The sequence below is a fragment of the Microbacterium gilvum genome (genome assembly GCF_039543865.1).
GTDB classification, from domain to species: Bacteria; Actinomycetota; Actinomycetes; order Actinomycetales; family Microbacteriaceae; genus Microbacterium; species Microbacterium gilvum.
This window is the reverse complement of record NZ_BAABKO010000001.1, coordinates 555,431-664,446: the sequence shown is the minus strand read 5'-3', so window position 1 is coordinate 664,446 and position 109,016 is coordinate 555,431. Positions and strand designations below refer to the sequence as shown.

At 71.9% G+C, this 109,016-nt stretch carries 113 protein-coding genes and 5 tRNA genes (2 of these 118 running past the window's edge); 67 read left to right on the top strand and 51 right to left on the bottom strand.

Annotation, left to right across the window (positions count from 1 at the left end; all coding sequences use genetic code 11):
- Positions 1-1,349, top strand: the 3' portion of a protein-coding gene (gene thrS, locus ABD998_RS03435; protein ID WP_345435940.1) for a threonine--tRNA ligase. It extends 625 nt beyond the left edge of the window; 1,349 of the gene's 1,974 nt are visible here — the last part of the coding sequence; its start codon lies off the left edge, out of view; it ends in the stop codon at positions 1,347-1,349.
- 1 nt (position 1,350) lies between these two features.
- A complete protein-coding gene (locus ABD998_RS03430; RefSeq protein WP_345435938.1) occupies positions 1,351-1,920 on the top strand; it encodes an HIT family protein in 570 nt (189 codons plus the stop codon).
- 87 nt (positions 1,921-2,007) lie between these two features.
- Here the strand turns inward: ABD998_RS03430 and ABD998_RS03425 are convergent, their stop codons facing one another.
- Positions 2,008-3,336, bottom strand: a complete 1,329-nt coding sequence (locus ABD998_RS03425) for an aminotransferase class I/II-fold pyridoxal phosphate-dependent enzyme (protein WP_345435936.1) — start codon at positions 3,334-3,336, stop codon at positions 2,008-2,010.
- A gap of 98 nt (positions 3,337-3,434) precedes the next feature.
- Between ABD998_RS03425 and pdxS the strand changes: the two genes are divergently transcribed.
- Positions 3,435-4,325 carry a pyridoxal 5'-phosphate synthase lyase subunit PdxS gene (gene pdxS / locus ABD998_RS03420; protein WP_345435934.1) on the top strand — a complete coding sequence of 297 codons (891 nt, stop codon included), beginning with the start codon at positions 3,435-3,437 and terminating at the stop codon, positions 4,323-4,325.
- Positions 4,319-4,918 (top strand): pyridoxal 5'-phosphate synthase glutaminase subunit PdxT, encoded by a 600-nt coding sequence (gene pdxT / locus ABD998_RS03415; protein WP_345436916.1) that lies wholly within the window; start codon positions 4,319-4,321, stop codon positions 4,916-4,918. The genes pdxS and pdxT overlap by 7 nt, the downstream gene beginning before the upstream one ends.
- 107 nt (positions 4,919-5,025) lie before the next feature.
- Here the strand turns inward: pdxT and pdxY are convergent, their stop codons facing one another.
- Positions 5,026-5,877 (bottom strand): pyridoxal kinase PdxY, encoded by an 852-nt coding sequence (gene pdxY / locus ABD998_RS03410; RefSeq protein WP_345435931.1) that lies wholly within the window; start codon positions 5,875-5,877, stop codon positions 5,026-5,028.
- Between the two features lie 98 nt (positions 5,878-5,975).
- Between pdxY and ABD998_RS03405 the strand changes: the two genes are divergently transcribed.
- The 6 genes from ABD998_RS03405 (at position 5,976) to ABD998_RS03380 (ending at position 11,147) form a co-directional block, all read left to right on the top strand.
- Positions 5,976-6,896, top strand: a complete 921-nt coding sequence (locus ABD998_RS03405; RefSeq protein WP_345435929.1) for a L,D-transpeptidase family protein — start codon at positions 5,976-5,978, stop codon at positions 6,894-6,896.
- A 20-nt stretch (positions 6,897-6,916) separates the two neighbouring features.
- On the top strand, positions 6,917-8,095 hold the full coding sequence (locus ABD998_RS03400; RefSeq protein ID WP_345435926.1) for a pyridoxal phosphate-dependent aminotransferase: 1,179 nt from the start codon (positions 6,917-6,919) through the stop codon (positions 8,093-8,095).
- 57 nt (positions 8,096-8,152) lie between these two features.
- The gene (locus ABD998_RS03395; protein ID WP_345435924.1) at positions 8,153-8,911 is read left to right on the top strand and encodes a YebC/PmpR family DNA-binding transcriptional regulator; all 759 of its coding nucleotides are present in this window, start codon (positions 8,153-8,155) and stop codon (positions 8,909-8,911) included.
- A gap of 86 nt (positions 8,912-8,997) precedes the next feature.
- A complete protein-coding gene (gene dinB, locus ABD998_RS03390) occupies positions 8,998-10,260 on the top strand; it encodes a DNA polymerase IV (RefSeq protein WP_345435922.1) in 1,263 nt (420 codons plus the stop codon).
- 31 nt (positions 10,261-10,291) lie between these two features.
- Positions 10,292-10,612 (top strand): hypothetical protein, encoded by a 321-nt coding sequence (locus ABD998_RS03385; RefSeq protein WP_345435920.1) that lies wholly within the window; start codon positions 10,292-10,294, stop codon positions 10,610-10,612.
- Positions 10,596-11,147: a nucleoside/nucleotide kinase family protein gene (locus ABD998_RS03380; RefSeq protein ID WP_345435918.1), complete on the top strand. Its 552-nt coding sequence runs from the start codon at positions 10,596-10,598 to the stop codon at positions 11,145-11,147. Before ABD998_RS03385 ends, ABD998_RS03380 begins: the two co-directional genes overlap by 17 nt.
- A 1-nt stretch (position 11,148) precedes the next feature.
- Here ABD998_RS03380 and ABD998_RS03375 read toward each other — a convergent pair whose 3' ends face one another.
- The 6 genes from ABD998_RS03375 to ABD998_RS03350 form a co-directional block, all read right to left on the bottom strand.
- On the bottom strand, positions 11,149-11,589 hold the full coding sequence (locus ABD998_RS03375) for a DUF2017 family protein (protein ID WP_345435916.1): 441 nt from the start codon (positions 11,587-11,589) through the stop codon (positions 11,149-11,151).
- On the bottom strand, positions 11,589-11,876 hold the full coding sequence (gene clpS / locus ABD998_RS03370; RefSeq protein ID WP_345435914.1) for an ATP-dependent Clp protease adapter ClpS: 288 nt from the start codon (positions 11,874-11,876) through the stop codon (positions 11,589-11,591). The genes ABD998_RS03375 and clpS overlap by 1 nt, the downstream gene beginning before the upstream one ends.
- Entirely contained in the window at positions 11,876-12,223 is a 348-nt protein-coding gene (locus ABD998_RS03365) for a metallopeptidase family protein (protein ID WP_425562945.1), read from the bottom strand. Before ABD998_RS03365 ends, clpS begins: the two co-directional genes overlap by 1 nt.
- A gap of 73 nt (positions 12,224-12,296) precedes the next feature.
- Positions 12,297-12,372: transfer RNA gene (locus ABD998_RS03360), tRNA-His, on the bottom strand.
- 38 nt (positions 12,373-12,410) lie between these two features.
- Positions 12,411-13,037: an oligoribonuclease gene (gene orn, locus ABD998_RS03355; RefSeq protein ID WP_345435910.1), complete on the bottom strand. Its 627-nt coding sequence runs from the start codon at positions 13,035-13,037 to the stop codon at positions 12,411-12,413.
- A gap of 33 nt (positions 13,038-13,070) precedes the next feature.
- Positions 13,071-13,147: transfer RNA gene (locus ABD998_RS03350), tRNA-Arg, on the bottom strand.
- A 94-nt stretch (positions 13,148-13,241) separates the two neighbouring features.
- Here ABD998_RS03350 and ABD998_RS03345 point away from each other — a divergent pair.
- Positions 13,242-13,451, top strand: coding sequence for a methyltransferase (locus ABD998_RS03345; RefSeq protein WP_345435908.1), 210 nt, complete (start codon positions 13,242-13,244; stop codon positions 13,449-13,451).
- On the opposite strand, the gene yczE is transcribed toward ABD998_RS03345, so the two are convergent.
- Both yczE and ABD998_RS03335 read right to left on the bottom strand, forming a co-directional pair.
- Complete coding sequence (yczE, locus tag ABD998_RS03340) at positions 13,411-14,049, bottom strand: membrane protein YczE (protein ID WP_425562944.1); 639 nt, start codon at positions 14,047-14,049, stop codon at positions 13,411-13,413. The two genes, ABD998_RS03345 and yczE, sit on opposite strands and share 41 nt — an antisense overlap.
- 26 nt (positions 14,050-14,075) lie before the next feature.
- Positions 14,076-14,204 (bottom strand): hypothetical protein, encoded by a 129-nt coding sequence (locus ABD998_RS03335; protein WP_345435904.1) that lies wholly within the window; start codon positions 14,202-14,204, stop codon positions 14,076-14,078.
- A gap of 62 nt (positions 14,205-14,266) precedes the next feature.
- Between ABD998_RS03335 and yczR the strand changes: the two genes are divergently transcribed.
- Entirely contained in the window at positions 14,267-15,700 is a 1,434-nt protein-coding gene (gene yczR, locus ABD998_RS03330; protein WP_345435902.1) for a MocR-like transcription factor YczR, read from the top strand.
- A 36-nt stretch (positions 15,701-15,736) separates the two neighbouring features.
- On the opposite strand, the gene ABD998_RS03325 is transcribed toward yczR, so the two are convergent.
- On the bottom strand, positions 15,737-16,006 hold the full coding sequence (locus tag ABD998_RS03325; RefSeq protein ID WP_345435900.1) for a hypothetical protein: 270 nt from the start codon (positions 16,004-16,006) through the stop codon (positions 15,737-15,739).
- A gap of 66 nt (positions 16,007-16,072) precedes the next feature.
- On the opposite strand from ABD998_RS03325, the gene msrA reads away from it, so the two are divergent.
- Together msrA and ABD998_RS03315 are read left to right on the top strand one after the other, a co-directional pair.
- Positions 16,073-16,618, top strand: coding sequence for a peptide-methionine (S)-S-oxide reductase MsrA (gene msrA, locus ABD998_RS03320; protein ID WP_345435898.1), 546 nt, complete (start codon positions 16,073-16,075; stop codon positions 16,616-16,618).
- A 233-nt stretch (positions 16,619-16,851) separates the two neighbouring features.
- The gene (locus ABD998_RS03315; RefSeq protein ID WP_345435896.1) at positions 16,852-17,373 is read left to right on the top strand and encodes a single-stranded DNA-binding protein; all 522 of its coding nucleotides are present in this window, start codon (positions 16,852-16,854) and stop codon (positions 17,371-17,373) included.
- 33 nt (positions 17,374-17,406) lie between these two features.
- Here ABD998_RS03315 and ABD998_RS03310 read toward each other — a convergent pair whose 3' ends face one another.
- Complete coding sequence (locus ABD998_RS03310; RefSeq protein WP_345435894.1) at positions 17,407-18,183, bottom strand: hypothetical protein; 777 nt, start codon at positions 18,181-18,183, stop codon at positions 17,407-17,409.
- A 102-nt stretch (positions 18,184-18,285) separates the two neighbouring features.
- On the opposite strand from ABD998_RS03310, the gene ettA reads away from it, so the two are divergent.
- Entirely contained in the window at positions 18,286-19,965 is a 1,680-nt protein-coding gene (gene ettA, locus ABD998_RS03305) for an energy-dependent translational throttle protein EttA (protein WP_345435892.1), read from the top strand.
- A 67-nt stretch (positions 19,966-20,032) separates the two neighbouring features.
- Here ettA and ABD998_RS03300 read toward each other — a convergent pair whose 3' ends face one another.
- The 3 genes from ABD998_RS03300 to ABD998_RS03290 form a co-directional block, all read right to left on the bottom strand.
- Positions 20,033-20,938, bottom strand: a complete 906-nt coding sequence (locus ABD998_RS03300; RefSeq protein ID WP_345435890.1) for a glycine betaine ABC transporter substrate-binding protein — start codon at positions 20,936-20,938, stop codon at positions 20,033-20,035.
- Positions 20,939-21,039: 101 nt separating this feature from the next.
- Entirely contained in the window at positions 21,040-22,017 is a 978-nt protein-coding gene (locus ABD998_RS03295) for an ABC transporter permease (protein ID WP_345435888.1), read from the bottom strand.
- The gene (locus ABD998_RS03290) at positions 22,017-23,339 is read right to left on the bottom strand and encodes a quaternary amine ABC transporter ATP-binding protein (RefSeq protein WP_345435886.1); all 1,323 of its coding nucleotides are present in this window, start codon (positions 23,337-23,339) and stop codon (positions 22,017-22,019) included. The genes ABD998_RS03295 and ABD998_RS03290 overlap by 1 nt, the downstream gene beginning before the upstream one ends.
- A gap of 402 nt (positions 23,340-23,741) precedes the next feature.
- Here ABD998_RS03290 and ABD998_RS03285 point away from each other — a divergent pair, with 402 nt between their 5' ends.
- The 3 genes from ABD998_RS03285 (at position 23,742) to sufU (ending at position 25,989) form a co-directional block, all read left to right on the top strand.
- Positions 23,742-24,224 (top strand): acyl-CoA thioesterase, encoded by a 483-nt coding sequence (locus tag ABD998_RS03285; protein WP_345435884.1) that lies wholly within the window; start codon positions 23,742-23,744, stop codon positions 24,222-24,224.
- A 68-nt stretch (positions 24,225-24,292) separates the two neighbouring features.
- Positions 24,293-25,558, top strand: a complete 1,266-nt coding sequence (locus ABD998_RS03280; protein WP_345435882.1) for a SufS family cysteine desulfurase — start codon at positions 24,293-24,295, stop codon at positions 25,556-25,558.
- Positions 25,555-25,989, top strand: coding sequence for a Fe-S cluster assembly sulfur transfer protein SufU (sufU, locus tag ABD998_RS03275; protein ID WP_345435880.1), 435 nt, complete (start codon positions 25,555-25,557; stop codon positions 25,987-25,989). The genes ABD998_RS03280 and sufU overlap by 4 nt, the downstream gene beginning before the upstream one ends.
- 3 nt (positions 25,990-25,992) lie before the next feature.
- Here the strand turns inward: sufU and ABD998_RS03270 are convergent, their stop codons facing one another.
- Complete coding sequence (locus ABD998_RS03270; protein ID WP_345436914.1) at positions 25,993-26,835, bottom strand: acyl-CoA thioesterase; 843 nt, start codon at positions 26,833-26,835, stop codon at positions 25,993-25,995.
- Positions 26,836-26,929: 94 nt separating this feature from the next.
- Here ABD998_RS03270 and ABD998_RS03265 point away from each other — a divergent pair, with 94 nt between their 5' ends.
- Positions 26,930-27,592: a hypothetical protein gene (locus ABD998_RS03265; RefSeq protein ID WP_345435878.1), complete on the top strand. Its 663-nt coding sequence runs from the start codon at positions 26,930-26,932 to the stop codon at positions 27,590-27,592.
- An 18-nt stretch (positions 27,593-27,610) separates the two neighbouring features.
- On the opposite strand, the gene ABD998_RS03260 is transcribed toward ABD998_RS03265, so the two are convergent.
- From ABD998_RS03260 to pepN, 3 genes are all read right to left on the bottom strand, one after another.
- On the bottom strand, positions 27,611-28,033 hold the full coding sequence (locus ABD998_RS03260; RefSeq protein ID WP_345435876.1) for a globin: 423 nt from the start codon (positions 28,031-28,033) through the stop codon (positions 27,611-27,613).
- Entirely contained in the window at positions 28,030-29,106 is a 1,077-nt protein-coding gene (locus ABD998_RS03255) for a mechanosensitive ion channel family protein (RefSeq protein WP_345435874.1), read from the bottom strand. The genes ABD998_RS03260 and ABD998_RS03255 overlap by 4 nt, the downstream gene beginning before the upstream one ends.
- 88 nt (positions 29,107-29,194) lie before the next feature.
- Complete coding sequence (pepN, locus tag ABD998_RS03250; RefSeq protein WP_345435872.1) at positions 29,195-31,738, bottom strand: aminopeptidase N; 2,544 nt, start codon at positions 31,736-31,738, stop codon at positions 29,195-29,197.
- Between the two features lie 181 nt (positions 31,739-31,919).
- On the opposite strand from pepN, the gene ABD998_RS03245 reads away from it, so the two are divergent.
- Genes ABD998_RS03245 through ABD998_RS03225 form a run of 5 tightly spaced genes read left to right on the top strand, consistent with a single transcriptional unit; the run spans position 31,920 to position 36,873 of the window.
- Positions 31,920-33,122, top strand: coding sequence for a ferrochelatase (locus ABD998_RS03245; protein ID WP_345435870.1), 1,203 nt, complete (start codon positions 31,920-31,922; stop codon positions 33,120-33,122).
- A gap of 35 nt (positions 33,123-33,157) precedes the next feature.
- A complete protein-coding gene (locus tag ABD998_RS03240; protein WP_345435868.1) occupies positions 33,158-33,655 on the top strand; it encodes a ribose-5-phosphate isomerase in 498 nt (165 codons plus the stop codon).
- A 4-nt stretch (positions 33,656-33,659) separates the two neighbouring features.
- Positions 33,660-34,679, top strand: coding sequence for an Fpg/Nei family DNA glycosylase (locus ABD998_RS03235; protein WP_345435866.1), 1,020 nt, complete (start codon positions 33,660-33,662; stop codon positions 34,677-34,679).
- Positions 34,680-34,720: 41 nt separating this feature from the next.
- Positions 34,721-35,374 (top strand): FMN-binding negative transcriptional regulator, encoded by a 654-nt coding sequence (locus ABD998_RS03230; protein WP_345435864.1) that lies wholly within the window; start codon positions 34,721-34,723, stop codon positions 35,372-35,374.
- Positions 35,371-36,873, top strand: a complete 1,503-nt coding sequence (locus tag ABD998_RS03225) for an amidohydrolase (protein ID WP_345435862.1) — start codon at positions 35,371-35,373, stop codon at positions 36,871-36,873. The genes ABD998_RS03230 and ABD998_RS03225 overlap by 4 nt, the downstream gene beginning before the upstream one ends.
- A 71-nt stretch (positions 36,874-36,944) precedes the next feature.
- Here the strand turns inward: ABD998_RS03225 and ABD998_RS03220 are convergent, their stop codons facing one another.
- On the bottom strand, positions 36,945-37,430 hold the full coding sequence (locus ABD998_RS03220; protein ID WP_345435860.1) for a Dps family protein: 486 nt from the start codon (positions 37,428-37,430) through the stop codon (positions 36,945-36,947).
- Between the two features lie 153 nt (positions 37,431-37,583).
- Between ABD998_RS03220 and ABD998_RS03215 the strand changes: the two genes are divergently transcribed.
- Positions 37,584-38,117, top strand: coding sequence for a gamma carbonic anhydrase family protein (locus ABD998_RS03215; RefSeq protein WP_345435858.1), 534 nt, complete (start codon positions 37,584-37,586; stop codon positions 38,115-38,117).
- On the opposite strand, the gene ABD998_RS03210 is transcribed toward ABD998_RS03215, so the two are convergent.
- Together ABD998_RS03210 and ABD998_RS03205 are read right to left on the bottom strand one after the other, a co-directional pair.
- Positions 38,110-40,956 carry a helix-turn-helix transcriptional regulator gene (locus ABD998_RS03210; protein ID WP_345435856.1) on the bottom strand — a complete coding sequence of 949 codons (2,847 nt, stop codon included), beginning with the start codon at positions 40,954-40,956 and terminating at the stop codon, positions 38,110-38,112. The genes ABD998_RS03215 and ABD998_RS03210 overlap by 8 nt on opposite strands.
- 41 nt (positions 40,957-40,997) lie before the next feature.
- A complete protein-coding gene (locus ABD998_RS03205) occupies positions 40,998-41,192 on the bottom strand; it encodes a hypothetical protein (protein WP_345435854.1) in 195 nt (64 codons plus the stop codon).
- Between the two features lie 174 nt (positions 41,193-41,366).
- Between ABD998_RS03205 and ABD998_RS03200 the strand changes: the two genes are divergently transcribed.
- The 3 genes from ABD998_RS03200 (at position 41,367) to tig (ending at position 43,095) form a co-directional block, all read left to right on the top strand.
- Positions 41,367-41,440: transfer RNA gene (locus ABD998_RS03200), tRNA-Gly, on the top strand.
- A gap of 83 nt (positions 41,441-41,523) precedes the next feature.
- A tRNA-Pro gene (locus ABD998_RS03195) sits at positions 41,524-41,600 on the top strand.
- A gap of 67 nt (positions 41,601-41,667) precedes the next feature.
- A complete protein-coding gene (gene tig, locus ABD998_RS03190) occupies positions 41,668-43,095 on the top strand; it encodes a trigger factor (protein ID WP_345435852.1) in 1,428 nt (475 codons plus the stop codon).
- A 4-nt stretch (positions 43,096-43,099) separates the two neighbouring features.
- Here tig and glgX read toward each other — a convergent pair whose 3' ends face one another.
- Positions 43,100-45,370 carry a glycogen debranching protein GlgX gene (glgX, locus tag ABD998_RS03185; RefSeq protein WP_345435850.1) on the bottom strand — a complete coding sequence of 757 codons (2,271 nt, stop codon included), beginning with the start codon at positions 45,368-45,370 and terminating at the stop codon, positions 43,100-43,102.
- A gap of 200 nt (positions 45,371-45,570) precedes the next feature.
- On the opposite strand from glgX, the gene ABD998_RS03180 reads away from it, so the two are divergent.
- The 3 genes from ABD998_RS03180 to clpX all read left to right on the top strand — a co-directional run bounded on the left by ABD998_RS03180 (position 45,571) and on the right by clpX (position 48,259).
- Positions 45,571-46,164, top strand: a complete 594-nt coding sequence (locus ABD998_RS03180; RefSeq protein WP_345435848.1) for an ATP-dependent Clp protease proteolytic subunit — start codon at positions 45,571-45,573, stop codon at positions 46,162-46,164.
- A 26-nt stretch (positions 46,165-46,190) separates the two neighbouring features.
- On the top strand, positions 46,191-46,853 hold the full coding sequence (locus ABD998_RS03175) for an ATP-dependent Clp protease proteolytic subunit (protein WP_345435846.1): 663 nt from the start codon (positions 46,191-46,193) through the stop codon (positions 46,851-46,853).
- Between the two features lie 134 nt (positions 46,854-46,987).
- Positions 46,988-48,259: an ATP-dependent Clp protease ATP-binding subunit ClpX gene (gene clpX, locus ABD998_RS03170; protein WP_345435844.1), complete on the top strand. Its 1,272-nt coding sequence runs from the start codon at positions 46,988-46,990 to the stop codon at positions 48,257-48,259.
- Positions 48,260-48,301: 42 nt separating this feature from the next.
- On the opposite strand, the gene ABD998_RS03165 is transcribed toward clpX, so the two are convergent.
- The 4 genes from ABD998_RS03165 to ABD998_RS03150 all read right to left on the bottom strand — a co-directional run bounded on the left by ABD998_RS03165 (position 48,302) and on the right by ABD998_RS03150 (position 54,464).
- Positions 48,302-50,350: a M3 family metallopeptidase gene (locus tag ABD998_RS03165; protein ID WP_345435842.1), complete on the bottom strand. Its 2,049-nt coding sequence runs from the start codon at positions 50,348-50,350 to the stop codon at positions 48,302-48,304.
- A gap of 50 nt (positions 50,351-50,400) precedes the next feature.
- On the bottom strand, positions 50,401-50,613 hold the full coding sequence (locus ABD998_RS03160) for a hypothetical protein (protein WP_345436912.1): 213 nt from the start codon (positions 50,611-50,613) through the stop codon (positions 50,401-50,403).
- Positions 50,613-53,180, bottom strand: a complete 2,568-nt coding sequence (gene valS / locus ABD998_RS03155; protein WP_345435840.1) for a valine--tRNA ligase — start codon at positions 53,178-53,180, stop codon at positions 50,613-50,615. The genes ABD998_RS03160 and valS overlap by 1 nt, the downstream gene beginning before the upstream one ends.
- Positions 53,181-53,945: 765 nt before the next feature.
- Positions 53,946-54,464: a hypothetical protein gene (locus ABD998_RS03150; protein ID WP_345435838.1), complete on the bottom strand. Its 519-nt coding sequence runs from the start codon at positions 54,462-54,464 to the stop codon at positions 53,946-53,948.
- 235 nt (positions 54,465-54,699) lie between these two features.
- On the opposite strand from ABD998_RS03150, the gene ABD998_RS03145 reads away from it, so the two are divergent.
- Complete coding sequence (locus ABD998_RS03145) at positions 54,700-54,849, top strand: ribbon-helix-helix protein, CopG family (RefSeq protein WP_345435836.1); 150 nt, start codon at positions 54,700-54,702, stop codon at positions 54,847-54,849.
- Entirely contained in the window at positions 54,846-55,235 is a 390-nt protein-coding gene (locus ABD998_RS03140; RefSeq protein ID WP_345435834.1) for a VOC family protein, read from the top strand. Before ABD998_RS03145 ends, ABD998_RS03140 begins: the two co-directional genes overlap by 4 nt.
- Here the strand turns inward: ABD998_RS03140 and ABD998_RS03135 are convergent, their stop codons facing one another.
- Positions 55,236-55,892 carry a pentapeptide repeat-containing protein gene (locus ABD998_RS03135; RefSeq protein ID WP_345435832.1) on the bottom strand — a complete coding sequence of 219 codons (657 nt, stop codon included), beginning with the start codon at positions 55,890-55,892 and terminating at the stop codon, positions 55,236-55,238.
- A gap of 296 nt (positions 55,893-56,188) precedes the next feature.
- On the opposite strand from ABD998_RS03135, the gene ileS reads away from it, so the two are divergent.
- The 4 genes from ileS to ndk are packed head-to-tail and all read left to right on the top strand — an operon-like array spanning position 56,189 to position 61,727.
- Entirely contained in the window at positions 56,189-59,545 is a 3,357-nt protein-coding gene (ileS, locus tag ABD998_RS03130) for an isoleucine--tRNA ligase (protein ID WP_345435830.1), read from the top strand.
- Entirely contained in the window at positions 59,542-60,894 is a 1,353-nt protein-coding gene (locus tag ABD998_RS03125) for a bifunctional folylpolyglutamate synthase/dihydrofolate synthase (RefSeq protein WP_345435828.1), read from the top strand. Before ileS ends, ABD998_RS03125 begins: the two co-directional genes overlap by 4 nt.
- Complete coding sequence (locus ABD998_RS03120; protein ID WP_345435826.1) at positions 60,891-61,283, top strand: DUF4233 domain-containing protein; 393 nt, start codon at positions 60,891-60,893, stop codon at positions 61,281-61,283. The genes ABD998_RS03125 and ABD998_RS03120 overlap by 4 nt, the downstream gene beginning before the upstream one ends.
- A 27-nt stretch (positions 61,284-61,310) precedes the next feature.
- A complete protein-coding gene (ndk, locus tag ABD998_RS03115) occupies positions 61,311-61,727 on the top strand; it encodes a nucleoside-diphosphate kinase (protein WP_345435824.1) in 417 nt (138 codons plus the stop codon).
- Positions 61,728-61,788: 61 nt separating this feature from the next.
- Here ndk and ABD998_RS03110 read toward each other — a convergent pair whose 3' ends face one another.
- The gene (locus ABD998_RS03110) at positions 61,789-62,385 is read right to left on the bottom strand and encodes a vitamin K epoxide reductase family protein (RefSeq protein WP_345435822.1); all 597 of its coding nucleotides are present in this window, start codon (positions 62,383-62,385) and stop codon (positions 61,789-61,791) included.
- A 274-nt stretch (positions 62,386-62,659) separates the two neighbouring features.
- Between ABD998_RS03110 and ABD998_RS03105 the strand changes: the two genes are divergently transcribed.
- Entirely contained in the window at positions 62,660-65,026 is a 2,367-nt protein-coding gene (locus ABD998_RS03105) for an Rne/Rng family ribonuclease (RefSeq protein WP_345435819.1), read from the top strand.
- A gap of 20 nt (positions 65,027-65,046) precedes the next feature.
- Here the strand turns inward: ABD998_RS03105 and ABD998_RS03100 are convergent, their stop codons facing one another.
- Positions 65,047-65,313 (bottom strand): DUF4031 domain-containing protein, encoded by a 267-nt coding sequence (locus ABD998_RS03100; RefSeq protein WP_345435817.1) that lies wholly within the window; start codon positions 65,311-65,313, stop codon positions 65,047-65,049.
- Between the two features lie 235 nt (positions 65,314-65,548).
- Here ABD998_RS03100 and rplU point away from each other — a divergent pair, with 235 nt between their 5' ends.
- The 13 genes from rplU (at position 65,549) to ABD998_RS03035 (ending at position 74,635) form a co-directional block, all read left to right on the top strand.
- Positions 65,549-65,857 (top strand): 50S ribosomal protein L21, encoded by a 309-nt coding sequence (gene rplU, locus ABD998_RS03095; protein WP_345436910.1) that lies wholly within the window; start codon positions 65,549-65,551, stop codon positions 65,855-65,857.
- A gap of 17 nt (positions 65,858-65,874) precedes the next feature.
- On the top strand, positions 65,875-66,129 hold the full coding sequence (gene rpmA / locus ABD998_RS03090; RefSeq protein ID WP_271172004.1) for a 50S ribosomal protein L27: 255 nt from the start codon (positions 65,875-65,877) through the stop codon (positions 66,127-66,129).
- A 101-nt stretch (positions 66,130-66,230) separates the two neighbouring features.
- Positions 66,231-67,730, top strand: a complete 1,500-nt coding sequence (gene obgE / locus ABD998_RS03085; RefSeq protein ID WP_345435814.1) for a GTPase ObgE — start codon at positions 66,231-66,233, stop codon at positions 67,728-67,730.
- Positions 67,727-68,551 (top strand): glutamate 5-kinase, encoded by an 825-nt coding sequence (gene proB / locus ABD998_RS03080; RefSeq protein WP_345435812.1) that lies wholly within the window; start codon positions 67,727-67,729, stop codon positions 68,549-68,551. The genes obgE and proB overlap by 4 nt, the downstream gene beginning before the upstream one ends.
- Positions 68,548-69,834, top strand: a complete 1,287-nt coding sequence (locus tag ABD998_RS03075) for a glutamate-5-semialdehyde dehydrogenase (RefSeq protein WP_345435810.1) — start codon at positions 68,548-68,550, stop codon at positions 69,832-69,834. The genes proB and ABD998_RS03075 overlap by 4 nt, the downstream gene beginning before the upstream one ends.
- 47 nt (positions 69,835-69,881) lie before the next feature.
- Positions 69,882-70,088 carry a hypothetical protein gene (locus ABD998_RS03070; protein ID WP_345435808.1) on the top strand — a complete coding sequence of 69 codons (207 nt, stop codon included), beginning with the start codon at positions 69,882-69,884 and terminating at the stop codon, positions 70,086-70,088.
- 10 nt (positions 70,089-70,098) lie between these two features.
- Entirely contained in the window at positions 70,099-70,698 is a 600-nt protein-coding gene (nadD, locus tag ABD998_RS03065) for a nicotinate-nucleotide adenylyltransferase (RefSeq protein ID WP_345435806.1), read from the top strand.
- Positions 70,695-71,687, top strand: a complete 993-nt coding sequence (locus ABD998_RS03060; RefSeq protein WP_345435804.1) for a hypothetical protein — start codon at positions 70,695-70,697, stop codon at positions 71,685-71,687. The genes nadD and ABD998_RS03060 overlap by 4 nt, the downstream gene beginning before the upstream one ends.
- The gene (gene rsfS, locus ABD998_RS03055) at positions 71,687-72,061 is read left to right on the top strand and encodes a ribosome silencing factor (RefSeq protein ID WP_425562930.1); all 375 of its coding nucleotides are present in this window, start codon (positions 71,687-71,689) and stop codon (positions 72,059-72,061) included. Before ABD998_RS03060 ends, rsfS begins: the two co-directional genes overlap by 1 nt.
- 17 nt (positions 72,062-72,078) lie before the next feature.
- Positions 72,079-72,588, top strand: coding sequence for a hypothetical protein (locus ABD998_RS03050; RefSeq protein ID WP_345435802.1), 510 nt, complete (start codon positions 72,079-72,081; stop codon positions 72,586-72,588).
- Positions 72,589-72,683: 95 nt separating this feature from the next.
- Positions 72,684-72,759, top strand: a tRNA-Ala gene (locus ABD998_RS03045).
- Between the two features lie 79 nt (positions 72,760-72,838).
- Complete coding sequence (locus ABD998_RS03040) at positions 72,839-74,314, top strand: MATE family efflux transporter (RefSeq protein ID WP_345435800.1); 1,476 nt, start codon at positions 72,839-72,841, stop codon at positions 74,312-74,314.
- A 27-nt stretch (positions 74,315-74,341) separates the two neighbouring features.
- On the top strand, positions 74,342-74,635 hold the full coding sequence (locus tag ABD998_RS03035; protein ID WP_345435798.1) for an Rdx family protein: 294 nt from the start codon (positions 74,342-74,344) through the stop codon (positions 74,633-74,635).
- A 6-nt stretch (positions 74,636-74,641) separates the two neighbouring features.
- On the opposite strand, the gene ABD998_RS03030 is transcribed toward ABD998_RS03035, so the two are convergent.
- The 6 genes from ABD998_RS03030 to ABD998_RS03005 form a co-directional block, all read right to left on the bottom strand.
- Entirely contained in the window at positions 74,642-75,655 is a 1,014-nt protein-coding gene (locus ABD998_RS03030; protein WP_345435796.1) for a YihY/virulence factor BrkB family protein, read from the bottom strand.
- Between the two features lies 1 nt (position 75,656).
- On the bottom strand, positions 75,657-75,860 hold the full coding sequence (locus ABD998_RS03025) for a multidrug transporter (RefSeq protein ID WP_345435794.1): 204 nt from the start codon (positions 75,858-75,860) through the stop codon (positions 75,657-75,659).
- A gap of 11 nt (positions 75,861-75,871) precedes the next feature.
- Positions 75,872-76,159 carry a hypothetical protein gene (locus ABD998_RS03020; RefSeq protein WP_345435792.1) on the bottom strand — a complete coding sequence of 96 codons (288 nt, stop codon included), beginning with the start codon at positions 76,157-76,159 and terminating at the stop codon, positions 75,872-75,874.
- Positions 76,160-76,286: 127 nt separating this feature from the next.
- On the bottom strand, positions 76,287-77,258 hold the full coding sequence (locus ABD998_RS03015; protein WP_345435790.1) for a TIGR03557 family F420-dependent LLM class oxidoreductase: 972 nt from the start codon (positions 77,256-77,258) through the stop codon (positions 76,287-76,289).
- Positions 77,259-77,302: 44 nt separating this feature from the next.
- Positions 77,303-78,496 (bottom strand): sensor histidine kinase, encoded by a 1,194-nt coding sequence (locus ABD998_RS03010; protein ID WP_345435788.1) that lies wholly within the window; start codon positions 78,494-78,496, stop codon positions 77,303-77,305.
- Positions 78,497-78,560: 64 nt separating this feature from the next.
- Positions 78,561-79,163 carry a hypothetical protein gene (locus ABD998_RS03005; RefSeq protein WP_345435786.1) on the bottom strand — a complete coding sequence of 201 codons (603 nt, stop codon included), beginning with the start codon at positions 79,161-79,163 and terminating at the stop codon, positions 78,561-78,563.
- 173 nt (positions 79,164-79,336) lie between these two features.
- Here ABD998_RS03005 and ABD998_RS03000 point away from each other — a divergent pair, with 173 nt between their 5' ends.
- Together ABD998_RS03000 and ABD998_RS02995 are read left to right on the top strand one after the other, a co-directional pair.
- Entirely contained in the window at positions 79,337-79,789 is a 453-nt protein-coding gene (locus tag ABD998_RS03000; RefSeq protein ID WP_345435784.1) for an SRPBCC family protein, read from the top strand.
- Positions 79,790-79,951: 162 nt separating this feature from the next.
- Positions 79,952-80,743: a helix-turn-helix domain-containing protein gene (locus ABD998_RS02995; protein WP_345435782.1), complete on the top strand. Its 792-nt coding sequence runs from the start codon at positions 79,952-79,954 to the stop codon at positions 80,741-80,743.
- On the opposite strand, the gene ABD998_RS02990 is transcribed toward ABD998_RS02995, so the two are convergent.
- Positions 80,715-81,503 (bottom strand): helix-turn-helix domain-containing protein, encoded by a 789-nt coding sequence (locus tag ABD998_RS02990; RefSeq protein ID WP_345435780.1) that lies wholly within the window; start codon positions 81,501-81,503, stop codon positions 80,715-80,717. The two genes, ABD998_RS02995 and ABD998_RS02990, sit on opposite strands and share 29 nt — an antisense overlap.
- A gap of 23 nt (positions 81,504-81,526) precedes the next feature.
- A complete protein-coding gene (locus ABD998_RS02985) occupies positions 81,527-82,039 on the bottom strand; it encodes a MarR family winged helix-turn-helix transcriptional regulator (protein WP_345435778.1) in 513 nt (170 codons plus the stop codon).
- Positions 82,040-82,218: 179 nt separating this feature from the next.
- On the opposite strand from ABD998_RS02985, the gene nagE reads away from it, so the two are divergent.
- From nagE to ABD998_RS02955, 6 genes are all read left to right on the top strand, one after another.
- Positions 82,219-84,165: an N-acetylglucosamine-specific PTS transporter subunit IIBC gene (gene nagE, locus ABD998_RS02980; protein ID WP_345435776.1), complete on the top strand. Its 1,947-nt coding sequence runs from the start codon at positions 82,219-82,221 to the stop codon at positions 84,163-84,165.
- Positions 84,166-84,273: 108 nt separating this feature from the next.
- The gene (locus ABD998_RS02975; protein ID WP_345435774.1) at positions 84,274-85,113 is read left to right on the top strand and encodes a PhzF family phenazine biosynthesis protein; all 840 of its coding nucleotides are present in this window, start codon (positions 84,274-84,276) and stop codon (positions 85,111-85,113) included.
- A 230-nt stretch (positions 85,114-85,343) separates the two neighbouring features.
- On the top strand, positions 85,344-86,633 hold the full coding sequence (locus ABD998_RS02970) for an ABC transporter substrate-binding protein (protein ID WP_345435772.1): 1,290 nt from the start codon (positions 85,344-85,346) through the stop codon (positions 86,631-86,633).
- The gene (locus ABD998_RS02965) at positions 86,633-87,592 is read left to right on the top strand and encodes a carbohydrate ABC transporter permease (RefSeq protein ID WP_345435770.1); all 960 of its coding nucleotides are present in this window, start codon (positions 86,633-86,635) and stop codon (positions 87,590-87,592) included. Before ABD998_RS02970 ends, ABD998_RS02965 begins: the two co-directional genes overlap by 1 nt.
- A complete protein-coding gene (locus ABD998_RS02960; RefSeq protein WP_345435768.1) occupies positions 87,589-88,506 on the top strand; it encodes a carbohydrate ABC transporter permease in 918 nt (305 codons plus the stop codon). Before ABD998_RS02965 ends, ABD998_RS02960 begins: the two co-directional genes overlap by 4 nt.
- Positions 88,507-88,648: 142 nt before the next feature.
- Complete coding sequence (locus ABD998_RS02955) at positions 88,649-89,068, top strand: hypothetical protein (RefSeq protein ID WP_345435766.1); 420 nt, start codon at positions 88,649-88,651, stop codon at positions 89,066-89,068.
- A gap of 43 nt (positions 89,069-89,111) precedes the next feature.
- Here ABD998_RS02955 and ABD998_RS02950 read toward each other — a convergent pair whose 3' ends face one another.
- Positions 89,112-89,459 (bottom strand): hypothetical protein, encoded by a 348-nt coding sequence (locus ABD998_RS02950; RefSeq protein WP_345435764.1) that lies wholly within the window; start codon positions 89,457-89,459, stop codon positions 89,112-89,114.
- A gap of 126 nt (positions 89,460-89,585) precedes the next feature.
- Here ABD998_RS02950 and ABD998_RS02945 point away from each other — a divergent pair, with 126 nt between their 5' ends.
- From ABD998_RS02945 to ABD998_RS02930, 4 genes are read left to right on the top strand one after another with little or no spacing between them, the layout of a single operon-like run.
- Entirely contained in the window at positions 89,586-91,892 is a 2,307-nt protein-coding gene (locus ABD998_RS02945) for an FdhF/YdeP family oxidoreductase (protein WP_345435762.1), read from the top strand.
- 4 nt (positions 91,893-91,896) lie between these two features.
- The gene (gene fdhD, locus ABD998_RS02940) at positions 91,897-92,763 is read left to right on the top strand and encodes a formate dehydrogenase accessory sulfurtransferase FdhD (protein WP_345435760.1); all 867 of its coding nucleotides are present in this window, start codon (positions 91,897-91,899) and stop codon (positions 92,761-92,763) included.
- Between the two features lie 9 nt (positions 92,764-92,772).
- The gene (locus ABD998_RS02935) at positions 92,773-93,417 is read left to right on the top strand and encodes an NAD(P)H-binding protein (RefSeq protein WP_345435758.1); all 645 of its coding nucleotides are present in this window, start codon (positions 92,773-92,775) and stop codon (positions 93,415-93,417) included.
- A complete protein-coding gene (locus tag ABD998_RS02930; RefSeq protein ID WP_345435756.1) occupies positions 93,414-93,821 on the top strand; it encodes a DUF2809 domain-containing protein in 408 nt (135 codons plus the stop codon). The genes ABD998_RS02935 and ABD998_RS02930 overlap by 4 nt, the downstream gene beginning before the upstream one ends.
- On the opposite strand, the gene dgt is transcribed toward ABD998_RS02930, so the two are convergent.
- The 4 genes from dgt to ABD998_RS02910 are packed head-to-tail and all read right to left on the bottom strand — an operon-like array spanning position 93,775 to position 97,590.
- Positions 93,775-95,310, bottom strand: a complete 1,536-nt coding sequence (gene dgt, locus ABD998_RS02925; RefSeq protein WP_345435754.1) for a dGTP triphosphohydrolase — start codon at positions 95,308-95,310, stop codon at positions 93,775-93,777. The two genes, ABD998_RS02930 and dgt, sit on opposite strands and share 47 nt — an antisense overlap.
- 10 nt (positions 95,311-95,320) lie before the next feature.
- Positions 95,321-95,974, bottom strand: coding sequence for a DnaJ family domain-containing protein (locus ABD998_RS02920; protein WP_345435752.1), 654 nt, complete (start codon positions 95,972-95,974; stop codon positions 95,321-95,323).
- 31 nt (positions 95,975-96,005) lie between these two features.
- The gene (locus ABD998_RS02915) at positions 96,006-96,839 is read right to left on the bottom strand and encodes a hypothetical protein (protein ID WP_345435750.1); all 834 of its coding nucleotides are present in this window, start codon (positions 96,837-96,839) and stop codon (positions 96,006-96,008) included.
- A gap of 46 nt (positions 96,840-96,885) precedes the next feature.
- Complete coding sequence (locus ABD998_RS02910; protein WP_345435748.1) at positions 96,886-97,590, bottom strand: NUDIX hydrolase; 705 nt, start codon at positions 97,588-97,590, stop codon at positions 96,886-96,888.
- A 53-nt stretch (positions 97,591-97,643) separates the two neighbouring features.
- On the opposite strand from ABD998_RS02910, the gene ABD998_RS02905 reads away from it, so the two are divergent.
- A complete protein-coding gene (locus ABD998_RS02905) occupies positions 97,644-98,141 on the top strand; it encodes a MogA/MoaB family molybdenum cofactor biosynthesis protein (RefSeq protein ID WP_345435745.1) in 498 nt (165 codons plus the stop codon).
- On the top strand, positions 98,138-98,569 hold the full coding sequence (locus ABD998_RS02900; protein ID WP_345435743.1) for a molybdenum cofactor biosynthesis protein MoaE: 432 nt from the start codon (positions 98,138-98,140) through the stop codon (positions 98,567-98,569). Before ABD998_RS02905 ends, ABD998_RS02900 begins: the two co-directional genes overlap by 4 nt.
- Before the next feature lie 2 nt (positions 98,570-98,571).
- Here ABD998_RS02900 and ABD998_RS02895 read toward each other — a convergent pair whose 3' ends face one another.
- The 4 genes from ABD998_RS02895 to ABD998_RS02880 are packed head-to-tail and all read right to left on the bottom strand — an operon-like array spanning position 98,572 to position 101,634.
- Positions 98,572-98,805: a MoaD/ThiS family protein gene (locus tag ABD998_RS02895; RefSeq protein ID WP_345435741.1), complete on the bottom strand. Its 234-nt coding sequence runs from the start codon at positions 98,803-98,805 to the stop codon at positions 98,572-98,574.
- Positions 98,802-99,287, bottom strand: a complete 486-nt coding sequence (gene moaC, locus ABD998_RS02890; protein WP_345435739.1) for a cyclic pyranopterin monophosphate synthase MoaC — start codon at positions 99,285-99,287, stop codon at positions 98,802-98,804. Before moaC ends, ABD998_RS02895 begins: the two co-directional genes overlap by 4 nt.
- On the bottom strand, positions 99,284-100,504 hold the full coding sequence (locus tag ABD998_RS02885) for a molybdopterin molybdotransferase MoeA (RefSeq protein WP_345435737.1): 1,221 nt from the start codon (positions 100,502-100,504) through the stop codon (positions 99,284-99,286). Before ABD998_RS02885 ends, moaC begins: the two co-directional genes overlap by 4 nt.
- Complete coding sequence (locus tag ABD998_RS02880) at positions 100,501-101,634, bottom strand: ThiF family adenylyltransferase (RefSeq protein ID WP_345435735.1); 1,134 nt, start codon at positions 101,632-101,634, stop codon at positions 100,501-100,503. The genes ABD998_RS02885 and ABD998_RS02880 overlap by 4 nt, the downstream gene beginning before the upstream one ends.
- Positions 101,635-101,692: 58 nt before the next feature.
- Here ABD998_RS02880 and moaA point away from each other — a divergent pair, with 58 nt between their 5' ends.
- On the top strand, positions 101,693-102,709 hold the full coding sequence (moaA, locus tag ABD998_RS02875; RefSeq protein ID WP_345435733.1) for a GTP 3',8-cyclase MoaA: 1,017 nt from the start codon (positions 101,693-101,695) through the stop codon (positions 102,707-102,709).
- A 35-nt stretch (positions 102,710-102,744) separates the two neighbouring features.
- Here moaA and ABD998_RS02870 read toward each other — a convergent pair whose 3' ends face one another.
- From ABD998_RS02870 to ABD998_RS02855, 4 genes are all read right to left on the bottom strand, one after another.
- The gene (locus tag ABD998_RS02870) at positions 102,745-104,391 is read right to left on the bottom strand and encodes an ABC transporter ATP-binding protein (protein WP_345435731.1); all 1,647 of its coding nucleotides are present in this window, start codon (positions 104,389-104,391) and stop codon (positions 102,745-102,747) included.
- Entirely contained in the window at positions 104,388-105,341 is a 954-nt protein-coding gene (locus tag ABD998_RS02865) for an ABC transporter permease (protein ID WP_345435729.1), read from the bottom strand. Before ABD998_RS02865 ends, ABD998_RS02870 begins: the two co-directional genes overlap by 4 nt.
- 1 nt (position 105,342) lies before the next feature.
- Positions 105,343-106,431, bottom strand: coding sequence for an ABC transporter permease (locus ABD998_RS02860; RefSeq protein ID WP_345435727.1), 1,089 nt, complete (start codon positions 106,429-106,431; stop codon positions 105,343-105,345).
- A 63-nt stretch (positions 106,432-106,494) separates the two neighbouring features.
- A complete protein-coding gene (locus tag ABD998_RS02855) occupies positions 106,495-108,135 on the bottom strand; it encodes an ABC transporter substrate-binding protein (RefSeq protein ID WP_345435725.1) in 1,641 nt (546 codons plus the stop codon).
- A 168-nt stretch (positions 108,136-108,303) separates the two neighbouring features.
- On the opposite strand from ABD998_RS02855, the gene ABD998_RS02850 reads away from it, so the two are divergent.
- A protein-coding gene (locus ABD998_RS02850; protein WP_345435723.1) for a glycoside hydrolase family 3 N-terminal domain-containing protein crosses the window boundary here: on the top strand, positions 108,304-109,016 show its 5' portion. It continues 538 nt past the right edge of the window; only the first 713 of its 1,251 coding nucleotides appear in the window; its start codon is at positions 108,304-108,306; the stop codon falls past the right edge of the window.

Below are 109,016 nucleotides of genomic sequence, written 5' to 3'. Positions count from 1 at the left end.
CGCAGCTGCAGCGCATCTACGGCACCGCCTGGCCCACGAAGGACGACCTCAAGGCGTACCAGGACAGGCTCGCCGAGGCCGCGCGTCGCGACCACCGCAAGCTCGGCAGGGAGCTCGACCTGTTCTCGTTCCCCGACGAGATCGGCTCCGGGCTGTCGGTCTGGCACCCCCGTGGCGCCATCGCCCGCGGCGAGATGGAGCAGCACGCGCGCCGCCGGCACATCGCCGAGGGCTACAGCTACGTCTACACGCCGCACATCACGAAGAAGGACCTCTTCGTGACCTCCAACCACCTCGTGACCTACGCCGACGGCATCTGGCCACCCATCCGGATGGACGAGGAGCGCGACGACGAAGGCAACGTCACCAAGCAGGGCGTCGACTACTACCTCAAGCCGATGAACTGCCCGATGCACATCCTCATCTACAAGGAGCGCGCCCGCAGCTACCGCGACCTGCCCCTCCGGTTCGCGGAGAACGGCACGGTCTACCGCAACGAGCTCTCCGGCGCACTGCACGGCCTCACCCGCGTGCGCGGCTTCACCCAGGACGACGCCCACCTGTTCGTCACCCCCGAGCAGCTCGAGGAGGAGACGACCAAGGTCCTCGAGTTCGTGCTCTCGCTCCTCAAGGACTTCGGACTGGAGGACTTCCGCCTCGAGCTGTCGATGCGTGACGACGAGAAGTCGAAGTGGATCGGCGAGGAGGACGTCTGGGAGACCGCGACGAACGCGCTGCGCCGTGTCGCACAGTCGACGGGGCTCCACCTCGTCGAGGAGCCCGGCGAGGCGGCCTTCTACGGGCCGAAGATCGACCTCAAGGTGACCGACGCCCTCGGCCGCTCGTGGCAGCTGTCGACGGTTCAGCTCGACTTCAACCTGCCGGAGCGCTTCGAGCTGGAGTACACCGCGGCCGACGGCTCCAAGCAGCGGCCGATCATGATCCACCGTGCGCTGTTCGGGTCGATCGAGCGGTTCTTCGCCATCCTGCTCGAGCACTATGCCGGAGACTTCCCGCTCTGGCTCGCCCCGCAGCAGGTCGTGGGAGTGCCCGTCGCCGACGAGTTCGCGCCGTACCTGGACGAGGTCGTCGCGACGCTCCGCGCGGAGGGCGTTCGCGCGGAGCTCGACCGCTCGGACGACCGCATGCAGAAGAAGATCCGCACGCATTCGACGGGCAAGGTGCCGCTCATCCTCATCGCGGGGGAGCAGGACCGCTCGGCGGGCACCGTGTCGTTCCGCTTCCGCGACGGCTCCCAGCGCAACGGCGTGCCGATCGACGAGGCCGTGCGCCTCGTCACCGGCGCGATCGCCGCGAAGTCGCTCATCCTCGCCGACGAGGACCTCTGACATGACGGCCGAGCACGAGGCGCGCGAGGAGTTCGCGCGCCTCGAGCCGGCGTCGGGCTTCGCGTCGTCGTCGGATGCGTTCCAGCGGCTCTGGACACCGCATCGGATGGCCTACATCACCGCGGGCGCCGATGCGAACCGCGGCACGGGATGCCCGTTCTGCGCCGCTCCGGACAAGAGCGACGAGGACGGCCTCATCGTCCACCGGGGCCGCCACGCCTTCGTGCTGCTGAACCTGTTCCCCTACAACTCGGGCCACCTGCTCATCTGCCCCTATCGCCACATCGGGCTGTACGACGAGGCCGATCCGCATGAGACGGCGGAGATCGCCTACCTCACGCAGACGGCGATGCGCGTGCTGCGGGGCGTCTCGCGCTGCGAGGGCTTCAACATCGGCATGAACCAGGGTGCGGTGGCCGGTGCGGGCGTCGAGGAGCATCTGCACCAGCACGTCGTGCCGCGATGGACCAGCGACGCCAACTTCTTCCCGGTCATCGCCAAGACGAAGGCGCTCCCGCAGCTGCTCGGCGAGGTGCGCCAGGCCGTCGCCGACGCCTGGCCCGCGGACTGACGCGGCCCGTCCTTCGCGGAGTTCCGCCTGCCGCGTCGGGACCCGTGCGCTCCCGGCGTCCAGGCGGGAGCCGCCGATCCGAGCTCGTCAGGTCCGGATGGCGGCGGCGAGGTCGTCGGCGAGGCGCGCGGCCTCGGCGTCGTCGAGCGCATGCACCGTGAGACGCAGCGCGTGCGACGGGCGGCGCGCGTCGTCGAGGATGAACTCGTCGCCTGCGCGCGCCAGCCATCCGCGGCGCATGAGCCGCTCCGACACGTCGCGCGCGGGACGCGGCAGACGCAGCCACACGTTCACTCCATCGCCGATCGCCGCGTCGAGCCCGCGTTCGGAGAGGAGCGCCGCGAACGCGGCGTTGCGCGCGGCATAGTGCGCGCCGGCCTCCGCGATCGACCGGCGAACGCCGCCATCCGTCAGGAGGGCGAGGGCGAGACGCTGCAGCAGGTGGCTCACCCACGTCGTCCCCGGGCTCAGCCGCATGGCGAGGCGGTCGGCCGTCTCGCCGTCGGTGCCGACGACCGCGAGGCTCATGTCGGGGCCGAGGAACTTCGACACCGAGCGCACGAGGGCCCATCGGCGGTGCGACGGGCTGATGATGGAGCGGTACGGCTGCGTCGAGAGCAGCGAGTAGTGGTCGTCCTCGATGACGAGCACGTACGGATGATCGGCGAGAACGGCGCGCAGGTCGCTCGCGCGCTGCGCGGTGAGGCCGGCGCCGGTCGGATTCTGCGCGCGCGGCGTGCAGACGACGGCGCGGGCTCCGTCGGCGAGCGCCGCGCGCAGCCCGTCGGGGGTCATCCCCTCGCTGTCGACCGGCACCGCGATCGGCCGGTAGCCCGCCAGCCGGGCGGTGCGGATGGTTCCGAGGAAGCAGGGATCCTCGAGCGCCACCGCGTCGTCGCGGGCGAGCGCCTGGGCGAGGAGCCGCTCCACGGCGTCGAACGCTCCGTTCGTGATCGTGAGGCGCAGATCCCCGGGCGAGGCGACGTCGGGCACGAGCCAGTCGCGGGCGAACGCCGCGAGGCCGGCGTCGATGACGGGCTCGCCGTACAGCACGGGGCGGCCTGCGAGGGAGGCGAGCGCGGACGACAGGTCGGGGATGCGCGCGGGATCGGGGTTCCCCGCCCCGACGTCACGGAGCACGCTGTCGGGGGCATAGCCGTCCTGCGCGAGCGGCGCCGAGTCGGCGACGCGCGTTCCGGCGCGGCCCTGGGAGACGAGGAGGCCGGCATGGGCGAGCTGCCGATAGGCGGCCACGGCGGTGTTGCGGTTGACCCCCAGCCCTTCGGCGAGCGTCCGCACGGAGGGCAGCGCCTCGCCCGCTGCGAGGCTGCCGCGCTCGACGAGGGCGCGGATGCTGTCGGCGATCTCGGCCGCCGTGCGCCCGGTGATGCCGGGGGAGATGTCACCGTGTTCCATCGGCTCGATCCTACGTGCTGCACCGTGCTAGCTTTTGGCATAGGTCAAATACGCGACCGTATGGACACGCCGCGACGCGGCGGGAGAAGGAGATCGACGTGACCGGAGCGACGACGGGGACGGGGCGCGTCAAGCGCGGACTTGCCGAGATGCTCAAGGGCGGCGTCATCATGGACGTCGTCACGGCCGAGCAGGCGCGCATCGCCGAGGACGCGGGAGCCGTCGCCGTCATGGCGCTCGAGCGCGTCCCCGCAGACATCCGCGCCCAGGGCGGCGTCGCCCGGATGAGCGATCCCGACCTCATCGACGAGATCGTCGCGTCGGTGTCGATCCCCGTGATGGCGAAGGCCCGCATCGGGCACTTCGTCGAGGCGCAGGTGCTGCAGGAGCTGGGCGTCGACTACATCGACGAGTCGGAGGTGCTCTCGCCAGCCGACTACGTGAACCACATCGACAAGTGGGGCTTCGACGTGCCGTTCGTGTGCGGGGCGACCGACCTCGGCGAGGCGCTGCGCCGCATCACGGAGGGTGCGGCGATGATCCGGTCGAAGGGCGAGGCGGGCACGGGCGACGTGTCGGAGGCGACCAAGCACATCCGCCGCATCACGAGCGACATCAACGTGCTGCGCTCGAAGACCAAGGATGAGCTCTACGTCGCGGCCAAGGAGCTGCAGGCGCCGTTCGAGCTCGTCGCCGAGATCGCCGAGACGGGCAAGCTCCCCGTCGTGCTCTTCACGGCGGGCGGCGTCGCGACGCCGGCCGACGCCGCGCTCATGATGCAGCTCGGCGCCGACGGCGTGTTCGTGGGATCCGGGATCTTCAAGTCGGGCGACCCTGCGGCACGAGCCGCAGCGATCGTCAAGGCCACGACGTTCTTCGACGATCCCGCGGTCGTCGCCGCGGCGTCGCGCGGGCTCGGCGAGGCGATGGTCGGCATCAACGTCGCAGACCTCCCGGCCCCGCACCGGCTGGCAGAGCGGGGCTGGTGAGCGCTTCGGCGCCCCGCGTCGGCGTCCTCGCGCTGCAAGGCGGCGTGCGCGAGCACGTGGAGGTGCTCGCGCACCTCGGGGCCCGCGTGTCGCGCGTTCGACGCCCCGAGGAGCTCGCGGCGGTCGACGGGCTCGTCATCCCGGGCGGCGAATCGAGCGTCATCGACAAGCTCGCGCGCGCGTTCGATCTGCGCGCCCCGGTCGTGGCGGCCATCCGCGCGGGGCTGCCCGTCTACGGGACGTGCGCGGGGCTCATCCTGCTCGCCGACCGCCTGCGCGACGGCATCGCCGGCCAGGTCACGTTCGGCGGCCTCGACATCGCCGTGCGGCGCAACGCGTTCGGCAGCCAGGCGGAGTCGTTCGAGGCCGATCTCGATGTGCCGGTGCTGGGGGATCCCCCCGTGTCGGCGGCGTTCATCCGCGCGCCCGTCGTGGAGGAGGTCGGCGCGGCCACCCCGCTCGCGGCCTTGCCGGACGGCCGCGTCGTCGCGGTCGAGCAGGGCCCGCTCCTCGCGACGTCGTTCCATCCGGAGGTTTCGGGAGAGACGCGTTTCCATGCCCGGTTCCTGCGGAATGTCCGCGCCGCGGCGTGAGCGCGCCGACTTCTGTCGAGACCACATCCGGTTGCCGAGAGCACAGGTGATTACCCGGTATCGGGTGTGCTCTCGGCAACCGGATATCCGTTGGACGAGAGGAAGGGTCAGCGGACCCGGCGGACGGGGAACTCGAGGCGCGGGTGTGCGAAGTGCTCCTGCGCCTGCACGAGCTGCAGCTCGCGGTCGCCGACGGCGTGGGTCTGCTCGAGCAGGCCGAACACGCTCGACGCCGTCCGGGCGAGGGCATCGGGCGCGGAGCCCGTCGCGACGTAGTGCGACGTGAAGAGCGCGGCGGTGACGTCGCCCGACCCGTTGGCCTTCATCGGCAGGTACGGCGTCTGCACGATCCACGCTCCGGCGTCGTCGACGACCATCATCTCGATCGTCCCCTCGGGCCGATCCGGCCGCTCCACGGACGTCACGAGCACCGTGCGCGGCCCCATCTCCCGCGCGACGTCGGCCGACGCGATGGTCGACTCCAGCGTGTCGGGGCTCGTGCCCGTGAGGAACCCCAGCTCGAACTGGTTCGGTGTGAGGATGTCCGCGACCGGCACGACGCGGTCGCGGAGCAGATCGGGGATGGCCGGGGCCACGAAGCAGCCCGACTTGGCGTTGCCCATGACCGGGTCGCATGCGTACAGGGCCTTCGGGTTCGCGGCCTTCACCCTGGCGACCGCGTCGATGACGACGTCGGCGATCCCCTCGCTGCCCTGGTAGCCCGAGAGCACAGCGTCGAGCTCCGGGAACACTCCGCGCTCCTCCACGCCCGTGATGACGTCCGCGACGTCGGCCGGGGGGATGAGCGGACCGCGCCACGCGCCGTAGCCGGTGTGGTTGGAGAAGTTCACGGTGTAGACGGGGAGCACCTCGACGCCGATGCGCTGCATGGGGAACACGGCGGCCGAGTTGCCGGCGTGCCCGTACGCCACCGCCGACTGGATCGAGAGGATCTTCATCCTGCGATCATCTCATCCGGCTCGCGCCCGCCTCGCCTGCGGGCGGCGGATGGCCCCGCCAGGCCGGGCGTGGTGGAATGGGCGGGAGAGGGGGCGTCATGGCGGAGAGACGGGCTGCAGGGAGGTCGCGCGCGGTCTGGATCGCGGCGGGCGCGGTGGCCGTCGTCGCGGCGACCGTGGGCGGTGTGCTCTTCGCGACGCAGGGGCGCGCACCCGCGCCCGTCGCCTCGCCGACCGAGACCGCGGCGCCGCCTGCCTCGCCCACTCCCTCGCAGGCTCCGACGCCGTCGCCCACGCCCTCGGGGTTCGCCGCGAACACCGTCGCCTACGATCTCGCGGCGCTGCAGCTCGTCGACGTCTTCGAGGTCAATGCGGCCCTTCCCGTCGACGACGATCCCTACGGGGAGACCGAGCCGCTCGTCGCGCAGCCGCTCGGCGCGGGCGCTCCCGTCTTCGCCGACCCCGAGGGCGACCCGGTCGCCTACCTCCCCCGCGAGCAGCGCTACGGGGGCACGATCGTCCCCGTCGTGGAACGTCAGGAGAACTGGATGCGCGTCCTCCTGGTCGGACGTCAGTCGACGCCGTCGCAGGGCGATCCCGCACAGGTCACCGGATGGCTGCGAGCCGCGGACGTCGAGCTCTCGGCGAACCCCTACCGCGTCGAGGTGAGCCTCTCGGAGCGCACGGTCGACATCGTCGGCGCAGACGGATCCGAGCGCATCGCGACCGACTTCGCGTCGGGCGCTGCGGCGACGCCGACCCCGCTCGGGCGCTCGTACGTCATGCTGACGGAGGTCGTCGAGAGCCTCGGGTACACGCGCGGGCATCCGCTCATCTACCTGTCCGTGCAGTCGCCCACGCTCGACGGCTTCGACGGGCAGAGCGTGGCCGTCACGGCGTTCCACTACCACGACGCGCACTCCGGGGCGATCTCCAACGGATGCCTGCGGATGGACGCCGATGCGATCGCGCGCCTCGCGGAGCTCCCGGCGGGGACGCCCGTGTACGTGCGGGCCTGACCCACCGGTAGCGTGGGGCGATGCCCCGGCCCGCCCCGCACATCCCCGGCGTCCCCGAATCGGGTACGCGCCGCATCTTCGAGCTCGCCCTGACCCTCGACGACGTCGTGATGCTCGTCGTCGGCGAGCCGGACGACCCCGTCGCGCCGCACATCCGCGCGGCCGCGCAGGCGGCCTGGGAGCGCGACGACACCGATTACGCGCCGAACGGCGGCATCGCCGCGCTGCGGCGCGCGATCACCGCCAAGCTCGCCCGCGAGAACGACGTCTCGGTGGACGTCGAGCAGGTGTGGGTGACGGTCGGCGGGACGCAGGCGCTCGCGCAGGCCTTCACGATCGCGCTGGGGCCGGGCGACGAGGTGCTCGTGCCCGATCCCGGGTACACGACGTTCACCATGTATCCCCGCTCGATCGCCGCCGTGCCGGTGCCGTACCCGTTGCGCCCCTCCCGCGGGTTCGTGCCCGACGTCGAGGAGCTCGCGCGCCTCGTCACGCCGCGCACGCGCGCCATCGTCGTGAACTCGCCGTCGAACCCCCTGGGCGTCGTCTTCGACGAGGACGTGATCGCCTCGCTCGTCGTCTTCGCGGCCGACCACGACCTCTGGATCATCAGCGACGAGGTCTACGAGCACTTCACGTGGGATGCCCCGCACGTCTCGACGGCCGCCGTCGCGGCGCGCCTCGGAGAGCAGGATCGCGTGCTGAGCGTCTTCTCCACCTCGAAGAGCCACGCGCTGACGGGAGCGAGGGTCGGATGGCTCGTCGTCCCGCCCGGGTACGGGCCTACCATGCGCGCACTCCAGGAGTCGATGATCGCGTGCGCGGGGATGCCCGACCAGCACGCCGCGCTCGCCGCGCTCGAGGGCGGGGACGCCCACATCCGGGCCGCGCGCGAACGGTACCGCCGTCATATCTCCCTCGCGACCGAGCTCCTCGACGCGCGGGGGATCCGCAGCCACCGCCCGGGCGGCGCCTTCTACCTGTGGGTCGACGTGTCGCATGCGACGGAGGGCGACGTCGCGGCGTGGGCGGAGCGCTTCCTCCTCGACGAGCGCGTCGCGGTGGCGCCCGGCACGGCGTTCGGACGCGCGGGAGAGGGATCGATCCGCCTCTGCCTCGCGGCGTCGGAGGACGACATCCGGCGTGCCGTCGCCCTGCTGCCCGCCCCCGATCCCGCGGCGATCGGGGGGAGCGAATAGAATCGTCTGAGGCATGCGCGCGACGCGCGCTGTCGCAGGCAGACGAGCGGGAGTTTCATGTCAGGGCATTCCAAGTGGGCGACGACGAAGCACAAGAAGGCGGCCATCGACGCCAAGCGCGCGAAGTCGTGGGCCAAGCTCATCAAGAACATCGAGGTCGCGGCGAAGCTCGGGGGGCCTGATCAGGCCGGCAACCCGACCCTCTTCGACGCCGTCCTCAAGGCCAAGAAGACGTCGGTCCCGAAGGACAACATCGATCGCGCCATCAAGCGCGGCGCCGGCATCGGCGGGGAGTCGGTCGAGTACACCTCGATCATGTACGAGGGCTACGCGCCCGGCGGCATCGCGATGCTCATCGAGTGCCTCACGGACAACAAGAACCGCGCGGCCGCCGAGGTCCGCACGGCGATGACGCGCAACGGCGGGAACATGGCCGACCCCGGCAGCGTCGCCTACAACTTCGAGCGCAAGGGCGTCATCGTCGCCTCGCTCGAGGGCACAACAGAGGACGACGTCATGATGGTGGCGCTCGAGGCGGGCGCGCAGGAGATCGAGCCGCACCCCCAGGGCTTCGAGATCATCACCGAGGCGAGCGACATGGTGTCGGTGCGGACGGCGCTGCAGGACGCGGGCATCGACTACGAGTCGGCCGACGCCGAGTTCGTGCCGAACCTCAAGGTCGAGGTCGACGCGGACACGGCGCGGAAGGTGTTCCGGCTCATCGACGCGCTCGAGGACAGCGACGACGTGCAGAACGTCTTCACGAACATCGACCTGTCGCCCGAGGTGCAGGCGGAGCTCGAAGCCGACGACTGAGGTCGTGCACGGCGCGAGGGCGGGGGCGTCTGCCCCCGCCCTCGCGCGTCCCCGGCGATGTCCGGGGTCCAGGAGAGGATGACGTCATGGGGCGGCAGGACGGCACGGGCAGGCTCGTCTCGCCCGCGGGCGCGGATGACACCGGCGCGGGCATCCTGCACGTGGACATGGACGCGTTCTACGCCGCCGTCGAGGTGCTCGACGATCCGTCCCTCGCGCGCAAGCCGATCATCATCGGCGCACCGGACGGCCGTTCCGTCGTGTCGAGCGCGTCGTACGAGGCGCGCCGGTTCGGCGTGCGCTCTGCCATGCCCGTGAGCCAGGCGATCCGGCTCTGCCCGCACGCCCTCATCGTGCCGCCCCACTTCGACCGCTACCGCGCCGTGTCGGCGCAGGTCATGGACATCTTCCGCAGCATCACGCCGCTCGTCGAGCAGCTGTCGATCGACGAGGCGTTCCTCGATGTCGGCGGTGCCCGGCGCCTGTGGGGGCCTCCGGGGGCGATCGCGCGGATGATCCGCCAGCGCGTGCGCGCGGAGGCCGGCATCACGTGCTCGGTGGGCGCTGCGGCGACCAAGCACGTCGCGAAGATGGCCTCCACCCTGTCCAAGCCCGACGGCCTGCTCATCGTGCCCGCCGCGCGCACTCTCGAGTTCCTCGAGCCGCGGTCGGTGCGCGCCATCTGGGGCGTCGGTCCGCGTGCCGCGGAGGGGCTCGAATCCCGCGGCATCCGCACGATCGGAGACGTGCGGCGCACGCCGGCGGAGGTGCTCGAGCGCGCGCTCGGGCGGGCGTCGGCCGAGCGGGTCGCGGCGCTCGCGCGCGGGGAGGATCCGCGCCGCATCGAGACCCAGCGCGTCGAGAAGAGCATCTCGCACGAGGAGACCTTCCACGACGACGTGTCGGATGCCGGGCTGCTCCGTGCCGAGATGCTCCGTCTCGCGGACCGGGTCGCCGTGCGGCTCCGGCGCGGCGGCCTCGAGGCGGGCGGCGTCTCGATCAAGGTCCGGTTCTCCGACTTCACGACCCTCACGCGATCGCAGACGCTCGGCGAGCCGAGCGCGAGCGGTCAGCGCATCGGCGAGGTCGCACGCGAGCTGCTGGCCGCCGTCGAGCTGCGGCAGGCGGTCCGTCTCATCGGCGTGCGGGCCGACCGCCTCGGCGCCGCAGGCGGCGGCGCCCTCGCGCTGTGGGACGATGACGAGGACTGGAAGCGCGTCGAGGGGACGCTCGACGACGCGGTGGCGCGCTTCGGCGACGGCGTCGTCACGCGCGCCGCCTTCCTGGGGCGTGCCGAGCGCCATCCGCAGGTACCGCGCACGCCGCGACCGGCGGAGGATTCCGACTGACAGCCGTGCGACGCCCGGGTAGCGTGGTCGCATGCCCAATATCGCACTGGAAATCGGCCGCATCTCGGCGGGACTCGGAGTGAGCGCCGCGTACGGCGAGCCGCAGGAGGTCGACGGCGAGCGCTTCGTGCCCGTCGCCGCGACCTGGACGGGGTTCGGCGGGGGATCCGACGAGACGGGGAACGGCGGCGGGGGAGGCGGCGGATTCTCCGCCCCGATCGGCGCGTACGTGCGCCGCGGAGGGGAGCTCCGCTTCGAGCCGAACCTCGTCGCGCTGCTCGCCGTCGCCGTGCCCTTCGTGTGCGTGGCGGGCCACGCGCTCACGAAGATCATCCGTGCCCTCAAGAAGTAGCGGGGCACCCGAGCGCGTCCTCCGTCTCGTCGCGGCGCGCGGTGCGCGTCGGCTCGTGATCGACGGACGCAGCGGAGCGGGCAAGACGACGCTCGCGCGCACCGTGGCGGCGGGATGGCCAGGAGGCGCAGCGCAGCTCGTCTCGCTCGACGAGCTCTATCCCGGCTGGGGCGGCCTGCGCGAGGGAGCGGCGCTCGCCTGCTCCCTCCTCCTCGCCCCGCACCTCGCGAGGGAGCGCGGGCGCTATCGCCGCTTCGACTGGGGCGCCGGCACCTTCGCGGGCGAGGCGGTCGAGATCGATCCCGAGCGCGCTCTCGTCGTGGAGGGATGCGGCGCGTTGACGGGGTCGTCCGCCCGGATGGCGGATGCCGCGGTCTGGCTCGACGGCGACGCCGAGGAACGCCGGCGACGGGCGCTCGAGCGCGACGGCGACGGCTTCCGCCCGCACTGGGAGCGGTGGGCCGCGCAGGAGGAGCTGCACATCGCGGCGGAGAGGCCGCGGGAGCGTGCGCACCTCAGGCTGCGGATGCCCTGACTCAGCGGTCCCGCCCGTCGGCCGCGCGGACGAGGAGCTCGAGCCGGTATCCCAGCCAGTCGTACAGCGCGAAGCGCGGCTCGTCGCGATCGACGAGGTCGTCGGTCCGGTCGATTCCGAGCCGCGTGGCGAGGACGAGGCGCACGGCGGCGAGCGTGCGCAGCCAGGCGCTCGTCTCCTCCGCGTCCAGCTCGAGCTGCGTACCGCGATCGATGCCGGCCAGCACGACGGCGGCGTCGTCTGCGCGGCGGCTCAGCAGGTCGTCGCGTGTGAGCCCGCGGAACTCGGCGGCCGCCCCGGCGTCGTCGCGATACGCCGACGGCGTCAGGCGCTCGAGCGCGGGGTCGTCGCCACGTCCCGCGACGAGCCCCGCGAACTGCGCGACGAGCTCGCGCAGATGGCCGCGCTCGAACGCGGACAGCTCGACGACGACATCAGGCATCAGGCGGCCCTCCGCACGGTGGCCCAGAGACCGTAGTCGTGCATCGCCTGCGCGTGCAGCTCCATCTTCTCGCGCGCGCCCTCCGCGACGACGGCGTGGCCGTCGTTGTGGACGGCGAGCATGAGGGCGGTCGCCTGCTCGAGCGGATAGCCGAAGTACTGGCGGAACACGTGCACGACGTAGCTCATGAGGTTCACGGGATCGTCCCACACGACGGTCTGCCACGGCGTCGCGGGGGCGGCTCCGAGGTCGATCTGCTCGTCGAGCTCCGGTGAGGCGATGGACATCAGGCCCACCCGAGCTCGTGCAGGCGGTCGTCGTCGATCCCGTAGAAGTGGGCGATCTCGTGCACGAGCGTCGTGTGCACCTCGTCGCGCAGCTCGGCCAGATCGGCGCACCGGTCGAGGTGGGGCTCGCGGTAGACGATGATGCGGTCGGGGAGCTCGCCCATCCCGTAACGGCCGCGCTCGGTGAGGGCGAGGCCGTCGTACAGCCCGAGGAGATCGAGGCTGCCGTCCTCTGGACGGTCCTCGACGACGAACACGACGTTGTCGAGGCCGTCGACCATCTCGTCGGGCAGCTGATCCAGCTCGTCCACGACGAGGCTCTCGAAGGCGTCCGCGTCCATGTCCATCATCGCGAATCGAGTCTAGCCGCAGGTCCGGGAACGGGAACGGGGCCCGGACGATCGTCCGGGCCCCGAAGGATGGGGTGGCTAACCGGGCTTGAACCGGCGACCCCCTGGACCACAACCAGGTGCTCTACCAACTGAGCTATAGCCACCATGTGCCCCGGCCTGCCGGGGCAACTTCTCTATTCTGTCACACGCTCCGCGCAAAAGACGAAACGACGTCCTCGGCCGTGTCGCGGGCCTCCTCCGACGTCGGGCCGGGCTGCGCGACGAAGACGGCACGGCGGTAGTACGCGAGCTCGCGGATCGACTCCAGGATGTCGGCGAGGGCGCGGTGGCCGCCGTCCTTGCCCGGCGCCTGGAAGTACGCGCGCGGGTACCAGCGACGGGAGAGCTCCTTGATGCTCGAGACGTCGACATTGCGGTAGTGCAGGTGGCCGTCGATCTGCGGCATGTACTTCGCGAGGAACATCCGGTCGGTGCCGATCGTGTTGCCCGCGAGCGGCGCCTTCCGCTCGAGCGGCACGAAGCGGCGGATGTACTCGAGGGACCGCCGCTCGGCCTCCTCGAGGGGCACTCCGGACGGGATCTCGTCGAGGAGTCCGGAGGTGCGGTGCATCTCCGTGACGAACTCGCCCATGTTGTCGAGTGCGGCCTGCGTCGGACGGATGACGACCTGGAACCCGGGGTCGAGGATGCGGAGCTCGAAGTCCGTCACGACGATCGCGATCTCGACGAGCTCGTCGACCGAGAGGTCGAGGCCCGTCATCTCGCAGTCGATCCAGACGAGCCGGTCGTTCTCGGATGCGCTCACCATCTCCCCAGCCTATCGAGGGGCGCCGACGCGCGATGGTCCCCCAGGCACGATTCGAACGTGCGACCTGCGAGTTAGAAGCTCGTTGCTCTGGTCCACTGAGCTACTGGGGGTCTCCTCGAGCATATCGCCCTCGCGCGTCAAGCCCTGGTGCACCCGGACGGCCAGGCATACCGTCGATGGGGGGACCAGCGGAAGGAGTCGATGATGACGACGATGCAGGAAGGGCGGCTTTGGGTCGCCCACGGGACGAACGGGGCCGTCGGATCGATCAAGGAGACGGACGAGGGGTTCGAGGTGCGGATGGTGGACCGGACGGAGCCGGTCGGCTCCTACCCCGAGCTCGACATCGCGAAGAGCGCGCTCCACGCGCACCTCACACCGGGGGCGGAGCGTCCCGAGTTCCGCCGGCACTGATCGCCGCGGCGGCGGACCCCGCGTGCGCTGTCGCGGACGCGGGGCCCGCCAGGAGCCGCATGGCCGCCCCGACGAGCGGGCCGATGGCGAGCGCGAACGCGATCGTGCCCGCGCCCACCGTCCCTCCGAGCAGCCAGCCCGCGGCGAGCACGGTGATCTCGACCGTCGCGCGGGCGCGCCACAGCGGCCATCCGAGACGTCGGCGCAGACCCGTCATGAGGCCGTCCCGCGGCCCTGCGCCGAGGTCCGCTCCGAGGTAGACGCCGGAGGCGAGGGCGACGAGCGCGATGCCGGCCGCGAGGAGCGCGACGCGCGGTGCGAGGTCGGCAGGGCGGGGGAGCACTGTCAGGGCGATCTGCATGCTCGTGCCCACGAGCAGCACGTTGAGCAGGGTTCCGAGTCCCGGTCTCTGACGCAGCGGGATCCAGGCGAGCAGGACGAGGGCTCCGAGGATGTTCGTCGCCCAGCCGACGCCGATGCCCGTCTGACGGGAGATCCCCTCGGCGAGGACCGTCCAGGGATCGACGCCGAGCCCGGCGGCAACAGTGAGCGCAGCCCCGAGGCCGTACAGGGCGAGTCCGATCACGAGGCGCGTCATCCGCACGACGGCGCGCGTCGGCGCGTTCACGAGCGGATGTCCGTCTCCGTCGGCACAGCGCGGTAGCCGTCGCGGACGATCTCGACGATCGCGGCGACGATCGCGCAGAGCGAGAGCGCGGCGAGCGGGACGAGGACGACGAGGGTGATGAACATGCATCCATGCCACATCTGAATTGGACCGCATGCAAGATGCCAATCCTGCTACGGTGGTCCGCATGATGGACTCCCGACTCTCCGCGCGGGCACTCGACGAGCGCCTCGGACCGTGGCGCACCCGCGAGCCCGCGTACGAGGCTCTCGCCGATGCGATCCGTCTCCTGTGCCTCGACAATCGGATCGCCCCGCGCACCGCCCTTCCCGCGGAGCGCGAGCTCGCCGCGCGGCTGCGCGTGAGCCGCACGACCGTCGCGGCGGCGTACCGCAGCCTGCGGGAGAGCCGCCACATCGAGAGCGTGCGGGGGTCGGGGAGCATCACCCTCCCTCTCGGCCGCCGCGATCTCGGGAGGGCCACGGACGTCGACGGAGCCATCGACCTCCAGCAGGCGAGCCCTCCTGCCTGGCCGGGCCTCGCGGCGGCCTACGCCGAGGCGGCGGCGGACGCCCCCGCCGTGATCGCGCGCTCGGGCTACGAGATGCTCGGCCTGCGGAGCCTGCGCGAGTCGATCGCGGCGCGGTTCTCGGCGCGCGGCCTCCCCACGACGGCGGAGCAGATCATGATCACGACGGGCGCGCAGAGCGCCATCGCCCTGACGGCGCGACTGCTCGTGTCGCGCGGCGACCGGATGCTCGTGGAGACGCCCACGTACCCCCACGCCGCCGAGAGCTACGCGGCGGCGGGCGCCCGGCTCGTCGGCGTGCCGGTCGCGCCCGGAGCCGGCTGGGACATGGAGCGCGCCGACGACGCCCTCCGGCGGGCGTCTCCCGTCGCGGCCTACCTCATGCCGCGGTTCCACAATCCGACGGGCGAGACGATGCCCGTCGACATCGTGGAGCGGATCGCGGCCGCCGCGCGGGCCTCGGGGACGGTGCTGGTCGTCGACGAGACGACGGCGGACCTCGACATCGCCGGTCGGGGCGCCGGGCTGCCGTTCGCGGCGCTCGCGCCGGTCGGCACGGAGGTCATCACGCTCGGGTCGGTCGGGAAGACGGTGTGGGGTGGGCTGCGGGTCGGATGGGTCCGCGCCGACGAGCAGACGATCCGTCGCATGCTCGCCGCGCGTCCGCTCACGGACCTCGGCACTCCCGACTTCGAGCAGGTCGTGGTCGACCGGCTCATGCCGTTGATGCCCGAGATCATCGCCCAGCGCGCGGAGCTCCTTCGCGAAGGCCGCGACGCGGTCGTCGAGGAGCTCGCGCACCGGCTGCCGGACTGGCGCGCCGCGCCGCCGGACGGCGGGGTCGCCCTGTGGGTCGAGCTCGGCGCCCCGCGCAGCTCTGCACTGGTCCTCGCGGCCCGCCGGGCGGGTGTCCTCCTCTCGGCGGGTCCGCGGTTCTCCGTCGGCGGGGGGCACGAACGGCACCTCCGCATCCCCTTCACGTCGCCCGCCGACTCGCTCCGGCGCGCCGTGGGCATCCTCGCCGGTGTCTGGGACGAGGTCGCGGCCGGCCCCGCATCCGTCGAGCACGCCCCGGTGGACGCCCTCGTCTGAGGCGTCGCGGCGGGTTACGCACGTGCGATCCGCCCCTCAGACGGAGCGACGGAGCACGTCGACCGCCTCGTCTGCCGTCCAGAACTCGCCGAACGCGATGAGGGCCCCGCACGCGGCATGGAATCGCTCTGCGCGATATCGCACGGCTCCGTCGGCCTTCACGACGCGGAGGTGGCCGATGCTGCGCCCGTCGGCTGCGGAGCGCACGCGCCAGAGCGCCGCGCCCGCGCGCTCGAGGCGCGCCCACGAGAGCCCGAGCGGCGGCTCATCGAGCGGAATGGCGAGGACCGTCGCGGTGTTGGTCATGAGTGGCTCCTTCCCGTCGTCTGCGACGATAGGCAGGGCCGCCGACATTCGTTCAGAGGAGTGCACATGACACAGACGTTCGTGATCGCAGGAGGCTGCTTCTGGTGCCTCGACGCGGCCTACCGCGCCCTCCGCGGGGTGACGTCGGTCGTGTCGGGATACACGGGAGGCGCGCGGCCGAACCCCTCGTACGAGCAGGTCTGCACGGGGGCGACGGGGCATGCCGAGGCGGTGAAGGTGGAGTTCGATCCCGACGTGATCGCGCCCGAAATCATCCTCGATGCGTTCTTCACCATGCACGACCCGCGGCAGCTCAACCACCAGGGAGCCGACCGCGGCACGCAGTACCGCAGCGCGATGTTCTTCGCCGACGACGCGCAGAAGGAGCTGTTCGAGGCCGCCCGCGATCGTGCAGCGGACATCTGGGACGCTCCCGTCGGCGCCGTCGAGGGCGACATCGTGACGACGATCGAGCCGCTTGGGGCGTTCTACGACGCCGAGGACTACCACCAGGACTTCTTCGCGAAGAACCCCACGCAGGGGTACTGCCTCGCCGTCGCCGTGCCGAAGGTGAACAAGGTGCGCGCCCGGTTCGCGGAGTACGCGGCCTGACGTCGCCCCTCCTCGCCCAGGTCGCGGTTTCCGTCCCGGAAATGTCGTTCGAGGACGCGGACTGCGACCTGGGCGAGAGGTGTCGTGATCCACGCAGCGCGTTGCGCCGTGCACAGGCTGCCCCGGCGGCCGGATCGGTCCACAGATCGGGCCGGGCGCCCGCGCGATGGCACGGCATGCGGTGTCCTGAGGGGACCAGGCGTCGGAGAGGGTCTCCGGCAGGAGGGATCCCCATGGCAGACCAGATCACCATCGTCGGCAACATCGCGAGCGACCCCGATCTGCGGACGCTCGCCGACGGCAGGCCGCTGCTCAAGTTCCGGATGGCGACCAATCACCGTCGCCTCGACAACGACACGAAGGAGTGGGTGGACGACGCGCCGAGCTTCTACTCGATCTCGGTCTTCGGCTCGCTCGCGAAGAACGGCGGCGCCTCGCTGGAGAAAGGCCAGCGCGTCATCGTCGCAGGGCGGCTCGTCGTCCGTTCGTGGACAGGGGACACGGGGCCGCACACCGACGTGCAGATCACGGCCGATGCGCTGGGCATCGATCTGCTCTTCGGCACGGCCAAGTACGCGCGAGGCGGCACGTCCGCGAAGCGCGGGCAGGGCGAGCGCTCGACCGCAGCCGACGGCTGGGCCATCCCCGTGCACGACGGCGATGCGGCCGCGACCGCTCCCGCCGATGAGACGTCGTCGGACGATCTCGCGCCGCTCGAGCGGGAAGACGAGGAGGTCGTCGCCACGCCGTTCTGAATCGAGCGGACGGTCGGTCCTCAGGCGGGCGGGTCAGTCGTGCAGAGGGCGGGCGGGGACGAGGCCGGCGTCCACGAGCGTGCGGTCGCCGATCGGCGCCGAAAGCTCCACGGCGAACGGCGTGGCCGGGTGTCCAGGGCACGTCCAGGCATCGTGCGAGGTATCCGGACGCACGCCGATCGTCAGCGCGATGGTTTCGGCCGTCTCCACGAGCTCAACGACCTCGACGCGCCCTTCCGCATCCTCGCCGCCGTGGCACGCGTTCTCGGTGACGAGCAGATGCACGGTCGTCGCATCGGAGGACGGCGGGCGGGCGGGGTCGAGCGAGACGTCGGCGTCGTTGCGGTCGCCGATGTCGGCGCGCGGCGTGCAGGCTCCGCGCCCGCTCAACCGCCAGACGGCGTCCGCGCCGCCGCGGCCGGACAGATCGCGGTGGAGCGCGACGAGTTCGTAGGGAGCCTCGAAGGCGGGGTCCGCGGGGCGGAGGAACGCGAGCGTGTCGTCGTCGGACACGACAAGGAACCATCCCGCCGCGGCGTCGAGCGCGAGCGGTTCGCCGAGATCGTCCACCGCCGTCGCAGCGACCGCCGCGTCGCGCTCATCGAGGCGGTCGACGCGCGTCCGATTCTCCAAGGCGGTCGCGGGGAAGACGAGGTTCCCGCAGTGCGCGGACTCGGCGGCGGCCGGCGGCGCAGGAGACTCCTCCGTCGAGGGGATGGCCGAAGCACATCCGATGGCGCCGAGGAGCGCCGCGCCCATGGCGGCTCCCGCGGCACATCGGCGCCGCGCGCTCGGTCTCGGTCTCGGCATGATGTCCTCCTCGTTCCGTCGTCCGACCCTGTCCGCGATCGCTCGGGTCACTCAGGATCGGACCTCTCGCATGCGCGCGTCCCCCTCTAGACTGGACCTCAAATGGCTGAATACATCTACCAAATGGTGCGCGCCCGCAAGTCGGTGGGCGACAAGCTCATCCTCGACGACGTCACCATGGCGTTCCTGCCCGGAGCGAAGATCGGCATGGTCGGCCCGAACGGCGCCGGCAAGTCGACCATCCTCAAGATCATGGCCGGCCTCGACCAGCCCTCGAACGGCGAGGCGAAGCTCACGCCGGGCTTCACGGTCGGTATCCTCATGCAGGAGCCCGAGCTCGACGAGTCCAAGACGGTCCTGGAGAACGTGCAGGACGGCATCGCCATCAAGGCGAAGCTCGACCGGTTCAACGAGATCTCGGCACTCATGGCGGAGCCCGACGCCGACTTCGACGCGCTCCTCGCCGAGATGGGGACGCTCCAGGAGGAGATCGACGCGGCAGACGGCTGGGACCTCGACTCCCAGCTCGAGCAGGCGATGGACGCGCTGCGCACGCCGCCGGCGGATGCGGCCATCGCCCCGCTCTCCGGCGGTGAGAAGCGCCGCGTCGCGCTTGCGAAGCTCCTGCTCCAGAAGCCCGATCTGCTGCTCCTCGACGAGCCCACCAACCACCTCGACGCCGAGAGCGTGCTCTGGCTCGAACAGCACCTGCAGTCGTACAAGGGCGCAGTCATCGCGATCACCCACGACCGGTACTTCCTCGACCACGTCGCCGAGTGGATCGCGGAGGTCGACCGTGGCCGTCTCATCGGCTACGAGGGCAACTACTCGACCTACCTCGAGAAGAAGGCCGAGCGCCTCGACATCCAGGGCAAGAAGGACGCGAAGCTCCAGAAGCGCCTCAAGGACGAGCTCGAGTGGGTGCGCTCGAGCGCGAAGGGCCGTCAGACCAAGTCGAAGGCGCGTCTCGCGCGCTACGAGGAGATGGCTGCGGAGGCGGAGCGGACGCGGAAGCTGGACTTCGAGGAGATCCAGATCCCCGCGGGGCCGCGCCTCGGAAACGTCGTGATCGAGGCGAAGAACCTCCAGAAGGGCTTCGACGGCCGCTCGCTCATCGACGGGCTGAGCTTCAGCCTGCCGCCCAACGGCATCGTCGGCGTGATAGGCCCGAACGGCGTCGGCAAGACCACGCTCTTCAAGACGATCGTCGGCCTCGAGCCGCTCGACGGGGGCGACCTCAAGATCGGCGAGACGGTCAAGATCAGCTACGTCGACCAGTCTCGTGCCAACATCGATCCCGAGAAGACGCTGTGGGAGGTCGTCTCCGACGGACTCGACTACATCACGGTCGGCAAGATCGAGATCCCCTCGCGCGCCTACGTGTCGAAGTTCGGCTTCAAGGGGCCCGACCAGCAGAAGAAGGCCGGCGTGCTCTCCGGCGGCGAGCGCAACCGCCTCAACCTGGCGCTCACCCTGAAGGAGGGCGGCAACCTGCTCCTCCTCGACGAGCCCACCAACGACCTCGACGTGGAGACCCTCGGGTCGCTCGAGAACGCGCTCCTCGAGTTCCCGGGCTGCGCCGTCGTCATCACCCACGACCGGTGGTTCCTCGACCGCATCGCCACGCACATCCTCGCGTACGAGGGCACCGAGGAGAAGCCCGACCAGTGGTACTGGTTCGAGGGCAACTTCGAGGCGTACGAGGCGAACAAGGTCGAGCGCCTGGGTGCGGACGCGGCGCGTCCCCACCGCACGACCCACCGCAAGCTCACGCGCGACTGAGCGCGACCGCCTGCACGACGACGCCCGCCCGGATCTCCGGGCGGGCGTCGTCGTGCAGCAGGGGAGGTCAGCTCGTGAGTCCTGCGACGTAGTCGGCGTTCTCCTCCGCCCACTCGCGCACGATGGGCTCCCAGTCCGACGCACCGGCGTTCTGGTTGAACATCACGTCCTCGAGGTCCGCGAGCACGTCGGTGTCCATCTCGAACGCCGCGAGCCACTCCGCGACCTCGGGGAAGTCGTCGGCGAAGCCCTCGCGGCTGTAGGTGCTGAGCGTCTCGGCGTCGCCCAGCGTGCCCTCGGGGTCCTCCAGATTGCGGATCGGGAACGCCGAGTACGCCCAGTGCGGCTCCCAGAGCGTGACGACGACGTTCTCTCCCGCGTCGATCGACGCCTGCAGCTCGGTGAGCATGGCGGGTGTCGACGACGTCTGGAAGTCCATCCCCTCGAGCCCGTACGTCGGGATGACGGAGGACTCCATCACGCCCGTCAGGCCGGCGCCGGGCTCGATGCCGACGATCGTCCCGCCGAACGCGTCGGCGTTCTCCGCGAGGTCCGCGAGCGACTCGATCGGCGCGTCCTCGTTCACGGCGACCGTCAGCTTCGACTCGCTGTTCCAGGTGCCGATCTTCTCGATGCTGTCGCCGTAGCGGTCGAGGTACTCGGCGTGCGTGACGGGCTCCCAGACGTCGGTCGTGATGTCGTAGTCGCCGTCCGCCAGCCCCTGGAACACCGCGGCCGCGTCCACGGGCTCGATCTCGACGTCGTAGCCGGCGTCCTCGAGCACGACGCGCCACAGCTCGGAGGTCGCGATGCCCTCCTCCCAGCCGCTGAACTCGGCGATCGTGATCGTGCCCTGCGACGATCCGTCGCCGCCGTCCGCGCCGGCGACCTGCTCGGCCGTCGCGACGCAGCCGCTGAGCGAGAGCGCCGCAGCCGAGGTGAGCCCGGCGAGCGCCAGGATCCGCTTCTTCATGCTGTGATTCCTTCCTCGAGCCGGGAGAGTCTCTCCCGCCGCCCGGATGCACCGGCTGAGCTCCGGTGCCACGGGCTCCGTGGCGGAGCCCGCAGGTCTGATCAGCGCACCGCCGCCAGCGGCGCGTCCTCCGTGTGCGCAGGGGCGTCCGGCACGGCGATCGCCGCCGCGCTCCGACGCGTGGCGACTGCGCGGGAGAGGCGCGCGAAGAGCCCGAGCCGCTTCCCGAACGCACCCGTGAGGCGGTCGAGGATGATCGCGATGACGACGACGGACAGGCCGGCCTCGACGCCGAGCGCCGTGTCGAGCCGCCCGAGGCTCGCGTAGATGTCGCCGCCGAGGCCGCCGGCCCCGACCATCCCCGCGATGACGACCATCGACAGGGCGAGCATGATGACCTGGTTGACGCCGGCCATGATCGTCGGAAGCGCGAGCGGCAGCTGGATCTGGCGGAGGATGCGGCTCGGGGTCGAGCCGAACGCCTGCCCGGCCTCGACGACCTCGCGGTCGACGCCGCGGATGCCGAGCTCGGTGAGGCGCACGCCGGGGGCGAGCGAGAACACGATCGTCGCGATGATGCCGGGCGCGACGCCGACGCGGAGCAGCAGGAGCGCGGGGATGAGGTAGACGAACGCCGGCATCGTCTGCAGGAAGTCGAGCACGGGGCGGATGGCCGCGGACACCCGGTCGTTCCTCGCGGCGGCGATCCCGAGCGGGATGGCCACGGCGAGCGCCCAGAACGTCGCGACGATCACGAGCGAGAGCGTCGCCATGGCGTTGTCCCACTGTGCGACGGACGCGACGAAGAGGAGCCCGGCCGTCGTGCCGACGGCGAAGACCCATCCGCGTGCGAGGAGTGCGACGAGCGCGAACACGATCACCACGACCGACATGCCCGTCACGGCGAGCGATCCCGGCACGATCCAGAAGTAGTCGGCGCCGAGCACCGTGTAGAGCGCGTCGTACATCCCCGTGAACACGGCGCGCAGCACCGCGAAGAGGCCCTGCGCGTTCGCGACGAGCCAGTCGACGGCGGTCGCGACGACGTCGCCCAGCGGGATCCGGATGAAGCCGTCCATCAGCGCACCTCCTCCGCTGCCGCACCCGTCAGGGCGACGTCGGCGGCGTCGGCCTCCGCGAGCACCTGGTCGATGACGGTCGTCGGGATGGGCTGCTGCGGCAGCATGATCTCCTCCGTCGCGCCGGGACCGGGGCCGAGAGCGGCGAGCAGCGTGACCCGCGGGATGACGCCGACGAGCCGGCTCTGCTCGTCCGTCACGGCCAGCGGCAGCGGCGACTCGACGGCGGGCACGAACAGGTCCATCAGGACGTCGTCGCGCCCGACGGCCTGCGGCACCGGCTTCAGGATCGACGCGAGCGAGCTCTCGCCGCGGCGGACGAGCTTCATCGCGTCGCGATCGGTGATGATGCCGGCGAGACGGCGGTCGCGTCCGACCACGTACGTCGCCGACGTGTAGGCGTCGCGCATGGTCCGCAGCGCCGTGCGCGGACCCGCGCCCTCGGCGACGACCGGACGGGGCCGCTCCATGACGTTCCCCGCCGTGAGCACGCGCGCGCGATCGACGTCCTGGACGAACTGCTCCACGTAGTCGTTGGCGGGGTCGGTGAGGATGTCCTCCGGCGTCCCGATCTGCACGATGCGTCCATCCCGCATGACCGCGATGCGGTCGCCGAGGAGCATGGCCTCGTTGAGGTCGTGCGTGATGAAGACGATGGTCTTGCCGAGTGTCTGCTGCAGCTCGAGGAGCTGGTCCTGCATCTCGCGGCGGATGAGGGGATCGAGCGCGCTGAACGCCTCGTCCATGAGGAGGATGTCGGTGTCGGCGGCGAGGGCGCGCGCGATGCCGACGCGCTGCTGCATGCCGCCGGAGAGCTCGGACGGGAGCTTGTCGCCCCAACCGTCGAGCCCGACCAGGCGCAGGATCTCCGTCGCCTTCGCGAGCCGCTCCGCGCGGGCGATGCCCTGCAGCTCGAGCGGGTACGCCACGTTCGCGGCGACGGTGCGGTGGGGGAGGAGCGCGAAGTGCTGGAACACCATCGACACCCGGTCCCGGCGGATCTCGCGGAGCCGAGCGGCCGGGATGCCCGTGATGCGCTCGCCCCCGATCTCGATCGTGCCTGCTGTCGCATCGTGGAGGCCGTTGAGCATGCGGATCAGGGTCGACTTGCCGGAGCCGGACAGGCCCATGACGACGAAGATCTCGCCGCGGCGGACCTCGAAGGAGGCGTCGATGACGGCGGCGGTCGCACCGTCGAGCTCATCGCGCGGGATGCCGGAGCGGAGGCGCTCCACGGCGTCGGCGGGGCGGCGCCCGAAGACCTTGAAGAGGCCTTCTGCGCGCAGGGCTGTGGTCGTGTCGTTCTCGGTCACGTTCTCCATGCGCCGAGCGCGGCTGCGTCGGTGTGCAACATCCGCGTTCGGTCATCGGTAGCGGTCCGGGCAGACGGAGCCGGGCAGAGGCACCGGGCTCCCAGCTCGCCGGGTGACGGCTGGTCGTCGGCCATACGCATGCCGCGCGAGGCGGCATCCGCGGTCCTGGGCGGGCCACCGCGCGGTCGTGTCGGACGCGTCGCCGGGCGGTGATGTCCGCCGCCGAGTTGCATGCGGGGCGGACCCGACGACCCTAGCAAAGGCGTCGAGGGGGTCCCTCGCGCGCGTGCACGCGCCCGCGACCCGCCGCGATCCGCATGACGGCGGGCGACGGCGGGGTATCGTCGGAGCCGAATCCGCCCCGCCATCCGTTATCCGATCGTGACCGGATGGCCGTCCGACAGGAGCCGCATGACCCGCGTGCACGTGCCCATCCAGTTGCGCTGGGGAGACCTCGACGCCTTCGGGCACGTGAACAACGCCTCCATGCTGCGCCTGCTTGAGGAGGCGAGGGTCCGCGCGTTCTTCCGCGCCGAGGACTCCGGATCCGACGTGCCGCCGACGGCGGTGTTCGCTCCCGAGGTGCTGGGGACGCCGACCGGCGTGGTGACGCTCATCGCGCGCCAGAGCATCGAGTACCTCCGCCCGGTGCCGTACGGGCATCGGCCGCTCGACGTGCAGCTGTGGATCGGCCGCCTCGGCGGGTCGAGCATCGACGTCTGCTACGAGGTGCACGGCCGCGACGCCGCCGACGAGCCGGTGCTCTACGCGCGCGCCGACGCCGTGGTCGTGCTCGTCGACATCGGCGCGGGGCGCCCCGTCCGTCTCGACCCCGGGATGCGCGCCGCGTGGGAGCCCTACGTCGAGGAGCCCGTCGCCTTCACGCGTCGCTGACAGCCCCCGCCCGCTCGTCAGGTGAGAGACTGGGAGATGCCCTTCCGATCCCCTCTGGGAGCACCGCCATGCCCGAGACCCTATCCGACCGCCTCGTCGCCGACGTGCGCGCCGACTTCCCCGGCATCGCCGGACGACCCGAGCGCGCGTACCTCGACTCCGCCGCGACGGCGCAGCGCCCCGCGAGCGTCATCGACGCGGAGGCCGCGTTCGCCCGCACGGAGTACGCCGCCGTGCACAGGGGTTCGAGCATGGCGACGGGAGAGGCGACCGACGCGTTCGAGACCGCCCGCGAGAAGGTCGCCGCGTTCGTCGGCGCCGGCGATCGCGAGGTCGTCTGGACCGAGAACGCCACCGACGCGCTCAACGTCGTCGCGCTGGGGATGGCCGATGCCTCGGCCGGCCTGGGCGGCGAGCGGTTCGCGCTCGGCGCGGGCGACGAGATCGTCGTGACCGAGGCCGAGCACCACGCGAACCTCATCCCCTGGCAGCGTCTCGCCAGGCGCACGGGCGCGACCCTGCGGTGGGTGCCCGTCGACGACGACGGGCTGTGGACGACCGACGACCTCCGCGCGGTGCTCTCGCCCCGTACGCGCGTCGTGTCGTTCGCGCACGTCTCGAACGTGACGGGGCTCATCGCCCCCGTGGCGGACGTCGTCGACGCCGCGCACGCGGTGGGCGCGCTGGCCGTGCTCGACGCGTGCCAGTCGGCACCGCACCTGTCCGTCGACCTGGCCTCGCTCGGCGTCGACTTCGCCGCGTTCTCCGCGCACAAGATGGCGGGACCGAACGGGCTCGGCGTGCTGTACGGAAGGTCGGAGCTGCTCGACGAGCTGCCGCCCGCGCGCACGGGAGGGTCGACCATCACGACCGTCACGATGGACGAGGCGGAGTTCCTCCCCGCGCCGCACCGCTTCGAGGCGGGCACGCAGCCGGTGACGCAGGCGGTCGGGCTCGGAGCGGCCGTCGACTACCTCTCCCGCCTCGGAATGGACGCCGTGCACGCGAGGGAGGCGGATCTCGCGGCCGAGCTCGTGGAGACCGTCGCCGCGGTCCCCGGTGTCCGCCTCGTCGGCCCCGCTCCGGGGTCGGCCCGCGCCGCCCTCGCGAGCTTCGCGGTCGACGGGGTGCACGCGCATGACGTCGGCCAGTTCCTCGACGACCGGGGCATCACGGTGCGCACGGGACACCACTGCGCCCAGCCGCTGCACCGGCGGCTCGGCGTCACCGCGACGACGAGAGCGAGCGCCTACGTGTACACGACATCCGACGAGATCCGCGCGCTGGGCGAGGCGCTCGGCGAGGTGCGCGCCTTCTTCGGGGCCGACCGATGAGCGCCGACCTGCAGGGGCTCTACCAGGAGCTCATCCTGGATCACTCCAAGAACCCCGAGGGCAAGGGCGACCCGACGGGCATGCCCTTCACCCATCACGAGCTCAACCCGTCGTGCGGCGACGAGATCACCGTGGGCGTCTCGCTGGACGGCGAGCGCCTCGATGGCATCGTGTGGGATGGCCACGGCTGCTCGATCTCGATGGCCTCCGCGTCGATCATGACGGGTCTGCTGGAGGGCGTCGAGCGCGAGGAGGCGCTCGCGCGCATCGCGGAGTTCCGCGAGATGCTGCGCTCGCGCGGAGCGGTCGAGCCGTCGGAGGAGCTGGGCGATGCCGCGGCGCTGCAGGGCGTCGCGAAGTACGTCATGCGGATCAAGTGCGCCATGCTCGGCTGGGTCGCGCTCGAGGCCGATCTGCGCCAGGCCGGCTGAGGCTCACCCCGCAGGGACGCGCGCCATGATCTCCTGGGCGACCGTCGCGAGGAGCGCCCCCTCGCGGGTGTACAGCCGGCCCGTCGCGAGCCCGCGTCCGCCCTGGGCCCCCGGCGACTCCTGCACGTAGAGGAGCCACTCGTCCGCGCGCCCCTCGCGGTGCCACCACATGGCATGGTCGAGGCTCGCGACCTTGAGACCGGGTGTCGACCACGACAGGCCGGCGCCGCGCAGGGGCGGCTCCTGGATCGTGTAGTCGCTCAGATAGGCGAGCGCCGCCTGGTGGACGAGCCGGCTCTCGCCGATGGGCCGACGCACGCGGGTCCACACCGCCTGCGTCGGGCGCGCGCCGCCCCGGGCCTCTCGCAGCAGGCTCCCCTCGACATGTCGCACCTCGATGGGATTGGCGGCGAGCAGGCGCTTCGACTGCGGATGGCGCTCCGCCTCGACCGCGGGGTCGGGCAGGTCCTCCGGGCCCGGCACATCCGGCATCGGGATCTGGTGCTCGAAGCCCGCATCGGCGTCCTGGAAAGAGAGGATGCCGGAGAAGATGGGCACGCCGTCCTGGTACCCCTGCACGCGGCGCCGGGCGAAGGAGCGCCCGTCGTGGATCCGGTCGACGCCGAAGGTGATGTCCTTGGTCACGTCGCCCGGACGGAGGAAGTAGCCGTGCAGGGAGTGCGCGAACCGGTCGTCGGGGAGCGTGCGCGCCGCCGCCGCGACGACCTGCGAGAGCACCTGCCCTCCGAAGACCCGGCCGCCGGGCATGAAGTGGGACCGGCCGAGGAAGATGTCCTCATGCGTGCGGGCCGCGGTCTGCTCGAGCGCGATGACGTCGAGCATCATCCGCACCGGGTCGTCCAGCGAGGGGTCGATGGTCACAGGTCCTCCGTCCGACGCAAGGCGCGCCTCGTGGGCGCGCCTTGCTAGTTTAGAGCGGGTGACCGCACGCCTCCTCCTCGCCGACGACCGGACCGCGAAGGACGCGCTGACCTTCGCGGGGCGCGCCGAGAGGGCGGGATGCGACGGCGTGCGGCTGCAGGCGGCGGACGGCATCCTCGTCATGACCGCCGCACCGCTCGCGCCGCAGGGCCTCCTCGATCGCACGCCCACCGTGCTCGCGCTGCGCGTGCTGCGCGCCGACCCGGAGCTGCAGTGCGACCTCACCGTCGCGTCGCTCTCGGAGACGGAGGATCCGCGCGCGCTCGCCCTCCCGGAGACGGCGCTCGCCCCGGCATGGGCCGGGGTGTCGCCCCCGCGCGGCGGATGGTCGCCCTCCGGGCGCCTCGCGGCCGCCGTGCTCGCGAGCCGCGCCCAATGGGGCATCGCGGCGGTCGCGCACGCCCTCCCGGATCGGGCGGGCGAGGACGTCGTCCGCACCGTGCGCGGCTCGATCTGGGGCGAGCCGGACGAGGAACTGGCCGATCTGCCTCGCGGCGTCGCCTTCGCCGCGTTCTCGTTCGGCTTCATCGGCGGCGAGGAGGAGGCCCGCGTGTCCACGGCAGGCCGCTGGACGCGCGTCACGCTCGAACGGGGGCACATCCTCAGCCGAGGGCCGGCCGCCGTCGGCCTGACGCCGGTCCGGACGACCGGGCAGGGCTGACCGCGTCCCCGCGTCGATTCAGCGCCCCGGCGTCGGCTCGAACGTGTTCACCATGGCGTGCGCGGCGCGTTCGAGGTAGTCCCACAGGGTCGCCTCGTGGACGGGGGAGAGATCGAGCTCGTCGACCGCGTCCCGCATGTGCCGCAGCCAGCGGTCGCGTGCGTCGGGATTGACGTGGAACGGCGCGTGGCGCATCCGCAGGCGCGGGTGGCCCCGAGTCTCGCCGTACGCGGTCGGGCCGCCCCAGTACTGCTCGAGGAAGAGCAAGAGCCGCTCCTCGGCGGGTCCGAGATCCTCCTCCGGGTACATCGGCTTCAGGACCTCGTCCTCCGCGACGCCGCGATAGAAGCGCGAGACGAGCTTCGCGAACGTCGCCCGCCCGCCGACCTGCTCGTAGAACGTCCCCACGCCCGGCGGGCGCAGCTCGTGGGTCCCGCTCACGCGTCCCCCTCCTTCTCGTCGTCGCGGCCGTCCGCGGTCTGATCCGTCGTCGGCTGATCAGGCGTGCGCGGACGCCAGGTGGGGCGTTCCGGCAGGGTGCTCGTGAGCGTGGGCGGGTTGGCGCCGCGCACGCGCAGAGCGCCTTCCGCGCCTTCGAGCGTGGCGCGGGCGATCCCCGTCACGTCGATGCCCTCCGTGAGGAGCACGGCGCGCAGGCGCTCACGGAGCTCGCGGGCCACGTCGTCCTTCGCGGTCGGCTTGGCCTTGATGACGAGCCGGATGACGAGCGTCTCGCCCTCGAGCGACTCCAGGCCCCAGACCTCGGGCTCGCCGATGACGCGGGACCGCCAGCGCGGGTCGTGCGCCAGCCCCTGCGCCGTCGTCGTGAGGAGGCTCTCGACGTCTTCCAGGACGACGTCCTTCGGGAGGGTGAGGTCGAGGACGACGCGCGACCATCCCTGCGTCATGTTGCCGATGCGCGTGATCTCGCCGTTGCGCACGTACCAGAGCACGCCGTTCACGTCGCGCACGTGGGTGATGCGCACGCTCACGAACTCCACGACGCCCGTGGCGAGCCCGAGATCGACGACGTCGCCGATCCCGACCTGGTCCTCCGCGACGATGAAGATGCCGTTGAGCACGTCCTTGACGATGTTCTGAGCGCCGAAGCCGAGGCCCGCGCCGACCGCCGCCGTGAGGAGCGACAGCGACGTGATGACGTTCGGCGCGAGGATCGAGAAGACGAGCACGAGGGCGACGATCACCATCATGACGTTCACGATGTTCGTGAGGATGGACCCCAGCGTGCGGGTGCGCTGCACGACGCGGACCGACGCGAGCGGCGAGCGCTCGAGGGCGCGCGTGTCATCGACCTTCGCCTTGCTCTTCGCACCCTCGACGATGCGCTTGACGACGCGTCGGATGAGGAAGCGCAGCAGCCACGCGATCAGCACGCAGGCCGCGACGGCGACCACCGCCGTGAGGAGATCCCAGCCGAACGTGGCGAGATTCGCCAGCACGTCCTGCCAGAAACCGGGGTCGGTCACATCCGCTTCTGTCGCTGTCGTCATCATCCCCTCGATGGTAGAACGCGGGCCCCGTCCGGATCCTCAGGATCCGGTCGGGGCCCGCTGTGCATCGCGTGCTGGTGGGCGTCGCGCCCTACTCGGCGTCGCGCTCCTGCGCGCCGAGGGCGCGCTCGACGCCCGCGAGGTTCTCCGCCACGATGCGGCGGAGGGCGGCGGGAGCGTCGCCGTTCGCCGCCAGCCACGACTTCGTCGCGGCACGCAGCCCCGCGTTCGCGAGGGGCGCGGGGTAGAGGCCCTCGAGGAGGTAGGACGCGATCTGGAACGTGCGCGACTCCCAGATGTCGCGCGCCACCGCGAAGTACTTCTCCGTGAACGGCTCGAGCGCGTCGCGCGTCGCCGGGTGCGTGAAGCCGAGCGCGGCGGAGCGGACGACGGTGTTCGGGAGGTCGTCGCGCTCGACGAGCGACTCCCAGGCGGCCGCCTTGCCCGAGGGCAGTGCCGCACGCGCCTGCGCCGCGAAGTCGGCGCCCTTGGCCGTGTTGTCGGCCGCGAGGGCCTCGTCGACCGCCGCGGCGTCGACGACCCCGCCGGCGGCGAGGGAGACGAGCAGCTGCCACGACAGGTCGGTGTCGACGACGAGGCCGTCGAGCGAGAGGTCTCCCGCGCGCAGCGCGCGGACGCGCTCCCAGTGCTCGGGCCGCGAGGCCGCGGAGGCGAAGGCCGTCGTGAGCTGGAGCTGGATGTCGCTTCCCGGGGCGGCGTCCAGCAGCAGCTGCCAGAGCCCGTCGGCGACCTTCGCGCGCGTCGCGTCGCGCGCATCCGGGGCGACGTAGCTGTTGGCCGCGAGCTGCAGCTGCGCGAGCGTCGTGCGCACGGTCGTCGACTCGGTCTCCCGGCCGATGTTGCGCAGCACGAGGTCGACGTAGTCGCCGGCCGCCGTCTCTGCGTCGCGCGTCTGATCCCACGCGGCGCCCCACACGAGCGAGCGCGCGAGCGGGTCGGCGATGTCGGCGAGGTGGTCGATCGCCGTCGCGAGGCTGCGGTCGTCGAGGCGGATCTTCGCGTACGCGAGGTCGCCGTCGTTCAGGAGCACGAGTGCCGGCCGGCGCAGGCCCTTGAGCTGCGGCACCTCGGTGAGGTCGCCGTCGACGTCGATCTCGATCGCGTGCGTACGCGTGAGCGATCCGCCCTGCAGGTCGTAGAAGCCGATGCCGAGGCGGTGCGGGCGGATGGTCGGGTAGTCGGCGGGCGCCGTCTGCGTGATGGCGAATCGCGTGATGCGGCCGTCGTGGTCGTCGTCGACGACGGGGGAGAGCGTGTTCACCCCCGCGGTCTCGAGCCACTTGCGCGACCACCCGGACAGGTCGCGGCCGCTCGTCTTCTCGAGCTCGACGAGGAGGTCGGCGAGCGTCGTGTTCGAGAAGGCGTGCTTCTGGAAGTACGCGCCGACGCCCTGGAAGAAGGCGTCGATGCCGACCCAGGCGGCGAGCTGCTTGAGCACCGAGCCGCCCTTCGCGTACGTGATGCCGTCGAAGTTGACCTGGACGTCCTCGAGGTCGTTGATCTCCGCGACGATCGGGTGCGTCGAGGGGAGCTGGTCCTGGCGGTACGCCCAGGTCTTCTCCATGGCGTTGAACGTCGTCCACGCCTCGGTCCACTCCGTGGCCTCGGCCGTCGCGATCGTCGACGCCCACTCCGCGAACGACTCGTTGAGCCAGAGGTCGTTCCACCACGTCATCGTGACGAGGTCGCCGAACCACATGTGCGCGAGCTCGTGCAGGATCGTGACGACGCGGCGCTCCTTGACGGCGTCGGTCACCTTGCTGCGGAAGACGTACGTCTCCGTGAAGGTCACGGCGCCCGCGTTCTCCATCGCGCCGGCGTTGAACTCCGGGACGAAGAGCTGGTCGTACTTCGCGAACGGGTACGGGTAGCCGAACTTCTCCTCGTAGTACGCGAAGCCCTGCCGCGTCTTCTCGAAGACGTAGTCCGCGTCCATGTGCTCCCACAGGCTCCGGCGGGCGAAGACGCCGAGGGGGATGACGCGGCCGGACGCCGACGTGAGCTCGGAGCGGACCTCCTCGTACGGACCCGCGACGAGTGCCGTGATGTAGGAGGAGATGCGGGGCGTCGGCTCGAAGCCCCACGTCGCCGTGGCGCCGTCGTCGTGGGCGATGGGCTCCGGCGTGGGCTGGTTCGAGACGACCTTCCATGCGGCGGGCGCGGTCACGGTGAACTGGAACGTCGCCTTGAGGTCGGGCTGCTCGAAGACCGCGAACACGCGGCGCGAGTCGGGGACCTCGAACTGCGTGTAGAGGTAGACCTCGCCGTCGACGGGGTCGACGAATCGGTGGAGGCCCTCGCCCGTGTTCGTGTAGAGGCAGTCGGCGTCCACGACCAGCTCGTTCTCCTCCTCGAGTCCGTCGAGGAGGATGCGGGCGTCGCCGAAGGCGGCCGCAGGGTCGATCTCGCGTCCGTTGAGCGTGATCTCGCGCACGTCGCGCGCGATGAGGTCGATGAACGTCGAGGCGCCCGGAGTGGCGGCGAACCGCACCACGCTGCGCGATCCGAACACCTCCGGGCCCTTCGTCAGGTCGAGCGCGACGTCGTAGCTTCGCGTGTCGACGATCGCGCGGCGCTCCTGCGCCTCGACGCGGGTGAGGTTCTCTCCAGGCACGTGGTTTCACTCCCATGGGGTAGGGGACCGAGATCTCCGGGCGCGGTGACGCCTGCGGCAACCCGAACAGCCTACGTGCTCCCATCGGCGCGCTCCCGGGAATCGCGCACATCGGCGCGGCGACGCGCGCCTGAACGCCGCCTGAACGCCGCCATTTCTACACGGGTGCGAAGATGGACGGGTGAGCACGAACGACGCCTCCACTCAGATCAGGGTCCCCTTCGCGTCGGAGGCGGCGGCGTCGGGAGGCCCGTTCGTCGAGACGCCCGTCTCCTACGACGCGCTCATCCTGTCGAGCTTCGGCGGTCCCGAGGGGCAGGACGACGTCATCCCGTTCCTGCGGAACGTCGTGCACGGCCGCGGCATCCCCGACGAGCGTCTCGAGGAGGTGGCCGTCCACTACCGCCACTTCGACGGGGTGAGTCCCATCAACGCGCAGAACCGCGCACTCCTCGCCGCCCTCCGCGCCGAGCTCGACCGCCGCGGCATCGACCTGCCGGTCTACTGGGGCAACCGCAACTGGACCCCGATGCTCGACGACGCCGTGCGGCAGGCGCACGCCGACGGCCACCGCACGCTCCTCGCTCTCGCGACGAGCGCGTACAGCTCCTACTCGAGCGACCGCCAGTACCGCGAGGACTACGCGCGCGTGCTGACGGAGACGGGGCTCGGAGAGGGCGACGATCCCGTCACGATCGACAAGGTCCGGCTGTTCTTCGATCATCCGGGCTTCGTCGAGCCGTTCTACGAGGGCGTCCGCGACGCCGTCGTCGGGTACCTGGCGGACGGCGTCGCCCCGACGGCGGTGACGGTGCTGTTCTCGACGCACTCGATCCCGACGGCGGACGCCGACCTCTCGGGGCCGCGCGACATCGACTGGCCGGAGGGCGGCGCCTACGCCGCGCAGCACCGCGCCGTGGCGGCGCACATCATGGCGCGTCTCTCCCAGGAGGTGCCGGCGGCGGCCGGGGTCGCGTGGGAGCTCGTCTTCCAGTCGCGGTCGGGCCCCGCCTCGCAGCCGTGGCTCGAGCCCGACGTCAACGACGTCATCGCGGAGCTGCCCGAGCGCGGCGTCGAGGCGATCGCGATCGTGCCGCTCGGCTTCGTCAGCGACCACATGGAGGTGCTCTGGGACCTCGACAACGAGGCGACCGAGAGCGCGGCGGCCGCGGGCATCCGGTCCGTCCGCACGCGGACTCCCGGTGTGCACCCCGCATTCGTCGCAGGGCTTGTCGACCTCGTGGTCGAACGGCTCGAGGGCACGCCAGCCGCCCGCCGCCCGCACGTCACCGACCTCGGGCCGTGGTACGACATCGCACGGCCCGGCGACTGCGAGAACGCGCGGCTCGGCTTCCTGCCCGCGGCCGCGGGCGTCGCGCCGTGACGGCGCGTCCGCGTCGATAGGGGAGAATCGTCGTCATGCGCATCCACATCGCGACCGATCACGCGGGTCTCGAGTTCTCCACCCGGCTCCAGCACCACCTCGTCGCCCAGGGGCACGAGGTCGTCGACCACGGCCCCGAGTCGTACGACCCCGTCGACGACTACCCGGCGTTCTGCATCCGCGCCGCGCAGGCGGTCGTCGCCGACCAGCGCGCGGGCGTCGAAGCGCTCGGCATCGTGTTCGGCGGGTCGGGCAACGGCGAGCAGATCGCCGCGAACAAGGTCGAGGGCATCCGCGCCGCCCTCGTCTGGAACCCGTCGACGGCGGAGCTCGCGCGCGAGCACAACGACGCCAACGTCATCGCCATCGGAGCCCGACAGCACGCCTTCGACGAGGTGACGGCGCTCATCGACCGCTTCATCGCCACGCCGTTCTCGCACGACGAGCGCCACGTCCGGCGCATCGCCCAGGTGGGCGCGTTCGAGCGGACGGGCGAGCTCGTCGACGGCCCCGGCCCGCGCACGGTGTCCTGACCGGATGCCCGAGGGTCATTCCGTCCATCGCATCGCGCGGCAGTTCGAACGGAACTTCGTCGGCCGTCCGGTGAGGGCATCGAGCCCGCAGGGACGCTTCGCGGAGGGTGCGGCCGTGCTCGACGGACGCACGGCCACGGCCGCGCAGGCGGTCGGCAAGCAGATGTTCCTCGAGTTCGACGGCGAGCTCTGGCTCAGGGTGCACCTCGGCCTCTACGGCGCATGGGACTTCGCGGGCGAGATCCTCGTGGACCCGACGATCGCGTCGGCGAACGGCCGGATGGGCCAGACGAACCAGCGGGGCACCGACCTGCGGGGCGAGGCGGTGTTCGACGAGGCGGGCGAGAACTCGCTCGCGTCGATCGGCGCGCCCCGTCGGACGCGCGTGCACGTGCGGATGTCGGAGCAGACGAAGGGGCTCGACGAGGCGGACGGCCTCGAGGCGGAGGACGCCGAGTGGCCGCCGCCCGTCGTCGGCCAGGTCCGCGTGCGGCTGCTGACGGAGACCACCTGCGCTGACCTGCGCGGTCCGACCGCATGCGTCGTGCAGACGCCGGACGAGGTCGCGCGGGTCATCGCGAAGCTGGGCCCCGATCCGCTCGTCGGCGACGTCGACGAGGGTGAGGAGCGGTTCACCCGCGCCGTGCGCCGCCGGAACGTCGCGATCGGTCAGCTGCTCATGGACCAGTCCGTCGTGAGCGGGATCGGCAACGTCTACCGCGCCGAGATGCTGTTCCGCGCGAACCTCGACCCGCATACGCCGGGGCGGGACATCCCCGAGGAGGTCGTGCGCGGCCTGTGGCGCGACTGGGTCGGGCTGCTCCGCGTCGGCGTCGAGACCGGTCAGATGATGACGATGGACGGGCTCGACGGCGCCGCGTGGCGCCGAGCGATGGCGAGCCGCGACGATCGGCACTGGGTCTATCACCGAGCGGGGCTCCCCTGCCGCGTCTGCGGAACGGAGATCCTGCTCGAGGAGATGCAGGCGCGGAAGCTCTACTGGTGCCCCGTCTGCCAGCGCTGACGACGGCCGGGACCGGCGACCGGCCCGCGTAGCATCGGAGGATGCGGCAGAACCCGAGCTTCGCGATGACCGACCTGTCCGAGCTGCGACGCGTGGTCGACCGTCATCCGTGGGCGACGATCGTGAGCGCGGCCGACGAGGGCCTCGTCGCCTCGCACTACGTCGTGCTCCTCGACGAGGGCCGCGACGACCTCACGGTCGTGGGTCATGTCGGCCGCCCGGACGACCTCGTGCACGACCTCGGCGGCCGCGAGCTGCTCGTCGTGCTGCAGGGACCCCACGGCTACATCACGCCTCGCTGGTACGGCGACGTCCCGGCCGTCCCCACGTGGAACTACGTCTCGGTGCACCTGTCCGGAGTGCCGGAGATCCTCACGCAGGAGGAGAACCTCGCGGTCCTCGACCGGCTCGTGGCGCGCTTCGAATCGGCGGCGCCCGACCCGCGTCTCATGTGGGAGCGGCCGAACGACGCGGCGTTCGTGGAGCGGCTCGAACGCGGCACGACGGGCTTCCGCCTCACGCCCACGCGCGTCGTGGCGAAGCGCAAGCTCAGCCAGAACCGCGGCGACGACGTCGTGGAGACGATCATCGCCGAGCTCGACGGCGACGGACCCTATGCGAACGCCGAGCTGGCCGCCGAGATGCGTCGCGAGCGCGCCGCGCGTGCCGCTGCGCGTGCGGAGCTCGCCCGGTGAGGCGCGGAGACCGCGTCGACGTCATCGCGGGCGTGCGGATCGGGGGAGAGGGTCGCGAGCTCCTCGCACATCCCGATGTCGACCACGACGGCGTGTACGACGTGTGGCTCGAGGACGGGCGCATCGCCGACATCGCGCCCGCCGGCGCGCTGCGCCACCGGGGGGTCGTGCTCGACGGCGCGGGCGGATGGCTCGTGCCGGGGCTCTGGGACCATCACGTCCACACGCTGCAGTGGGCGCTGTCGCGCACGCGGCACTCGGTCGGCGCCGCGCGGGACGCGCGCGACGCCGCGACGCGCGCGCTCGACGCGCCCCCGCGTTCCGACGGGCGGCGGATCGCGGTCGACATGCGCGACGGCCTGTGGCCGGACGGCACGTCGCTCGCGCTTCTCGACGAGGTCGCGGGATCCGTGCCGACCTACGTCGTCAACGCCGACCTGCACAGCATCTGGATGAACTCGGCGGCGTTCGCCCGCGAGGGCGTCGCACCGGTGCCATCCGGTCTCGTGCGAGAGGGAACCGCGTTCGCGATCTCGGGCGTGCTGAACGCCGTGCCGGCCGATGACGAGGACGCCGCCATGGACCGCGCGCTGGCGGATGCCGCGGAGCGCGGGATCGTCGGGGTGCAGGACCTGGAGTTCGCGTGGAACGCCGATCGCTGGCGCCATCGGCTGTCGCGCGGCGTCGATCCCGTGCGGGTGAGGTTCGACGCCCGCCCCGCCGACCTCCACCGCGTCATCGCGGAGGAGCTCGCGACGGGCGACGCGCTGGACGGGAGCGAGCGCATCGCGTTCGGGATGCTGAAGATCGTCGGCGACGGATCGCTCGGCACGCGCACGGCGGCGACGAGCGCGCCGTACCGCTCGGGAGGGACCGGGGAGGCGGGGTTCTCCGTCGCCGACCTCGTCGACCTCGTCGTCCGTGCGGCGGGCGCGGGCATCGCCACGACCATCCACGCCATCGGCGACGTCGCGAACCGGATGGCGCTCGACGCGTTCGCCGCGGCCGATGTGCCCGGCCGCATCGAGCACGCGCAGCTCGTCGCGCGCACCGACCTTCCCCGGTTCGCCCGGCTGGGTGTGACCGCGAGCGTGCAGCCCGAGCACGCGCTCGACGACCGCGACCTCGTGGCATCGGAGTGGGACGCGCAGACCGCCGTGGCGTATCCGCTGCGCGAGCTCGAGGAGGCGGGAGCCGCCATCCTCCTCGGCTCCGACGCGCCCGTGTCGCCGCTCGACCCGTGGGTGCAGATGGCCGCCGCCGTGTTCCGCGCGCGGGACGAGGAGGGCGCGTGGCGCCCGGAGCAGGCGATCGGAGCGCGGACGGCGCTCGCGGCATCGACCGACGGCGGATCGCTCGACGGCGCGCGGGTGCTCCCTGGCGAACTCGCCGACCTCGTGCTCGTCGCGCACGATCCGCTCACCGCGACCCGTGAGCAGCTGCGGGGGATGCCCGTCCACGCGACCCTGCTCGGCGGAGCACTCACGCACCTGGCCTGACCGCGGGCGTCGCCCCGCAGACGCCGAAGGCCCCGGTCGGAACCGGGGCCTTCTGACGAGGAGACGGGGGATTACGCCGCGATGTGCGCGACGAGGAACCAGCGGTCCTTCTCGAGGCCGGCCTTGATCTCGATGGCGACGTCCTGGCTCGTGAGGTCGACCTCGTCGAGGCCGTCGATGGCGGCCTGCAGATCGGCGAGCACGACGTCGATGTCCGACACGATGCCGCGGATGACGGCATCCGACTGCGCGAAGCCTGCCGGGGCGCCGGTCGATGCGACCTTCGTCGCGACGGCGGACAGACGCGCGTCGATGGGGAGCCCGAGGGCGACGATGCGCTCCGCGGCGAGGTCGGCCCACTCCTGCGCGTGGTCGACCAGCGTGTCGAGGAACTCGTGCACGCCGATGAAGTTGGCGCCGCGCACGTGCCAGTGCGCCTGCTTGCCGTTGACGCCGAGGGCCTGCAGGCCCAGCACGACGGGGGAGAGGAACTGGGAGGTGCCGGCGGCGACCGTCGGGTCGGAGGCGGTGGCTGCGATGGTCTGTGCGTCGCTCATGGGGTTCTCCTTCGTCTCGGGGAGCGCATCCCGCGCTCCCTACGACCTCAACGGTACTCGCGTCACGGTATTCCGCAAGCAAGCCGAGGCAAGGCTAAATCGCCGTTGAACTGGGGAAAGTAAGGCTTGCCGAAGTCGGATACAGTCGATCCCATGAGCGTCTCCCCCCACGCCACCGTGCGAGCCCACGGCGCAGACGCCCCGCGTCTCGCCCCGGACGTGCTCGTCGCCGACGGCGCCCGCGTGATCGGGGACGTCGTGCTCGAAGCGGGCGCGAGCGTCTGGTACAACGCCGTGCTGCGCGGCGACACGGGCGCCATCCGGATCGGCGCGCGCAGCAACCTGCAGGACAACGTGTCCGTGCACGTCGGCGGCGGACACGACACCGTCCTCGGAGAGGACGTCTCCGTCGGCCACAACGCCGTCGTGCACGGCTGCCGCATCGGCGACGGCACCCTCGTCGGTATGGGCGCTGTCGTCCTGCAGGGAGCCGTCATCGGCGAGGAGTCGCTCATCGCCGGCGGTGCGGTGGTGCTCGAGGGGACGGTCGTCCCGCCGCGCAGCCTCGTCGCCGGAGTGCCGGCCGCCGTCCGGCGCCCGCTCACCGCGGAGGAGGTGGCCGGCCTCCGCCGGAACGCCGCGAACTACGTCGCGTACGCCGCGCGGCACGAGGCGTCGCTCAGCTGAGCAGGTGCGCGGCGTGACGTGCCGCCTCCGTGCGGGTGGCGGCACCGAGCTTGCGCAGGATGGCCGACACGTGCACGGAGGCGGTCTTCGTGCTGATGAACAGCCGGTCCGCGATCTGGCCGTTGCTCAGCCCCTCCGCGACGAGCTCCAGCACCTGCCGCTCGCGCTCCGTGAGGATGGCCGTGCGGCGTCGGCGTGCGCCCGTGAGCCCCGCCTGAGCGAGCAGCTCGCGCGCGGCGCGCTCGACGAGCGCCACCCCCCGCTCGCCCGCCACCGCCGTCGCCTCCTCGCCCGCCGTGCGCGCACCCGTCCTGTCGCCGGCCGCGATCCGCGCATCCGCCAGGGCGACGAGCGCGTAGGGGAGGAGGACGACGGGCGTCCGCGGCGAGCGCACGCGGGCGACGGCGGTCTCCCACGCCGCGACGCCGCCGTCGAGTTCGGCATCCACGAGCGCGGCCCACTCCTCCTTCGTCGGCCACTCCGGGAACCGCGCGACGATCGCCTGCGCGCGCTGCGTCGCATCGGCGGCCCACTCGGCGTCGGGACGGAGCCGCGCCGCGCGGGCGAGCGACCACGCCACCGGCAGCGCGTAGGCCGGGCTCAGCGCCAGCCTCTCCTCGGGGATGTCGCGCACGGGCCCGGTCGCCCGCCACGCGCCGTCGGCGTCGCCCGTCGAGAGGGCGACCTCCATGTCGACGCGCGCCACCGTGAGCCGCGCCTGCACCTCGTTGTCCGATGTCGACCGCAGCACCGCGCGGTGCGCGTCGAGGAGGGCCGCCGCCCCCTCGGCATCGTCACGCCACAGCAGCGACCACGCGCGCACCACCACGAGGTACGTCACGTTGACGGATGGGGGCGCGGCGGCGAGGGCGCGCTCGACGACCGCGTCCACCTCGCTCCATCGGCCGAGAGAGGCGAGCGGGTCCGCGAGGTTCGAGGCGAGGATGGTCCCGGAGGTGCGTGCGAGTCCGTGGCGCCGCGCCTCCTCCATCCCCTCGCGGGCGAGCTCGATCGCCTCCGAGGGCTCGCCCGCCCGCTGCGCGAGATCGGAGGCGTTCACCCAGTACCGCAGCCGCGCCGAGGGGTCGTCTCCGGCGAGGGCCCTGGCTCTTGCGAGGTGCGCACGCCCCGCGGCGAGATCGCCGCCGTGGGCGAGGCAGACGCCCGCGATGTTGACGCCGTTCGACTGCAGCCGGTCGGATCCGATGCGCTCCGCGATGGCCGCCCCCTCCGAGGCGAGGCGTAGGGAGTCCTCGCGGCTCCCAACGAGCATGAGTCTCCCGGCGAGCGAGATGAGCAGATCGGCGCGCAGCGCGTCGTGATCGCCCTCGACCCGGTCGAGCACCTCGAGGGCCTCGCGGTACGCCTCGATGGAGCCGGGCCGCGCGAGGTTCGCCAGCGCCTTCGCGACGTTCTGCGTGAGCAGGACGCGGTCGATGCCGACGTCGGGCGCGAGCGCGATGGCCGCGCGCAGCAGCGCGAGGGAGCGCTCGGTCTCCCCGGCGTTGCGGAGGTAGGTCGCCGCGCGGCCCATGAGCTGGGGTCGTGTCATGCCGGCGACCGATTCGGGGTCGCCGACGAGATCCCACATCGTCAGCGCGTTCTCGGCGTGGCGCGCCGCGGCGGCGTACGCCACGCCGGCCCTCGCCTCCCGCATGGCGCGGATGGCGGCGGGGAACGCGCGCGGGGTGTCGCGCGCCGAGGTGCGGTGGTGGGCGATCGCCGCGGCGACAGCGGCGCCGCGTGAGGCGTCCTCCTCGAGCGCGTCGGCGTAGCGCTCGTGGAGGCGCTCCCGCTCGCCGGGAAGCGCGTCGTCGAGCACGGCCTCCTGCACGAGGGCATGCCGGAACGCGTAGCCCCCGTCGAAGAGCTCCAGCAGTCCGACGTCGAGCGCCTCCCTGATCGCGGCGTCGCGCGTTCCGGCGTCGAGCCCGTCGACCCGCTCGAGGAGGTCGTGCGCGACGCAGATCCCGCCGACGGAGAGGGCGCGCGCGAGCGCACGCGCGCCGTCCGACAGGCGCTCGTAGCGCGCGAGGAGCACGCTGCGCAGACCTCCGGGCAGAACGGCCTCGGTCGCGCACCCGTCGACGGCGACGAGCTCCTCGAGATAGAAGGGGACGCCGTCGCTCCGCTCGGCGAGCACGTCGAGCGCAGGGCCCGCCGGGAGCTCGCCTGTCAGCTCTCCCACGAGCGCGCGGACGCCGTCGCGGTCGAGTCTGGCCGGTTCGATGCGCGTCGTCGATCGGTCGCGCGCGAGCTCCCCGAGCACCTCGCGGGCGGGATGGAGCCGGCCGATGTCCTCCGGACGGTAGGTCGCGACGAGCAGCAGACGCGCGTCGAGAGCGACGCGGGACAGGTAGGCGAGGATGCCGAGGCTCGCCGTGTCGATCCAGTGCACGTCCTCGAGCGCGAGCACGACAGGCCGATCGGCGCTCGCGGCCTCCAGGAACTGAGCGAGGGCCTCGTGCGGCTGCTGACCGGATGGCGCTGTGCCGTCCGCGAGAGCCGGCGCCAGGCGCGCGAGGGCCGGACCCGCCGGGCCGGCGAGCTCCCGCGCACGGTCGACGCCGAGTGCCGACACGAGTGCGCGCAGGGCGCCGGCGAACGGCGTGAACGCCTCGCCCGAGGAACCCAGCGCGATGCAGTTGCCGACGGCGGTGAACGCCTCGTCGCCGATATCGTCGACGAGGTCGGCGACGAGGCGGGACTTGCCGATGCCGGCCTCGCCGGAGAGGAGCACGACGCGCGTGGCTCCCGCTGCGACCTCGCGGAAGAGCACACCGAGCTGGGCGCGTTCGGCATCGCGTCCGACGGTCCGGCGGCTCGTCGTGATCGTCACCGCGCCATCATCACACGCCCCGCCGACAGTCGTCGGCCCCCTCACGCGGAGCCGTCGGCGGACGGCGGCGCGACCCGGCGCGCTGTGCGGCGCCCGCGCCGGCACGCCGTGGGCTCGAGAGCGGGCGACGCGCCCGGGGTGCGCTCGGACACCGTGCGAAGCAGGGCGGCGCGGCGCTCGGCTTCCGCGACGTCGGAGCGGTGGACGGAGAGGGCTGCGAGCGGATCGGCGAACATGCTTCCACGTTCGCCCGCACGGCGGTCGCGGCACATCGGGAGGACGCCGTACTCCCGCGTCGATCCGCGGTCCGGCGCGTGCCTGAGGTACCTCAGGACGCGCTATCCCACGCGCTGTGCGACGACCACGCCCGCGGGTGGGATAGAGTGTTCTTCGCTGCCTCGCGCAGCAACGGGGATGTAGCTCAATGGTAGAGCCCCAGTCTTCCAAACTGGTCACGCGAGTTCGATTCTCGTCATCCCCTCCACGTCCTCCTTCCTGGTGAGTGGCCCGGTCATCGTCGGCTAGACTTTCCGAGGCCGTTTCGCGTCCCCACGACGGGGATGTCCGCGGGGCGTAGCTCAGCTTGGTAGAGCGCCCGCTTTGGGAGCGGGAGGCCGCAGGTTCAAATCCTGTCGCCCCGACCAACGGCCCATCGACCTCAGCCCGCGCCGGTCATCGGCGCGGGGCCGTCACAAGGAGAAATGAACCAGCATGGTGAACAGCACCGTCGAGAAGCTGAGCCCGACGCGGGTCAAGCTGCACATCACGGTCAGCCCCGAGGACCTCAAGCCGAGCATCGAGCACGCGTACGAGCACATCGCCCGCGACGTCCAGGTGCCGGGCTTCCGCAAGGGCAAGGTTCCCGCTCCGATCATCGACCAGCGCGTCGGCCGCGGCGCCGTCATCGAGCACGCCGTCAACGAGGGCCTCGACACCTTCTTCCGCGCCGCCGTCGCCGAGAACGACGTGAAGATCCTCGGCCGCCCGCAGGCGGACATCGTGGAGTGGCCCAGCGACAAGGACTTCTCGGGCGACCTCGTGGTCGACGTCGAGGTCGACGTGCGCCCCGAGTTCGAGATCCCGTCGTTCGAGGGCCTGACCGTCACGGTCGACGCCGTCGAGATCGACGACGCGAAGATCGACGAGGAGCTCGACACGCTGCGCGCCCGCTTCGGCACCCTCGTGCCCGTCGAGCGCCCCGCCGCGAAGGGCGACTTCGTCGAGCTGGATCTGGTGGCGAAGATCGACGACGCCGAGATCGACCGCGCAGAGGGCGTGTCGTACGAGGTCGGCTCCGGCGAGCTGCTCGAGGGAATCGACGAGGCCGTCGAGTCGCTCACGGCGGGCGAGGACACGACGTTCCGCTCCACGCTCGTGGGCGGCGAGCACGCCGGCGCGGAGGCCGAGGTCTCCGTCGTCGTGAAGGCCGTCAAGGAGCGCGAGCTGCCGGAGGCCGACGACGACTTCGCGCAGATGGCGAGCGAGTTCGACACGATCGCCGAGCTGCGCGACTCGCTCAAGGAGACGGCCGCCACGCGCGGCGCGTTCTCGCAGGGCTCCGCGGCGCGCGACAAGCTCGTCGAGCAGCTCATCGAGGCCGTGGAGATCCCCGTGCCCGCGAGCCTCATCGAGGACGAGGTGCACCGCCACCTCGAGCAGGAGAACCGGCTCGAGGACGATGAGCACCGCGCAGAGGTGACCGAGGCGAGCGAGAAGCAGTTCCGCACGCAGATCCTCTTCGATGCGATCGCCGAGCAGCTCGAGGTTCAGGTCTCGCAGGACGAGTTCACGCAGTACCTCATCCAGGCGTCCGGCCAGTACGGCATGTCCCCGCAGGACTTCATCCAGGCGCTGCAGCAGGGCAACCAGCTGCCCTCGCTCATGGGAGACGTCGCGCGCAACAAGGCGATCGCGATCGTCCTGGGCAAGGCGACGGTCGTCGACACCGCCGGCAACCCGGTCGACGTGAGCGACTTCGCGGCCGTCGACGACGAGCCCGAGGCGGACGAGGCCGACGAGGCCGAGGCCGCTGACGAGCCCGTCGCTGAGGATGCTCCCGCTGAGGAGGCTCCCGTCGAGGAGAAGCCGAAGAAGCGCGCGTCGCGCAAGAAGGCGGAGCCCGCCGCCGACGCGGAGTGACCAGCTAGAGCGTCCCGGAGGGGGCGGGTGCCGCGACGGCACCCGCCCCCTCCGGCGTCTCCGGAGGCCTCCGCGTCTGGGGAGCGCTCGGTGCGCGGGCTCCGGGGACGGCCATCCGCTCGAGCTGGCGGCGGACCGAGGCCGCGGGCGACGGATCGACGGCGACGTCGGGCGGGCCGACCTCGCGCAGCACGCGCATCGAGCGACCGGGCACATCCATGCGCGCGCCGGCCGCGAGCGGCGCGGTCCCGGGCAGCGCCGCCGTGTCGAGCACGATCTCCCACCGCGCCGCGTACTCGTCCGGCGGGAGCGTGAACGCGACCGGCTCTGCGTCGGCGTTGAAGCAGATGAGGAAGTGCGCGTCGACGATGCGGCCCCCGCGGGCGTCGCGGCCGGCGATGCCCTGTCCGTTCAGGAACATGCCGATGGAGCGGGCGTAGGCCGTCTCCCAGTCGTCCGCCGACATCGACGCGCCTTCCGGAGTGAGCCACGCGACGTCGGGGAGCGGGTCGCCCTTCGCGCGGGGGACGGGACGTCCGTCGAAGAACTGCACGCGACGGAAGACCGGATGGCGTCGACGCAGCGCCGAGACCGCGGCGGTGAAGGCGATGAGCGGCTCGTCGGCGGCTTCCCAGTGCACCCAGGTGAGCGGGGAGTCGTGCGCGTAGGCGTTGTTGTTGCCCTCCTGCGTGCGGCCGAGCTCGTCGCCGTGCGGGAGCATGGGCACACCCTGGGAGAGGAGGAGCGTCGCGAGCAGGTTGCGCTGCTGACGAGCCCGCACCTCGAGCACGCGGGGATCGGCGGTCGGCCCCTCCGTGCCGTGGTTGGACGAGCGGTTGTGCGACTCCCCGTCGCGGCCGCCCTCGCCGTTGGCGTCGTTGTGCTTCGCGTCGTAGGAGACGAGGTCGGAGAGCGTGAACCCGTCGTGAGCCGTGACGAAGTTGATGGAGGCGACGGGGCGCCGCGCCGACGTCTCGTACAGGTCGGCGGATCCGGTGATCCGCGAGGCGAACTCGCCGAGCGTCGCGGGTTCGCCGCGCCAGAAGTCGCGCACGGTGTCGCGGTACGTGCCGTTCCACTCCGTCCACTGCGGCGGGAAGTTGCCGACCTGGTAGCCGCCGGGCCCGACATCCCACGGCTCGGCGATGAGCTTCACCTGCGAGACCACGGGGTCCTGCTGGACGAGCTCGAAGAAGCTCGAGAGCCGGTCGACGTCGTAGAACTCGCGCGCGAGCGTCGAGGCGAGATCGAAGCGGAAGCCGTCCACGTGCATCTCGGTCACCCAGTAGCGCAGCGAGTCCATGATGAGCTGGAGCGCATGCGGGTTGCGCACGTTGAGGCTGTTCCCGGTCCCGGTGTAGTCCATGTAGTACTGCGGCGTCCCGTCGACGAGGCGGTAGTACGCGGCGTTGTCGATGCCCTTGAACGAGATCGTGGGTCCGAGGTGATTGCCCTCTGCGGTGTGGTTGTAGACGACGTCGAGGATGACCTCGATGCCCGCCGCGTGCAGCGCGCGGACCATCCCCTTGAACTCCTGCACCTGCCCGCCGCGGTCTCCCGACGACGAGTACTCCGCGTGCGGCGCGAAGAATCCGATCGTGTTGTATCCCCAGTAGTTGCGCAGTCCCCGCTGGAGCAGGAGGTCGTCGTGCACGAACTGGTGCACGGGCATGAGCTCGACGGCCGTCACCCCGAGCCGCAGCAGGTGAGCGACGATCGCCGGGTGCGCGAGCGCGGCATAGGTGCCGCGCTGCTCGTCCGGCACCTCGGGGTGGAGTCGGGTGAGGCCCTTCACGTGCGCTTCGTAGATGAAGGTGCGCTCGTACGGGACGGCCGGCGGCCGGTCGTCGCGCCAGTCGAAGTAGGGGTTCACGACGACCGAGAGGAGCGTGTGCCCGGCCGAGTCGTCGAGGTTGCGGCGATCCGGGCGGTCGAACTCGTAGTCGTACAGCGAGGGATGTCCGTCCATGGTGCCCGAGAGCGCCTTCGCGTAGGGATCCACGAGGAGCTTCGCCGGATTGCACCGCAGCCCTCGCGAGGGATCGTGCGGGCCGTGCACGCGGTACCCGTATCGCTGACCCGGCACGACCCCGGGAAGGTAGGCGTGCCAGACGTAGGCGTCGACCTCGCGCAGCTCGACGCGGGTCTCGCCGCCCCGGTCGTCGACGAGGCACAGCTCGACGCGCTCGGCGACCTCGCTGAACAGCGCGAAGTTCGTGCCGTCGCCGTCGAACGACGCGCCGAGCGGATACGGCCGTCCGGGCCAGGTGAGCATGCCGCCTCCGTCCGCGCTCCCGGACGGCGCTCGGGCGGAGCCGCCTGCGGGATCCGCTCTGATGGCCCCACGGTAACGCCCCGCGACCGCCCGGCGGAAGGGGGAGGAGGCGGGTGCTATGCCCAGGGCGAACACGGCCGGGACGCCGAAATCGCGCCGGTAGGGTCGATCTCGACGCATCACCGAAACGGAGTGATTTCATGGCCGAACCGCTGCTGGCACAGAGTGCCTTCGACAGGCTTCTCAAGGACCGCATCATCTGGCTGGGCTCGGAGGTGCGCGACGAGAACGCGAACGAGATCTGCGCCAAGATCCTCCTTCTCGCCGCGGAGGACTCCGAGAAGGACATCTACCTGTACATCAACTCGCCCGGCGGCTCGATCACGGCCGGCATGGCGATCTACGACACCATGCAGTTCGTCCCGAACGACATCGTGACGGTCGGCATCGGCATGGCGGCCTCCATGGGCCAGCTCCTGCTCACGAGCGGCACCAAGGGCAAGCGCTACATCACGCCCAACGCGCGCGTCCTGCTCCACCAGCCGCACGGAGGCTTCGGAGGAACCGCGAGCGACATCCAGACGCAGGCCGAGCTCATCGTGTCGATGAAGAACCGCCTCGCCGAGATCACGGCGGCGCAGACGGGCAAGAGCGTGGAGCAGATCAACGAGGACGGCGACCGGGACCGCTGGTTCACGGCCGAGGAGGCCCTCGAGTACGGCTTCGTCGACTTCATCCGCGAGCACGCGGCCGACGTGGCGGGCGCGGGCGGCACCGACCGCGACGCGAACTGAGGCGAGAGACAAGGACGACAGAGCAGATGAACACCCCGTACATCGCCGGCACGCCGCAGGGCTTCCAGGTCCCGTCGAGCCGCTACATCCTCCCGCAGTTCGAGGAGCGCACGGCCTACGGCTACAAGCGCCAGGACCCGTACAACAAGCTGTTCGAGGACCGGGTGATCTTCCTCGGCGTGCAGGTGGACGACGCCTCGGCCGACGACGTCATGGCGCAGCTCCTCGTGCTCGAGAGCCAGGACCCCGACCGCGACATCATCATGTACATCAACTCGCCCGGCGGATCCTTCACCGCGATGACGGCGATCTACGACACGATGCAGTACATCTCGCCCCAGATCCAGACCGTCGTGCTGGGCCAGGCGGCGTCGGCCGCGGCCGTCCTGCTCGCGGCAGGCGCGCCGGGGAAGCGCCTCGCGCTCCCCAACGCGCGCGTGCTCATCCACCAGCCCGCCGTGGGCGAGTCGGGTCACGGCCAGGCCTCGGACATCGAGATCCAGGCCGCGGAGATCCTCCGCATGCGCACGTGGCTCGAGGAGACCCTCGCGAAGCACTCCAACAAGACGGTCGAGGAGGTCCACAAGGACATCGACCGCGACAAGATCCTCAGCGGATCGGAGGCCGTCGCCTACGGCCTCGTCGACCAGGTGCTCACGACGCGCAAGCGCACGCCGCTCGCGAAGTGACCCGTCCCGCGGACGCCCCGATGCACAGCGTGCACCGGGGCGTCCGCTTTCCGGCCGCGTCGGTCGCGGCCGGTGTCCGCGGGCTCGACTAGGCTCGGACACAACCCGCCCGGTATTCCAGGAGGAGACGACCCATGGCACGCATCGGTGAGAGCGCCGACCTGTTCAAGTGCTCCTTCTGCGGCAAGAGCCAGAAGCAGGTGCAGCAGCTGATCGCCGGTCCCGGCGTGTACATCTGCGACGAGTGCGTCGAGCTCTGCAACGAGATCATCGAAGAGCGGATGGCCGAGTCGAGCGCCGACGGCGACGTCGCGGAGTTCGATCTGCCCAAGCCCCGCGAGATCTTCGGATTCCTCGAGGAGTACGTCATCGGGCAGGAGCCCGCCAAGCGCGCCCTCGCGGTCGCCGTCTACAACCACTACAAGCGCGTGCGCGCCCGCGGCGAGATCAAGCCGGCCGATCAGAAGGCCGATGACGTCGAGATCGCCAAGAGCAACATCCTCATGCTCGGACCGACCGGCTCCGGAAAGACCTACCTCGCGCAGACGCTCGCGAAGCGCCTCAACGTGCCGTTCGCTGTCGCCGACGCGACGGCGCTGACGGAGGCCGGCTACGTCGGCGAGGACGTCGAGAACATCCTCCTCAAGCTCCTCCAGGCCGCCGACTTCGACGTCAAGCGTGCGGAGTCCGGCATCATCTACATCGACGAGATCGACAAGATCGCCCGGAAGGCGGAGAACCCCTCGATCACGCGCGACGTCTCGGGCGAGGGCGTGCAGCAGGCGCTCCTGAAGATCCTGGAGGGCACGGTCGCCTCCGTGCCGCCGCAGGGCGGACGCAAGCACCCCCACCAGGAGTTCATCCAGATCGACACGACGAACGTGCTGTTCATCGTCGCCGGCGCGTTCGCCGGCCTCGAGGACATCATCTCCGCGCGTGTCGGCCGTCACGGGGTCGGATTCGGCGCCCCGCTGCAGGACAAGCGCGACGAGGGCGGGCTGTTCTCGGAGGTCCTCCCGGAGGACCTCCACAAGTTCGGGCTCATCCCCGAGTTCATCGGCCGCCTCCCCGTCATCGCGTCCGTCGGCGCGCTCGATCAGGACGCGCTCATGGAGATCCTGACCGTCCCGCGGAACGCGCTCGTGAAGCAGTACCAGAGGATGTTCGAGCTCGACGGCGTCGACCTCGATTTCGAGGAGGACGCGCTCCGCGCCATCGCCGATCTCGCCGTCGGCCGCAAGACGGGCGCACGAGGGCTCAGGGCCATCCTCGAGGAGGTGCTCGGGCCGATCATGTTCGAGATCCCCTCCACGGACGATGTCGCGAAGGTCGTCGTGACGCGTGCCGCCGTCGAGGACGGCGCGGCGCCGACGGTCGTCCTGCGCCAGCGCAAGAAGAGCGCCTGAGTCGAGGAGAGGCCGGGACTCGCCCCGGCCACTCGCCGCACGTCAGCCGCCGAGGCCCCGCCGGGTCAGGAGCGGGGCGATGTCGGCGTCGCGGCCGCGGAAGTCCCGGTAGGCCTCGAGGGGGTCCTTCGCGCCGCCGACCCCGAGCAGCCGGCTGCGGAAGCGGTCGCCGTTGGCGCGCACGAGCCCGCCGTTCTCGCGGAACCACTCGACGGTGTCCGCGTCGAGCACCTCGGCCCAGATGTACGAGTAGTACCCGGCGCTGTATCCGCCGGCGAACACGTGCTGGAAGTACGTCGACGAGTAGCGCGTCGGCACGGCCGGGTCGTCGAGGCCGATCTCGGCGAGGGCCGCGGCCTCGAACGCCGCGACGTCGGTGACGGCGGCTGCCTCCGCCGACGACAGCGAGTGCCAGGCCTGGTCGAGCCACGCGGCGGCGAGGTACTCGCTCGTCTCGAACCCCTTGTTGAACGCCTCGCTCGCGCGGAGACGCTCGACGACCTCGGCGGGCAGCGGCTCTCCGGTCTCGTGATGCACGGCGTAGGCGGCGAGGATCTCCGGCCAGAGGATCCACATCTCGTTCACCTGGCTGGGGAACTCGACGAAGTCCCGGTGGACCGCGGTGCCGGCGAAATGAGGGTAGGTCACGTGCGCGAAGAGCCCGTGCAGGGCATGGCCGAACTCGTGGAACAGCGTCGTGACGTTGTCGAGCGTGAGGAGCGTGGGCTGCCCGGCACCGGGCTTCACGACGTTGAGGTTGTTCACGACGACGGGACGCGTGCCGCGCAGGTCGGACTGCGCGACGAGGGAGTTCATCCACGCACCGCCGCGCTTCGTGTCCCGCGTGTACAGATCGAGCAGGTACAGCCCCAGCGGTGCGCCGTCGGCGTCGATCACCTCGAAGGTGCGGACCTCGGGGTGATAGCCCGGGAGGTCCGCACGCTCGCGGAACGCGAGCCCGTACAGCTCCTGCGCGGCGCGGAAGACGCCGTCGTGCAGCACGCGCTCCGCTTCGAACCACGGGCGCAGCGCCGCCGTGTCGATGTCGTACTCCGCCTGCCGGACCTTCTCCGTGAGGAACGCCCAGTCGTGGGCCTCGACGGGCGCGTCGCCGGCGATCCGCTGCAGCGCGGCCTTCTCCCGCTGGGCGTTGCGCGCGGCGGGGACGGCCAGCTCGCGCAGGAGGGCCTGTACGGCCTCGGGCGTTCCCGCCGTCTCGTCGCTCGTCACGTAGGCGGCGTGCGACGCGTATCCGAGCAGCTCGGCGCGCTCGGCGCGCAGCCGGACGATCTCGCGCACGGTCTCGGAGTTGTCGTTCGCGTTGCCGCGATGCGCGCGGCTGCGGGATGCCTCGAGCAGCCGGCGACGGGCATCCCTCGATGTGAGCGACGCGAGGTAGGGGTGACCCGTGAACAGGGTGAGGGTGATGACGTGGGTGCCGTCGAGTCCGCGTTCGCGGGCGGCGTCCGCCGCGGCGGAGAGCTCGCCCGCGCCGAGGCCGTCGAGCTCGGCGACGTCGTCGACCACGACCGCGAGGTCGTTGGTGTCGGCGAGGAGGTTCTTCTCGAAGCGGCTCGTGAGCACGGACAGGCGCGCGTTGAGGGCCGTGAGGCGCTCCTTCGCGGCGTCGTCGAGGGCCGCTCCCGCGTGCGCGGCCTCGATGTGGAGCCGCTCGACGAGCCGACGCTGCTCGGGCGTGAGGTCGAGCTCGTCGAGACGGTCGCGGATGGCCGTGATGCGGGCGAACAGCCGTCCGTCGAGTGCGATCGCGTCGGCGTGCGCCGACATGAGGGGCGCGAGCGTCTCCTCGATCTCCTGGATGGCCGACGTCGCGTCGGCGGAGTTCACGGTGTAGAAGGCGCGGGAGACGCGGTCGAGCAAATCGCCCGCGCGTTCGAGGGCCTCGACGGTGTTGGCGAACGTCGGCTCGTCCGGCGACGAGGCGATCGCCTCGATCTCGGCGCGATGCTCCGCGAACGCCTGCGTGAACGCCGGAAGGTAGTGGCCGGGCTCGATCGCCGCGTAGTCGGGGATGCCGTAGGGGAGCGGGGACGGAGCGAGCAGGGGGTTGAACGCGGTCGCATCGGTCATCCCGTCAGCCTATCCAGGCGAGGGACGGCCGATGCGACCGTGCGCCCGTGTCAGAAGCGCTCGACGGAGACCGAGCCGTCGGGCCCGAGCGACAGCTCCCAGCCGGCGTCGAGCTCGACGATCGGGCGGCCCTCCAACCACGTGAGCGTCCACGACCCGGTCGCGGCGGGGTCCGCCTCGACCTCGCGGATGGCCGTGCGGAGCTCCTCGGGCACGCTGCGCGGCGGGACCGTGCCCGCCGCCCAGCGCGTTCCGAGCTGCATCACGCCTCCGGCGTCTCGACGAGCTCGATGCGCGTCACGGCGAGTGCGTCGCCATCCGCGATCTCCAGGTCGGCGATGCGGCCGACGGCGCGGAGGTCGCCGGCCGCGAGCCGGAGCGCGGCGGCCTTGTCGGCCGGCGCGGCGATGACGGCCGTCGCGACGGCGGTCTTCTGCGAGGCCTTCGCCTCCGTCTTCGCACGGCGCACGCCGATGAGCGCCTCGCTCGCGACGGCGAGCACCGCCGGGTCTCCCTCGAGGCCGCCGGCCTCGGGCCATCCCGCGGTGTGCACGGAGCCCTCCTGGAACCATGACCACGACTCCTCGGCGGCGAACACGATCACGGGCGCCAGCAGCCGCAGCAGCGTCGAGAGCGCGGAGCGCAGGGCGACGGCGGCGGACGCGCCGGCGGCGCCGCCCGCATAGGCGCGCTCCTTGACGAGCTCGAGGTAGTCGTCGCAGAACGTCCAGAAGAACGCCTCCGACACCTCGAGTGCGCGAGCGTGGTCGTAGGCCTCGAGGGCAGCCGTCGCCTGCGCGATCACGCCGTCGAGCGTCGCGAGCATCGACAGATCGAGGGGCTCGGTGACCTCGGCGCCCTCAGGGGCCTCGAAGCCGAGCACGAACTTCGCGGCGTTCAGCACCTTGATGGCGAGGCGGCGGCCGATCTTGATCTGCGTCGGGTTCTGCGGGTCGAACGCGGCGTCCGTGCCGAGGCGGCTGGAAGCCGCCCAGTACCTCACCGCGTCGGAGCCGTGCTTCTCGAGGATGTCGGCGGGCGTGACGACGTTGCCCTTCGACTTCGACATCTTCTTGCGGTCGGGGTCGACGATGAAGCCGGAGATCGCGGCGTGCGCCCACGGTGTTCGATCGTCCTCGAGGGCGCTGCGGAGCAGCGTCGAGAAGAGCCACGTGCGGATGATGTCCTGCCCCTGGGGGCGCACGTCGAACGGGGCGACGAGGTCCCACAGCTCGGCGTCGCGCCGCCATCCGCCCGCGAGCTGCGGCGTGAGCGACGAGGTCGCCCACGTGTCGAAGACATCCGTCTCGGCCTCGAAGCCGCCTGCCGCGCCGCGCTGCTCCTCCGTGTAGCCCGGGGGCACATCGCTCGACGGGTCGACCGGGAGGGAGGCGGCGTCGGGCACGAGCACGCGGGAGTAGTCCCGCTCGCCGTTCTCGTCGAGCGCATACCAGACCGGGATCGGCACGCCGAAGAAGCGCTGCCGCGACACGAGCCAGTCGCCGGTGAGGCCGTTCACCCAGTTCTCGTAGCGCACGCGCATGAACTCGGGGTGCCAGTCGATCTGCGCTCCGAGCTCGAGCAGCTTCGCGCGCAGCTCCGCGTCGCGAGCGCCGTTGCGGATGTACCACTGGCGCGTCGAGACGATCTCGAGCGGGCGGTCGCCCTTCTCGAAGAACTTCACGGGGTGCGTGAACGGCGCCGACACGTTCTCGAGCGCGCCGGCCTCGTCGAGGAGCTCGACCATCCGCTTCTTGGCGCTGAACACGGTCTTCCCCGCGAGCTCCGCGAACGCTGCGCGACCCGAGTCCGAGGTGATCGCCTCGGGCGCATCGGCGACGATGCGGCCGTCCTTGCCGATGATCGTGCGGTTGGGCAGGTCGAGCTCGCGCCACCAGATGATGTCGGTCACGTCGCCGAAGGTGCAGATCATCGCGATGCCCGAGCCCTTGTCGGGCTGGGCGAGCGGGTGCGGCAGAACGGGGACCTCGACGCCGAAGACGGGCGTCGTCACGGTCGTCCCGAACACGGGGCGGTAGCGCTCGTCGTCGGGATGCGCGACGAGGGCGACGCACGCGGCGAGGAGCTCGGGACGCGTCGTCTCGATGCGGATGGCACCCGTGCCATCCGTCTTCGCGAACGCGAGCCGGTGGTACGCGGCCTGCTGGTCGCGGTCCTCGAGCTCGGCCTGCGCGATCGCCGAGCGGAAGTCGACGTCCCACAGCGTCGGGGCGAGGTCCTGGTAGGCCTCGCCGCGCTCGACGTTGTGGAGGAACGCGAGCTGGCTCGTGCGGATGGTGTCGTCGGAGATCGTGCGGTACGTCTGCGTCCAGTCGACCGAGAGGCCGAGGGTGCGCCAGAGGTCCTCGAAGGTCTTCTCGTCCTCGACCGTGAGCTTCTCGCAGAGCTCGATGAAGTTGCGGCGGCTGACGGGGATCTGATCGGCGGCCTTGATCGACTTCGTCGTGCCCTCGAACGGCGGCGTGAAGTCGGGGTCGTAGGGGAGCGACGGGTCGCAGCGCACACCGTAGTAGTTCTGCACGCGGCGCTCGGTCGGCAGGCCGTTGTCGTCCCAGCCGATCGGGTAGAACACCGTCTTCCCGCGCATGCGCTCGAAGCGCGTCTTGACATCCGTGTGGGTGTAGGAGAACACGTGGCCGATGTGGAGGCTGCCGCTCGCCGTCGGCGGCGGCGTGTCGACCGAGAAGACGCCGGAGCGGCCCTTCGCGCGTGCGGCGTCGCGGTCGAAGCGGTAGGTGCCGTCCTGCTCCCAGGTCTCACCCCACTTCGCCTCGAGTCCTTCGAGCGCGGGCTTGTCGGGAATGGCCATGGTTCTCCTGACGTATATGCGGCACGGTGTCTGCGTGCCTGAGTGTGGATGCGCCGTCAGTCTACCGGGGCGGGTCGGGAGCGCCGGCGAGTGGGGCGGCGGGCTCTTCGCCGCGATTCGCGGCGACTGAAGCGGGTGTCGCCTCGATTCGCGGCGACAGATCGCACCTGGCCGCCAGGGTTGCCGCGATTCGCGGCGACCGGTTCGGGTTTCGCCCTGAACCGCGGCGACGGGTTGGGCCATCCGCGCGCGCCGCGGCGACGGGTTGGGCCATGCGCGCGCTCCGCGGCTGGCTGAGGAGCCCGTTCAGGCGTGCACAGGCGACGATCCTCCGCGCGGCGGCTGGTGCCCCTGTGGATGGCGCGCCGCGGCCGACCCGACGCGGCCAGAGTCGACGGCATGTCCCGTCGACCTGATCCCCTTCCCGCCCGCGTCGCCGGTCGCGCCTTTCGGGCGCGGGATGTGCCGGAGGCCTCGCCCGCGCGCTTGCGGGCATCCGATCTGTGGATCCCCGCCCAGGGCATCCGGCTGCCCGTCGCGCGGCGCGATGTCGTGAGCGTGTGCCGGGCCATCCTGCTGACCCTGCCCTCATGCGCGGTGTTCAGCCACGGCACCGCAGCGCAGCTGGCTCCGCTCCCCGTGCCGAGGCGGATCACCGCCGAGGACCGTGTCCACGTCACTACTCCTGTCGGAGTCCGCGCTCGACGTGGCCGGCGGATCAGAGGTCACGAGCGCGCGCTGCATCCTGACGAGGTCGTGGAGCGCTCAGGCCTTCCCGTCACCTCGCCGGCACGCACGTTCTGCGATCTCGCCGAGGACCTCACGCTCGCCGAACTCGTCGCCGTCGGAGACGCGGCCGCTCGCATCGTCGGCGCCGAGGCCATCCGCCGCGCTGTCGAGCGTGTTCCCGCAAGGCGGCGCAGCGCCGTGCTCCGCCGAGCGCTGGAGCTTCTCGATCCCGCCTCGGAGTCGCCCAAGGAGTCCGAGCTGCGGGTGCTTCTCATCACCAGCGGATTCGGACCGTTCCGATGCAACGTGGAAGTGCGCGACGGAGAAGGCGGCTTCGTCGCACGCGTGGACCTGGCGATCGTGGGACTGAAGATCGCCATCGAATACGAAGGCGATCATCACCGCGACAAGGCGCAGTGGCGGCGCGACCAGGCGCGTCGCCGACGCCTCGAAGCTCTCGGATGGATCTACATCCCGGTCACGCAGGCCGATCTCGATGATCCGCGCCGCCTGTTGAACGACCTCCGGGTCGCGGTCGAACTCCGGTCCTGACATGCGAGGGTCCGGACGGACCTCCTGCGGACTCTCGCCGCGATTCGCGGCGACCGTCGCGGGTTTCGCCCCGAATCGCGGCGACCATCCTTCCCGTGCGGCCGAGTATCGCCCCGATTCGCGGCGATCGTCGCGGGTTTCGCCCCGATTCGCGGCGACGCGACGCGCTCCACCACGCCGCCCCTCGACACCACGCCGCCCCTCGACACCACGCGACCTAGTGCGCTACATTGCTAGCATGCAAGCAAGCGAGAAGGCGCAGTTCAACGTGTACCTGCCTCGCGATCTCGTACGGGCGGTCAAGCACCGCGCGATCGACGAGAACGTGAGCCTGTCGGCGCTCGTCGAACGCGTCCTGCGCGCGGAGATCGAGAAGGGGGCGTCATGACGCGCATCACACCCATACGGATGGTGGCCGACGTGGCCGCGAGCACGGCGTTCTACGCCCTGCTCGGCCTCGACGAGCGCACACAGGAGACGAGTCGCACGTGGGCATCGCTCACCGGGTCCGGCGGCGCCGTCGGATTGCACATCGCATCGGCGGGCAAGAGCCGCGAGGTGTCGTTCCAGGTGACGGTCGACGACGGCGAGCTCGATGCCGTCCGCGCCCGACTCGCAGCGCACGGCCACGCGCCCGGCGCCATCCTCGACGAGACGTTCGGGCGCTACTTCGAGGTCGCCGATCCCGACGGGTGCCTCGTGCAGGTGAACGAGGTGCCCGACGACCTGTCCCGTTCGTACGAGACGGAGGAATCGCGCGCGCTGCTCGACTGATCAGCCGCGGACGTCGATCCCCACCGCCGAGGCGAAGGCGGGCGCGAGCGCGCGCACCTGATCCTCGGTCAGGGTCGCCCCGCGCAGCGCCAGCACGTCGAGGCACGCGGCGACATCGAGGCCCCGCAGATCGAGATCGGCTGCCCGCATGCCGCGGGGGTCGAGCTCGTCGGTGCGCGAGCCCTCGAATGCGACCCTCGTCAGCTGCGCCTGCGGCAGATCCAGCGCGCGGATGGCGCAGTCGACGATGCGGACGTCCTCCGCCCGTGTGCCGGCGAGCGACAGGTAGTCGATGCGCACGTCGCGCAGCTCCAGCTCGGCGATGCGCGCGTCGGCGAGATCGAGCGTCCCGATGCGCCCTCCCGTGATAGCGACGCGGCGGATGGTCGTGTCGCGCCCGCGCACCGAGACGGCTCGGATGTCCGTCACCGCGACGTCGACGAGCGTCGCGCCCCGCAGGGAGAGGGTCTCGACGGCGGGGGAGGGCACGGCGCACTCCTCGAGCGATGCGTGCTCGAGATCGACGTCCCCCGTCAGGCCGTCGAGACGCTGCCGGTGCAGATCGGCACGGGAGCGCGGTTCGCCGTCGTCGAGTCGCGCGGGCAGGTCGGGCGCGCTCACGCGCGGCGCGATCGGGCGGTCCTGCTTCCTGGCCATCCTGCGAGCCTACGGCCCCCGCGTGTGCGGCTCACGCCCGGCGGCCGCCATACGGACAGGCGCGCCGTCGGCGCATGCGCGATAGGATGGTGCGCAACGGCACCGATCCGGCCATCACCGGGGAGCTCGCGGAAGAACGGGAACGCAAGGACCCCAGTAGAACCGCGCGGGGCAGGCCCGTCACAGCCGCAGTGAGAGAGGCGCCGCGTGCGGCGCAACGCGGGGTGGTACCGCGGCCCTGCCGGGCGATCGGCAGCGGGTCGTCCTCGCAGTCCCTACGGAACTGCTGGAGTGAGATGACCTACCCGAAGTCCTCGTTCGGACCCGCCGCCGAGCCCCTCGTGCCGAGCCCGCGGTTCCCCGACGTCGAGCGCGACGTGCTCGCGTTCTGGGAGGCGGATGACACCTTCCGGGCATCGATCGCGCAGCGCGACGGTGCCGAGGAGTGGGTGTTCTACGACGGCCCGCCCTTCGCGAACGGCCTGCCCCATTACGGCCATCTGCTCACGGGATACGCGAAGGACCTCTTCCCGCGCTTCCAGACCATGCGCGGAAAGAAGGTCGACCGGGTGTTCGGCTGGGACACCCACGGCCTTCCCGCCGAGCTGGAGGCGATGAAGCAGCTCGGCATCACAGAGAAGGACGAGATCCTCGCGATGGGCGTGGACACGTTCAACGCGAAGGCTCGGGAGTCCGTGCTCGCCTACACGCGCGAGTGGCGCGACTACGTCACGCGTCAGGCGCGCTGGGTCGACTTCGACCGCGGGTACAAGACGCTCGACACGACCTTCATGGAGAGCGTGCTCTGGGCGTTCAAGAGCCTCTACGACAAGGGACTCGCCTACGAGGGCTATCGCGTGCTTCCCTACTGCTGGCGCGATCAGACCCCGCTCTCCACGCACGAGCTGCGCATGGACGACGACGTCTACAAGATGCGCCAGGACCCGTCCGTGACGGTCTCGTTCCCCCTCGTGGGCGAGAAGGCCGCCGCTCTCGGGCTGGAGGGAGTCCGCGCGCTCGCCTGGACGACGACCCCGTGGACGCTGCCGACCAACATGGCGCTCGCGGTGGGGCCGGCGATCGTCTACGCCGTCGTGCCCGCAGGGCCCGGCGGCGTCGCGGAAGGCGCCGAGGGCGCCGAGTTCCTCCTCGCGGAGGAGCTCCTCGGCGGCTACGCGAAGGACCTCGGCTACGACGACGCCGATGCCGCGCGCGCGGCCGTCCGAACGCGCGTGACGGGGGAGGACCTGCGCGACGTCTCGTACGAGCGGCTGTGGGACTACTTCGCCGACGTCGAGGAGTGGGGGACGGCCGGTGCCTGGCGCATCCTCGTCGACGACTACGTGACGACGGGAGACGGCACGGGCGTCGTGCATCAGGCCCCCGCGTACGGCGAGGACGACAAGCGCCTGGCCGACGCCGCCGGCATCCCCACGATCGTGTCGCTGGGCGACGACGGCCGCTTCCTCGCCACCGTGCCCGACGTCGCGGGAGAGCTGTGGCTCGACGCCAACACGCCGCTCGTGCGCCTGCTGCGCCAGAACGGCCGGCTTCTGCGCCTGCAGTCGTACGAGCACTCCTACCCGCACTGCTGGCGGTGCCGCAACCCGCTCATCTACAAGGCCGTGTCGAGCTGGTTCATCCGCGTCACCGAGGTCAAGGACCGCCTCGTCGAGCTCAACGAGCAGATCACGTGGGCTCCGGAGAACGTCAAGCACGGCCAGTTCGGCAAGTGGGTCGAGGGCGCGCGCGACTGGTCGATCAGCCGCAACCGGTTCTGGGGCTCGCCCATTCCGGTCTGGAAGTCGGACGACCCCGACCACCCGCGCGTGGACGCCTACGGCTCCCTCGAGGAGCTGGAGCGCGATTTCGGGGCGCTTCCGCGCAACGAGCGGGGCGAGGTCGATCTGCACCGCCCGTACATCGACGCGCTCACGCGGCCGAACCCCGACGATCCCACGGGGCGCAGCACCATGCGGCGTATCGAGGACGTCTTCGACGTCTGGTTCGACTCCGGCTCGATGCCGTTCGCGCAGGTGCACTACCCGTTCGAGAACAAGGACTGGTTCGACTCGCACTCGCCGGCGGACTTCATCGTCGAGTACATCGGGCAGACGCGCGGATGGTTCTACGTCATGCACGTGCTCTCCGGCGCGCTGTTCGACCGCCCCGCCTTCACGGGCGTCTCGTGCCACGGCATCGTCCTCGGCAACGACGGGCAGAAGATGTCGAAGTCGCTCCGCAACTACCCCGACGTGTCGGAGGTGTTCGACCGCGACGGCTCCGACGCCATGCGGTGGTTCCTGATGTCGTCGAGCGTGCTGCGCGGGGGCAACCTCGTCGTCACGGAGGAGGGGATCCGATCGGGCGTCCGGGAGTTCCTGCTGCCGCTGTGGAACTCGTGGTACTTCTTCGCGACGTACGCCAATGCCGCCTGCGCGGGTGGCGTCGACGCCGCGGGCGGCGGGACGTCCGGGCGGGATGGCGCGGGGTACGCCGCCGAGTGGCGCACCGACTCGCGGGATGTGCTCGACCGCTACATCCTCGCGCGCACGGGCGACCTCGTCCGCGACGTGGCCGCCGACCTCGAGCAGCTCGACTCGACGACCGCATCCGAGCGGCTGCGCGACTTCGCCGAAGTGCTCACGAACTGGTACATCCGTCGCTCGCGCGACCGCTTCTGGCAGGGCGTCACCGACGACCCGCGCAGCCGGGAGGCGTTCGACACGCTCTACACCGTCCTCGAGACGCTCACGCGCGTCGCCGCGCCCCTCATCCCGCTCGTGGCGGAGCGCGTGTGGCAGGGCCTCACGGGGGGCCGCAGCGTGCACCTCGAGGACTGGCCGGACGCCGCCGATTTCGCCGACGCCGCCGACATCCGCACGGCCATGGACGCCGTCCGCGAGGCGTCGAGCGTCGCCAACGCGCTCCGCAAGAAGGAGGGGCTGCGCGTGCGCCTGCCGCTCGCGCGCCTCACCGTGGTCACGGCGGACGCGCAGGCGCTCGCCCAGTTCGAGGAGATCCTCCGGGACGAGCTCAACGTCAAGTCGGTCGAGCTCGTCGACCTGCAGGGCGACACCGCCGCGCGCTACGGCATCTCCCACCGGCTGACGGTGAACGCCCGTGCCGCGGGGCCGCGCCTCGGCAAGCAGGTGCAGCATGTCATCAAGGCCGCCAAGGCGGGCCTGTGGACGGACGAGGACGGCGTGGTGACGGCCGACGGCATCGGGCTCGAGCCGGGGGAGTACGAGCTCGCGCTCGACACCTCCGGACGCCCGGATGGCGAGGCGATCGCCACGCTCCCGTCGGGCGGATTCGTGCTCCTCGACACGGCGACGACCCCCGAGCTCGAGGCGGAGGGGCTCGCGCGCGACGTCATCCGCGCCGTGCAGGACACCCGCAAGGCCGCCGGCTTCGAGGTGAGCGACCGCATCCGTCTGACCCTGGCGTTCGCGTCCGCGGATGACGCGGCAGCCGTGCGCGCGGCCTGGGACGCCGCCGACGTGGCCGGCGAGACCCTCGCGGTCGAGCACGCGCTCGTCGACGGCTCGGACGCCGGTGCCGGCGAGCACGTCGTGACGGTCGGGGCGGGGACGTACGCGAACGCCGGCGACGTCGTCGTCTCCGTGACGCGCGTCGGGAGCGCCGCATGAGCGCCCGCGACCGTGCCGACGCCGTCTACGAGGCCCTGCTCGGACGCGCGGGGGAGCAGTGGGTGGAGCCGCGCGTGGAGCGCGTCGGCCGCATCCTCGAACTGCTCGACGACCCGCAGCGCACCTACCGGGTCGTCCACCTGACGGGCACGAACGGCAAGACGTCCACGGCGCGGATCGTGGAGAGCCTCATCCGGGCGCATGGGCTGAGGACGGGGCTCTTCACGAGCCCGCATCTCACCCGCTTCACCGAGCGCATCCTCATCGACGGCGAGCCCATCGGGGACGACGCGATCGCGGACGCATGGGAGGAGATCGAGCCGTTCGTCGGCATCGTGGATGCCGAGCTGGAGGCGCGGGGGGATGCCCGGCTGACCTTCTTCGAGCTCTTGACGGTTCTCGCGTTCACCGCGTGCGCCGACGCGCCGGTCGACGTCCTCGTCCTCGAGGTGGGGATGGGCGGGAGCTGGGACTCGACCAACACGGCGGACGGCGACGTGGCGGTGTTCACCCCGATCGACATCGACCACGTGTCGCGCCTGGGCTCGACGATCTCCGAGATCGCGGAGGTGAAGGCCGGCATCATCAAGCCCGGTGCCGCCGTCGTCGCGGCGGCGCAGCATCCCGACGCCGAGCGCGTGCTGCGCCGTGTCGCCGCCGAGAAGGGGGCGGGCATCGCGTTCGAGGGGTCCGAGTTCGCGCTCACGGACGACCGGCTCGCCGTGGGAGGGCAGCTCATCTCCGTGCGCGGCCTCGCGGGCGTGTACGACGAGGAGTACCTGCCGCTGTACGGCCGTCATCAGGGCCAGAACGCCGCGGTCGCGATCGCGGCCGTGGAGGCCCTCATCGGCGACGGGCGTCAGCCGATCGCGGGCGGCATCGTCACGGAGGCTCTCGCGCAGGTCACGTCTCCCGGACGCCTGCAGCTCGTCGGCGTCGAGCCCACGGTCGTGGTGGACGCCGCGCACAACCCGCACGGCGCCCGCGCGCTCGCGGCGGCGCTGGAGGAGTCCTTCGACTTCGACGAGTGGGGGATCGTGCTCGGGGTCCTCGACGACAAGGACGCGGCGGGCATCGTGGCGGCCCTGGCTCCCGTCGCCGCGCACGTGTTCGCCACGGCTCCCTCGTCCGACCGTGCCGCCGACGTCGAGCACCTCGCCGATCTCGTCGAGGCGGCGGGGCTGCGTGCCACTGTGCACCCCGGCCTGTACGACGCGGCCGAGGCCGCGCGCGCGTGGGCGCAGCAGGGCGAGAAGCGCGCGGTCGCGATCGTGGGCTCCGTCGTCCTCGCCGGCGAGGCGGTCGTCCTCGCCGAGGAGGACGAGTGGAAGCCGGCGGCCGGCGCATGACGTCCCCCGCGCCCCGCCAGCGCCGACCCCGCGGGCTGCCCGAGAAGGCGGGGTCGGTCGTGCTCGGCTTCGAGGCGATCATCGTCTTCCTCGCCGGCCTCGCCGTGTACGGCCTGCGCGCGCTCCCCGAGGGCGTCGCGCCGTGGTGGGCGATCGTCGCGGGCGCCGTCGTCGCCGTGCTCATGATCGCGCTGAGCGGACTGCTCCGGCACCGCTGGGCGATCGCCCTCGGCTGGGTGCTCCAGGCGGTCACGGCACTCGGCGCGATCCTCGTTCCCGCGATCCTCCTCGTGACCCTCGTGTTCGGCGGCATGTGGGCGTATGCGACGATCGGTGGGGCGCGCATCGAGCGCCGGCTCGCCGCTCAGCGGGACGCCGACGCCGCCTGACCCCTCCTTCGACAGAAAGGCAGTCCCATGGCCACCGAAGAGACCCTCGTCCTCGTCAAGCCCGACGGCGTCGCCCGCGGCCTCACCGGCGCGATCCTCGCGCGCATCGAGGCGAAGGGCTACTCGCTCGTCGACCTCAAGCTCGTCGAGCCGAGCCGCGACCTGCTCGCGCGGCACTACGCCGAGCACGAGGGCAAGCCGTTCTACGAGCCGCTCCTGGAGTTCATGCTGTCGGGGCCCGTCGTCGCGATCCGCGTCGCCGGCAACCGCGTCATCGAGGGCTTCCGCTCGCTCGCCGGCACGACCGACCCGACGACGGCGGCGCCCGGGACCATCCGCGGCGACCTCGGTCGCGACTGGGGGGTCGCCGTCCAGCAGAACCTCGTCCACGGCTCCGACAGCCCCGAGTCGGCGGAGCGCGAGCTCGCGATCTGGTTCGCCTGACGCCGGTCGACGGGGCGCCCGGCCGCGGCCGGGCGCCCCGTCGACTCTCTGCGGCGGTCCCTCAGAACAGGTAGGACAGCACGTCCAGCCGCAGCTGGGCCGCCACCGCGATCGCGACGTAGCTCAGCACGGCGAGGAGGGGCAGCCATCCCATGAGGGCGTCCGCGCCGGACCGGATCCGAGCGGGCAGCGGGAGCGCGCCGATGCGGATGCTGTGCAGCAGGACGGCGTAGAACGACGGGATGGTCACGACCCACGTCACCATGCACCACGGGCAGAGCGTTCCGATCACGAAGATGCTCTGCACGATGAGGAAGCAGACGAGACCGAAGGCGAACGTCATGCCGAGGGTGAACAGCGCCCAGAACCACCGGGAGAAGCGCGCGCCCGCGAGCACGGCCATCCCGACGACGACGGGCGCCATCCAGCCCGCCACACCGAGCAGCGGGTTCGGGAACCCGAACACGGCTCCCTGCCAGGAGTCGAGGTTGCGTGCGCACTGCACGAGCACGTTGAAATCGCAGCCGAGCGCCGCGCCCGGGTTCTCCAGGACGTGCAGCTTCTCGAGGGTGAGCGAGAAGGCGGCCCACCATCCCACGGCACCGGCGAGGACGAGCCAGACGGCGAGGGCAGTGGGGCGGGAACGGGTCTCCGGCATGCCCGGATTATCGCATCGGGCGCTGGAGCGCGCTCCCAGCGGAGCCTGCCTGGGCACGATGATCCCCGATCCGCGGCGCGGGATGAGATAATGGCCGGAACGCGCATGCCGACGGCGTCGGGATCGCGGGGAGTGACAAGACTTCGGGGCAACGGCTGCCCCGCGCGGCCAGAGCGGAATCGCCGGTCGCAAACCGATGGAGTTCGCGGTCGCGCAGTGTGCGACCGCATGAGGATCTCGGGCGGATATCCGCCCCGCAGGGAGTGCGCCAGCGATGGCTGAAGTGAACAACGACACAGACGGAACGCTCGACACCGTGGCAGACGCCGCAGGCGAGGCGGCGGAGACGACGACGAGCGGGGCCCCGGCCGACCTCGTCGAGCAGGCCGAGACCGCAGCGGCGGACGACGCTCCGCAGGCCGAGGCGCCTGGGGATGACGCTCCGCAGGCGGACACGCCCGCGGACGACGCCACGCAGGCCGGCGAGGCCGCGGCCGCCGACAGCACGCTCGCAGAGGAACAGGAGCCGGAGCCCGTGACGGCCGTCTCGCTCGGCCTCCTGCCGGCGGAGTTCGTGTCGCAGGTGACGACGGCGCTCCACTTCTACGCCCCCGAGTTCGCCGCGCTTCCGGCGCTCCCCGAGCCCGAGGCGGAGGAGCAGGTCGGCGGCCGCTCGTCGTCGTCGCGGCGCCGTCGGCGTCGCGGGGGAGAGCCCGCCGATGACGCCCCCCAGGAGGAGCGGCGCCGTCAGCGCGTCGTGGAGGTCATCACCGAGCCGCAGCGCATCAAGGGCTCGACCCGCCTCGAGGCGAAGAAGCAGCGCCGTCGGGATGGCCGGGAGGCCGGCCGGCGCCGTCCCGTCGTGACCGAGGCGGAGTTCCTCGCGCGCCGCGAGGCCGTCGACCGCCAGATGATCGTGCGCTCGAAGAACGGCCGCATCCAGATCGCCGTCCTCGAGGACGACGTGCTCGTCGAGCACTACGTCGCACGCAACCAGGACGCGTCGCTCATCGGGAACGTCTACCTGGGACGTGTGCAGAACGTGCTCCCCAGCATGGAGGCGGCGTTCGTCGACATCGGCCGCGGACGCAACGCGGTGCTCTACTCCGGCGAGGTGGACTGGGACGCCGTCGAGACGGGCAACCAGCCGCGCCGTATCGAGCTCGCGCTCAAGCAGGGCGACCGCGTGCTCGTGCAGGTCACGAAGGACCCCGTCGGCCACAAGGGCGCGCGGCTCACGAGCCAGATCTCGCTTCCCGGCCGCTACCTCGTCTACGTGCCGGGCGGTGCCATGAACGGCATCTCGCGGAAGCTGCCGGACACCGAGCGCGCACGCCTCAAGAAGATCCTCAAGAAGGTGCTGCCGGAGTCGTCGGGCGTCATCGTCCGGACCGCGGCGGAGGGCGCCACGGAGGAGCAGCTCACCCGCGACGTCAACCGACTCACGGCGCAATGGGCGCACATCACCGAGCTCGTGCAGAAGGGCAGCGCGCCGGCGCTCCTCCACAGCGAGCCCGACCTGCTCGTCAAGATCATCCGCGACGTGTTCAACGAGGACTTCACGAAGCTCCTCATCCAGGGGGACGAGGCGCAGCGCACGATCGTCGACTACCTCACGGGAGTCGCGCCCGACCTCCTCGACCGCGTCGCGCACTACGAGGGCGAGGGCGACCCCTTCGACGACTTCCGCATCACGGAGCAGATCGAGAAGGCGCTCGACCGCAAGGTGTGGCTGCCGTCGGGCGGATCGCTCGTCATCGACCGCACAGAGGCGATGACGGTCGTCGACGTCAACACGGGCAAGTTCGTCGGCTCCGGCGGCAACCTCGAGGAGACCGTCACGAAGAACAACCTCGAGGCGGCCGAGGAGATCGTGCGCCAGCTGCGTCTGCGCGACATCGGCGGGATCATCGTCGTCGACTTCATCGACATGGTGCTCGAGTCGAACCGCGACCTCGTGCTGCGCCGTCTCGTGGAGTGCCTCAGCCGCGATCGCACGAAGCACCAGGTCGCCGAGGTCACCTCTCTCGGCCTCGTGCAGATGACCCGCAAGAAGCTCGGGCTCGGTCTCCTCGAGACGTTCAGCGAGGCGTGCGAGGTGTGCGCCGGCCGCGGGGTCATCGTGCACCACGACCCCGTCGTCAAGCACCGGGCCGCCGGCGGCTCGAACGGCGGCGGCTCGAACGCCGGCGGGCGCCGCGGGCGCGGGTCGAACCCCGCCCCGGCCCAGCCGGCCCAGCCCTCGCAGCCCGCTCACGTCATCACCGACGGGGTGAAGTCCGCGCTCGCCCAGATCGCCGCGTCGACGATCGCGAAGCACGACCAGGAGCAGGAGCCCGCGGTCGACGCACCGCCGGCGCCCGTCGAGGCGCCGAAGGACCTCCTCGACATCGCGCTGCCGGAGGGGCCGCGGACGAAGGCTCCGGCCGACGACCGTGAGCGTCCCCGTCGTCCGCGCAAGAAGCGGGCCGTCGAGAAGCCGGCCTCGGTGGCTCCCGCGTCGGAGGCCGCGCACCTGCTCGACTCCGTGCTCGACGCGCTGCCCGAGCCCAAGGCGCCCGGCCAGGGACGCGCGCGGCGGCGCGTGACGACGGCCGCCCTTCCCGGCACAGCGGTGCCGGTCACCCCGTCGGCGGACTGACGGCCGCGTGCCCGCGCCGCCTACCGGCGGTCGCGGGCACGCACCCGCAGACCGGAGGCGATGAGGGCGCGCGTCAGCTCATGCGCGCTGACACGACGTGCGCCGGCCGCGGCGAGGCGGTCGACCATGTCGTCGGGGACGTCGTAATGATCCAGGTCGAACGCACGCGGCGGCACGCCGTGCGCGAGCGCGAACGCGTGCAGCTCGTCGAGGCTCTCGTCGCTCACGAGGTGCGCCCACAGCCTGCCGTGCGCCGGCCACTGGGCCGTGTCCACGAGGATCGTCACGGTGCACCAGCCTACGGCGCGACACACCCGACGCGCCGCGCGACCGCTTTTGCCGGATGCGCATCCGATCGGGTAATGTATTCGTTTGGTGCGTCCCCTGTCGCGCGCTCTCCCACTGGCGGCGCGACGAAAGTCTTGCCCGAGACGCACCTCGCACATCCGGTGCGATCCGCAAGCGAAGTCTTCCCGTGAGATTCGGAAGCCGCACGGCTTCCCCAATGAAACAGGTATGAACGTGGTTTACGCAGTTGTTCGCGCCGGTGGCCGGCAGGAGAAGGTCGAGGTCGGGACCATCGTGACGCTCGACCGCCTCAAGGCTGCCGAGGGTGAGACGATCGAGCTGCCCGCCGTCCTCTTCGTCGACGGCGACGCCGTGACGACCGACGCCGCGAAGCTGGCGAAGGTCAAGGTCACCGCCGAGGTCCTGGGCGACCTCCGCGGCCCGAAGATCGTCATCCAGAAGTTCAAGAACAAGACCGGCTACAAGAAGCGCCAGGGACACCGTCAGGACCTGACGCGCGTCAAGGTCACCGGCATCAAGTAAGCGGAAGAGGCTCAGACATGGCACACAAGAAGGGCGCAAGCTCCACCCGCAACGGCCGCGACTCGAACGCGCAGCGCCTCGGCGTCAAGCGCTTCGGCGGCCAGACCGTCAACGCCGGCGAGATCCTCGTCCGTCAGCGCGGCACGCACTTCCACCCCGGCGCCAACGTCGGCCGTGGCGGCGACGACACGCTGTTCGCGCTCGCGGCCGGGGCCGTCGAGTTCGGCACCAAGGGCGGCCGCAAGGTCGTCAACATCGTCGCCGGCGAGTAATCGCGCGGCACGCACAGCATCCGGACGGGGCGGGCTTCGGCCCGTCCCGTCCTTTCGTTACACCCACCCGTCCGCGCAGGCGGCGAGAGGCAGGAACCCCCATGGTCACGTTCGTCGACGAGGTCACGCTCCATCTGCGTGCCGGCAAGGGCGGCAACGGCTGCGTCTCGGTGCACCGGGAGAAGTTCAAGCCCCTCGGCGGCCCTGACGGCGGCAACGGCGGCGACGGCGGCGACGTCGTCCTGGTCGCCGACCCGCAGACCACGACGCTGCTCAGCTACCACCACTCGCCGCATCGTCATGCCGGGAACGGCGGGTTCGGGATGGGCGACCACCGCTCGGGAGCCCAGGGAGAGCCGTTGGAGCTCCCCGTGCCCGTCGGCACCGTCGTGAAGGCTCCCGACGGGGAGGTGCTCGTCGACCTCATCGACCCCGGCATGCGCTTCGTCGCGGCGCCCGGCGGACGGGGCGGGCTCGGAAACGCCGCCCTCGCGTCGCCCAAGCGCAAGGCCCCCGGCTTCGCCCTGCTCGGCACGCCCGGCTGGGAGGGCGACGTCGTCCTGGAGCTGAAGACGGTCGCCGACGTCGCGCTCGTGGGCTTCCCGTCGGCAGGCAAGTCGAGCCTCATCGCCGCCATCTCGGCGGCCCGGCCGAAGATCGCCGACTACCCGTTCACGACGCTGCACCCCAATCTCGGCGTCGTGCAGGCGGGGGACTTCCGCTACACCGTCGCCGACGTGCCGGGACTCATCGAGGGCGCGAGCGAGGGACGCGGGCTGGGTCTCGAGTTCCTCCGCCATGTCGAGCGCTGCACGGCGCTCGTCCACGTGCTCGACTGCGCCACGCTCGAGCCAGGACGCGACCCACTCAGCGATCTCGAGACCATCCGCCAGGAGCTCGCGAACTACCCCGTCGCCGAAGGGCAGGTCCCGCTGCTCGAACGCCCCCAGTTCGTCGTCCTCAACAAGGTCGACGTGCCGGAGGCCCACGAGCTCGCCGAGTTCGTGCGCCCGGACCTGGAGGCCCTCGGCTACCGGGTGTTCGAGATCTCGACGGTCGCGCGCCGCGGTCTCCGCGAGCTCACGTTCGCCATCGGTGAGGTCATCGACGAGCACCGTCGCACCGCTCCCGTCGAGGCTCCGCGCGAGCGCGTCGTCATCCGTCCCCGTGGTGCGGAGAAGGACTTCACGATCCGCGTCGACGGCGGAACCTACGGCAACGTCTACCACGTGCTCGGCGAGAAACCGGTGCGCTGGGTGCAGCAGACCGACTTCCAGAACGAGGAGGCGGTCGGCTTCCTCGCCGACCGGCTCGAGAAGCTCGGCGTGGAGAAGGAGCTGTTCCGCTTGGGGGCGGTGGCGGGATCCACCGTCGTGATCGGCGAGGAGGGCATCGTGTTCGACTGGGAGCCCTCGATCGCCTCCGCCGCGGAGCTCATCCAGTCGCCTCGCGGCCTGGATTCCCGTCTCGACCCGAACAGCCGTCGCACCACCTCGGAACGCCGCGAGCGCTACCACGCCCGTCAGGACGCACGCACGGTCGAGAGGGCTCTCGAGGAGGAGCGCCGCCTCGCGCGCCTCGACGAGGACGAGTCCCGGTGACCGCGAAGGACCGCGCGTCGATCGCGGGGGCGAAGCGCATCGTCGTCAAGGTCGGCTCCTCGTCGATCAGCGGCGACGCCGCGTGGCGCATCCCCGTTCTCGTGGAGGCCCTCGCCGCAGCGCATGGGCGGGGCGTCGAGGTCCTGCTCGTCTCCTCCGGCGCGATCGCCACGGGGATGCCTTTCCTCGCGCTGGACTCGCGCCCGAACGACCTCGCCACGCAGCAGGCGGCGGCGGCGGTCGGCCAGAACATCCTCGTCTACCGCTACCAGGAGGCGCTGCGCCCCTTCGAGATCGTGGCCGGCCAGGTGCTCCTCACCGCGAGCGACATGGAGGACCCGACCCATCGGAGCAACGCGCGTCGAGCGGTCGAGCGGCTGCTCGGACTGCGGATCCTCCCCATCATCAACGAGAACGACACCGTCGCCACGCACGAGATCCGGTTCGGCGACAACGACCGCCTCGCGGCGCTCGTCGCCCGTCTCGTCGGCGCGGATGCGCTCGTGCTGCTGAGCGACATCACGGCGCTCTACACGCGCCCGCCGGGGGAGCCGGGCGCGGAGCCCATCGACCTCGTCGAGGCGGACGACGACCTGTCGACGTACGCGTTCGGCTCGAAGGTCGTCAACAGCGTGGGGACGGGCGGCGCCGCGACGAAGGCGTCGGCGGCGCGACTGGCGTCGTCAGCGGGCATCGGCACGCTCGTGACGAGTGCCGATCTCGTGGGCGAGGCACTCTCGGGCGCCCCGATCGGCACATGGTTCGTCCCGGCCGACGTGCGGGTCTCCGCCACGGGCGCCATCGCTACACTGAGGGGATGACCGCCGACGCCCTTCTCGCCTCCGTGACGACGCAGACCGACACGCCCGAGGACCGGCTCAGGCGTGCGAAGACGGCGTCCCGCGCCATCGCCAGGCTGACGAGCGACGAGAAGGCCGCCGTGCTGCACGCGATCGCCGACGCCCTCGTGTCGGATGCGGAGCGGATCATCGCGGCGAACGCGGACGACCTGCGCCGCGGCGAGACGGACGGCATCGGCGCGTCGCTGCTCGACCGCCTGCGGCTCGACGGTGCGCGCATCGACGGGCTCGCGGGCGCCGTCCGCCAGGTGGCGTCGCTACCCGATCCCGTGGGCGAGCTCGTGCGCGGGCAGCGGATGTACAACGGAGTGATGCTGGAGCAGCGTCGCGTGCCGTTCGGCGTCGTCGGCGCGATCTACGAGGCGCGTCCCAATGTGACCGTGGACATCGCCGCCATCGCGCTGCAGGCGGGCAATGCGGTCGTGCTGCGCGGAGGGAGCGCAGCGCGCTCGTCGAACGAGGTGCTCGTCGACGTCATGCGCCGCTCGCTCGCCGCGCACGGCGTCGACGCAGAGGCCATCCAGACGGTCGACGACTTCGGCCGCGACGGCGCACGAGCCCTCATGCACGGCCGCGGTCTCGTCGACGTGCTCGTGCCGCGCGGGTCGGCCGGACTCATCGAGACGGTGGTGACGGAGTCGACCGTCCCCGTCATCGAGACAGGCGCCGGCAATGTGCACATCGTCCTCGACGCCTCCGCTCCCGACGACTGGGCGCGCGACATCGTGGTGAACGCGAAGGTGCAGCGGCCCAGCGTGTGCAATGCGGCCGAGACCGTGCTCGTGGTCCGGGAGGGCGCCGCCCGCCTCGTCGCGCCCGTCGTCGAGGCGCTGCAGCGCGAGGGCGTCACGGTGCACGGCGACGAGGCCGTCGCCTCGCTCGCGGGCGGCGTCGTGCCCGCGACGGAGGAGGACTGGGCGACCGAGTACCTCAGCCTCGACATCGCCATGCGCGTCGTGGACTCCCTCGACGACGCGATGGAGCACATCCGCGCCTACAGCACGGGGCACACGGAGTCGATCGTGACGGCCGATGTGCGCAACGCCGAGCGGTTCCTCGCCGAGGTCGACTCGGCGGCCGTGTTCGCCAATGCGTCCACGCGCTTCACCGACGGCGGCGAGTTCGGCTTCGGCGCCGAGGTCGGCATCTCGACGCAGAAGCTGCACGCGCGCGGGCCGATGGGGTTGCCGGAGCTCACGAGCACCAAGTGGGTCGGGCGTGGCTCCGGTCAGGTGCGGGGCTGACGGTAAGCTGGAACGGTTCGCCCCGATCCGCGCACGGAAGGCCCCCCATGCATCTCGCTCCCGCCATCGCGACGCTCGCCGCCGAGTCCGAGCACCACGGCAACGTCGCGCTCGAGACCCTTCCGTACGGGATCGTGGCGTTCGCCATCTTCTGCGTGCTCGGTCTCGTCGGCGCCTCCTACCGCAACGTGGCCAACCGCCACGCCGACCGCACCGACCGCGCGGGACACGGCGAGGCCGGACACGGCCACTAGGCATTCGTCCGTGACGACGACGACGCGCCCGCCGCGCATCGGCGTGATGGGCGGGACATTCGATCCCATCCATCATGGCCACCTCGTCGCGGCGAGCGAGGTCGCGACGTCGTTCGACCTCGACGAGGTCGTCTTCGTCCCGACCGGCCAGCCGTGGCAGAAGGACCGCGTGTCTGCGGCCCAGGCGCGCTACGAGATGACCGTCATCGCGACGGCGTCGAATCCGAGGTTCACGGTGAGCCGCGTCGACATCGACCGCGGCGGTCTGACGTACACGGTCGACACGCTCCGGGATCTCCAGGCGGAGCGCCCCGACGCCGAGCTGTTCTTCATCTCGGGAGCGGACGCCGTGGCGCAGATTCTCAGCTGGCGCGACCATGATGAGCTGTGGGATCTCGCCCACTTCGTGGCGGTGTCGCGCCCCGGGCACGTGCTCAGCACGGATGGCCTTCCGGGCGGCGTCGTCAGCCAGCTCGAGATCCCGGCGCTGGCGATCTCGAGCACGGATTGCCGAGACCGCGTCAAGCGCGATCTTCCCGTCTGGTACCTCGTTCCGGACGGCGTGGTGCAGTACATCGCGAAGCATCATCTGTATCGGAGCACTCCATGAGCACATCAGACGGTCGTCCGCTCACACGACGTCAACTGCGTGAGCTGCGTCACACCGGTCAGACGCCGATCATCGCGGACGACTCCGGCTCGGCACAGAGCGTCGAGCCCGAGCCCGTCGTCGAGCCCGAGCCCGTCGTCGAGCCCGAGCCGGCCGTCGAGCCCGAGCCCGTCGTCGAGCCCGAGCCGGCCGTCGAGCCCGAGCCCGTCGTCGAGCCCGAGCCGGTCGAGCCCGCCCCCTCCGAACCGCAGCTCACGCGCCGTCAGCTGCGCGAGCAGGAGCGCCTGCGCACGAACGCTATGCCGCTCGTGACAGCCGTGCCCGTTCCCGACGTCGCGGAGGGCGACGACGGCAGCCGACCCGTCGTGGAGGCCGAGCTCATCGAGGCGCCCGTCGCGCTCGCCGACGCGGTCTCCGCTCCGGATCCGGCTCCCGCTCCGCGGGCCGATGCGCCCTCCGACGCGCCGGCCGCCGAAGCGGTCCAGGACGCCCCCGTCGTGCACGCCGATTTCGGCGCCAACGTCGACGAGGCCGCCGTGACGGACGCCCCCGCCTCCTTCGATCAGCTGCTCACGCACCCGCAGGAGTCGAGCGGGTCGTCGTCCGCGCCGTCCGCGCTCATCCTCGACGAGATCCCGGCGACGGCCGCGCTGAACGCCCCGATCACGGCGACGGGGGAGCTGCTCATCACGAGCTCCCACAAGCTCCCCGAGGGCTTCGGCTCGAGCGGTGCCGCACGCGGGACGACGGACGGCCGCGAGGTCGACGCCGTGCTCATCGACGGCGAGATCCCGCTCGCCTCCTCGCCCACTCCGATCGCCGCGAGCAACGCGGTGTCGACCTCGAAGAGCCCGGGCGAGGTCATCCGGCCTCCGGCTCCCGAGAAGAACCACAAGCTCATCCTGACGCTCGGCATCACCGCGGGAGGCCTCGGCATCGTCGTGGTCGCGGCCGTCATCGTCGCCTACACCACGGGAGTCTTCGGCTGATGGCCACACAGACATCCATCGACATGCTCCAGATCGCGGCCGCGGCCGCCGACGCCACCGGTGCGGAGGACCTCGTCGCGCTCGACGTGTCAGAGCCGCTGCCGCTCGTCGACATCTTCCTCCTCGCCACGGGGCGCAGCGAGCGCAACGTCGCCGCCATCGCCGACGAGATCGAGGACAAGCTGCACGAAGCGGGGCACAAGCGCCTCCGCCGCGAGGGACGATCCGAGTCGCGGTGGGTCCTCCTCGACTTCGGCGATCTCGTCGTCCACGTCTTCCACCAGGAGGAGCGGTCGTTCTACGCGCTCGAACGCCTCTGGAAGGACTGCCCGGTCGTGCCGATCGATCTCCCGGCCGCCCGCTCGGTCGACTGACGCGAGCGGGACCCGCCATGGCGCACGTCGAGCCGGACGCCCGGATGCGGGAGGCGCGCGCCGCGCACCTCAAGGAGCGCATCTACATCACGTTCGCCGCGCTGGCGGTCGTCCTCGCACTGCGCGCGCACGGGCACGTCGAGCCGTGGGACGCGCTCGCGACGCTCGCCGTGACGGTCACGGGCGCCCTCTTCGCGGTCTTCACGGCGGAGGTGCTCGCCCATCTCGTCGTCCACGCGCGGATGCTCGACCGTCATGAGCTGCGGCAGCTGTGCGCGTCGACCTTCGGGGCCTTCGGCGTGATCGTCGTGCCCGTCATCGTCCTCGTGCTGTCCGGGATCGGCGTCGTCGAGGTCGACACGGCGCTGGTCGTCTCGATCGTGGTGCTCCTGCTCTCGCTCGTCCTCATCGGCTTCCTCGCCGTCCGCCGCATCCGGATGGCGTGGTGGCAGCGTCTCGTCGTGCTCGCCGCCGAGGCGGGGCTCGGACTCGTCGTCATCGGCCTGCAGGTCCTCGCCCACGGCTGAGTCGCGACGCGCCCGGCGGACGCCGCCGATTTCATCGGCCGGAAACCCTCGTGTAAGCTAAAGGAGTTGTCCGGGGCTCGCCCCGAACGGCGTCTGGGCCTGTGGCGCAGCTGGTAGCGCACCTGCATGGCATGCAGGGGGTCAGGGGTTCGAGTCCCCTCAGGTCCACCAAGAACCCCCGGTTGAACCGGGGGTTTTTCGCATCCCCGATCGGCCGGGCCACCGGCCCCGTCTCCTCAGCGGAATCCTCATGGCCTCCTCACTCACCACGGGCAGCCCGTGGCGCGTCATCCTGACCTTCACCATCCCGCTCCTCCTGGGCAACGTCGCCCAGCAGCTGTACCAGTTCGCCGACACGGTCGTCGTCGGGCGGCGACTCGGCGTCGACGCCCTCGCAGCTGTCGGCGCCACCGGCCCGCTGCTGTTCCTCCTCCTGGGCTTCGCGTGGGGCCTGACGTCCGGTTTCGCCATCCCGACCGCGCAGGCGTACGGCGCACGCGATGACGACGCCGTCCGCCGGTCCGTCGCCTCCGGCGTCATCCTCACGGGGATCGCGAGCCTCGTGCTGACGGTCGTCGCGCCCCTCGTCGCGCGCCCGGGACTCGAGCTGCTGCAGACGCCCGCCGATCTCCTCGACGATGCGACCGTGTTCACGCAGGTGAGCTTCCTCGGCGCCGCGGCGACGATGTTCTTCAACCAGCTCTCCGGCATCATCCGTGCGATCGGCGACTCGCGCACGCCCCTCGTCTTCCTCGCGCTGGCGTGCGGACTGAACATCGCGCTCGTCATCCTCATGGTCGGACCCCTCGCCTGGGGCGTGGCGGGAGCCGCCCTCGCGACCGTCGTCTCGCAGGCCGTGTCGGTGGCACTCTGCCTGCTGTACGTGTGGCACCGCGTGCCCGTGCTCATCGTGCGCGGCGCGCAGTGGCGCGTCTCGCGCTCCGACCTCGCCGAGCACCTTCGTCTCGGGCTGCCCATGGGCTTCCAGGCGTCGATCATCGCGATCGGCACGCTCACGGTGCAGGTCGCCCTCAACACGCTCGGCTCCGATGCGGTGGCGGCGTACACGACGGCCTCGCGCGTCGACAGCCTCGCTCTGGCGTTCCTGCAGTCGCTCGGGCTCGCGGTGTCCATGTACACGGCGCAGAACCTCGGCGGAGGACGCCCCGACCGTATCCGCCGCGGCGTCGTGCAGTCTGTCTGGATGGCCGTGGCCGGCGCGGTCGTGCTCGGAGGGGTGCTGGTGGCCTTCGGCGCATCGATCGTGCGCGTGTTCGTGGGGGAGGGGTCGGATGACGTCGTCGAGCAGGCGCATCTCATGCTCGTCGTCAACGGCGTCACGTACACGTTCCTCGGCGTGCTCTTCGTGCTCCGCGGTGCGCTGCAGGGGCTCGGGCAGACGGTCGTGCCCACGTTGACGGGTGTCGTCGAGCTCGTCGCGCGCGTCTTCGCCGCGGTCGCGCTGGGGGCGGCGCTCGGGTTCGTCGGGGTGGCGGCGAGCAACCCGCTCGCCTGGCTGGCGGCGCTCTTCATCCTCGTCCCCGCGTACGTCCGCGCGCACCGGAGGCTCGCTTCCCGGCCGATCGCGGCGCAGGTGGCCACGGAGACGACGCCCATCGCCGTCATCGGCCCGACGGATGGATCGATGGTCGTGGATGCCGTCGTCACGGCGCCCGTCCCCGTGGTGGGGGCCCGCCGACGGCCGCTGTCGCGACGGCGGCGCTGAGGCGGACGGGTGTGGCATCCTGACGGAATGGCCCGACCCCGCATCGTCATCACCTACTGCACGCAGTGCCGCTGGCTGCTCCGCGCCCAGTGGTATGCCGGCGAGCTGCTGCAGACCTTCGAGGCAGAGGCGGGGGAGGTGGCCCTCGTCCCCGCGACGGGCGGCGTGTTCCGCATCGACGTCGACGACGTGCACCTGTGGAACCGCAAGCGGGACGGCGGGTTCCCCGAGATCACCGACCTCAAGCGCCGCGTGAGGGACCTCATCGCCCCCGGTAAGCCCCTCGGGCACGCCGACCGCGTGGCGGACGCGCAGACCTGACCGCGCTCAGCGGGCGTTCCGTCGGACCTCGCCCGACAGCCGCTTCTCCTCGCGCTCGGTGCGCGCCTTGCGGAGGATCCGGCGGGCGTCGCGCATCGGCAGCTGGATGTCCTCCTCGGCGGGCAGCCCGGCCTGCAGCTCGCGTGCGCGCTCGAGCTCGGCATCGACCTCGGCGCCGAACAGCAGCGCCATGTTCGCGATCCACATCCACAGCAGGCCGACGACGACTCCGGCGAATGACCCGTACAGCCGCTCGTAGTCGGCGAGGTCGGAGGCGTACACCGCGAAGCCCGCCGACGCCGCGGCGAGCACGACGATCGCGAAGAGCGCGCCGATGCTCACCCAGCGGAACCGCGGCCGCCGCGCGTTCGGACCGGTGTGGTAGAGGATCGCGACGATGACGACGACGATCGCGAGGAGGAACGGCCAGCGGGCGATCCGCCAGACGAGCACACCCGTGTCGCCCGCGCCGACGATGTCGCCGATCGCCCGTGCGACGGGCGTCGAGATCGCCGCGCCCGCGAGCCCGAGCGCCGCGAGCAGGGAGCAGATGAGCGTGACGCCGAGCTGGTGCAGCTTCAGCGACACGACGGGGCGGCCCTCCTCGCGCCCCCAGATGCCGTTCATCGTGCGCGAGAACGCGCCCACGTACCGTGATGCCGACCACAGGGCGATCGCGAGGCCCGCGGCGAGAACCCACGGAGCGGAGTCGGAGGCGGCGATCTCGAGGATCGGCTCGCGCACGGCCTCCTCCGCGCGCGGGGCCACGTCGCCGAGCACGGCGAGGACCAGCTGCGCGGCCTCGTCGTCCTGGCCGACGACGCCCAGCAGCGACAGCGCCGCGACCAGCCCGGGGAAGAGCGCGAGGACGCTGTAGAAGGTGAGCGCCGCGGCGGCGTCAGGACACGCGTCCGTGAGGAAGCCGCGCGCGGCTCGACGCAGCGCGAGCCACCACGCCTCGCGGTGGAGGTCGGACGGCGATCGGGGTGCCTTCCCGGTGCCGTCCCCCTCCTTCGTCACGTCAGTCCTCGTCGGAGGGCTCGGCCGCTTCGCCGGGGTAGCCGAACCCCGGGCGCACGGCAGCGTCCTCGCGGACGTCGATGCGCGTGACGCCGTCGTGCTCCGTGACGTCGATGCGCGGCGCCGCATCCTCCTCGACGGCGTCGGGCGCCGAGGTGAGCTGGTCGTGCCGCTTCTCGGCGTCGGTCATGTCGTCTCGTCCCATGATCGGATCCGTCACGCGGCGGGGGAGTCGGCGACGAGGTCGCGGATCGCGACGGTCAGCGTGGCCCGGAAGCCGATCGAGACCGCGTCGGCCATGTGCGAGCCGGAGAAGCACTCCCACCCCGATCCCTGAACGCAGATGTAGCCCTTCACCGAGTCGCCCAGCGCCACCTGGTAGCACGTGAGGCTCACGGGGATGAGCGTGGCGTCAGGAGCCCGGCCGAGGCTGGGGTGCGCCGACCTCAACGGGGCCGTCGGGCGGGTGGCGACGTGCGCGGGGCCTTCGGCGATGAGCGTCATCTCTCCTCCTTCTCGACATCGCCGCGTTCCGCGGCGATAGGCGATTGTGGCTCGCGCGCGGGGCCGCCGCCAAGGCGGCGGGGCGGGGTTGACAGATCCGGGCGCCTGCTGCACGCGGGTCGCGCGGTCACAGGGCGCGCAGGCGCTCGAGGAGCGGCGCGGCGACCTCGGCGACGAAGCGCTCCTGCTGCGCATCTCCCACCTGCACGATCGCGATGTCGGTGAATCCCGCATCGACGAACGGGCGCACGCTCTCCGCGAGGGCGTCGAGGTCGGGGCCGCACGCGATGCGCTCTGCCACGTCCTCGGGCCGGACGAACGCGCTCGCTCCCTCGAACCCGGCCGGCGTCGGCAGGTCGGCGTTCACCGACCATCCGCCCGCGAACCAGCGGAACTGCTCGTGCGCGCGGGCCACGGCCGTGCCCTCGTCGGGATCCCAGCTGATCGGCACCTGGCCGATGCGCCGGGACGCGGCGGCGGGGCAGCGCGCCGCGTCCCACGCGTCGCCGAGCGCGGCATCAGGCTCCGTCGAGATGAGGTGGTCGGCGAGCGGAGCGAATCGGGCGACCGACTCCGCACCCGACACCGCCGCGCCGATCGGCACTCCGCCGTCGGGGGCATCCCACACCCGTGCGGAGTCGACGCGGAAGTACGCGCCCTCGTACGTGACGAGGTCGCCGCGGTGGAGGGCGCGGATGATCTCGATCGCCTCCACGAGCATGTCCTGGCGGACGGCGACCGACGGCCATCCCTCGCCCACGACGTGCTCGTTGAGGTTCTCGCCGGACCCCAGCCCGAGGACGAACCGGCCATCGGAGAGCAGCTGGAGCGTCGCCGCCTTCTGCGCGACGACAGCGGGGTGGTAGCGGATGGTCGGACAGGTCACGTACGTCATGAGCTCGATGTCGCGGGTGGCCTGGGCGACTGCGCCGAGGAGCGTCCAGGCGTACGGCGCATGCCCCTGGCTCACGAGCCAGGGCGAGAAGTGGTCGCTGCAGGCGAGGAAGTCGTAGCCGGCCTCCTCGGCGCCCCGCGCATAGCGCACGAGCGACCGCGGGTCGCTCTGCTCGGTCATGAGCGTGTATCCGAAGCGGGTCATGCCGGAGACGCTACGGCGGCCCGGCGCGCCCGGCGACGGGCTTGTCAGGCGGCCGCGCGGGCGGTATCCGCGGCGGGCAGCACGACCCACACGCGCGCCCCGCCGCCCGGGGCGTCGTCGATGCCGATGTGACCGCCGTGCGCCTGCACGATGCGCTGACATGTGGACAGGCCGATCCCGAGCCCCGGCACCCCGTCGGAGGCGGCTCGGTGCAGGAGTGCGAAGACGTCGTCGCGCCGGGTCTCCGGGATGCCGGGACCGTTGTCGTCCACGAGCACCCTCCACGCGCCGGCGAGCTGCTCGGCGTGGACCCGGACGCGCGGCTCGCGGCCGGCGGCCGCCGTGAACTTCACGGCGTTCGCGAGGAGGTTCTGCAGCAGCGCGCCGAGCAGCGTGGCGTCGCCTCTGACGCGGGCGTCGAGATCGACCTCGATGCGCGCGTGCGTCGCGTGCGTCGCGGCGTCGAGGTCGTCGCGCGCCGCGAGAGCCACGGCCCCGAGATCGACGTCGGCGAGACGAGGGAGGGCGCCCCCCGCCCGGGCGAAGGCGAGCAGATCGGCGATCATCGCCGTCATCCGCTCGGCCGCTGACTCGGCGCGCGACACCGCGCGGGCGACCTGCGGAGCCCGCGCCATCTCCGGGCTGTCGGCCGCGAGCTCGAGGAAGCCGGAGAGCGCGGTCAGCGGATTGCGGAGGTCGTGGCTCACCTGACCCGCGAAGCGCGCGAGCTGCGCGTTCGCCTCGCCGAGCGCCCGGGTCATCCTGCGCAGCTCGAGGACGTCGATCACCTGGCGCGCCAGCAGGTCCATCGCCTCGCTGACATCCGGGGGCAGCTCCCCGGTGTCCTCGTCGAAGACGCACAGGGTGCCGATCACGACGCCGGACGGGGTCACGAGCGGGCTCGAGGCGTAGAAGCGGACGCGCGCGATCTCCCCCGTCACGAACGGGTTGGCCGCGAAGCGCGCATCCTCCCGTGCGTCGGGGACCACGACGTGCTCGGGTCGCCGGATGACGACGGCGCACATGGAGTCCTCACGTGAGCACACCGCGGGCTCCAGGCCGACGGCGGCGATCTGATGCTGCGAGCGGTCGTCGATGATGTTGATGACGGCCGTCGAGACGCCGCAGAGGGTGGCAGCCAGGCGGACGATCCCCTCGAGGTCGGCTTCCGGCGGCTCCCCGACGATGCGGTACTGGTCGACGACGGCGCGGCGGGCGACGTCCTCTGCGGTGCTCACGGCTCTTCCCTCCTGGGCCCCTCCCCGCCGGTCAGCCTACCCGGGCACGAGATCGCGGCGGATGTCAGCCGGCCCCGAACAGGACGCCCACGAGGCTCCACGCGCCGTACACGGCGAGCGAGGCGCCCCCGACGGCGGCGGCTCCGGCCGCCGAGAGCCCGACGGCGATCCAGGTGCGCGCCCGCGGACGGACGGGCGCCCTGCCGTGCTCGGAGATCGCGAGCGCCGTGCGGTCTGCCTCCGCAGCCGCCCGGGGGCTCCGCAGCTCGGCGGCAGCGAGGGGCGACCCCGTCCACTTCTCGACGCCCCACGCCGCCGCCCGTGCGGCCTGCGTCCGGAGCGCTCCGCTCCACCCGGGCGCGGCATCGCCGTCGACCCTGAGGTGCGCCACCCCGCGGGCGATGTGCTCCGCGTCGCGCTGGCCGGCATCGGCGACCGAGCGCGCGAGCGCCCTCATCCGCCGCCGCGCGCTCTTGCGCAGCATCGGGTCGTCACCCGCCGCGGCCAGCCGGTGCGCGCTCGTCCGCACCTCGGCGAGGACGGAGGTCGCATGCTCGACATAGCGTGCGGCCTGCCGGTTCGGGCCGGCGGCGAGGAAGCCAGCCTCCTCGGCGAGACGCTCGACGGCCTCGTCGAACGCGTAGAGCGCACGCCGGTCGTCCGCCATGCGCCGCTCCGCTGCCCTCATGTCGCCCCCTGCCATCCCGCTTCCCTCCAGGGTAGGCGACCTCGCGGTCGCGCGCCCGATACGCGCAGCCGCGGTCCGATGCAAGCCCCTCCGTCGCCGGGCTGACCCGTCGCACGATGGGCGGACCCCCGACGGACAAGGAGAGGACGGCCATGGCCCGCATCATCGAGACCATCGACGTCGACGTCGACGTGACGACGGCGTACAACCAGTGGACGCAGTTCGAGAGCTTCCCGGAGTTCCTGGGATTCGTCGACGGCATCCGCCAGATCGACGACGAGACGCTCGCCTGGAAGGTGACGATCGGCGGTGCCGAGCGGGAGTTCATCGCGAAGATCACGGAGCAGCACCCCGACGAGCGCGTGGCGTGGACGAGCGTGTCGGGCGATGCCGACCATGCCGGCGTCGTCACGTTCCACACCCTGAGCGAGGGGAGCACGCGCGTCACGGTGCAGCTCGACTGGGAGCCGTCCGGATTCACCGAGACGGTCGGCGCCGCGCTGGGGATCGACGACCACGCCGTGAAGAAGGACCTCGCGCGATTCAAGGAGTTCATCGAGTCGCGCGGCTCCGAGACGGGAGCGTGGCGGGGAGACGTCGACTGAACGGCGCGCGCGGCGTGAGGGCGTGTCAGACGTTCGTCGGAATTCGCGCGGGGGGAGGGCCGCGATCCCGGCTCCTGGGTGCGACAGGGCCACCCTCGCGGCCGACGCGGCGTTCTAGCGTCGAACCGAGGGGTGCGCTGTGCTCCCGCGGGACGGAGCAGGATGTCGGACACGGAGGGGGCGTCGAGCGACGCCGCCGCCCAGGGGACGCATCCCGCACGGGCGCCGGAGGGGGCGCTCTCGCCGGCGCGGTCGACCGTGTTCCGGCGGCTGCTCGCAGAGGACGACTCCGTGCGCGAGCGGGCGCTGGCCCACGCCAGGTCGCGCCGCTGGTTCGACGCCGGCTCTCCGTCGACGATCATCGTCCTTGGAGGCCCCGAGCCCGCGGCGGCGAGGCGCCTCGCGACGGCGCTCCAGGCGGATGGCCGCGGTGCCGTGTGGCACATCGGCGACGTGGCGGGGGTGCCCGTCGTCGTGGTCTCGACGAGCCGCCTCGGCGAGAGCGCGCGGGCGTGGGTCGACGGAGCGGTGCGCCGTCACGGTGCCGACGGCATCGTCGTGAGGACGACCGAGATCGGTGCGGACGAGGGCGACCTCGCGCCCGCCGTGTCGGAGGTGCTCGGCGACCTCGAGGCGGACGGAGCGCAGCTGCCCGGCGCCATCCGACAGCTCATCGACCGTGTCGACGTGCCGACCGCGCTGCTGCGCCGCGCCTCTCCCGGTGCGTTCGCGCTGTGGCGCTCGGGGGACATGGAGCAGCGGCGGACGGTGGAGGTGTACCTCGATGCCGGCGCACGCGTGTCGGAAGCCTGCCGGCGGCTGCACATCCATCGGACGACGCTCTACTACCGTCTCGAGAACCTGCCCGAGGAGGTGCGGGAGGAGCTCGCGGACGGCCTGCGGCGCAGCGTCCTGCACATCGTGCTCACTCTCTTGCGGGAGCGCTCCCGGTGAGCGGGGGGTGGATGATCGTGAGGAGCGAGTCGGGGTGGTCCGGCACGATGAGCGTCTGCCAGGTGTGCCTCCGCCATCCCGTGCGGCCATCGTGGAACAGGCTCGTCGCATCCGTCAGCTTGCGCGCGGTCTGACGAGCCCACAGCCGTCGGAACGTCTCGAAGCGGTCGTGAAGCTGCGCGAGGCGGCGCACGTACTCGGCATCGTCCGGCAGCACGTGGAAGCGGAACGCGTCCACGAGACGCGAGGCGGTCTGCAGCCATTCGTTGCCGAACGGCGCATCGGCTTCGCGACGCAGGACCTCCTCGAGGAGGTTCCGACCCTCCTCGAGGAACCCGCCGGCCGCCTCCCCGCACGCCGTGTTCACGACGAGGATGTCGTGGACGGCGTTCGTGATGTAGGCGGGGTTCGGCTCCAGCAGCCGGAGGATCTCGAATGCGCCCTGGGGGAGGCCTTCGCGCCGCGACAGCGCGCGTGTCGCGCTCGTCTGCGCGAGCTGCTGGAAGTACTCCGTCGTGTCGACGTCGAGGAGGAGCGCGCGCGAGAGCGCGGAGACCACCTGCGGCGACGGCAGATGGCCGTGGGCCTGCTCGAGGCGGATGAGGTAGTCGCGGTTGATGCCGGCGCGCTCTGCGACCTCCTCGCGGCGGAGACCGGGCACGCGTCGCACGTCGTCGCGGAGCAGCCCGATGTCCTCGGGCTGGAGCTGCGCCCTCCGTCCGCGGAGGAGCTCGGCGATGAGGCGCTGGCGGATCGTCATGGGGCCATCCTGCCGGTTCGCGCTCAGCGGCGCGCGTCCCGCTCGGCCGACGCGCCGATCGTGCGCAGCGACTCGATGAGCGAGGCGACCTGGTTCCAGGTGAGGCCGTCGAGCAGGTCCGCCTCGGCGGCGACGAGGACGCGCATCGCGGACTCGACGCGCTCGCTCCCCGCCGGCAGCAGGGTGACGATGCGGCTGCGCTGGTCGGCGGGGTTGTCCGTCCGCACGAGGTAGCCGCGCTCCTCCAGCCGTTCGATGCGGTAGGTGATCGTCCCGCTCGTGGCCGTCGTCCACGACGCGAGCTGGGACGGCGTCATGGAGAAGCCGTCGGGGGAGCGGCGCAGCAGCGAGAGGATGTCGAACTCCCAGGCGCGCAGACCTGCGGCCGAGAACGCCGCCTCGCGCACGCGCTGCAGGTCGCGGGCCACGCGGCGCAGGCGCGACATGACGTCGAGGGGCGAGAGGTCGACGTCCGGGAGGATGGTCGACCACGCGTCGATGAGGAGGTCCACCTCGTCATCGCCCGACCGGGTCATGTCCGCTTCTGCCACCGCTGTCCAGCATAGGGCGCGCATCGCCTCGAGCCGCGTCATGGCGCGGCGGAGCGGATTTGTAAGGGATTTTAACGATTAGCTTGTCCGGCCTGCTCCGAGGGGGTACCGTCATCGGCATCACACAGCTGCGCACCACCCGTGTGCGCACCCTAGGAGGCACAGTGAAGTTCTTCCAGAGACTCGGCCGGTCGCTCATGCTCCCGGTCGCCGTCCTGCCGGTCGCCGCGATCCTGTCGGGCATCGGCTACTGGATCGTGGGAGCGAACGGAGGAGAGCCGAACCTCGTCTCGACCTTCCTCAGTGCAGCGGGCGGCGCGCTCCTCGACAACATGCCGCTTCTGTTCGCGATCGGCGTGTCCCTCGGTATGGCACGGAAATCGGACGGCACGTCGGCACTCGCGGGGCTGGTGTCGTGGCTCACGGTGACGACGCTGTTGAAGCCCGACACCGTCGCGCTGTTCGTCGGCGCCGGTCTCGACGAGGTCGACCCCGCTTTCGGGCGGCTCCAGAACGTCTTCATCGGCATCATCTGCGGTCTCATCGGCGCGTTCTGCTACGACCGCTTCAAGGACACCAAGCTGCCCGACGCGCTGTCGTTCTTCTCCGGGAAGAGGTCCGTCGCGATCGTCACCGCCGGGTTCTCGCTCGTCCTCTCGATCGCGCTCTTCTTCGTGTGGCCGCTCGTGTACGGCGCGCTCGTCTCCTTCGGCGAGTTCATCGCGACGCTCGGGCCGTTCGGTGCGGGACTTTACGGCTTCCTCAACCGCCTGCTCATCCCCACGGGCCTGCACCACGCCCTCAACTCGGTGTTCTGGTTCGATGTCGCCGGCATCAACGATCTCAACAACTTCCTCTCCGGCACGGGAGAGTACGGCGTCACCGGCCAGTACATGACCGGGTTCTTCCCCGTCATGATGTTCGGTCTGCCGGGTGCCGCGCTCGCGATGTACGTCACGGCGAAGACGGCGCGGAAGAAGATCGTCTACGGCATCCTGCTCTCGGGCGCCGTCTCGTCGTTCTTCGTCGGCGTGACCGAGCCCCTCGAGTTCGCCTTCATGTTCCTCGCGCCCGTGCTGTACCTCATCCACGCGGTGTTCATGGGCATCTCGCTCGCGATCAGCGCCATCCTCCCCGTGCGCATGGGCTTCGGTTTCTCCGGCGGCTTCATCGACCTCGTCCTCGGCTGGGTGAACCCGATGGCGCAGAACCCGTGGATCATCCTCGTGATGGGGGCGTTCTGGTTCGCGGTGTACTTCCTCGTCTTCCGCTTCGTGATCCTCCGCTGGAATCTGAAGACGCCGGGTCGCGAGGACGACGACTTCCTCGAGAACGGGCAGGCTTCGGCCGATGCGGCCGGCAGCGCGGACGAGAAGTACCTCGCGACGGCGTCGCGGTTCCTCGCGGCGCTGGGCGGCGCCGGGAACATCGTCGAGCTCGACAACTGCGCGACGCGGCTGCGCATGGAGGTCGCCGACGTGGCGCGCGTCGACGACGCCGCGCTCAAGCGCGCAGGCGCCGCCGGCACGATCAAGCCGGGCGGCACCTCGGTGCAGGTCGTCTACGGACTCAACGTGCAGTTCGTGAAGGACGCAATGGAGGGTCTCATGTCGGGCGAGCTGCGGGAGCCTGCGGCGGGTGATCCGGTCGCCGTGGCACCCGATCCCGGCGCCGCGACGACGACGGCCGTGGCGGCGCCGCCCGCCGCCGTCGTGCGCCTGCGCCAGCCCGTCGCCGGTGCCGTCGTGCCGCTGGCCTCCGTCCCCGATGCGACGTTCGCCGAGGGGATCATGGGCCCTGGCATCGCGATCGAGCCGACGGACGGGACCGTCGTCGCGCCCGCCGACGCGACCGTCGCGCACGTGTTCGACACCGGCCATGCCGTGGCGCTCGTGCTCTCCGGCGGTGTGGAGCTGCTCATCCACGTCGGGATCGACACGGTCGCGATGAAGGGCGAGGGATTCCGCACCCTCGTCGAAGCGGGCGCGCGCGTGACGGAGGGGACGCCGCTGCTGGAGGTCGACCTCGAGGCGATCCGCCGCGCCGGACACCCCACCGTCACCCCGGTCATCGTTCTGAACGACGAGCGCGCCCGCATCGAGCTCGTCTGACCCGCCTCATCGGCCGGCCGGCCGCGGCGCGCGGCGCCGGTCCACCCACCTTGCGGTGGACCGGTGCCGATGGCTCGCGGAGCACGCCGCGGGGCGGAGACTGAGGGGATGAGCACCCACGCCTTCTCCCAGGTCGACGTCTTCGCCCCTTCGGCGCTCTCCGGCAACCCGGTCGCCGTCGTGCACGACGCCGTCGGCGTCGACGAGGAGCGGATGGCCGCGTTCGCGCGCTGGACGAACCTCTCGGAGACGACGTTCCTCCTCCCGCCCGTCGATCCTCGCGCCGACTACCGTCTGCGCATCTTCACCCCGGGCGGCGAGCTGCCCTTCGCGGGCCATCCGACGCTCGGCAGCGCCCATGCGTGGCTGGAATCGGGCGGCGCGCCGGTCTCCGCTGAGCGCATCGTGCAGGAGTGCGGGATCGGCCTCGTCGAGCTTCGTCGCGACGGCGAGCGGCTCGCGTTCGCCGCCCCGGAGCTGCGGCGCTCAGGACCCGTCGACGACGACACCGTCGAGGTGGCCCTCGCCGCACTCGGCGTCGCGCACGGCGACGTGGAGCGCGTCGCGTGGATCGACAACGGTCCGGGATGGATCGGCATCGTGCTGGACTCCGCCGACCTCGTGCGCTCGCTCCGACCCGACTTCGCGCGGATGGGCGCGCTCAAGGTCGGGGTGCTCGCGCGCGACCCCGAGGGAGCGGCCGACGTCGAGGTCCGCGCCTTCGCTCCCGGCATCGGGGTCGGCGAGGACCCCGTCACGGGGAGCCTCAACGCGGGTTTCGCGATCTGGCTGACGCGCGAGGGCGTGCTCCCGCCCGCCTACACGGCGCGCCAGGGCACGGCGCTCGGACGCGCGGGCGACGTCGTCGTGACGACGGACGCCGATGGCGTCGTCTGGGTCGGCGGCGAGAGCCGCACGGTCGTGCAGGGCACCGTCCGCCTGGGGTGACGCCTGGCACCTGCGCCGACGACGTGCCGCTGGGCCGACGGCACGCGCCGGCGTAGGCCCGACCACTCCGTTCCCACGTTGCACAGGCCGACGCCTCGCGTACGCGGGCACGTCGAGACGTGCGCTTGACAGCGCCCCCAGCTCGCGGCATAGGATGCAGAAACCGGTTTCTCCGGACCATCCATCGCAACGAGGCGAAAGGGAACACTGTGAGCGCATCACGAGTGGAGATGAGCCGACGGACGCTGCTGGGCCTCGGGCTCGGCGCGTCGGCCCTCCTCCTGGCAGGCTGCAACCGCTTCGGCATCGGCGGTGAGCCGACCGCGTCGGCGTCCTCGCTCGACATGATCTGGTGGGGCGACGCCGCACGAGCGGAGGCGACCGAGGCCATGCTCGCGATCTTCCAGGAGCAGCACGACGGCCTCACGATCAAGACCGAGTACCAGGATTCGGGCCCTTACTCCGACAAGCTCGCGACGCGGTTCGCGGGCGGCGACGTGCCCGACCTCTTCAACCAGCGGCGCGACGGACTGCGCGAGTACGCGGATCGCGGCGCCCTCCTCGATCTCAACGAGCACCTCGATGTGCTGAACCTCGACGACGTCCCGTCCACGAGCCCGCTCGGTCTCGTCGACGGCGCTCTGTACGGGATCCCCGCTGGCCTCAACGCCGTCGGCTTCGTGATCAACCGCGATCTCACGGCGCAGTACGGCGTCGAGATCCCCGACGGGGACACATGGTCGTGGGATGAGCTGTGGGCCTTCAGCAAGGCGGTCTCCGACGCCTCGGGCGGCCAGGTGTACGGCGTCGACCTCGACTTCTCGACCGTGCAGAACCTCGTCGTCTACATCCGGCAGACGGGGGAGGAGATGTACAACGAGGACGGCACGTTCGGCGCCAGCGAGCAGACGCTCGCCGATTGGTTCGCGATGTCGCTCGAGCAGCGGAAGACGGGCGGCCTCGCGCCCGCCGGCTTCATCGAGGTGACGGGCGGCGCGACCGAGCAGTCGCCCATCGCGACGGGGCTCGTCGCGGGGCAGATCATCCCCACGAACAACCTCAAGGCGTACACCGACGCCACGGGCAGCCCGCTCGAGCTGCTCCGGATCCCCGGTGAGGTGCAGGGCGCTCGACGCGGGATGTCCATCGACACCTCGATGTACTGGTCGATCGGGCAGCAGTCGCCCAACAAGGACACGGCGCTGCAGCTGCTCGACTTCATCGTCAACAGCGTCGAGGGGAACGAGGCCGTCGGGCCCACGCGCGGGCTGCCGATCAGCACCGTCGTCGCCGACGCGATCGCCTCGGGACTCGGCGAGGAGGACCAGCGCTCGATCGAGTACATCTCCGGCCTCGGTGCGGAGGACCTGCCGATCTCGCGCCCCGACCCGATCGGCGGCACGACCATCCAGGACGCGCTCGCCGACATCGCCGTCGAGGTGACCTTCGAGCGCACCTCGCCGCAGGAAGCCGCGAAGCAGATCCTGCAGGTCGCCTCCGACACGATGGGCCTGGGCTGATGGCCACGGCCACGCTGCCGCCGCCCACGGCGACCGCGTCGCCGGGGCCCGTGCGTCCGCGCCGGAGGCCGACGCGCTCGGGGCGCATCGACTGGTCGGGCTACGTCTTCCTCATCCCGTGGTACGGAGGGATGCTCCTCACGATCATCCCGTTCGGGTGGTCGCTGTACCTCGCCTTCACCGACTACAACCTGCTGAACGCTCCCGTGTTCACGGGGCTCGACAACTTCTTCGCGATGATGTCGGATCCGCGGGTGGGGCAGTCGCTCGTCGTCACGTTCGTGTACACGTTCGTGTCGGTGCCGTTGTCGCTGGTGGCGGCGCTGGGCGTCGCGATGGCGCTCAATCACGGTCTACGAGGGCTGTCGTTCTATCGTGCGATCTACTATCTGCCGTCGCTGCTGGGGTCGAGCGTCGCGATCGTGATGCTGTGGCGGGAGCTGTTCGGCACGCGCGGTGTCGTGAACGCCGCCCTGGGGTGGTTCGGGATCGACGGGCCGGCGTGGGTGTCGGATCCGGACACGGCGCTCAGCGTGCTGATCATGCTGAACATCTGGACGTTCGGGTCGCCCATGGTCATCTTCCTCGCGGCGCTGCGGCAGGTTCCGGCGATGTACTACGAGGCCGCGGCCGTGGACGGCGCGACGAAGTGGTGGCAGTTCCGATTCATCACGGTTCCGCTGATCAGCCCGATCATCTTCTTCAATCTGGTGCTGTCGCTCATCGGATCGCTGCAGACGTTCACGCAGGGCTATGTCATGAGCAACGGCTCGGGCGGCCCCGCCGGGTCGACGCTGTTCTTCAACCTGAACCTCTACATCGAGGGCTTCGGCCGGTTCAACATGGGGTACGCGTCCGCGCTGGCGTGGCTGCTGCTGCTCATCATCGCGGCGCTCACGGCCGTGAACTTCATCGCCCAGAAGCACTGGGTGTTCTACGAGGACGAGGACGAGCGATGACCGTCACCGAGGTGCAGACCGTCGTCCGCAGGCGGCGGTCGTGGGGGAGAGCCCCGCAGGACGTGCGCGTCGTCGGGCGCCGCCGTCGGAGTGTGCAGGCGAGGTTCCTCCGCCATGTCGTGATCGCGGGCGTGGGCCTGTTCATGCTGTATCCGCTGCTGTGGATGCTGTCGAGCTCGTTCAAGCCCGACGACCGGATCTTCCGCGAGCAGGGGCTGTGGCCGGCGGAGTGGGACCTCGCGAACTACGTCGAGGGGTGGACGGCGCTCGAGCACCCGTTCGACGTCTATCTCGTGAACTCGCTCATCATCGTCGGCCTCTCGATCGTGGGCACGCTGTTCTCGACGGCGCTGGCGGCGTTCGCGTTCGCACGGCTGACGTTCCCCGGCCGCCGGTTCATGTTCGCCCTCACTCTCGGCACGCTCATGCTGCCGGGGCACGTGCTGCTCATCCCGCAGTACATCATGTTCTCCCAGCTCGGATGGGTGAACACGTACCTCCCGCTCGTGGTGCCCCACTTCCTCGCGTCGAACGCGTTCTACATCTTCCTCATGGTGCAGTTCATGCGCGCGCTCCCGCGCGAGCTCGACGATGCGGCGCGCATCGACGGCTGCGGCACGTTCGGCATCTTCTGGCGCATCATCCTGCCGCTGTGCACGCCCGCGTTCGCGACGACCGCGATCTTCACGTTCATCGCGACCTGGAACGACTTCTTCTCGCCGCTCATCTACATCACGGACAGCGAGCTGTACCCCGTGCCGCTCGCCCTGCGCCAGTTCATGGACTCGGAGGGCCAGTCGTCCTGGGGGCCCATGTTCGCGATGTCGGTCGTGTCGCTCCTGCCCATCGTCGGGTTCTTCATCGCGGGGCAGAAGTACCTCGTGCAGGGCATCGCCACCACAGGGCTCAAGTGATCCACGGGATGTCGATGGCCGATCCCGAGGATCGGCCATCGACATCCGTTCGGCCTGCCCCGTAACATTCCGTCATGAAGCGCATCCCGCGTTCATCCGGGTCGGACGTCGACTCGCGCGGAGATGGGAAGGCGAGTCGACGATGGACATGAAGACGATGATGAGCGGGATGATGGCCGAGGCCCCCGCCGACATGATGATGCCGATGGACCAGGCGCTCATGCAGGCGTGCATGGAGGCGTGCATGGCGTGCGAGCAGGCGTGCACGATGTGCGCCGACATGGACATGGGCGCCAACATGGCGATGTGCCGCAGCATGTGCATGAGCTGCGCGGACATGTGCCACGCGATGTCGCGCATGATGATGCGCCCCATGGGCATGCAGGCCGCGCCCATGATGGCGATGCTCCAGGCGATGAAGGCGATGGCCATGGCGTGCCACGCCGAGTGCATGGCGCACGCCGAGATGAGCGAGGCCATGCGCATGTGCGCTCAGGCGTGCATGGACTGCGCCGACGCGTGCGACGCGCTCATGGCGAGCATGCAGCCGTCGGCCATGTGACGGCCGGCCCGAGACCGCGGACCGAGACGGCGGCGGGCGCGACTCAGCGCGGGTCGCGCCCGTCCCGCACGTTCAGCCATCCGCCCGCGAGCGCCAGGACGTGGTAGCCCTCGTGCAGTGCCACGGGCTCGCCCGCGCGGACGAGACCGCCGAGGTGCTCGTGGTGCCAGACGCGCGTCAGCACGACCCCGTCGAGGCCGGCGAGATCGAGCCAGCCGTCGGCGTCCGCGTGACCCGCGATGGCGTCGACCCAGCGGCTGGGTGTCGCGGCGGCGAGTCGCCGCTGCAGGAGGTGCATGTCGTGACCCGCTCCCACCTCGGCGCACATCGCGCCGGCCTCGTGCAGGCACACCTCGGTGTGCGCGGCTGAGACGCGGGTTCGGCTGGTCACGGATGCTCTCCTGACATGCGGCGGTCGATGATCCGACAACGCTACGCGCGGCACACCGCGGAGGCATCCTCGCGCGTCACAGTGCGAAACCATCGCCCTCCGACGAAGGCCACGTAGCCTGGGGCCATGGCGACGAAGGCACCGCGCGACGACATCGACGAATCGGAGCTCCGCGTCGAGGAGCGCGCGACGGCCGCGGTGGGGATCCCCGCGGTCGTCCACGCCCTGCGCATCTCCGTCGACCAGATGGGAGCCGCGCGCACGGCGCGGACGCTCCTGCGCGTCAACCAGAAGGACGGGTTCGACTGCCCCGGCTGCGCATGGCCGGAGGAGGACCGCCGGCACGTCGCGGAGTTCTGCGAGAACGGTGCGAAGGCGGTCGCCGAGGAGGCGACGCTGCGCCGCGTCGGCCCGGGCTTCTTCGCCCGGCACTCCGTCGCGGAGCTCCGGTCGCACGACGACTACTGGCTCGGGCAGCAGGGCCGCCTCACGCACCCGATGGTGCTCGACGAGGGCGCCTCGCACTACCGCGAAGCGTCGTGGGACGAGTCTCTGGGCATCGTGGCGGACGCTCTCCGGGGGCTCGACGACCCCGACGAGGCGGTGTTCTACACATCGGGACGCACCTCGAACGAGGCGGCCTTCGCCTATCAGCTGCTCGTCCGGGGGCTCGGCACGAACAACCTCCCCGACTGCTCGAACATGTGCCACGAGTCGAGCGGCTCCGCGCTCACCGAGACGATCGGCATCGGCAAGGGCACCGTGTCGATCGACGACGTGCACGAGGCCGACCTCGTCGTCGTCGCGGGCCAGAACCCGGGCACCAACCACCCGCGCATGCTGTCGGCGCTCGAGAAGGCGAAGCAGCGCGGCGCCGTGATCGTCGCCGTCAACCCGCTCCCGGAGGCGGGCCTCCTGCGCTTCCGCAACCCGCAGACGGTGCGCGGCGCGCTGCTCGGCGGCACGCCCATCGCCGACGACTTCCTGCAGATCCGGCTCGGCGGCGACCAGGCGCTCTTCCAGGGCATCGGCAAGCACCTGCTCGAGGTCGAGGAGGCAGAAGGCGGCGTCGTCGACCGCGCGTTCGTCGACGCGCACACCGCGGGCTTCGCGGCATACCGCGACGCGCTCGCCGCCACGGGATGGCCGCAGCTCGAGGCCGCGACGGGCCTCACGGAGTCGCGCATCCGCGAGACGGCCGAGCGCTTCCGCTCGGCGCGGAGCGCGATCGTGTGCTGGGCGATGGGGCTGACGCAGCACAAGCACTCGGTCGCGACGCTGCGCGACGTCGTGAACGTGCTGCTCCTGCAGGGCAACATCGGCCGCGCGGGGGCGGGGGTCTGCCCCGTCCGCGGTCACTCGAACGTGCAGGGCGACCGCACGATGGGCATCTTCGAGCGCCCGTCGGAATCGTTCCTCGCCGCGCTCGACGAGGAGTTCTCGTTCACGGCGCCGCGTGCGCACGGCTACGACGTCGTCGCGGCCATCCGTGCGATGCGCCGCGGCGCCGTGCGGACGTTCTTCGCGATGGGAGGGAACTTCGTGTCCGCGACGCCGGACACCGCCGTCGTGGAGGCCGCGATGGCGTCGGTCGACCTCACCGTGCACGTCTCGACGAAGCTCAACCGCTCGCACGTCGTGCACGGGCGCCGTGCCGTCATCCTGCCCACCCTCGGCCGCACCGACCGGGATCGGAGCGGGAAGGGAGACCAGCGCGTCACGGTCGAGGACTCGATGGGAGCAGTGCACGCATCTCGCGGACGCCTCGCCCCTCCCGACGCCGGCCTCCTCAGCGAGGTCGCGATCGTGGCGCGGATCGCCGAACGCGTGTTCGCCGGGCGGGCGGGGGCTCCCCGCGCGGACTGGAGCGCGTTCGCGGAGGACTACGGGCGGGTGCGCGCGCACATCTCCCGCGTCGTGCCAGGCTTCGACGCCGACGAGCGGCTCCTCGAGAAGGGACGGACGTTCTTCCTCCCGAACGGCCCGCGCGACGCCCGGCGCTTCGACACCGCGACGGGACGGGCGATGTTCACCGTCAACGCTCTCGAGTATCCGCGCATCCCCGCCGGCCGGCTGCTGCTGCAGACGCTGCGGTCCCACGACCAGTACAACACGACGATCTACGGCAAGGACGACCGCTATCGCGGCATCCACGACGGTCGTCGCGTGGTGCTCGTCCACGCGGACGACATCCGCGCTCTCGGGTTCGCCGAGGACGACATCGTCGACCTCGTGTCGGAGTGGGAGGGGCCGGGCGGCCTCGAGGAGCGGACGGCGCCGGCGTTCCGGATCGTCGCCTACGACACGCCGCGCGGGAACGCGGCCGCGTACTATCCGGAGACCAACGTGCTCGTCCCCCTCGACTCCGTCGCGGACACGAGCGGGACGCCGACGTCGAAGGCCGTCGTCGTGCGCCTGCGGCGACGGGACTGACCCCGTGGGCAGGATCACGGCGCGGCGACCGGTCGTGCGCATCCGCATGGACGGGCCCGACGGCCCCGCCTCGTCGCGGAGACCCGATGCCCTCGCCGTCGAGGAGCCCCTCGAGATCCGGATCGGTGGAGCGGCCCTCACGGTCACGATGCGCACGCCGGGCCACGACGTCGAGCTCGCGACCGGGTTCCTCGTCTCCGAGGGCGTCGTGCGCCGTGCGGACGACGTGCGCGCGGCCATCCACTGCGGCGGCCCGGGGACGGGCGGCGAGGAGAACACGTACAACGTCCTCGACCTCTCCCTGGCCCACGCCGTCGACGTCGCCCCGCTCGTGCGGGCGTTCCCGACGACGAGCGCATGCGGGGTCTGCGGAACGGCGTCGATCGCCCAGGTGCAGGCGCGGGCTCCGTTCGACGTCGCCGCCGACCCCGTGCGCATCCCCGCCGCGCTCCTCGCCGGCATCCCCGACCGCCTCCGCGCGCGTCAGGACGTCTTCGCGCAGACCGGCGGACTGCACGCGGCCGCGCTCGTGGAGGTCGGGACCGGCGACATCGTCGTCGTGCGCGAGGACGTCGGGCGCCACAACGCCGTCGACAAGGTCGTGGGATGGGCGGCGGCGCGCGGGCTGCTGCCGCTGGCGGGCCATGTCCTCGCGGTCTCGGGACGCGCGAGCTTCGAGCTCGTCCAGAAGGCCGCGATGGCCGGGATCCCCGCGCTCGCGGCGGTCTCGGCGCCCTCGTCGCTCGCCGTCGAGCTCGCCGCCGACAGGGGGATCACCCTGGTCGGCTTCCTCCGCGGGGCGACCATGAACGCGTACGCGGGAGCGGAGCGGATCGTGGTCTCCGGCCCTGCCGCCGCCGGGCCCGCCTAGGCTGACGGCATGTCCCGCATCCTCATCGTCGGCGGCCACGGCAAGGTCGCCCTGCTCCTCGCCCCTCTCCTCGCCGCACGAGGCGACGAGGTGACGTCGGTCATCCGCGATCCCGCCCAGGCGGCGGACGTCGACGCGTCAGGGGCGGTGCCGCTCGTGCTCGACGTCGAGCACGCGGACGTCGACGCCCTCGCCGAGGCCCTCCGCGGACAGGACGCCGTCGTGTGGTCGGCGGGAGCGGGCGGCGGCGATGCGCGCCGCACGACGGCCGTCGACCGCGATGCGGCCATCCGCACGATGGACGCGGCGGCGCGGGCCGGCGTGGACCGGTACGTCATGGTGTCGTATCTCGGGGCCGGCCCCGACCACGGCGTGCCGGCGGACAGCTCCTTCCACGCCTACGCGGAGGCGAAGAGCGCCGCCGACGCCCACCTGCGCGAGACCGGGCTCGCGTGCACGATCCTGCAGCCGGGCCCGCTCACGCTCGAGGCGCCGACCGGACTCATCGAGACGGCGGACCCGGGCGAGGGGCGCGTGTCGCGCGCCGACGTCGCCGCCGTCGCGGCGGCCGTGCTCGCCGACCCCCGCACCTCCCGCCGCACGATCGCCTTCGGCAGCGGGTCCACGCCCATCGCGGACGCGCTGGCCCGATGAGGCGGGCCGCCCTCGCCGGCGCGGCCGTCGCCGTCGTCGTCGCGGGGCTCGCCGTGCACCGCCTCGCCCCCGAAGGCGTCGTGGCGGATGCCGCGGGCGACGTGCTCTACGCCGTGCTCGCCTACCTGCTCGCGGCGCTCGCCGCCCCGCGCGCACGGGCCGTGGTGGTCGCGGCGGTCGCGTTCGCGTGGTGCGCCGCCGTCGAGCTGCTCCAGTTCACCCCGCTGCCGGCACTTGCGGCCAGGGCGTTCCCGCCCTCCGTGCTCGTGCTCGGCACGACGTTCGTCGCGACCGATCTGCTCTGGTACGCCGCGGGTGCCGCGGCCGCGGCGGTCGCTGACCGGGTCGCGCGCGTGCTCAGAGGCCCTGGCCGGCATCCCACAGGCGCTCCGGCGAGCCGTTGATGAGCGCGTCGATGTGCATGGCCTGCGCGTCGGTGAGCGACGCGACGTAGTCCACGATGCCGCGGCCCGTCGCCCGACGCCGCAGCTCGGGTCCGCCCTCGGCGTCGAGCAGCTCGGGGCTCTCACGGCGCAGGCGCGCGTAGTCCTCGGCGGCGAGATCGACGAGGTCGAGCAGCCGGCGCGGCGCCCTCCGCACGTCGTGCGGGTCGTCGAGCCAGGCCGCGAACCCGTCGACGAGGCGCTCGAGCACGTTCGCCTGCCCGCGTTGGTACACCGCGAGGTCGGGGCGCTCGAGGATGAACCGCTGGTGCAGGAACTTCAGCACCGCCACCTCGTGCCAGGCGCGGCGGTCGAGGCTCACGTGCCCCGAGCGCAGCGACGGCTCGGCGTCGACCGACACGGAGTGCTGCAGGCGCGCGATCCAGGCGGCGGTGAACTGCGACAGCGTGCGCTCGGTCGCCATCGACCCGTCGAAGGGGACGGCGAGCAGACCGTCGATGACCTCGTCGTTGACGCGGCCGACGGCCTCCGCGAACGCGTCCTCGTCGGCGATCCACGGGTCCTTCGCCGCGAGGCGCCGCCAGAGCAGCTCGAGGGATCGGCCGGGAGCGCGGGACGAGAGCGAGAGGTCGCCGCGCGCCGCGGCGTGGAGTACGAGCCGGTCGCGACGCCAGGCTCGGAACTCGGCCGAGATCGTGGACTGGTTGAGCAGCCCGGCGCGGTAGAAGTCGTCGAGGTCGTGCAGCGAGTACGCGATGTCGTCGGCGATGTCCATCACCGAGCACTCGACCGTCTGCTGCAGAGGCGCGATCGCCGGGTACGCGGCGCGCGCGTCGGCCATCTCCCGCGCATCGAGGGCGAAGGCCGAGAACTTGTAGGCGCCCTGGCCGATCGTCGCCGGCGTGATTCCGCGCGGCGCGACGTCGCGGTCGAACCACGCGTCGCCCTCCGCGCGCAGCCACGGGTACTTCAGCACGGCCGCGCGCACGGCCGCGGTCAGGTTGAGTCCGGAGCCTGCCCTGTCGTACTCGTCGAGGCGCGTCAGGATGCGGAACGTCTGCGCATTGCCCTCGAACCCGTCGCGGAGGCCGAAGCGGTCCTTCGCGAGCCGGTCGAGCGTCTGCTCGCCGAGGTGGCCGAACGGCGGATGGCCGAGGTCGTGGGCGGCGGCGGCCGCCTGGACGACGACGGGGTCGCATCCGCCGAGTTCCGCGACGACGCGCCCCCTGTCGCCCTCGTCGTTCGCGAGCTGCACGGCGACGCCGCGGGCGACGGCCGCGACCTTGACCGAGTGCGTGAGCCGGTTGTGCACGGCGAGCCCGGCACCGGTCTGCGCGATGACCTGCGTCACGGCGGACAGCCGCGAGTAGTACGGCGAGAAGCGGATGCGCTCGACGTCGACGCGGTACTCGGGATTGCGCTCGCGGCGCTGGTGCTCGTCGAGCGCCTCGGGGACGCGTCGGGCGATGCGGGGGTCGTGCGGGCTCATCGTCCCGATGCTACGGGAGCGGCGGCGTCCGCCGCGCGCGGCCGAACAGCCGGCGGGGTCGGGGCGCCGTCTCGGCGGAGGGGCGTCCGCGCGCCGCGTCGCGGGCGGCTCTCCGCGCCGCCCATGCGGCGATCTCGGCGTCGACGTCGGCCGTGGGGGTCACGACGGGCGGCCCGCCGAGGAGCTGCAGCCGGGCATCGCGCACGCGCCGGTTGAAGTCCTCCAGATGCGAGCGCACGTCGTCCTCGCGGGCGAGCGCGTCGAGCGTGCCGGCGAGCGCCGCGTGCTCGACGCGGAGCTGCAGTGCGGGCGGGCCGAGCCCCGTGAGCCCCTCCCGCTCGATCTTCCGACGGATCCACCAGTCGGGGTCGTGCGACGTGCCGAGTCCCGGGATGGGCTTGCCCGCTCCCGGCAGGTCGTCGAACTCGCCGCGGCGGATGGCGGCGCGGATCACCTGCTCGACGTACGCCGCCCGGTCGCTCGCGGTGTACGAGCCGGCGTCTCCCGTCGGATCCGCCGCGCGCGGCTCGTCCCGTGCCGCATCTGCCCCCGTCGACGCGGCCGCCATCGCCTCGGCCGCGTCGCGCACGTCCGCGCGGATGCGGTCGATCCGGTACTGCGCGGCGGCCACCCGCGGATCGTCGTCTTCTCGTCGTGCGCCCATCCGGGACCTCCCCTTCCAGGCTAGGCGGGCCTCAGCCGACGAGCTCCGCCCGCAGGCGCGCCAGATGCCCTGCCGTGAGATCGTCCTCGGCGACGGCGTCCGTGGGGCGTTCGCGGAGCACGGGGAACGGCACGTCGGGCACCTCGCCCGACGGCCGCACGTCGAGGTGCACGACGTCGTCGCCGTGCGCCGCGAGCCACGACGCCATGTCGTAGTCGCTGGGGGAGTCGCCCGCCGTGAACCAGCGCGTGGGCGGGGCCATCCGCTCGGCGACGAGCGCGAGAGCGCGCGCGGCGCCGAGCGCCTTGCCCGCCGTGACGTGCTCGATGTCGACGGAGATGATCGTGGGGACGATGTGGAAGGAGTCGGCGAGACCGAGGGTGCGGATGAGGGCGGCGCAGTCGTCGACGAAGGCCGGCTGGGCGGCGAGGTAGTCCGCGCTCGCGACGTCGACGTTCTGCTCGACGGAGATCATCGTCTCCTTCGTGTCGTCCCAGAACATCAGGTGCGAGAGGCCGCCGGCGAGCTCGCGCACGCCGTCGACGAGGTCCTGCGGCGGGCGGAGCGCGAGGTCGGCCGACACAGGGCCGGCGTGGGGCGGCTCGCCCTCCAGCGCGAACCACGTGGCGCCCTTCTCGCCGACGCCCCAGACGGGCGCGTCCGCGTGCAGTCCGGCCGCGGCGAGCTCGGGAAGCACGCGTTCCACGAGGAACGCGGCCGATCGGCCCGTGTTGAACACGACGGGGCAGCCGCCGTGCGCGATCGCGACGAGGTCGGCGGCGATGGAGGGCAGTCGCAGCGTGCGGGTCACGGTGCTCGCGAGCGGGCCGTCGACGTCGAGGAGGAGTCCGAGAGGGGCAGTCACCCCTCCATCCTCGCGGATCGCGGCGCCCGCCCGTCGCATCGGCTCCTCACGCCGGCACGTCGATCGTCCGGGATCGATCCCAGGGCTCCGCCCATCCCACGGCGTCGAACACGGCGTCGAGGACCCCGGCCGTGAACCCCCAGACGACGCGCTCGGCGCCCGAGGCCGGATCGGCCAGCACGAAGGCCGGCCCACGCCATTCGGCACCGCCCCGACGGGTGACGGAGGTGCGCCGGTGCGCCGGGTCGAGGAGGTCGGCGACGGGCGCGCGGAAGACGGCGGCCGACTCCGCCGCGTCGACGGCGCGCACCGGGGTCGGGCGCCGCCACCAGGCGAGGACGGGGGTGACCAGGTGGCCCGAGACGGGAACGGGGATCTCGCGCAGCGTGCCGAGCACATCGACACCCGACGGCTCGAGGCCCGTCTCCTCACGGGCCTCGCGCAGGGCCGCAGCGACCGTGTCGGCGTCGCGCGGCTCCACTCGTCCGCCGGGGAAGGCGATCTGGCCCGCGTGCGCACGAAGGGTCGTCGCACGGGCCAGCAGGAGCACGTCGAGCTCGGAGGAGACGGCCGTCCCCGCCCGGTCGGCTGGCAGGTCGTCGAGGACGCCGAACAGCACGAGCACCCCGGCGGCCCTGGTCGCGCCGGCCATCATGGCGGGGCGCTCCGCGGCCCAGGGGCCGAGGAAGCCGTCGTCGTGCGCGAGGGCCTCCAACTGGGCGCGGGCGGTGCCCGGTGTCGCGGAGGCCATCCTCCGAGCGTAACGCGGGCGTCGCCGCCGAGCGCCGGCCGTAGGCTCTCGGTGTGAGCAGCGAGATCCCCGCGGCGCCGCGCGCCGCCGTCATCACCGTGAGCGACCGTGCCGCGGCGGGCGTCCGCGACGACGCGTCCGGCCCGGTCGCTGTCGCGGCCCTCCGGAGGGCGGGATGGCCGTGCGACGATGCGAGGATCGTGCCCGACGGCGAGGACTCCGTCGCATCGGCGCTCCGCGACGCCGTCGGTTCGGGTGCACGGCTCGTCATCACCTCGGGCGGCACCGGCGTCGGCCCGCGGGACCGCACGCCCGAGGGCACGCGGCGCGTGATCGAGCGGGAGGTCCCCGGCATCGCGGAGGAGCTGCGGCGCGTCGGCGCCGTCGCAACGCCAGCCGGCGTGCTGTCGCGAGGCGTCGCGGGGGTGACGGCCGAGGCGCTCGTCGTGAACCTCCCGGGCTCCCCGAAGGCCGTCGACGAGGGGATGCCCGTCGTGCTCGCGGTCGCGCGGCACGTCGTCGACCAGCTCGTGGGCGGAGATCACGCGTGACGGCGCGGGTCGCGCTCGCGCGCATCTCGGACACGGGGATCGCGCTCGACGAGCACCTGGCGCTCGTCGACGACGCCGCGGCGGGTGCGGAGACGAGCTTCGTGGGACGCGTGCGCGATCACGACCCCGATGCCGCGGGCGCCGTCGTCGCCCTCGAGTACTCCGCGCATCCCGACGCGGAGCGGACGCTGCACGACCTCGCCGCGCGCGCCGCGTCCGCGCACGATGCCGTCGTCGCCGTGAGCCACCGGATCGGCCGGCTCGCGGTGGGGGACGCGGCCGTGGTCATCGCCGTGTCGTCGGCTCACCGCGACGGCGCGTTCGCGGCATGCCGTCAGATCATCGAGGACATCAAGCGCGAGCTGCCCGTCTGGAAGCGCCAGGTCGAAGCCGACGGCACGACGGCGTGGAAGGGCCTGGGAGGCTGACCTCAGCCGCCAGCGAAGGGCGGCAGCACGTCGACGAAGGCGACTCCCGCCAAGGGCGCGTCGTCGTCGCGTCGCGCCCCGTCGAGCAGCAGCGCGCAGCGCGGCAGGATCGACCCGAGCGCGGGGTGCGCGGCGACGAGAGCCGAGCGCAGCGCGTCGAGCGTCGGCTCGTCGCGGGGCTCCTCGGCGCGGCCGGCCGCCTCCTCCGCCGCGGCGAAGTACCTCACGGTGATCACGTCTCGTCCTCGCGGGTCCACGAGCCGGATCGCCCGCCCTCCTTGGCGACGATGCGCGCGTCGGCGATGACGGCGGAGCGGTCGACGCCCTTGATCATGTCCACGACGGCGAGGGCCGCGACCGTCACGGCCGTGAGCGCCTCCATCTCGACGCCCGTGCGGTCGGCCGTGCGGATGGTCGCCTCGATGTCGACGCCGCCCTCGACGACGGCGAGATCGACGGTCGCGCCGTGCACGCCGATGACGTGGGCGAGCGGCAGCAGCTCCGCGCAGCGCTTGGCGGCCTGGATTCCGGCGATGCGCGCGACCGCGAGCACGTCGCCCTTCGGGACGGCGCCGTCGCGGAGCGCGGCGACCGTGGCGGGGGCGCAGCGCACGGATGCGCGCGCCGTCGCCGCGCGCACGGTGGGCTGCTTCGCCGTGACGTCGACCATGCGCGCATGCCCTGCGCCGTCGAGGTGGGTGAAGGCGGGGGAGGTCATGACACCAGCATGACATCGACAGGGTCGCCGGCCGCGACGGCGTCGACCTCCGCGGGCACCACCGCGAACGCCTCCGCCCTCGCGAGCCCTCCCGCGAGGTGCGAGCCGGAGCCGCCGGCCGTCGCGGGCCGCACGGACCAGGCGCCCGGATCGCGCCGGTCGACCACGGACGGGAGGTACTGCGTGCGACCTGGCGGGGTGCGCCATCCGCTCGCCGCCGGCAGCCGCAGGACCGGGCGGAAGAGCGCGGTGCGCCCCTGGAGTGCGAGGAGGGCGGGGCGGACGAACGCCTCGAACGACACCGCCACGCTGACGGGATTGCCCGGCAGCCCGAAGACGAGCGGGCCGTCATCGAGGCGTCCGAACGCCTGCGGCTTGCCCGGCTGCATCGCGACGCCGACGAACTCGATGCGCCCGGCGAGCGCCTGCTTGACGGGCTCGTAGGCGCCCGCGCTCACGCCGCCCGAGGTCAGGACGACGTCGACGTCCTCCGCCTCGGCGAGCACGCGCAGGAGCGCGGCGGGGTCGTCGTCGACGGGGGAGACGCGCGCGGGTACGGCACCCGCCTCGCGGACGAGCCCGGCGAGCAGGACGGAGTTGGACTCGGGGATCCGCCCTCGCGAGAGCGCGTCGCCGGGAGCGACCAGCTCGGAGCCGGTCGAGACGATGAGGACGCGCGGCCGCGGTCGCACGAGGACGTCGCCGCCGTGGCCCGTGGCCGCGGCGGCGGAGAGGGCGAACGCCGTCAGCGGCGAACCGGCGGGGAGCACCTCGTCGCCCGCGCGCACGTCCTCGCCGCGCCGGCGGATGTGCGCTCCTGCGGCGCGCGGCGGGCGCAGCACCTCGATGCCCCCGAGGGAGTCGCGCAGCCCGCCCGCCGTGTCCTCGAACGGCACGACGACGTCGGCGGATGTCGGAACGGGCGCGCCCGTCATGATGCGCGCCGCCTCGCCGGGGGCGAGGACGGGGTCGGCGCCGCTCCCGGCCGGCACGTCGGCGACGACGCGCAGCGGGACGGGCGCCGCGGCGACGTCGTCGAACCGCACGGCGAAGCCGTCCATGGCGGAGTTGTCGAACGCGGGCACGTCGACGAGCGCGCGCAGGGGCTCCGCGAGCGTGAGGCCCTCCGCGGCGGCGAGCGCGACGCGCTCCGGTACGAGCGGGCGCACGGCGCCGAGAACGACGTCCAGGTGCGCGTCGACGGTGCGCAGGCTCATCCGCGCGTCTCCGTCGACCACCCGGCGAACCCGCCTGCCAGCACGACGGGATGCGCGAACGGCGCGAGAGCGTCGGCCGCGCGGCGTGCGCGGACGCCCGCCTGGCAGACCACGACGACGTCGCCGCCTCCGACCGCGCGCGCCGCGCCTGCGGGATCCGCGAGGACGCGGCCGAGGGGGATGTGCACGGCGCCAGGCAGCGTGCCGCTCGCGAGCTCCTCCTCCTCGCGCACATCGAGCACGGCGGGAGGACGGGCGGCGGCGAGCGCGGTGCGCGCCTGCGCCGCCGTCAGCTCGCCGACCGTCGAGGCGGGCGGAGGCGACGGTACGGCGGTCGGAGCCGCGTCTCTCGGAGGCGCGCCCGCCTGCCCGCGCAGGGGCACCTCGCGGTGGCGTGCCGTGAGGGCGTCGACGAGGAGCACGCGCCCCAGCAGCGGCTCCCCGATGCCGGCGATGAGGGCGACGGCCTGCGTCGCCATGAGGGCGCCGATCTGGAGGCAGAGGGTGCCGAGCACCCCGACCTGGGCGCAGCTGGGCGGATCGCCGACCCGGTCAGGAGGGAAGAGGTCGGCGAGCACGACGGGCTCCGACCCCGCGGGCGGGCGCGACCAGAACACGGTGACCTGTGCGGCCGTCTCCTGCACCGTGCCCCATACCAGCGGGATGCCCGCCGCCTCGGTCGCATCGGCGACCGCCATCCGCGTCTCGAACAGGTCCGAGCCGTCGAGCACGACGTCGGCGTGCGCGAGCAGCGTCGCGGCGTTGTGCGCGTCGAGACGACTCCGCACCGGGACGACGCGCACGGCCGGTGCGAGCGCGGCGGCCGCGCGCACGGCGCTGTCGACCTTCGGCTCCCCGACGTCGCCGACGCCGTGCAGGATCTGGCGCTGCAGGTTCGACAGCTCGACGACGTCGTCGTCGATCACGGTGAGCGTGCCCACGCCGGCTGCGGCGAGCGCGAGCACGGCGGGGGAGCCGAGCCCGCCCGCGCCGACGACGGCGACGTGCGCGGCGGCGAGGCGCCGCTGTCCCTCGTCTCCCACTGCGGCGAGCGCACGGTGGCGTGCCGTGCGGACCGCCTCGCCGGGATCGAGCGCGGGCATGGGCGAGACGAGGGGCGGGAACGGCATGACCCCAGGGTAGGGCCGCGCGGATCCCGCACGGTCGTCTGCGGCCTACGCTGGACGCATGCGCACCGCACCCGCCCTCGTCGACACGCACGGGCGCGTCCACCGCGATCTGCGCATCTCCCTCACCGACCGCTGCTCGCTGCGCTGCACGTACTGCATGCCCGAGCAGGGCAACGAGTGGCTCGCGCGCACGAGCATCCTCTCCCTCGACGAGGTCGAGAGGGTCGCCGCTGTCGCGGCGGCGGCGGGCGTCACGACGTTCCGCCTCACGGGCGGCGAGCCGCTGCTGCGGTCGGACATCGTGGAGGTCGTGGCGCGTCTCGCGCGCCTGCGGGGCCCGGACGGCCCGGTGCAGGTCGCCATGACGACGAACGGCATCCGTCTGCCCGAGTTCCTGCCGGCGCTCGTCGATGCGGGGCTGCATCGACTCAACATCTCGATCGACACGCTCGACCGGGAGCGCTTCCGCTCGCTCACGCGGCGCGACCGTCTCGACGACGTGCTCGCGGGCATCGCGGCAGCCGCCGCGTCGCCTCTCACCCCGCTCAAGCTCAACGCCGTCGCCATGCGCGACGTCAACGAGGACGAGCTCGTCGACCTCGTGGCGTTCGCGGTCGGCCACGGCGCGCAGATGCGGTTCATCGAGCAGATGCCGCTCGACGCCGGGCACACCTGGTCGCGCGAGCGGATGGTGACGCGCGAGGAGATCCTCGAGCGCCTGTCGTCGCGGTGGCGGCTCGCGCCCGTGCCGGGACGGGGCGGTGCGCCGGCGGAGACCTGGACCCTCGACGGGGGCCCGCACACGGTCGGCGTCATCGCGTCGGTGACGGCGCCGTTCTGCGGCGCGTGCGACCGTCTCCGTCTCACGGCCGACGGCCAGCTGCGCAACTGCCTCTTCTCCACCACGGAGTTCGATCTGCTGCCGATCCTGCGTGCCGGGCACGAGGAGCACGTCGAGCGCGAGGCGCTCGACGCCATGCTCCGCGGCTGCATCATCCGCAAGCTGCCGGGGCATGCGATCGACGATCCCTCGTTCCTGCAGCCCGCACGGGGGATGAACGCCATCGGCGGGTGACGCGCCCGGTCCTCGCGGACCGGACGCGTCGGGCGTCAGCCGCGCGTCTCGCGCTCCCAGAGGGCGCGGCGCTCCGCCTGCAGCACGGGGTCGGGAACCGGCAGCGACGCGATGAGGCGGCGCGTGTACGGATCCTGCGGATCGCCGAGGACCTGCGCCGTCGGACCCTGCTCCGCGATGCGCCCCCTGTGGAGCACGACGACGCGGTGAGCCAGCAGATCGACGACCGCGAGGTCGTGCGTGATGAACAGCGCGGCGAATCCGAACCGCTCCTGCAGCTCCGTGAAGAGCTCCAGGACACGCGCCTGAACCGAGACGTCGAGGGCGCTCGTCGGCTCGTCCGCGATCACGAGCTTCGGCTCGAGCACGAGGGCGCGAGCGAGGCTCGCCCTCTGCCGCTGGCCGCCCGACAGCTCATGCGGGAACCGCCGCGCGAACTCCCGAGGAAGGTGCACGGCCTCGAGCAGGTCGCCGACGCGGTCGTCGGCCTCGGCGGCGGAGACGCCGTGCACGAGCAGCGGCTCCGCGACGCACGCGCCGATCGTGAGGAGCGGGTTGAAGCTCGAGGCCGGATCCTGGAAGACGAACCCGATGTCGCGCCGACGCGGCCGGAAGTCCCGCTCGCGGATGCCGTTCAGCTCCGCCCCGAGCACGCGGAGAGACCCGCCCGTGACGGGCGCGAGCCCGGCCATCGCCCGCCCGATCGTCGTCTTGCCCGATCCCGACTCGCCGACGAGGCCCACGACCTCACCCGGTCGGATGTCGAAGGTGACGCCGTCCACGGCACGGAACCCGCCGCGTGAGAAGCGGCCGGCGTACTCGATCTCGAGGCCCTCCGCGCGCACGACGGGCTCCGCGCCGCCTTCCCCCTCGTAGCGGCGGTCGGGGAGGGCGAGCCGCGGGACGGCCGCGAGCAGGCTCCGGGTGTACGGGTGCCCCGGCGCGGCGAACAGCTCGGTCGCCGGTGCCGTCTCCACGATGTCGCCGCGGTACATGACGGCGACGCGGTCGGCGAGATCGGCGACCACGCCCATGTTGTGCGTGATGAGCACGATCGCCGTGCCGAACTCGTCCCTCGCGCGGCGCAGCAGGTCGAGGATCTCCGCCTGCACCGTCACGTCGAGCGCCGTGGTCGGCTCGTCCGCGACGAGCACGCGTGCCCCCAGGACGAGCGCCTGCGCGATGACGATGCGCTGCTTCTGGCCCCCGGAGAACTGGTGCGGATAGTCGTCGACACGACGCTCGGGATCGGGGATGCCGACCTTGCGCAGGATGTCGACGGCGCGCCGCCTCGCCTCCCTGGCCGGCAGGCGCTCGTGCGCGCGGATGCCCTCCGCGATCTGCCATCCGACCGTGAAGACGGGGTTGAGCGCCGTCATCGGCTCCTGGAAGATCATGGCCGCCTCGGGGCCGCGGAGGGCCCGCAGCCGCTCCGCCGAGGCCGTGACGACATCGGTCCCCGACAGGATGACGGCGCCGTCGACGCGCGCCGTCTCCGGGAGGAGGCCCAGCACGGCGCGCGCCGTGACGGTCTTGCCGCTGCCCGACTCGCCCACCACGGCGAGCACCTCGCCGGCGCGGACGTCGAGGTCGACGGCGTGGACGGCGTGCACGTCGCCGCCGTCGGTGGCGAACGTGACGTCGAGGCCGCGGATGTCCACGGCGATGTCGTGCGCGGTCATGCCGTCGCCTCCTGCGCCCTGGCGGGCCGTCTGCGGGGTGCGCGCCGCGTGCGCAGGCGCGGATCGGCGAGGTCGTTGAGGCTCTCGCCGACGAGGGTGATGCCGAGGACGACGAGCACGATGGCGACGCCGGGGAAGATCGACGTCCACCAGATGCCGCTCGTGACGTCCTCGATCGACCGGTTGAGGTCGTAGCCCCACTCCGCTGCGGCGGTCGGCTGGATGCCGAAGCCGAGGAAGCCGAGGCCCGCGAGCGTGAGGATCGCCTCCGATGCGTTGAGCGTGAAGATGAGTGGGAGGGTGCGGGTCGCGTTGCGCAGCACGTGGCGGATCATGATGCGCCACGTGGACGCGCCGACCACCTTCGCCGACTCCACGAACGCCTCCGACTTGATCCGCACGGTCTCCGCGCGGACGACGCGGAAGTACTGCGGGATGAAGACCACCGTGATGGAGATCGCGGCCGCCATGACGCCGCCCACGAGGCTCGACTGCCCTCCCGAGATGACGATCGCGGCGACGATCGCGAGGAGGAGCGAGGGGAACGCGTAGATCGCATCGCACACGACGACGAGGACGCGGTCGAGCCATCCGCCGAGGTACCCCGACACGACGCCGAGGAGCACGCCGACGACGATCGACATCGCGACGGACACGACGATCGCGACGAGGGCCGTCTGGCTGCCCCAGATGACGCGCGAGAGCACGTCGAACCCGCCGGCCGTCGTGCCGAGCAGGTGCTCCGGGCTCGGCGCCCGGCGCGCGCCGAACGTGCCGTCGTCGTCCGCGAGCTGCGCGAACCCGTACGGTGCGAGGACGGGCGCGAGGACGGCGGCGAGGACGAAGACCGCGCAGATGACGAGGCCCACGGCGAGCATGCCGCGCTGCAGGCCGACCGCCTGCCGGTACGAGCGGACGATCGGGAGCCGGGAGAGCAGGGAGCCCGCCATGTCAGTACCTCACCCTCGGATCGATGAACGCCGCGATGATGTCGACGACGAAGTTCGACACCGCCACGATGACGGCGAGCAGGGCGACGATGCCCTGCACCGCCACGAAGTCGCGGGCCTTGAGGAACTCGGACAGCTGGAACCCGAGGCCCGTCCACTCGAAGGTCGTCTCGGTGAGGACCGCGCCGCCGAGCAGCATCGCGATCTGCAGTCCGATCACGGTGATGATCGGGATGAGGGCGGGGCGGTACGCGTGCGTCGCGACGAGGCGCGTCTCCCGGATTCCGCGCGAGCGCGCCGCGTCGATGTACGGCATCGACAGCGTGCCGATGACGTTCGTGCGGACGAGACGCAGGAAGACGCCGGCCGTGAGCAGCCCGAGAGCGAGGCCGGGGAGCACGGCGTGCGAGAGGACATCCGCGATGTAGGCGGGGTTGCCCGTGCGGATGGCGTCGATCGTGTAGACGCCGGTCGCCCCGTCGATCCGGTTCAGCGCGATCTCCACGCGCGGCGACGCGCGGCCCGAGGTGGGGAGCACGCCGAGCCACACCGAGAAGACGAGCTTGAGCACGATGCCGGCGAAGAAGACGGGCGTCGCGTAGCAGAGGATGGCGAAGACGCGCAGCACGGCGTCGCCCCAGCGGTCGCGCACGGCCGCGGCGATCATCCCGAGCGGGATGCCGACGGCGAAGGCGACGAGGAGCGCGTAGACCGCGAGCTCGAGCGTGGCTCCCCCGTAGCGGAGCAGGACGTCGACGACGCGCTGGTTGTCGAGGGTCGTGCCGAAGTCGCCGACGGCGATCCGGCCGAGGTACTCGAGGTACTGCACGGCGAGCGGCCGGTCGTAGCCCGCTGCCTCGATGCGCTCTGCCAGCTGCGTTGGCGTGAGCTGGCCGCCGAGCGCCGCCGTGATCGGATCGCCCGTCGCGCGCATGAGCACGAAGACGGTCGTCACGAGGATGAGCACGGTCGGGAAGATGAGCAGGAAGCGGATGAGCACGTAACGCCAGAGCGTGCTGCCGCCGCGAGCGCGTCGCACGAGCGACGCGGTCGGCGCCGGCGGGTCGACGAGGGCGGTATCTGCGGTCACAGGAGGGTCTCCATCACGGTGGAGGGGCGGCCAGGAGATCGTCCGGGCCGCCCCTCCGCGAGGTCAGCGCGTCAGGGGTGCGAAGCGCAGCTTGAACGAGGCGTCGAGGACGACGCCCTGGATGTCGGAGGCGCTGACGAGCGTCTGCGCGCCCTGGAGATAGGGCACCGTCGAGAGGTCCTCGGCGACGAGCGCCTGGATCTGCTCGATGAGCGCGGTGCGCTCGGCGGCATCGGGCGTCACGGCCTGCTGGAGGATGAGGTCGTTGACCTCCGCGTTCTCGTAGTGGTTCACGAGGAAGTTCTCCGTGAGGAAGAACGGCGTGAGGTAGTTGTCGGCGTCGGAGTAGTCGGGGAACCATCCGAGCTGGTACGCCGGGTACACGTCGGCGACGCGGTCCTCGGAGTACTGCGTCCACTCCGTGGAGTTGAGGGTTACGTCGAAGAGGCCGTCGGCTTCCAGCTGCTGCTCGATGAGCGCGTACTCGTCGCCCGAGTTCGGGCCGTAGTGGTCGGGGCTGTACTGGAGGCTGAGCGCGACGGGCGTCTCGACGCCGGCGGCCTCGAGGTACTCGGCGGCCGCGGCCGCGTCGGGTGCGCCCGCCCCGTCGCCGTACAGGTCCTTGAGGACCTCCGTGGCGCCGGCGAAGCCCTCGGGGACGTAGGAGTACAGCGGTGTGTAGGTGCCGTTGTACACCTGCTCGCTCAGCTCGTCGCGGTCGATGAGCGACGCGACCGCCTGCCGCACCGCGAGCGCCTTCGCCTCGTCCGGCTCCTCGGTCGCCGCCCCGTACGGCTGCGTGTCGAAGTTGAACACGATGTAGCGGATCTCGCCGCCCGGGCCCTCGTGCACCGTCAGCGCGTCGTCGCCGGAGAGGTCGGACACGTCGGCGGGGGAGAGGCTGCGGTATGCCACGTCGACGTCGCCCTGCTGCACGGCGAGCTTGAGGTTCGACGACTCGGCGTAGTAGTTCAGGATGATGCCGTCGTTGGCGGGAGCCTCGACGAGGCCCTGGTACGCGTCGTTCGGCGTGAACTCGATGATCTCGTTGAACTGGTACTCCGTGATGGCGTACGGACCGGCGAAGGCGTTCGCCGCGACGATGTCGTCGTCGGGTGTCAGCGCGTCCGCCGCGAACGACTCCTCGTCGACGATCGCACCCGGGAAGCTCGTCAGGATGAACGGGAACACCTGGTCGTTCTCGGTGGCGAGGTGGAACACGACGGTCAGGTCGTCGGGTGCCTCGACCGACTCGAGGTTGTAGAGCAGCGAGGAGGCGCCGTTGGGGTCGGCGATCGCGACCTGGCGGTCGAAGGAGAACTTCACGTCGCTCGAGGTGAGCTCGTTGCCGTTGGCGAAGGTGAGGCCCTCGGGCAGGGTGACGGTGTACTCGGTCGGGGAGGTGAACTCCGCGGACTCGGCGAGGTCCGGGACGACCTCCGTGCTGTTCGGAGCGGTGTTCACGAGGTACGGGAACACCTGCGTCTGCACGGCGAGGGATCCGTTGTCGTAGGAGCCGGCCGGGTCGAGCGTCGTGACCTTGTCGGTCGTGCCGACGAGGATGAAGGCGTCGTCTCCGCCGCCGCCTCCGCCGCTCGAGCCGCCGTCTCCCGCCGCGCAGCCGGAGAGCGCGAGAACGAACGCGGCGGGCGCCGCGAGCGCGATCCAGGCGCGGCGTCGTGCGCCGCTGTGGACAGTCGTCATGGTGCTTCCTCTTTCTCGATGTGCGAGAGAACGGGTGCGCCGAGCAGTCGTCGGCGCTGACCCGAGAATCCTCGCACAGGGATCTCACAGCCCCGGCACCCGGAACGCGACGCGGCGCGCTCTTCACAAGACGGAAACATCACCGGGCGCCCGCCTAGCATGGGAAGCATGGGGAGCACGCGGCGGACGAGGGGCGGGCGCCTGATCCTGAGGGGTGCGGCCGTCGCCGTCGTGGGCGCCTCGGCGCTGCTCGCGTCGCCCGCCGTCGCCGCAACCGACGCGCCGACTCCCACTCCGACGCCGAGCGCCGCCGCGACGGCCGGCCCGGGAGCGACGGCGCCGGCCGAGCCGACGGTGCGCGTGCAGGCGGCGGAGGCCGACGCCTACGCGGAGCGCGCGGCGGCGATCGTCGCGGCGATGACCCCCGCGCAGCGCGCGGGCACGGTCGTCATGGGCCATATCGCCTCGCGCGACGCCGAGACGGTGCGCGCGTACCTCGCCGACGCGTCGCTCGGAGGGTTCCTGCTCATGGGCGCGAACGTCGGATGGGAGGAGCAGGTGCGCGAGCTGACCGACGCCATGGTCGTCGATCCCGCGCTGCCTCCCCTCATCGCGGTCGACCAGGAGGGCGGGTCGGTGTCGCGCCTCTACTGGGATCGCGCCGACGCCGCGTCGGCGCTGCGCGACGAGTCGCCCGGCGCCACGGAGGAGGCGTTCGCCGTGCGCGGCGCACTCGTCGCGCGCGCAGGAATCGGCGTGAACTTCGGCGTCGTCGCCGACGTCACGAGCGACACCCGCTCGTTCATCTGGCGACGCGTGCTGGGCGAGACGCCGAGCGACGCGACCTCGCGCGTCGCCGCGGCCGTGACGGCGGAGGAGCC

Coding starts and splice junctions, on each gene's coding strand:
- ABD998_RS03105 (WP_345435819.1), top strand. CDS start 62,660: ATGGCTGAAGTGAACAACGACACAGACGGAACGCTCGACACCGTGGCA.
- clpS (WP_345435914.1), bottom strand. CDS start 11,876: ATGTCCATCGCCTCACCGGAGCTCGACGAGCAGATCGACCTCGGAGCC.
- ABD998_RS03220 (WP_345435860.1), bottom strand. CDS start 37,430: ATGAGCGACGCACAGACCATCGCAGCCACCGCCTCCGACCCGACGGTC.
- ABD998_RS02945 (WP_345435762.1), top strand. CDS start 89,586: ATGGCGACGAAGGCACCGCGCGACGACATCGACGAATCGGAGCTCCGC.
- ABD998_RS02920 (WP_345435752.1), bottom strand. CDS start 95,974: ATGGGCGCACGACGAGAAGACGACGATCCGCGGGTGGCCGCCGCGCAG.
- ABD998_RS02880 (WP_345435735.1), bottom strand. CDS start 101,634: ATGCCGTTCCCGCCCCTCGTCTCGCCCATGCCCGCGCTCGATCCCGGC.
- ABD998_RS03020 (WP_345435792.1), bottom strand. CDS start 76,159: ATGACGCTCATCGCCGAAGGCCCCGCGCACGTCGCCACCCGCCCGACG.
- ABD998_RS03280 (WP_345435882.1), top strand. CDS start 24,293: ATGCCCGAGACCCTATCCGACCGCCTCGTCGCCGACGTGCGCGCCGAC.
- ABD998_RS03025 (WP_345435794.1), bottom strand. CDS start 75,860: ATGGGACGAGACGACATGACCGACGCCGAGAAGCGGCACGACCAGCTC.
- moaC (WP_345435739.1), bottom strand. CDS start 99,287: ATGACCTCCCCCGCCTTCACCCACCTCGACGGCGCAGGGCATGCGCGC.
- ABD998_RS03015 (WP_345435790.1), bottom strand. CDS start 77,258: ATGACCCGCTTCGGATACACGCTCATGACCGAGCAGAGCGACCCGCGG.
- pdxY (WP_345435931.1), bottom strand. CDS start 5,877: ATGAAGATCCTCTCGATCCAGTCGGCGGTGGCGTACGGGCACGCCGGC.
- ABD998_RS03160 (WP_345436912.1), bottom strand. CDS start 50,613: ATGCAGCTCGGAACGCGCTGGGCGGCGGGCACGGTCCCGCCGCGCAGC.
- orn (WP_345435910.1), bottom strand. CDS start 13,037: ATGGTGAGCGCATCCGAGAACGACCGGCTCGTCTGGATCGACTGCGAG.
- ABD998_RS03235 (WP_345435866.1), top strand. CDS start 33,660: ATGCCCGAGGGTCATTCCGTCCATCGCATCGCGCGGCAGTTCGAACGG.
- ABD998_RS03315 (WP_345435896.1), top strand. CDS start 16,852: ATGGCAGACCAGATCACCATCGTCGGCAACATCGCGAGCGACCCCGAT.
- ABD998_RS02960 (WP_345435768.1), top strand. CDS start 87,589: ATGACCGTCACCGAGGTGCAGACCGTCGTCCGCAGGCGGCGGTCGTGG.
- ABD998_RS02955 (WP_345435766.1), top strand. CDS start 88,649: ATGGACATGAAGACGATGATGAGCGGGATGATGGCCGAGGCCCCCGCC.
- ABD998_RS03120 (WP_345435826.1), top strand. CDS start 60,891: ATGACGTCCCCCGCGCCCCGCCAGCGCCGACCCCGCGGGCTGCCCGAG.
- ABD998_RS02995 (WP_345435782.1), top strand. CDS start 79,952: ATGTCGGACACGGAGGGGGCGTCGAGCGACGCCGCCGCCCAGGGGACG.
- ABD998_RS02930 (WP_345435756.1), top strand. CDS start 93,414: ATGAGGCGGGCCGCCCTCGCCGGCGCGGCCGTCGCCGTCGTCGTCGCG.
- ABD998_RS03000 (WP_345435784.1), top strand. CDS start 79,337: ATGGCCCGCATCATCGAGACCATCGACGTCGACGTCGACGTGACGACG.
- ABD998_RS03285 (WP_345435884.1), top strand. CDS start 23,742: ATGACCCGCGTGCACGTGCCCATCCAGTTGCGCTGGGGAGACCTCGAC.
- ABD998_RS03395 (WP_345435924.1), top strand. CDS start 8,153: ATGTCAGGGCATTCCAAGTGGGCGACGACGAAGCACAAGAAGGCGGCC.
- ABD998_RS03005 (WP_345435786.1), bottom strand. CDS start 79,163: ATGGCGGACGACCGGCGTGCGCTCTACGCGTTCGACGAGGCCGTCGAG.
- ABD998_RS03365 (WP_425562945.1), bottom strand. CDS start 12,223: ATGGACATGGACGCGGACGCCTTCGAGAGCCTCGTCGTGGACGAGCTG.
- glgX (WP_345435850.1), bottom strand. CDS start 45,370: ATGCTCACCTGGCCCGGACGGCCGTATCCGCTCGGCGCGTCGTTCGAC.
- msrA (WP_345435898.1), top strand. CDS start 16,073: ATGACACAGACGTTCGTGATCGCAGGAGGCTGCTTCTGGTGCCTCGAC.
- valS (WP_345435840.1), bottom strand. CDS start 53,180: ATGGCCATTCCCGACAAGCCCGCGCTCGAAGGACTCGAGGCGAAGTGG.
- ABD998_RS03050 (WP_345435802.1), top strand. CDS start 72,079: ATGGCGCACGTCGAGCCGGACGCCCGGATGCGGGAGGCGCGCGCCGCG.
- yczR (WP_345435902.1), top strand. CDS start 14,267: ATGATGGACTCCCGACTCTCCGCGCGGGCACTCGACGAGCGCCTCGGA.
- ABD998_RS03205 (WP_345435854.1), bottom strand. CDS start 41,192: ATGTTCGCCGATCCGCTCGCAGCCCTCTCCGTCCACCGCTCCGACGTC.
- ABD998_RS03075 (WP_345435810.1), top strand. CDS start 68,548: ATGACCGCCGACGCCCTTCTCGCCTCCGTGACGACGCAGACCGACACG.
- ABD998_RS02885 (WP_345435737.1), bottom strand. CDS start 100,504: ATGAGCCTGCGCACCGTCGACGCGCACCTGGACGTCGTTCTCGGCGCC.
- obgE (WP_345435814.1), top strand. CDS start 66,231: ATGGTCACGTTCGTCGACGAGGTCACGCTCCATCTGCGTGCCGGCAAG.
- yczE (WP_425562944.1), bottom strand. CDS start 14,049: ATGACGCGCCTCGTGATCGGACTCGCCCTGTACGGCCTCGGGGCTGCG.
- ndk (WP_345435824.1), top strand. CDS start 61,311: ATGGCCACCGAAGAGACCCTCGTCCTCGTCAAGCCCGACGGCGTCGCC.
- ABD998_RS03290 (WP_345435886.1), bottom strand. CDS start 23,339: ATGGAGAACGTGACCGAGAACGACACGACCACAGCCCTGCGCGCAGAA.
- ABD998_RS02990 (WP_345435780.1), bottom strand. CDS start 81,503: ATGACGATCCGCCAGCGCCTCATCGCCGAGCTCCTCCGCGGACGGAGG.
- ABD998_RS02970 (WP_345435772.1), top strand. CDS start 85,344: ATGAGCCGACGGACGCTGCTGGGCCTCGGGCTCGGCGCGTCGGCCCTC.
- ABD998_RS02985 (WP_345435778.1), bottom strand. CDS start 82,039: ATGACCCGGTCGGGCGATGACGAGGTGGACCTCCTCATCGACGCGTGG.
- dinB (WP_345435922.1), top strand. CDS start 8,998: ATGGGGCGGCAGGACGGCACGGGCAGGCTCGTCTCGCCCGCGGGCGCG.
- ABD998_RS03375 (WP_345435916.1), bottom strand. CDS start 11,589: ATGCCTGATGTCGTCGTCGAGCTGTCCGCGTTCGAGCGCGGCCATCTG.
- ABD998_RS03040 (WP_345435800.1), top strand. CDS start 72,839: ATGGCCTCCTCACTCACCACGGGCAGCCCGTGGCGCGTCATCCTGACC.
- dgt (WP_345435754.1), bottom strand. CDS start 95,310: ATGAGCCCGCACGACCCCCGCATCGCCCGACGCGTCCCCGAGGCGCTC.
- ABD998_RS02865 (WP_345435729.1), bottom strand. CDS start 105,341: ATGGCGGGCTCCCTGCTCTCCCGGCTCCCGATCGTCCGCTCGTACCGG.
- ABD998_RS03165 (WP_345435842.1), bottom strand. CDS start 50,350: ATGACCGATGCGACCGCGTTCAACCCCCTGCTCGCTCCGTCCCCGCTC.
- moaA (WP_345435733.1), top strand. CDS start 101,693: ATGCGCACCGCACCCGCCCTCGTCGACACGCACGGGCGCGTCCACCGC.
- ABD998_RS03400 (WP_345435926.1), top strand. CDS start 6,917: ATGCCCCGGCCCGCCCCGCACATCCCCGGCGTCCCCGAATCGGGTACG.
- ABD998_RS02870 (WP_345435731.1), bottom strand. CDS start 104,391: ATGACCGCGCACGACATCGCCGTGGACATCCGCGGCCTCGACGTCACG.
- ABD998_RS02975 (WP_345435774.1), top strand. CDS start 84,274: ATGAGCACCCACGCCTTCTCCCAGGTCGACGTCTTCGCCCCTTCGGCG.
- ABD998_RS03215 (WP_345435858.1), top strand. CDS start 37,584: ATGAGCGTCTCCCCCCACGCCACCGTGCGAGCCCACGGCGCAGACGCC.
- ABD998_RS03385 (WP_345435920.1), top strand. CDS start 10,292: ATGCCCAATATCGCACTGGAAATCGGCCGCATCTCGGCGGGACTCGGA.
- rsfS (WP_425562930.1), top strand. CDS start 71,687: ATGGCCACACAGACATCCATCGACATGCTCCAGATCGCGGCCGCGGCC.
- ABD998_RS03135 (WP_345435832.1), bottom strand. CDS start 55,892: ATGGCCAGGAAGCAGGACCGCCCGATCGCGCCGCGCGTGAGCGCGCCC.
- ABD998_RS03405 (WP_345435929.1), top strand. CDS start 5,976: ATGGCGGAGAGACGGGCTGCAGGGAGGTCGCGCGCGGTCTGGATCGCG.
- ABD998_RS03425 (WP_345435936.1), bottom strand. CDS start 3,336: ATGGAACACGGTGACATCTCCCCCGGCATCACCGGGCGCACGGCGGCC.
- ABD998_RS02855 (WP_345435725.1), bottom strand. CDS start 108,135: ATGACGACTGTCCACAGCGGCGCACGACGCCGCGCCTGGATCGCGCTC.
- sufU (WP_345435880.1), top strand. CDS start 25,555: ATGAGCGCCGACCTGCAGGGGCTCTACCAGGAGCTCATCCTGGATCAC.
- ABD998_RS03110 (WP_345435822.1), bottom strand. CDS start 62,385: ATGCCGGAGACCCGTTCCCGCCCCACTGCCCTCGCCGTCTGGCTCGTC.
- tig (WP_345435852.1), top strand. CDS start 41,668: ATGGTGAACAGCACCGTCGAGAAGCTGAGCCCGACGCGGGTCAAGCTG.
- ABD998_RS03240 (WP_345435868.1), top strand. CDS start 33,158: ATGCGCATCCACATCGCGACCGATCACGCGGGTCTCGAGTTCTCCACC.
- ABD998_RS03325 (WP_345435900.1), bottom strand. CDS start 16,006: ATGACCAACACCGCGACGGTCCTCGCCATTCCGCTCGATGAGCCGCCG.
- ABD998_RS03300 (WP_345435890.1), bottom strand. CDS start 20,938: ATGAAGAAGCGGATCCTGGCGCTCGCCGGGCTCACCTCGGCTGCGGCG.
- rpmA (WP_271172004.1), top strand. CDS start 65,875: ATGGCACACAAGAAGGGCGCAAGCTCCACCCGCAACGGCCGCGACTCG.
- ABD998_RS03175 (WP_345435846.1), top strand. CDS start 46,191: ATGAACACCCCGTACATCGCCGGCACGCCGCAGGGCTTCCAGGTCCCG.
- ABD998_RS03125 (WP_345435828.1), top strand. CDS start 59,542: ATGAGCGCCCGCGACCGTGCCGACGCCGTCTACGAGGCCCTGCTCGGA.
- ABD998_RS03150 (WP_345435838.1), bottom strand. CDS start 54,464: ATGTCAGGACCGGAGTTCGACCGCGACCCGGAGGTCGTTCAACAGGCG.
- clpX (WP_345435844.1), top strand. CDS start 46,988: ATGGCACGCATCGGTGAGAGCGCCGACCTGTTCAAGTGCTCCTTCTGC.
- ABD998_RS03145 (WP_345435836.1), top strand. CDS start 54,700: ATGCAAGCAAGCGAGAAGGCGCAGTTCAACGTGTACCTGCCTCGCGAT.
- ABD998_RS02965 (WP_345435770.1), top strand. CDS start 86,633: ATGGCCACGGCCACGCTGCCGCCGCCCACGGCGACCGCGTCGCCGGGG.
- ABD998_RS03270 (WP_345436914.1), bottom strand. CDS start 26,835: ATGATGCTCGACGTCATCGCGCTCGAGCAGACCGCGGCCCGCACGCAT.
- ABD998_RS02910 (WP_345435748.1), bottom strand. CDS start 97,590: ATGGCCTCCGCGACACCGGGCACCGCCCGCGCCCAGTTGGAGGCCCTC.
- ABD998_RS03180 (WP_345435848.1), top strand. CDS start 45,571: ATGGCCGAACCGCTGCTGGCACAGAGTGCCTTCGACAGGCTTCTCAAG.
- ABD998_RS02935 (WP_345435758.1), top strand. CDS start 92,773: ATGTCCCGCATCCTCATCGTCGGCGGCCACGGCAAGGTCGCCCTGCTC.
- ABD998_RS03070 (WP_345435808.1), top strand. CDS start 69,882: ATGCATCTCGCTCCCGCCATCGCGACGCTCGCCGCCGAGTCCGAGCAC.
- ABD998_RS03345 (WP_345435908.1), top strand. CDS start 13,242: ATGACGACGATGCAGGAAGGGCGGCTTTGGGTCGCCCACGGGACGAAC.
- ABD998_RS03335 (WP_345435904.1), bottom strand. CDS start 14,204: ATGTTCATCACCCTCGTCGTCCTCGTCCCGCTCGCCGCGCTCTCGCTC.
- ABD998_RS03035 (WP_345435798.1), top strand. CDS start 74,342: ATGGCCCGACCCCGCATCGTCATCACCTACTGCACGCAGTGCCGCTGG.
- ileS (WP_345435830.1), top strand. CDS start 56,189: ATGACCTACCCGAAGTCCTCGTTCGGACCCGCCGCCGAGCCCCTCGTG.
- ABD998_RS03255 (WP_345435874.1), bottom strand. CDS start 29,106: ATGATGACGACAGCGACAGAAGCGGATGTGACCGACCCCGGTTTCTGG.
- ABD998_RS03310 (WP_345435894.1), bottom strand. CDS start 18,183: ATGCCGAGACCGAGACCGAGCGCGCGGCGCCGATGTGCCGCGGGAGCC.
- ABD998_RS03295 (WP_345435888.1), bottom strand. CDS start 22,017: ATGGACGGCTTCATCCGGATCCCGCTGGGCGACGTCGTCGCGACCGCC.
- ABD998_RS03430 (WP_345435938.1), top strand. CDS start 1,351: ATGACGGCCGAGCACGAGGCGCGCGAGGAGTTCGCGCGCCTCGAGCCG.
- ABD998_RS03060 (WP_345435804.1), top strand. CDS start 70,695: ATGAGCACATCAGACGGTCGTCCGCTCACACGACGTCAACTGCGTGAG.
- ettA (WP_345435892.1), top strand. CDS start 18,286: ATGGCTGAATACATCTACCAAATGGTGCGCGCCCGCAAGTCGGTGGGC.
- ABD998_RS03230 (WP_345435864.1), top strand. CDS start 34,721: ATGCGGCAGAACCCGAGCTTCGCGATGACCGACCTGTCCGAGCTGCGA.
- ABD998_RS03140 (WP_345435834.1), top strand. CDS start 54,846: ATGACGCGCATCACACCCATACGGATGGTGGCCGACGTGGCCGCGAGC.